This is a genomic window from Cellulosimicrobium sp. ES-005 (assembly GCF_040448685.1).
GTDB lineage: Bacteria > Actinomycetota > Actinomycetes > Actinomycetales > Cellulomonadaceae > Cellulosimicrobium > Cellulosimicrobium cellulans_G.
This window is the reverse complement of sequence record NZ_CP159290.1, coordinates 2,344,472-2,457,375: the sequence shown is the minus strand read 5'-3', so window position 1 is coordinate 2,457,375 and position 112,904 is coordinate 2,344,472. Positions and strand designations below refer to the sequence as shown.

At 74.8% G+C, this 112,904-nt stretch carries 108 protein-coding genes and 1 riboswitch (2 of these 109 running past the window's edge); of the genes, 74 read left to right on the top strand and 34 right to left on the bottom strand.

The genetic code is table 11. From position 1 onward, the window contains the following. From ABRQ22_RS10780 to ABRQ22_RS10765, 4 genes are all read left to right on the top strand, one after another. A protein-coding gene (locus ABRQ22_RS10780; protein WP_353706736.1) for a phage holin family protein crosses the window boundary here: on the top strand, positions 1–310 show its end. 1,862 nt of this gene lie to the left of the window's left edge; the window shows 310 of its 2,172 coding nt (coding positions 1,863–2,172); its start codon lies off the left edge, out of view; the stop codon is at positions 308–310. Continuing rightward, the gene (locus tag ABRQ22_RS10775) at positions 307–1,119 is read left to right on the top strand and encodes an MBL fold metallo-hydrolase (RefSeq protein WP_353706735.1); all 813 of its coding nucleotides are present in this window, start codon (positions 307–309) and stop codon (positions 1,117–1,119) included. Before ABRQ22_RS10780 ends, ABRQ22_RS10775 begins: the two co-directional genes overlap by 4 nt. Positions 1,120–1,314: 195 nt before the next feature. Continuing rightward, entirely contained in the window at positions 1,315–2,430 is a 1,116-nt protein-coding gene (recA, locus tag ABRQ22_RS10770) for a recombinase RecA (RefSeq protein ID WP_253051329.1), read from the top strand. Between the two features lie 50 nt (positions 2,431–2,480). Beyond that, complete coding sequence (locus ABRQ22_RS10765; protein WP_253051330.1) at positions 2,481–3,056, top strand: regulatory protein RecX; 576 nt, start codon at positions 2,481–2,483, stop codon at positions 3,054–3,056. 5 nt (positions 3,057–3,061) lie between these two features. On the opposite strand, the gene ABRQ22_RS10760 is transcribed toward ABRQ22_RS10765, so the two are convergent. The 4 genes from ABRQ22_RS10760 to ABRQ22_RS10745 form a co-directional block, all read right to left on the bottom strand. Then, positions 3,062–3,964, bottom strand: coding sequence for an amino acid ABC transporter permease (locus tag ABRQ22_RS10760; RefSeq protein WP_253051331.1), 903 nt, complete (start codon positions 3,962–3,964; stop codon positions 3,062–3,064). Then, positions 3,961–4,650, bottom strand: coding sequence for an amino acid ABC transporter permease (locus ABRQ22_RS10755; protein ID WP_253051332.1), 690 nt, complete (start codon positions 4,648–4,650; stop codon positions 3,961–3,963). Before ABRQ22_RS10755 ends, ABRQ22_RS10760 begins: the two co-directional genes overlap by 4 nt. Positions 4,651–4,741: 91 nt before the next feature. Further along, positions 4,742–5,620, bottom strand: coding sequence for a glutamate ABC transporter substrate-binding protein (locus tag ABRQ22_RS10750; protein WP_353706734.1), 879 nt, complete (start codon positions 5,618–5,620; stop codon positions 4,742–4,744). 101 nt (positions 5,621–5,721) lie between these two features. Next, positions 5,722–6,540, bottom strand: a complete 819-nt coding sequence (locus ABRQ22_RS10745; RefSeq protein ID WP_353706733.1) for an amino acid ABC transporter ATP-binding protein — start codon at positions 6,538–6,540, stop codon at positions 5,722–5,724. 102 nt (positions 6,541–6,642) lie between these two features. Between ABRQ22_RS10745 and miaB the strand changes: the two genes are divergently transcribed. Next, positions 6,643–8,319, top strand: a complete 1,677-nt coding sequence (gene miaB / locus ABRQ22_RS10740; RefSeq protein ID WP_353706732.1) for a tRNA (N6-isopentenyl adenosine(37)-C2)-methylthiotransferase MiaB — start codon at positions 6,643–6,645, stop codon at positions 8,317–8,319. 55 nt (positions 8,320–8,374) lie between these two features. Here miaB and ABRQ22_RS10735 read toward each other — a convergent pair whose 3' ends face one another. Beyond that, positions 8,375–8,887, bottom strand: coding sequence for a YbjN domain-containing protein (locus tag ABRQ22_RS10735; protein ID WP_052877713.1), 513 nt, complete (start codon positions 8,885–8,887; stop codon positions 8,375–8,377). Beyond that, positions 8,884–9,357, bottom strand: coding sequence for a YbjN domain-containing protein (locus ABRQ22_RS10730; protein ID WP_253051469.1), 474 nt, complete (start codon positions 9,355–9,357; stop codon positions 8,884–8,886). Before ABRQ22_RS10730 ends, ABRQ22_RS10735 begins: the two co-directional genes overlap by 4 nt. Before the next feature lie 197 nt (positions 9,358–9,554). Here ABRQ22_RS10730 and ABRQ22_RS10725 point away from each other — a divergent pair, with 197 nt between their 5' ends. Further along, positions 9,555–10,181: a hypothetical protein gene (locus ABRQ22_RS10725; protein WP_353706731.1), complete on the top strand. Its 627-nt coding sequence runs from the start codon at positions 9,555–9,557 to the stop codon at positions 10,179–10,181. Here ABRQ22_RS10725 and ABRQ22_RS10720 read toward each other — a convergent pair. Genes ABRQ22_RS10720 through ABRQ22_RS10710 form a run of 3 tightly spaced genes read right to left on the bottom strand, consistent with a single transcriptional unit; the run spans position 10,171 to position 14,695 of the window. Further along, a complete protein-coding gene (locus ABRQ22_RS10720) occupies positions 10,171–12,213 on the bottom strand; it encodes a hypothetical protein (RefSeq protein WP_353706730.1) in 2,043 nt (680 codons plus the stop codon). The genes ABRQ22_RS10725 and ABRQ22_RS10720 overlap by 11 nt on opposite strands. Then, the gene (locus ABRQ22_RS10715; protein WP_353706729.1) at positions 12,210–14,201 is read right to left on the bottom strand and encodes an HSP90 family protein; all 1,992 of its coding nucleotides are present in this window, start codon (positions 14,199–14,201) and stop codon (positions 12,210–12,212) included. The genes ABRQ22_RS10720 and ABRQ22_RS10715 overlap by 4 nt, the downstream gene beginning before the upstream one ends. Continuing rightward, the gene (locus tag ABRQ22_RS10710; RefSeq protein WP_353706728.1) at positions 14,198–14,695 is read right to left on the bottom strand and encodes a YbjN domain-containing protein; all 498 of its coding nucleotides are present in this window, start codon (positions 14,693–14,695) and stop codon (positions 14,198–14,200) included. The genes ABRQ22_RS10715 and ABRQ22_RS10710 overlap by 4 nt, the downstream gene beginning before the upstream one ends. 176 nt (positions 14,696–14,871) lie before the next feature. Between ABRQ22_RS10710 and miaA the strand changes: the two genes are divergently transcribed. Together miaA and dapF are read left to right on the top strand one after the other, a co-directional pair. Continuing rightward, complete coding sequence (miaA, locus tag ABRQ22_RS10705) at positions 14,872–15,927, top strand: tRNA (adenosine(37)-N6)-dimethylallyltransferase MiaA (RefSeq protein ID WP_353706727.1); 1,056 nt, start codon at positions 14,872–14,874, stop codon at positions 15,925–15,927. Further along, the gene (gene dapF, locus ABRQ22_RS10700) at positions 15,924–16,979 is read left to right on the top strand and encodes a diaminopimelate epimerase (protein WP_353706726.1); all 1,056 of its coding nucleotides are present in this window, start codon (positions 15,924–15,926) and stop codon (positions 16,977–16,979) included. The genes miaA and dapF overlap by 4 nt, the downstream gene beginning before the upstream one ends. Before the next feature lie 9 nt (positions 16,980–16,988). Here the strand turns inward: dapF and ABRQ22_RS10695 are convergent, their stop codons facing one another. After that, positions 16,989–17,699 (bottom strand): methyltransferase, encoded by a 711-nt coding sequence (locus ABRQ22_RS10695; protein ID WP_353706725.1) that lies wholly within the window; start codon positions 17,697–17,699, stop codon positions 16,989–16,991. A 158-nt stretch (positions 17,700–17,857) separates the two neighbouring features. Here ABRQ22_RS10695 and hflX point away from each other — a divergent pair, with 158 nt between their 5' ends. The 3 genes from hflX to ABRQ22_RS10680 all read left to right on the top strand — a co-directional run bounded on the left by hflX (position 17,858) and on the right by ABRQ22_RS10680 (position 22,719). Then, a complete protein-coding gene (gene hflX, locus ABRQ22_RS10690; RefSeq protein ID WP_253051342.1) occupies positions 17,858–19,417 on the top strand; it encodes a GTPase HflX in 1,560 nt (519 codons plus the stop codon). 214 nt (positions 19,418–19,631) lie between these two features. After that, complete coding sequence (locus tag ABRQ22_RS10685; protein WP_353709544.1) at positions 19,632–21,662, top strand: ATP-dependent DNA helicase; 2,031 nt, start codon at positions 19,632–19,634, stop codon at positions 21,660–21,662. A gap of 46 nt (positions 21,663–21,708) precedes the next feature. Continuing rightward, on the top strand, positions 21,709–22,719 hold the full coding sequence (locus tag ABRQ22_RS10680) for an L-lactate dehydrogenase (RefSeq protein ID WP_353706724.1): 1,011 nt from the start codon (positions 21,709–21,711) through the stop codon (positions 22,717–22,719). 158 nt (positions 22,720–22,877) lie between these two features. Here ABRQ22_RS10680 and lexA read toward each other — a convergent pair whose 3' ends face one another. Then, positions 22,878–23,612, bottom strand: a complete 735-nt coding sequence (gene lexA, locus ABRQ22_RS10675; protein ID WP_253051344.1) for a transcriptional repressor LexA — start codon at positions 23,610–23,612, stop codon at positions 22,878–22,880. Positions 23,613–23,945: 333 nt separating this feature from the next. Here lexA and ABRQ22_RS10670 point away from each other — a divergent pair, with 333 nt between their 5' ends. After that, positions 23,946–24,308, top strand: coding sequence for a LysM peptidoglycan-binding domain-containing protein (locus tag ABRQ22_RS10670; protein WP_353706723.1), 363 nt, complete (start codon positions 23,946–23,948; stop codon positions 24,306–24,308). Between the two features lie 428 nt (positions 24,309–24,736). Further along, a complete protein-coding gene (gene nrdR / locus ABRQ22_RS10665) occupies positions 24,737–25,276 on the top strand; it encodes a transcriptional regulator NrdR (protein WP_253051346.1) in 540 nt (179 codons plus the stop codon). A gap of 69 nt (positions 25,277–25,345) precedes the next feature. Here the strand turns inward: nrdR and ABRQ22_RS10660 are convergent, their stop codons facing one another. Further along, entirely contained in the window at positions 25,346–26,419 is a 1,074-nt protein-coding gene (locus ABRQ22_RS10660) for an aldo/keto reductase (RefSeq protein WP_253051347.1), read from the bottom strand. Positions 26,420–26,585: 166 nt separating this feature from the next. Between ABRQ22_RS10660 and ABRQ22_RS10655 the strand changes: the two genes are divergently transcribed. After that, positions 26,586–26,780 carry a DUF5302 domain-containing protein gene (locus ABRQ22_RS10655; RefSeq protein WP_047233781.1) on the top strand — a complete coding sequence of 65 codons (195 nt, stop codon included), beginning with the start codon at positions 26,586–26,588 and terminating at the stop codon, positions 26,778–26,780. 92 nt (positions 26,781–26,872) lie between these two features. Here ABRQ22_RS10655 and ABRQ22_RS10650 read toward each other — a convergent pair whose 3' ends face one another. From ABRQ22_RS10650 to ABRQ22_RS10640, 3 genes are all read right to left on the bottom strand, one after another. Beyond that, positions 26,873–27,292 (bottom strand): pyridoxamine 5'-phosphate oxidase family protein, encoded by a 420-nt coding sequence (locus ABRQ22_RS10650; protein ID WP_353706722.1) that lies wholly within the window; start codon positions 27,290–27,292, stop codon positions 26,873–26,875. Between the two features lie 120 nt (positions 27,293–27,412). After that, a complete protein-coding gene (gene serA, locus ABRQ22_RS10645; protein WP_253051349.1) occupies positions 27,413–28,612 on the bottom strand; it encodes a phosphoglycerate dehydrogenase in 1,200 nt (399 codons plus the stop codon). Between the two features lie 106 nt (positions 28,613–28,718). Continuing rightward, positions 28,719–30,980 (bottom strand): AAA family ATPase, encoded by a 2,262-nt coding sequence (locus tag ABRQ22_RS10640; RefSeq protein WP_353709475.1) that lies wholly within the window; start codon positions 30,978–30,980, stop codon positions 28,719–28,721. Positions 30,981–31,161: 181 nt separating this feature from the next. Between ABRQ22_RS10640 and ABRQ22_RS10635 the strand changes: the two genes are divergently transcribed. From ABRQ22_RS10635 to ABRQ22_RS10615, 5 genes are all read left to right on the top strand, one after another. After that, positions 31,162–32,493, top strand: coding sequence for a fused response regulator/phosphatase (locus tag ABRQ22_RS10635; protein WP_353709474.1), 1,332 nt, complete (start codon positions 31,162–31,164; stop codon positions 32,491–32,493). Next, positions 32,490–34,172 carry an ATP-binding protein gene (locus ABRQ22_RS10630; RefSeq protein ID WP_353709473.1) on the top strand — a complete coding sequence of 561 codons (1,683 nt, stop codon included), beginning with the start codon at positions 32,490–32,492 and terminating at the stop codon, positions 34,170–34,172. The genes ABRQ22_RS10635 and ABRQ22_RS10630 overlap by 4 nt, the downstream gene beginning before the upstream one ends. Next, positions 34,169–34,609, top strand: a complete 441-nt coding sequence (locus ABRQ22_RS10625) for a response regulator (protein ID WP_253051353.1) — start codon at positions 34,169–34,171, stop codon at positions 34,607–34,609. Before ABRQ22_RS10630 ends, ABRQ22_RS10625 begins: the two co-directional genes overlap by 4 nt. Before the next feature lie 132 nt (positions 34,610–34,741). Beyond that, entirely contained in the window at positions 34,742–35,668 is a 927-nt protein-coding gene (locus tag ABRQ22_RS10620) for a PAC2 family protein (protein WP_253051354.1), read from the top strand. Between the two features lie 320 nt (positions 35,669–35,988). Continuing rightward, positions 35,989–36,192 carry a cold-shock protein gene (locus ABRQ22_RS10615; protein WP_034655075.1) on the top strand — a complete coding sequence of 68 codons (204 nt, stop codon included), beginning with the start codon at positions 35,989–35,991 and terminating at the stop codon, positions 36,190–36,192. Positions 36,193–36,268: 76 nt separating this feature from the next. Here ABRQ22_RS10615 and ABRQ22_RS10610 read toward each other — a convergent pair whose 3' ends face one another. Then, entirely contained in the window at positions 36,269–37,111 is an 843-nt protein-coding gene (locus tag ABRQ22_RS10610; protein WP_353709472.1) for a fused MFS/spermidine synthase, read from the bottom strand. Between the two features lie 189 nt (positions 37,112–37,300). Between ABRQ22_RS10610 and ABRQ22_RS10605 the strand changes: the two genes are divergently transcribed. From ABRQ22_RS10605 to ABRQ22_RS10595, 3 genes are read left to right on the top strand one after another with little or no spacing between them, the layout of a single operon-like run. Further along, a complete protein-coding gene (locus ABRQ22_RS10605; RefSeq protein WP_253051356.1) occupies positions 37,301–37,744 on the top strand; it encodes an SAV_6107 family HEPN domain-containing protein in 444 nt (147 codons plus the stop codon). A gap of 39 nt (positions 37,745–37,783) precedes the next feature. Further along, positions 37,784–39,040 carry a DNA polymerase IV gene (locus tag ABRQ22_RS10600; protein WP_353709471.1) on the top strand — a complete coding sequence of 419 codons (1,257 nt, stop codon included), beginning with the start codon at positions 37,784–37,786 and terminating at the stop codon, positions 39,038–39,040. A gap of 37 nt (positions 39,041–39,077) precedes the next feature. Then, positions 39,078–39,473: a DUF3040 domain-containing protein gene (locus ABRQ22_RS10595; RefSeq protein ID WP_253051358.1), complete on the top strand. Its 396-nt coding sequence runs from the start codon at positions 39,078–39,080 to the stop codon at positions 39,471–39,473. Here ABRQ22_RS10595 and ABRQ22_RS10590 read toward each other — a convergent pair. From ABRQ22_RS10590 to ABRQ22_RS10580, 3 genes are read right to left on the bottom strand one after another with little or no spacing between them, the layout of a single operon-like run. Beyond that, entirely contained in the window at positions 39,421–41,721 is a 2,301-nt protein-coding gene (locus tag ABRQ22_RS10590) for a DUF3488 and transglutaminase-like domain-containing protein (RefSeq protein WP_253051359.1), read from the bottom strand. The genes ABRQ22_RS10595 and ABRQ22_RS10590 overlap by 53 nt on opposite strands. Next, positions 41,718–43,058 carry a DUF58 domain-containing protein gene (locus tag ABRQ22_RS10585; protein ID WP_253051360.1) on the bottom strand — a complete coding sequence of 447 codons (1,341 nt, stop codon included), beginning with the start codon at positions 43,056–43,058 and terminating at the stop codon, positions 41,718–41,720. Before ABRQ22_RS10585 ends, ABRQ22_RS10590 begins: the two co-directional genes overlap by 4 nt. A 1-nt stretch (position 43,059) precedes the next feature. Continuing rightward, positions 43,060–44,007 (bottom strand): MoxR family ATPase, encoded by a 948-nt coding sequence (locus ABRQ22_RS10580; protein WP_253051471.1) that lies wholly within the window; start codon positions 44,005–44,007, stop codon positions 43,060–43,062. Between the two features lie 432 nt (positions 44,008–44,439). On the opposite strand from ABRQ22_RS10580, the gene mraZ reads away from it, so the two are divergent. The 24 genes from mraZ to ABRQ22_RS10460 all read left to right on the top strand — a co-directional run bounded on the left by mraZ (position 44,440) and on the right by ABRQ22_RS10460 (position 71,285). Beyond that, complete coding sequence (gene mraZ / locus ABRQ22_RS10575; protein ID WP_031316739.1) at positions 44,440–44,874, top strand: division/cell wall cluster transcriptional repressor MraZ; 435 nt, start codon at positions 44,440–44,442, stop codon at positions 44,872–44,874. 177 nt (positions 44,875–45,051) lie between these two features. Then, positions 45,052–46,086 (top strand): 16S rRNA (cytosine(1402)-N(4))-methyltransferase RsmH, encoded by a 1,035-nt coding sequence (gene rsmH, locus ABRQ22_RS10570; RefSeq protein ID WP_353709470.1) that lies wholly within the window; start codon positions 45,052–45,054, stop codon positions 46,084–46,086. After that, a complete protein-coding gene (locus ABRQ22_RS10565; RefSeq protein WP_253051362.1) occupies positions 46,083–46,526 on the top strand; it encodes a hypothetical protein in 444 nt (147 codons plus the stop codon). The genes rsmH and ABRQ22_RS10565 overlap by 4 nt, the downstream gene beginning before the upstream one ends. A gap of 329 nt (positions 46,527–46,855) precedes the next feature. Beyond that, positions 46,856–48,565, top strand: coding sequence for a penicillin-binding protein 2 (locus ABRQ22_RS10560; protein WP_253051363.1), 1,710 nt, complete (start codon positions 46,856–46,858; stop codon positions 48,563–48,565). A 148-nt stretch (positions 48,566–48,713) separates the two neighbouring features. Continuing rightward, on the top strand, positions 48,714–50,381 hold the full coding sequence (locus tag ABRQ22_RS10555) for a UDP-N-acetylmuramoyl-L-alanyl-D-glutamate--2,6-diaminopimelate ligase (RefSeq protein ID WP_353709469.1): 1,668 nt from the start codon (positions 48,714–48,716) through the stop codon (positions 50,379–50,381). Beyond that, positions 50,378–51,820: a UDP-N-acetylmuramoyl-tripeptide--D-alanyl-D-alanine ligase gene (gene murF, locus ABRQ22_RS10550; RefSeq protein ID WP_353709468.1), complete on the top strand. Its 1,443-nt coding sequence runs from the start codon at positions 50,378–50,380 to the stop codon at positions 51,818–51,820. The genes ABRQ22_RS10555 and murF overlap by 4 nt, the downstream gene beginning before the upstream one ends. Next, a complete protein-coding gene (gene mraY / locus ABRQ22_RS10545) occupies positions 51,817–52,899 on the top strand; it encodes a phospho-N-acetylmuramoyl-pentapeptide-transferase (protein WP_253051366.1) in 1,083 nt (360 codons plus the stop codon). The genes murF and mraY overlap by 4 nt, the downstream gene beginning before the upstream one ends. Beyond that, the gene (gene murD, locus ABRQ22_RS10540) at positions 52,899–54,347 is read left to right on the top strand and encodes a UDP-N-acetylmuramoyl-L-alanine--D-glutamate ligase (RefSeq protein WP_353709467.1); all 1,449 of its coding nucleotides are present in this window, start codon (positions 52,899–52,901) and stop codon (positions 54,345–54,347) included. Before mraY ends, murD begins: the two co-directional genes overlap by 1 nt. 12 nt (positions 54,348–54,359) lie before the next feature. Next, positions 54,360–55,715, top strand: coding sequence for a putative lipid II flippase FtsW (gene ftsW, locus ABRQ22_RS10535; protein WP_353709466.1), 1,356 nt, complete (start codon positions 54,360–54,362; stop codon positions 55,713–55,715). A gap of 100 nt (positions 55,716–55,815) precedes the next feature. After that, positions 55,816–56,970, top strand: a complete 1,155-nt coding sequence (gene murG / locus ABRQ22_RS10530) for an undecaprenyldiphospho-muramoylpentapeptide beta-N-acetylglucosaminyltransferase (protein ID WP_353709465.1) — start codon at positions 55,816–55,818, stop codon at positions 56,968–56,970. Beyond that, entirely contained in the window at positions 56,967–58,445 is a 1,479-nt protein-coding gene (gene murC / locus ABRQ22_RS10525; RefSeq protein WP_353709464.1) for a UDP-N-acetylmuramate--L-alanine ligase, read from the top strand. The genes murG and murC overlap by 4 nt, the downstream gene beginning before the upstream one ends. 314 nt (positions 58,446–58,759) lie before the next feature. Next, positions 58,760–59,497: a cell division protein FtsQ/DivIB gene (locus tag ABRQ22_RS10520; protein ID WP_353709463.1), complete on the top strand. Its 738-nt coding sequence runs from the start codon at positions 58,760–58,762 to the stop codon at positions 59,495–59,497. Between the two features lie 161 nt (positions 59,498–59,658). Next, entirely contained in the window at positions 59,659–61,002 is a 1,344-nt protein-coding gene (gene ftsZ / locus ABRQ22_RS10515) for a cell division protein FtsZ (RefSeq protein ID WP_253051371.1), read from the top strand. A gap of 27 nt (positions 61,003–61,029) precedes the next feature. Continuing rightward, positions 61,030–61,842, top strand: a complete 813-nt coding sequence (gene pgeF, locus ABRQ22_RS10510) for a peptidoglycan editing factor PgeF (protein WP_353709462.1) — start codon at positions 61,030–61,032, stop codon at positions 61,840–61,842. A 140-nt stretch (positions 61,843–61,982) separates the two neighbouring features. Continuing rightward, positions 61,983–62,468: a cell division protein SepF gene (gene sepF / locus ABRQ22_RS10505; RefSeq protein ID WP_047234000.1), complete on the top strand. Its 486-nt coding sequence runs from the start codon at positions 61,983–61,985 to the stop codon at positions 62,466–62,468. A 157-nt stretch (positions 62,469–62,625) separates the two neighbouring features. After that, on the top strand, positions 62,626–62,916 hold the full coding sequence (locus ABRQ22_RS10500; protein ID WP_353709461.1) for a YggT family protein: 291 nt from the start codon (positions 62,626–62,628) through the stop codon (positions 62,914–62,916). A 226-nt stretch (positions 62,917–63,142) separates the two neighbouring features. Then, a complete protein-coding gene (locus ABRQ22_RS10495; protein ID WP_253051374.1) occupies positions 63,143–63,811 on the top strand; it encodes a DivIVA domain-containing protein in 669 nt (222 codons plus the stop codon). Between the two features lie 134 nt (positions 63,812–63,945). Next, entirely contained in the window at positions 63,946–64,407 is a 462-nt protein-coding gene (locus ABRQ22_RS10490) for a TraR/DksA C4-type zinc finger protein (RefSeq protein ID WP_253051375.1), read from the top strand. A gap of 70 nt (positions 64,408–64,477) precedes the next feature. Continuing rightward, the gene (locus ABRQ22_RS10485; RefSeq protein ID WP_353709460.1) at positions 64,478–65,194 is read left to right on the top strand and encodes a signal peptidase II; all 717 of its coding nucleotides are present in this window, start codon (positions 64,478–64,480) and stop codon (positions 65,192–65,194) included. Next, positions 65,191–66,123: an RluA family pseudouridine synthase gene (locus ABRQ22_RS10480; RefSeq protein WP_253051377.1), complete on the top strand. Its 933-nt coding sequence runs from the start codon at positions 65,191–65,193 to the stop codon at positions 66,121–66,123. Before ABRQ22_RS10485 ends, ABRQ22_RS10480 begins: the two co-directional genes overlap by 4 nt. Further along, positions 66,120–66,653, top strand: coding sequence for a GNAT family N-acetyltransferase (locus ABRQ22_RS10475; RefSeq protein ID WP_353709459.1), 534 nt, complete (start codon positions 66,120–66,122; stop codon positions 66,651–66,653). The genes ABRQ22_RS10480 and ABRQ22_RS10475 overlap by 4 nt, the downstream gene beginning before the upstream one ends. A 122-nt stretch (positions 66,654–66,775) precedes the next feature. Then, positions 66,776–70,312 (top strand): DNA polymerase III subunit alpha, encoded by a 3,537-nt coding sequence (gene dnaE, locus ABRQ22_RS10470; protein ID WP_353709458.1) that lies wholly within the window; start codon positions 66,776–66,778, stop codon positions 70,310–70,312. Between the two features lie 5 nt (positions 70,313–70,317). Next, positions 70,318–70,830 carry an NUDIX domain-containing protein gene (locus ABRQ22_RS10465; protein WP_353709457.1) on the top strand — a complete coding sequence of 171 codons (513 nt, stop codon included), beginning with the start codon at positions 70,318–70,320 and terminating at the stop codon, positions 70,828–70,830. Positions 70,831–70,880: 50 nt separating this feature from the next. Further along, the gene (locus tag ABRQ22_RS10460; RefSeq protein WP_253051381.1) at positions 70,881–71,285 is read left to right on the top strand and encodes a PPOX class F420-dependent oxidoreductase; all 405 of its coding nucleotides are present in this window, start codon (positions 70,881–70,883) and stop codon (positions 71,283–71,285) included. A 7-nt stretch (positions 71,286–71,292) separates the two neighbouring features. Here ABRQ22_RS10460 and ABRQ22_RS10455 read toward each other — a convergent pair whose 3' ends face one another. Continuing rightward, positions 71,293–71,529: an RNA-binding S4 domain-containing protein gene (locus tag ABRQ22_RS10455; RefSeq protein ID WP_253051382.1), complete on the bottom strand. Its 237-nt coding sequence runs from the start codon at positions 71,527–71,529 to the stop codon at positions 71,293–71,295. 119 nt (positions 71,530–71,648) lie between these two features. Here ABRQ22_RS10455 and hisD point away from each other — a divergent pair, with 119 nt between their 5' ends. Next, positions 71,649–72,974 carry a histidinol dehydrogenase gene (gene hisD, locus ABRQ22_RS10450; protein WP_353709456.1) on the top strand — a complete coding sequence of 442 codons (1,326 nt, stop codon included), beginning with the start codon at positions 71,649–71,651 and terminating at the stop codon, positions 72,972–72,974. Then, positions 72,971–73,450: a GNAT family N-acetyltransferase gene (locus ABRQ22_RS10445; protein WP_353709455.1), complete on the top strand. Its 480-nt coding sequence runs from the start codon at positions 72,971–72,973 to the stop codon at positions 73,448–73,450. The genes hisD and ABRQ22_RS10445 overlap by 4 nt, the downstream gene beginning before the upstream one ends. A 16-nt stretch (positions 73,451–73,466) precedes the next feature. Here the strand turns inward: ABRQ22_RS10445 and ABRQ22_RS10440 are convergent, their stop codons facing one another. From ABRQ22_RS10440 to ABRQ22_RS10430, 3 genes are all read right to left on the bottom strand, one after another. Beyond that, positions 73,467–75,731 carry a DEAD/DEAH box helicase gene (locus tag ABRQ22_RS10440; RefSeq protein WP_353709543.1) on the bottom strand — a complete coding sequence of 755 codons (2,265 nt, stop codon included), beginning with the start codon at positions 75,729–75,731 and terminating at the stop codon, positions 73,467–73,469. Positions 75,732–76,074: 343 nt separating this feature from the next. Next, positions 76,075–77,106 carry an alcohol dehydrogenase AdhP gene (adhP, locus tag ABRQ22_RS10435; RefSeq protein ID WP_353709454.1) on the bottom strand — a complete coding sequence of 344 codons (1,032 nt, stop codon included), beginning with the start codon at positions 77,104–77,106 and terminating at the stop codon, positions 76,075–76,077. A 118-nt stretch (positions 77,107–77,224) separates the two neighbouring features. Beyond that, positions 77,225–77,656, bottom strand: coding sequence for a hypothetical protein (locus tag ABRQ22_RS10430; RefSeq protein WP_353709453.1), 432 nt, complete (start codon positions 77,654–77,656; stop codon positions 77,225–77,227). 148 nt (positions 77,657–77,804) lie between these two features. Between ABRQ22_RS10430 and ABRQ22_RS10425 the strand changes: the two genes are divergently transcribed. From ABRQ22_RS10425 to ABRQ22_RS10395, 7 genes are all read left to right on the top strand, one after another. Next, positions 77,805–78,365, top strand: a complete 561-nt coding sequence (locus ABRQ22_RS10425) for a Rieske (2Fe-2S) protein (protein WP_353709452.1) — start codon at positions 77,805–77,807, stop codon at positions 78,363–78,365. A gap of 122 nt (positions 78,366–78,487) precedes the next feature. Then, positions 78,488–79,651 carry a histidinol-phosphate transaminase gene (locus ABRQ22_RS10420; RefSeq protein ID WP_253051388.1) on the top strand — a complete coding sequence of 388 codons (1,164 nt, stop codon included), beginning with the start codon at positions 78,488–78,490 and terminating at the stop codon, positions 79,649–79,651. Next, positions 79,648–80,247, top strand: coding sequence for an imidazoleglycerol-phosphate dehydratase HisB (hisB, locus tag ABRQ22_RS10415; protein ID WP_047233989.1), 600 nt, complete (start codon positions 79,648–79,650; stop codon positions 80,245–80,247). The genes ABRQ22_RS10420 and hisB overlap by 4 nt, the downstream gene beginning before the upstream one ends. Next, positions 80,244–80,759, top strand: coding sequence for a hypothetical protein (locus tag ABRQ22_RS10410; protein WP_353709451.1), 516 nt, complete (start codon positions 80,244–80,246; stop codon positions 80,757–80,759). Before hisB ends, ABRQ22_RS10410 begins: the two co-directional genes overlap by 4 nt. Continuing rightward, complete coding sequence (gene hisH, locus ABRQ22_RS10405) at positions 80,756–81,433, top strand: imidazole glycerol phosphate synthase subunit HisH (RefSeq protein WP_253051390.1); 678 nt, start codon at positions 80,756–80,758, stop codon at positions 81,431–81,433. Before ABRQ22_RS10410 ends, hisH begins: the two co-directional genes overlap by 4 nt. A gap of 71 nt (positions 81,434–81,504) precedes the next feature. Further along, positions 81,505–82,248 (top strand): bifunctional 1-(5-phosphoribosyl)-5-((5-phosphoribosylamino)methylideneamino)imidazole-4-carboxamide isomerase/phosphoribosylanthranilate isomerase PriA, encoded by a 744-nt coding sequence (gene priA, locus ABRQ22_RS10400; RefSeq protein WP_253051391.1) that lies wholly within the window; start codon positions 81,505–81,507, stop codon positions 82,246–82,248. Next, a complete protein-coding gene (locus tag ABRQ22_RS10395) occupies positions 82,245–82,979 on the top strand; it encodes an SseB family protein (protein WP_353709450.1) in 735 nt (244 codons plus the stop codon). Before priA ends, ABRQ22_RS10395 begins: the two co-directional genes overlap by 4 nt. Positions 82,980–82,989: 10 nt before the next feature. Here the strand turns inward: ABRQ22_RS10395 and ABRQ22_RS10390 are convergent, their stop codons facing one another. The 6 genes from ABRQ22_RS10390 to ABRQ22_RS10365 all read right to left on the bottom strand — a co-directional run bounded on the left by ABRQ22_RS10390 (position 82,990) and on the right by ABRQ22_RS10365 (position 87,825). Continuing rightward, positions 82,990–83,511, bottom strand: a complete 522-nt coding sequence (locus tag ABRQ22_RS10390; protein WP_253051393.1) for a hypothetical protein — start codon at positions 83,509–83,511, stop codon at positions 82,990–82,992. Between the two features lie 100 nt (positions 83,512–83,611). After that, positions 83,612–84,400, bottom strand: coding sequence for a serine protease (locus ABRQ22_RS10385; RefSeq protein WP_253051394.1), 789 nt, complete (start codon positions 84,398–84,400; stop codon positions 83,612–83,614). Further along, the gene (locus ABRQ22_RS10380) at positions 84,397–85,119 is read right to left on the bottom strand and encodes a hypothetical protein (RefSeq protein ID WP_353709449.1); all 723 of its coding nucleotides are present in this window, start codon (positions 85,117–85,119) and stop codon (positions 84,397–84,399) included. Before ABRQ22_RS10380 ends, ABRQ22_RS10385 begins: the two co-directional genes overlap by 4 nt. A 95-nt stretch (positions 85,120–85,214) precedes the next feature. Then, the gene (locus ABRQ22_RS10375) at positions 85,215–85,577 is read right to left on the bottom strand and encodes a DUF1844 domain-containing protein (protein ID WP_087472917.1); all 363 of its coding nucleotides are present in this window, start codon (positions 85,575–85,577) and stop codon (positions 85,215–85,217) included. Between the two features lie 154 nt (positions 85,578–85,731). Next, positions 85,732–87,246 carry a catalase gene (locus tag ABRQ22_RS10370; protein WP_353709448.1) on the bottom strand — a complete coding sequence of 505 codons (1,515 nt, stop codon included), beginning with the start codon at positions 87,244–87,246 and terminating at the stop codon, positions 85,732–85,734. A 114-nt stretch (positions 87,247–87,360) separates the two neighbouring features. Then, a complete protein-coding gene (locus ABRQ22_RS10365) occupies positions 87,361–87,825 on the bottom strand; it encodes a Fur family transcriptional regulator (protein ID WP_353709447.1) in 465 nt (154 codons plus the stop codon). Positions 87,826–88,202: 377 nt separating this feature from the next. On the opposite strand from ABRQ22_RS10365, the gene infC reads away from it, so the two are divergent. The 9 genes from infC (at position 88,203) to ABRQ22_RS10320 (ending at position 97,469) form a co-directional block, all read left to right on the top strand. Next, positions 88,203–89,186 (top strand): translation initiation factor IF-3, encoded by a 984-nt coding sequence (gene infC, locus ABRQ22_RS10360; RefSeq protein WP_353709542.1) that lies wholly within the window; start codon positions 88,203–88,205, stop codon positions 89,184–89,186. 109 nt (positions 89,187–89,295) lie between these two features. After that, positions 89,296–89,490 (top strand): 50S ribosomal protein L35, encoded by a 195-nt coding sequence (gene rpmI, locus ABRQ22_RS10355; protein ID WP_047233980.1) that lies wholly within the window; start codon positions 89,296–89,298, stop codon positions 89,488–89,490. A gap of 68 nt (positions 89,491–89,558) precedes the next feature. After that, on the top strand, positions 89,559–89,945 hold the full coding sequence (gene rplT, locus ABRQ22_RS10350; protein WP_024840664.1) for a 50S ribosomal protein L20: 387 nt from the start codon (positions 89,559–89,561) through the stop codon (positions 89,943–89,945). Positions 89,946–90,013: 68 nt separating this feature from the next. Further along, complete coding sequence (locus tag ABRQ22_RS10345) at positions 90,014–90,910, top strand: RNA methyltransferase (protein ID WP_353709541.1); 897 nt, start codon at positions 90,014–90,016, stop codon at positions 90,908–90,910. Further along, the gene (gene thpR / locus ABRQ22_RS10340; RefSeq protein WP_353709446.1) at positions 90,907–91,575 is read left to right on the top strand and encodes an RNA 2',3'-cyclic phosphodiesterase; all 669 of its coding nucleotides are present in this window, start codon (positions 90,907–90,909) and stop codon (positions 91,573–91,575) included. Before ABRQ22_RS10345 ends, thpR begins: the two co-directional genes overlap by 4 nt. A gap of 342 nt (positions 91,576–91,917) precedes the next feature. Continuing rightward, a complete protein-coding gene (gene pheS, locus ABRQ22_RS10335) occupies positions 91,918–93,045 on the top strand; it encodes a phenylalanine--tRNA ligase subunit alpha (RefSeq protein WP_253051399.1) in 1,128 nt (375 codons plus the stop codon). Next, positions 93,045–95,666, top strand: coding sequence for a phenylalanine--tRNA ligase subunit beta (pheT, locus tag ABRQ22_RS10330; RefSeq protein WP_353709445.1), 2,622 nt, complete (start codon positions 93,045–93,047; stop codon positions 95,664–95,666). The genes pheS and pheT overlap by 1 nt, the downstream gene beginning before the upstream one ends. Then, on the top strand, positions 95,663–96,541 hold the full coding sequence (locus ABRQ22_RS10325; RefSeq protein WP_253051401.1) for an SDR family oxidoreductase: 879 nt from the start codon (positions 95,663–95,665) through the stop codon (positions 96,539–96,541). Before pheT ends, ABRQ22_RS10325 begins: the two co-directional genes overlap by 4 nt. 253 nt (positions 96,542–96,794) lie before the next feature. Further along, positions 96,795–97,469 (top strand): YceI family protein, encoded by a 675-nt coding sequence (locus tag ABRQ22_RS10320; protein ID WP_253051402.1) that lies wholly within the window; start codon positions 96,795–96,797, stop codon positions 97,467–97,469. A gap of 11 nt (positions 97,470–97,480) precedes the next feature. Here the strand turns inward: ABRQ22_RS10320 and ABRQ22_RS10315 are convergent, their stop codons facing one another. Beyond that, a complete protein-coding gene (locus ABRQ22_RS10315; protein ID WP_353709444.1) occupies positions 97,481–97,738 on the bottom strand; it encodes a hypothetical protein in 258 nt (85 codons plus the stop codon). 54 nt (positions 97,739–97,792) lie between these two features. After that, a riboswitch (TPP riboswitch) is annotated at positions 97,793–97,886 on the top strand. On the opposite strand from ABRQ22_RS10315, the gene thiD reads away from it, so the two are divergent. Further along, positions 97,879–98,847, top strand: coding sequence for a bifunctional hydroxymethylpyrimidine kinase/phosphomethylpyrimidine kinase (thiD, locus tag ABRQ22_RS10310; RefSeq protein WP_353709443.1), 969 nt, complete (start codon positions 97,879–97,881; stop codon positions 98,845–98,847). (Overlaps the previous riboswitch by 8 nt.) 30 nt (positions 98,848–98,877) lie before the next feature. On the opposite strand, the gene ABRQ22_RS10305 is transcribed toward thiD, so the two are convergent. From ABRQ22_RS10305 to ABRQ22_RS10290, 4 genes are read right to left on the bottom strand one after another with little or no spacing between them, the layout of a single operon-like run. Beyond that, entirely contained in the window at positions 98,878–99,159 is a 282-nt protein-coding gene (locus ABRQ22_RS10305) for a hypothetical protein (protein ID WP_353709442.1), read from the bottom strand. After that, the gene (locus ABRQ22_RS10300) at positions 99,156–100,184 is read right to left on the bottom strand and encodes a quinone oxidoreductase (protein ID WP_353709441.1); all 1,029 of its coding nucleotides are present in this window, start codon (positions 100,182–100,184) and stop codon (positions 99,156–99,158) included. The genes ABRQ22_RS10305 and ABRQ22_RS10300 overlap by 4 nt, the downstream gene beginning before the upstream one ends. A gap of 9 nt (positions 100,185–100,193) precedes the next feature. Then, complete coding sequence (locus ABRQ22_RS10295) at positions 100,194–101,090, bottom strand: ATP-binding cassette domain-containing protein (protein WP_353709440.1); 897 nt, start codon at positions 101,088–101,090, stop codon at positions 100,194–100,196. Next, on the bottom strand, positions 101,087–101,797 hold the full coding sequence (locus ABRQ22_RS10290) for a FadR/GntR family transcriptional regulator (protein WP_353709439.1): 711 nt from the start codon (positions 101,795–101,797) through the stop codon (positions 101,087–101,089). Before ABRQ22_RS10290 ends, ABRQ22_RS10295 begins: the two co-directional genes overlap by 4 nt. Positions 101,798–102,079: 282 nt before the next feature. Between ABRQ22_RS10290 and ABRQ22_RS10285 the strand changes: the two genes are divergently transcribed. The 9 genes from ABRQ22_RS10285 to argH all read left to right on the top strand — a co-directional run. Further along, positions 102,080–103,750 carry a 2-isopropylmalate synthase gene (locus tag ABRQ22_RS10285; RefSeq protein WP_353709540.1) on the top strand — a complete coding sequence of 557 codons (1,671 nt, stop codon included), beginning with the start codon at positions 102,080–102,082 and terminating at the stop codon, positions 103,748–103,750. A 456-nt stretch (positions 103,751–104,206) separates the two neighbouring features. Next, entirely contained in the window at positions 104,207–105,301 is a 1,095-nt protein-coding gene (argC, locus tag ABRQ22_RS10280) for an N-acetyl-gamma-glutamyl-phosphate reductase (RefSeq protein WP_353709438.1), read from the top strand. Further along, entirely contained in the window at positions 105,298–106,509 is a 1,212-nt protein-coding gene (argJ, locus tag ABRQ22_RS10275) for a bifunctional glutamate N-acetyltransferase/amino-acid acetyltransferase ArgJ (protein ID WP_353709437.1), read from the top strand. The genes argC and argJ overlap by 4 nt, the downstream gene beginning before the upstream one ends. Then, positions 106,506–107,492 carry an acetylglutamate kinase gene (gene argB, locus ABRQ22_RS10270; protein ID WP_353709436.1) on the top strand — a complete coding sequence of 329 codons (987 nt, stop codon included), beginning with the start codon at positions 106,506–106,508 and terminating at the stop codon, positions 107,490–107,492. The genes argJ and argB overlap by 4 nt, the downstream gene beginning before the upstream one ends. Before the next feature lie 50 nt (positions 107,493–107,542). Next, positions 107,543–108,844: an acetylornithine transaminase gene (locus ABRQ22_RS10265; protein WP_253051477.1), complete on the top strand. Its 1,302-nt coding sequence runs from the start codon at positions 107,543–107,545 to the stop codon at positions 108,842–108,844. Further along, complete coding sequence (gene argF / locus ABRQ22_RS10260; RefSeq protein ID WP_253051412.1) at positions 108,844–109,779, top strand: ornithine carbamoyltransferase; 936 nt, start codon at positions 108,844–108,846, stop codon at positions 109,777–109,779. The genes ABRQ22_RS10265 and argF overlap by 1 nt, the downstream gene beginning before the upstream one ends. Further along, complete coding sequence (locus ABRQ22_RS10255) at positions 109,776–110,312, top strand: arginine repressor (RefSeq protein WP_253051413.1); 537 nt, start codon at positions 109,776–109,778, stop codon at positions 110,310–110,312. Before argF ends, ABRQ22_RS10255 begins: the two co-directional genes overlap by 4 nt. 86 nt (positions 110,313–110,398) lie before the next feature. Continuing rightward, entirely contained in the window at positions 110,399–111,628 is a 1,230-nt protein-coding gene (locus ABRQ22_RS10250) for an argininosuccinate synthase (RefSeq protein ID WP_253051414.1), read from the top strand. A 65-nt stretch (positions 111,629–111,693) separates the two neighbouring features. After that, on the top strand, positions 111,694–112,904 hold the 5' portion of the coding sequence (gene argH, locus ABRQ22_RS10245) for an argininosuccinate lyase (protein WP_353709539.1). It continues 217 nt past the right edge of the window; only the first 1,211 of its 1,428 coding nucleotides appear in the window; its start codon is at positions 111,694–111,696; the stop codon falls past the right edge of the window.

Below are 112,904 nucleotides of genomic sequence, written 5' to 3'. Positions count from 1 at the left end.
GGCGGCGGACCTGCTGCGCGTCGCGGACCTCGAGGACGCGGGCGACCTCGTGCTCGTCTCGCGCGTGGACGAGGTCGGGATGGTGCACGCGTTCGAGGGGCTGGTCGGGTCGCACGGCGGCCTCGGCGGGGCGCAGAACGAGGCCGTGCTCCTGCATCCCGCGCACCTGGCGCTGCCCGACGACGAGCTCGAGGACGTGGACGGCGCGCGCATGCTCGTCGGGGCCGAGGCGGTCCACCGGCGGCTCGTCGCCTGGCTCGGCGACCTCGGCCTGCGACCCGCCGCGCCTGCGGCGGAGGGGGAGCCGTGAGCGTCCGCGTGACGTGGCTCGGCCACTCGAGCGTCGTCCTCGACCTGGGCTCCGGCCGCGCCGGCGTCCCGGGCGTGCGGCTCGTCACCGACCCGCTCCTGCACCGGCACGCCGGGATGCTGCGGCGGCGCGGGGAGCGGCCCGCCGCGGTGTGGCAGGGCAGCGACGCCGTCCTCCTCTCGCACCTGCACCACGACCACGCCGAGCTGCGCTCCCTGCGCCTCCTCGGCGACGTGCCCGTGCTCACCGCCCCGGCGAACGCGCGGTGGCTGCGGGCCCGGGGCCTGCGCGGCGTCGGGCTCGACGACGCGTGGCACGCGGTCGGTCCGGCCGCGGCGGGGGTCGAGGTGCGCCTCGTGACGGCGGTGCACGGGCACCGGCCGATGCCGCACCGGCCCAACGCGGCGAACGGTCACCTCGTACGGTCCCCGGGCCCGCGCGGCGTCCGGGTCTGGGCCGTCGGGGACACCGAGCACTACCCGGACATGGTCCACCTCCCGGCGCTCGCGGGCGGCCCCGTGGACGTCGCGCTCGTCCCGGTGGGCGGGTGGGGCCCGCGCCTGTCGGGCGGGCACCTCGGCCCCGCGCAGGCGGCGCGGGTGTGCGCCGAGGTGGGCGTCGGCGTCGCGATCCCGGTGCACTGGGGCACGCTGCACGCACCGGGCGGACGGCACCTCCCGCGGGGCTGGATGGACCACGCGGGGGCGGCGTTCGAGGCCGCCGCGCAGCGCGAGGCGCCGGGCACGCGGGTCGTGGTGCTGCGGCCGGGGGAGGCGTGGTCGTCGTCCGGCGACGCGCGAGACGCGTGACACGCCGAGGTGCGCGTTCCGGGATCGAACACGTGTTCGGCTAGAGTTGTGCACAGGGCCCGCCGCGGCGGGCCCAGGACGCCGGTCCAGCACGACGATCCACAGGTTCGCGGGTCGCCGGAGCCGCGTGTCGGTGGCTGCCCGTAGCGTCGGGCCACAACGAACAGATGAACGTCGAACCGAAGGTGGACTGACATGCCCGCACCCGCAGACCGCGAGAAGGCGCTCGAGGCAGCCCTCGCCCAGATCGACCGGAGCTTCGGCAAGGGCTCCGTCATGCGCCTCGGCGAGGAGGGCCGCGCTCCCGTCGAGGTCATCCCCACGGGGTCCATCGCGCTCGACATCGCGCTCGGGATCGGCGGCCTGCCGCGCGGGCGCGTCATCGAGGTGTACGGCCCGGAGTCCTCCGGCAAGACGACCGTCGCGCTGCACGCGGTGGCGAGCGCGCAACGCGCGGGCGGCATCGCGGCGTTCATCGACGCCGAGCACGCGCTCGACCCCGAGTACGCCAAGAAGCTCGGCGTGGACACCGACGCGCTGCTCGTCTCCCAGCCCGACACGGGGGAGCAGGCGCTCGAGATCACGGACATGCTCATCCGCTCGGGCGCGCTCGACATCATCGTCATCGACTCCGTCGCGGCCCTCGTGCCCAAGGCCGAGATCGAGGGCGAGATGGGCGACAGTCACGTCGGCCTCCAGGCCCGCCTCATGTCGCAGGCGCTGCGCAAGATCACGGGTGCGCTCAACGCGTCCGGGACGACGGCGATCTTCATCAACCAGCTCCGCGAGAAGATCGGCGTCTTCTTCGGCTCGCCCGAGACGACGACCGGTGGCAAGGCGCTGAAGTTCTACGCGTCCGTCCGGCTCGACATCCGCCGCATCGAGACGCTCAAGGAGGGTACCGACGCGGTCGGCAACCGGACCCGCGTCAAGGTCGTCAAGAACAAGATGGCCCCGCCCTTCAAGCAGGCCGAGTTCGACATCCTCTACGGCGTCGGCATCTCGCGCGAGGGCGGCCTCATCGACATGGGCGTGGAGCACGGGTTCGTGCGCAAGTCCGGGTCGTGGTTCACCTACGGCGGCGACCAGCTCGGCCAGGGCAAGGAGAACGCGCGCTCGTTCCTGCGCGACAACCCGGACCTCGCCAACGAGCTCGAGAAGAAGATCAAGGAGAAGCTCGGCGTCGGCGCCAAGGTCGACGCGCCGGCCGACCCGGCTGCGGGCGTGACGGTCGCGGCCGACGGTGCTGCGGCTCCCGCCGCGGCGAAGGCACCGGCCGCGGCCGCCAAGGGGAAGAAGTCGCCGTTCTGATCGGCGGGCAGGGCGGGGACGAGGGCGTCGAGCGCTCCGACCCGCCCGAGGTGGACGACGGGCGTCGTGCCGGCCGCAAGGCTGCGCGGCGCCCGCGCCCGACCCTCCACGAGCTCGTCGAACGGGGCGAGATCAGCGACGCCGATCTCGCCGAGCGTGCTCGGGAGACGGTGCTGCGCATCCTCACGGCCGCACCGAAGAGCCGCGCGGAGCTCGCGCAGTCCCTCGCGCGCAAGGGCTATCCGGAGCACGTCGTGCTGCCGATCCTCGACCGCTTCGAGGAGGTGGGTCTGGTGGACGACGCGCAGTACGCCGAGATGATCGTCCGCACCCGGCACGCCGAGCGCGGGCTGTCCCGCCGCGCGATCTCGACCGAGCTGCGGCGCCGCGGCATCGACGGCGAGGTCGGCGCCGCGGCGCTCGAGCAGGTCGACGACGACTCCGAGGCCGACGCGGCGCTCGAGCTGGCGCGCACGCGCCTCGCCCGCACGCGCGGCCTCGACCGCGACGTGCGGGTGCGCCGGACCGTCGGGGCGCTCGCCCGCAAGGGCTACAGCCCGTCGCTGGCCTTCGAGATCGTCCAGCGCGAGCTCGACGCCGAGACCGTCGAGCCCCCGCTCGACTGAGTCCGTCAGCGGGTGGCGGAGACCGCGGGCGCGTCCTCGGTCGGTCCACCCGCGACGACCGTGGGGTTGCCGATGCCGGGGCCGGCGGCGGTCGCACCCGCGGTGCGACCGCTGAGGAAGCGGGAGAGCCAGCGCGCCACGAGCGTGAGCAGCCAGTTGATGACGATGAAGATCACCGCGGCGAGCACGAGCGACTGCAGGATGTTGCCGTTGCCGACGCCGTAGAGCTGCGCGGCCCGCAGGAGCTCGTTGTACGTGATGATCTGCCCGAGCGCCGAGTCCTTGAGGACGACGACGAGCTGGGACACGAGCGCGGGGAGCATCGCGATGAGCGCCTGCGGGAGCTGGATCGACCGCAGCGTCTGTCCGGCGGTGAGCCCGATCGCGAGCCCGGCCTCGCTCTGGCCTCGCGGGAGGTTCCCGACGCCCGAGCGGACCAGCTCCGCGATGACGGAGCCGTTGTAGAGCACGAGCGCGAAGACCACCGCGAGGAACGGCGCGTCGTCGACCTTGCTCAGACCCAGCAGCAGCCAGAAGAAGATCATCATGAGCAGCACGGGGACGGCGCGGAAGAACTCGACCACGATGCCGCTCACGATGCGCACGGCGCGCAGGTGCGAGAGCCGCCCGGTGCCGAACACGAGGCCGAACGCGAGCGCGCCGACGATCGCGAAGCCGGCGGCACGCAACGTGTTCTGCAGGCCCGGGATGAAGTAGTACTGCCAGGCGTCCGACGTGAACAGCGAGGACCACAGCTCCGGGGCGAGCTGGCCCTTGCGGCCGAGCGCGACGAGCACGAGCGCCGCGACGCCGAGCACGACGACCGCGCCGATCACGTTCCCGACGAGGATCGCGCGCCGGGCGCGAGGGCCGGGGGCGTCGAAGAGGACGGACTGCTGGGTGCTCATCGGCGGACCGCCAGTCGGTTCGAGAGGGACGTGGTGAGCAGGCCGATGGGGATGACGAGGATGACGTAGCCGATCGCGAACGTCAGGAAGATCCCGTAGATGTAGTTCGAGTTGAACTCGATCATGTTCTTCATGAGGCTCGACGTCTCCGTCGTCACGCTCGCCGCCGCCGCGACGGTGGAGTTCTTCAGCAGCGCGATGAGCGTGTTGCCGAGGGGCGCGACGGAGCCGCGGAACGCCTGGGGCAGGATGACGAGGCGCGCCGCGGGCAGGAACGACAGGCCGATCGCACGCGCCGCCTCGGCCTGACCGATCGGCACCGTGTTCACGCCCGACCGGATGGACTCGCAGACGAACGCGGCGTGGTAGATGGAGAGGCCCAGGACGGCGAGCCGGAAGAAGTTCGCCGCGAAGTCGGGGGCGAGCGTGACGTTGAGCTGGCCCCACAGCCCCAGCACCATGAACGTCATGATGATCGTCAGCGGGGTGTTGCGGAACACGTTGACGTACGCGGTCCCCGCCCAGCGCAGGCTCGGCACGGGGGAGATGCGCATGAGCGCGAGCGCCGTGCCCAGCACGAGCGACAGGATCGCCGCCCAGAACGTCAGCTGGATGTTGACCCAGAACGCGCCGAGCACGTCGTACTCCCGGGCGAGCGCCCAGGTCTGCGACAGGTAGTCACCCACGGTTGGTGGTCCTCCGGGAGGGTACGTGCCGGGCCGAGTCGACGGCCCGGCGGGCGGGGGGCGGGCGCGCGCCCCCCCCGGCCGTGGACGGTCAGGCGCAGGGGTCGACCGTCGGCGGGTTCTCGCTGGCGTTGGGCGTGTACCCGGTGCCCTCGGTGTTCTTGGTGACGAACTCCTCCCAGGAGCCGTCCTCGATCATCTTCTCGATCGCGGTGTTGACGTCCTCGCAGATGTCGTTGTCCTGCGGGAGCCCGACGCCGTAGCGCTCGGTCGAGAACGGCGCCCCGACGACCTTGACCTTGCCCTTGTTGGCGGGCTGGGCCGCGAGGCCCGCGAGGATGATGTCGTCGGTCGTGACGGCGTCGACCTGGCCCGCGGTGAGGGCGGTGACGCACTCCGCGTACCCGGGGCGCTCGAGGAGCTGCACGCCCGCGGCGTACTCGTCCTTGATGCGCTGCGCCGACGTCGAGCCCGTGACGGAGCACAGGTTCTTGCCCTCGAGCGACTCCGGCCCGGTGATGTCGGTGTTGTCCTCGGCGACGAGCAGGTCCTGCCCGGCCACGAAGTACGGACCGGCGAACGCAACCGTCTCCTTGCGCGTGTCGGTGATGGAGTAGGTCGCGAAGATCATGTCGACCTGGCCGGTCTGGAGCATCGTCTCGCGCTGGGCGGACGGCGCCTCGACCCACTCGATCTGGTCCTCGCCGTAGCCGAGCTCGCCTGCCACGTACGTGGCGACGTCCACGTCGAAGCCCGTGTAGGTGGAGCCGTCCTGGTACCCGAGCCCCGGCTGGTCGAACTTGATGCCGATCTTGATCGAGCCCTCGGCGCCACCGCCGGTGTCGCCCGTGTCGGTGGCCGTGTCGGTCGCGTCGTCGTCGCCGCCGCCGACCTCGCCGCCGCCGCACGCCGCGAGCGTGAGCGCGGTGAGAGCGGCCAGCACGGCAGCACCTGCGTGTCGTGTGCGCATCGTTCCTACCCTTCGTGAGTGGTGGCCGCCCGTCGAAGGTGTGCCTCGACGGTCGACCGGGTTCTGGGGCTGTCGGGCCGGGCTCGTGCGTGCCCGGGGGTTCAGTGGGTGAGGATCTTCGAGAGGAAGTCCTTGGCACGGTCGCTCGTGGGCGCCGTGAAGAACTCCTCGGGGTGGGCCTCCTCGACGATCTGGCCGTCGGCCATGAAGACGACCCGGTTCGCGGCCTTGCGGGCGAAGCCCATCTCGTGCGTGACGACGATCATCGTCATGCCCTCCTTGGCGAGCGCGACCATGACGTCGAGGACCTCGTTGATCATCTCCGGGTCGAGCGCCGACGTGGGCTCGTCGAAGAGCATCACCTTGGGCTGCATCGCGAGCGCGCGGGCGATGGCGACACGCTGCTGCTGCCCGCCCGAGAGCTGGGCGGGCATCTTCTGGGCCTGGTTCTTCACGCCGACGCGGTCGAGCAGCGCGAGCGCACGGTCCTTCGCGACCTTCCCCTTCTCGCGGCGCACCTTGACGGGGCCGAGCGTGACGTTGTCGAGGATCGTCTTGTGGGCGAAGAGGTTGAAGGACTGGAAGACCATGCCGACGTCGGAGCGCAGCCGCGCGAGCGCCTTGCCCTCCTCGGGCAGCGGCTCGCCGTCCACCAGGATCTCGCCGGAGTCGATCGTCTCCAGCCGGTTGATCGCCCGGCAGAGCGTCGACTTGCCCGACCCCGAGGGGCCGATGACGACGAGCACCTCCCCGCGCCGGACGGTCAGGTTGATGTCGCGGAGCACGTGCAGCTCCCCGAAGTGCTTGTTGACGTCGCGCAGCTCGACGAGCGGCTCACCGAGGACCTGCTCGGCGGGGCGGGGCTGAGCGTCCTGCGCGCTGCGCTGCGCGTCGGACGGCGAAGAGGTTTCGTCGGCCATTCCTGGACACTATGTCCCTTCTGTTGCACGGTGCCACCTCATCCGGCAACAGTCGGGCAACAGTTCCGTAACACGGCACCCGGCGCCGTACCCTGGACGGTGATGTCCACGATCGCCCCCGCCCCCGTCCCGGCCGCACTCGCGCCTCGCGCCGTCCCCGCCGCGTCGGCCGACGACGCGCGCCCGCGCACCTACGTCGTCCGCACGCTCGGCTGCCAGATGAACGTCCACGACTCCGAGCACATGGCCGGGATGCTGGAGGAGGCGGGCTACACGCGCGCGAGCGCGGACGACGAGGCCTCGAACCGCGCCGACGTCGTCGTCATCAACACGTGCGCCGTCCGGGAGAACGCCGCGACGCGTCTCTACGGGAACCTCGGCCAGCTCGCCTCGGTGAAGGCCGCGCGGCCCGGGATGCAGATCGCCGTGGGCGGCTGCCTCGCCCAGAAGGACCGCGGCACGATCGTCGAGAAGGCGCCGTGGGTCGACGTCGTCTTCGGCACGCACAACCTCGACGCGCTGCCCGTGCTGCTCGAGCGGGCGCGCCACAACGAGGCGGCCCAGGTCGAGATCGCCGAGTCGCTGCAGGTGTTCCCGTCCACGCTGCCCACCAAGCGTGAGTCGGTCTACGCGGGCTGGGTGTCGATCAGCGTCGGCTGCAACAACACGTGCACCTTCTGCATCGTCCCCCACCTGCGCGGCAAGGAGCGCGACCGGCGCCCGGGCGAGGTCCTCGCCGAGGTCGGGGCGCTCGTCGAGGCCGGAGCCATCGAGGTCACCCTGCTCGGCCAGAACGTCAACAGCTACGGCGTCGAGTTCGGCGACCGCGGCGCGTTCGCCAAGCTCCTGCGCGCGTGCGGGACGATCGACGGCCTCGAGCGCGTCCGGTTCACGTCGCCGCACCCGGCCGCGTTCACCGACGACGTCATCGCGGCCATGGCCGAGACGCCGAACGTCATGCCCCAGCTCCACATGCCGCTCCAGTCGGGCTCCGACCGGATCCTGCGCGCGATGCGCCGCTCGTACCGCTCCGAGCGGTTCCTCGGGATCCTCGACCGGGTGCGGGCGGTCATGCCCGACGCCGCGATCACCACCGACATCATCGTGGGATTCCCGGGCGAGACCGAGGAGGACTTCGCGGAGACGATGCGCGTCGTCGAGGCCTCGCGCTTCTCCTCGGCCTTCATGTTCCAGTACTCGCCCCGCCCCGGCACGCCCGCCGCGACCATGGACGAGCAGCTCCCCAAGGAGGTCGTGCAGGAGCGGTTCGAGCGGCTCCAGGCGCTCCAGGAGCGCATCGCGGGCGAGGAGTCGGCCCGTCAGGTCGGCCGGACGATCGACGTGCTCGTGGGTGAGGGCGCGGGACGCAAGGACGGCGCGACGCACCGCGTGACCGGCCGCGCCCCCGACAACCGGCTCGTGCACCTCGCGCTCCCCGAAGACGTCGTACCCGGGGTGCCCGACGACGCCGCGTCCGCCGGCGCGGGAACGCCCGGGTCCGTCGACCCGCGCCTCGCGGACGACCTCGACGCCCGCCTGCCACGGCCCGGCGACGTCGTCACGGTCGAGGTCACACGCTCCGCGCCGCACCACCTCATCGCCGACTCGGCGCTCGCGGACGGCGGCACGTTCGCGGTGCGTCGCACCCGCTCCGGCGACGCGTGGGCGACGCGCGAGCGCGCCCGTCTCGGCGGTGGCGACGACGACCACGGGCACGGTCACGGCGGTGGCGCCGCGTCCGGTCCCGTCGTCCTCGGCCTCCCCACGGTCCGCGCCTGAGCGGCGAACCCCACCGGCGGAACCGGCCGTTCGCGCCGGGACGTCCTGACCGGCGTCAGTCGTCGAGCGTCCCCGGGGGGAGCTGCGCGCCGATGGCGTGGAAGAGCTGTACGGCGGTGCCGAGGCCGCACGAGACGGTCTGGGCGAGCTGGTCGTCCGTCGCGCCGTGCTCGAGGTCCACGGAGACCTCGGCGTAGAGCGCGAGCCGGCCCGCCTCCTCGCGGACGTAGACCTTGGGCCAGATGCGCTCGCGGTTCCAGTCGTTCACCGCCTGCAGCGTCACGAGCCGGGACTCGAGGGGGAGCGACGTCGACCAGCGCCCCCGCACCTGGAGGATCTCGGAGCGGTCGCCGAGCAGCAGGAACCAGAAGCGGTGCCCGTCCCACGTCCCGGTGATGTCCCCGTCGTCGTCCACGCGGAAGTGGTAGCCGCGACGGGTGAGGTGGTCGCCGATGCGCGCCATCGACAGCGCGCGCGGCAGCTCCTCCTCGCGCGGGAGCGAGTCGGGCGCCTTGGGGCGGCGGTTGCCGAACAGACGCGTGAACCAGTTGGTGCGGGCCTGCGTCATGGCGCCTGCCTCGCCGGGTCGGGGTAGAACTCGTCGAGCGCGTCGAAGAACATCGACCCGGTGCTCAGCCCGCACTGGAGGAGCTGGTCGAGCTGGTCGTCCGTCACGCCGTGCTCGAGGTCCACGGTCACCTCGGTGAAGACCTGGATCATCCCGTTGTCGCGCACGCGCGTGTACGTCTTGGGCCAGATCCGGTCCGCGTTCCACTCGTTGCAGAACTCGAGGATCTCCTCCAGCCGCTCGAGGGCGAGGTCACGGTTCCACTGACCGCGGACCTGCAGGATCTCGTCGCCGTGGCCGAAGAGCAGGAAGTAGAACAGCCGCCCGTGCCACAGCCCGCCGACGTCGCCGTCGGAGTCGACGAAGTAGCTGTAGCCGCTGTCGGTGATCCACTCGACGACCCGCGAGAGGGACAGGGGAGTCGGGGGACGCAGCACGTCCGTCGCGACCTGACCCAGCTCCCGCGCCAGGAGGTCCTCGACCTGCGACTGCAGCTCGTCCCCGGCGCGGCCGGGCACACCGCCGCCGTCCGGAGCCCCGCCGGGATCACCGTCCCGCCGGTCGTCGTCGTCCCGCGCCCCGAAGAACCTCACCCACCCACCGTACTCGCGCACGCCCCCGGACGTCGCATCGCCGACGTCGTCGCGACGACCGCTACGGTGGGCGCGTGACCGTCCGCGCCGTCGTCCTGCCCGGCACCCCGCTCCTCGTCCCCGGCGCGGCGGGCGCCGCCTCGGTGCTCGACGCCACGCGCACCGCGGCGCTCCTGGCGCTGGGTCGACTGGTGGACGGCGTCCCGCCTCCGCGGAGAGACCGGTCCGCCCTGGCCCCCGTGGTCGTCGTGGCGCCGGGAACCGCGCGGACGCGGGGACCGGCACGGGCGTCGCTCGCGGCGGCGGGCGTCGCGGACGCCTGGCTCGACACCGCGTGGGCCGTCGCGACCCGCGCGGAGGGACCGGGCTCCGCCGTGGCGGGGACGGCTGCGTCGGTCGGGCTCCTCGCCCTCGCCGGCGCCGGCTGGACGGGGCCCGCCGACGTCGTCGAGCTCGACGACGACCCGGCCGCCGCGCGCGCGCTCGGCGCCGACCTCGCGCGGCAGGGAGCGCGGCTCGTCGTCGTGCACGACCCGCGGAGCGCGGCACCGGACGCCGTGCTCGCCGGTTTCGGCGCGACGCCCGGCACCGGTCACCGCCACGTGGCGACCGGGGAGTACGAGGGGCGCGGCTACGAGGTGCGCTGGTACGACGACGGCGCCCTCGCCGCGCCGGGGCCGGCCAGGTCCGTCAGCCGCTGAGCCCCGCCCCGACGGCGGCGGCGTCCTGCTCGCGCCCGAGACGACGCAGCGTCGCGACGAGCTCGTTCGCGACCATCGTCCGCGCGTCGCGGTCGTGGACGATCGCGAAGCCCTCCATCGCGGACTCGAGGAGGTCGACGGCGTCCGCGTCCGCGCCGGCCTCGCTCCGGGAGCGACCCGCGAGCCAGAACGCGTGCGCGGCGTCGGCGACCTGGCCGGCGCGGGCGAACTCCTCGGCCACCGCCTCGGCGAGCGTGGCCGCGGCGTCGAGCTCTCCCGCGGTCGCCAGCAGCCGGGCACGGGTGTCCCGCAGGTCGCGGCGCTCCCGCTCGTCGGCCGCGGAGTCCCGTTCGACGAGGTCGGCCGCGCGCGGAGCCTGATCGGAGGCGTCCGGGACCGGCGCGTCGAGGTCGTCGAGCGTGCGCTGGAGCTGCGCGAGCGCGCCGGTCACGTCGCCGCGCCCGGCCTCCAGCCGCGCGTACGCACGCACGACCGGCCCGACGAACCGGGGCGCGACACCGCCGGCGCGCACCAGCGCGAGCGCGTGCACGAACGCCGGGGCGGCACCCTCGTCGTCGCCCTCGACGGCCGCGAGCTGGGCGGCCTCGGCGAGCGCGAACCCTGCCCGGTCGAGGTGGCCCGCCGCCTCCAGCAGCGCCGACGCGCGCCGCAGGAGCTGCGCGGCGCGCACCGGGTCCTCGCGCGTGACCTCGTCGGCGAGCCGGAGAAGTCCCTCGGCGTCGGTGGGCTCGTCCGTGGCGTGCCCGGCGTCGTCCGCGCCGAGCGCGGTGCGCGCGAGGTCCGCGCCCGGGACGTCACCGGTGGGCGACGGGGCCGGGCCGTCCGACGAGAGCACCGCCGCCCGGTCGTCCGCCACGTCGGCGCCGCGGACGGTCGGTCCGGCCGGAGCACCGACCACGGGCTCCGGTGCGGCCGACAGGACCGAGAGGTCCACGGGCAGGGAGCGGGTCCCGTGGTCCCACGCGGCGCGGAGCCGCTCCGACGCGGCGGTCGTGCCGTTGCGCTCGTCGAACGCGCGCGCGAGCCCGGTGGCCTCGCGACGCGCCCAGTCGTCGAGCTCCGCGACGGTCGTCGCCGGCACGTCGCGCAGGGCGAGCGGCGCGTCCGCGTGCTCGGCCCGCAGCACGCCCGTCGCGACGCTCACGCTCGTGAGGAAGCCGAGCCGGTCGCCCGGCGAGTCGGCCTCGGTGAGGAACGTCTGGTGCTCGGCGAGCAGGCGCAGCGCGCGCGACGCGTTGCCCGTGCGCGCGAGGAACTCGACGTGCCGGCCCTTCGGCCCCGTCATCGACACGCCGGTGTCGAGGTGCCGCACCCCGCGCCGGTGCGTACGGGCGGCCGCCTCCGCGTCGCCGACCTCCAGGTACGCGAGCTGCAGGTGGGAGAGCATGTCGCCGGGCTCCGTGGCGCACGAGGGCGACCCCTGGAGCACCTGCTCGAGGAGCCGGATGCCCTCCTCGTGGCGACCCGTCTCGAAGAGGTACGCGGCGCGGTCGCCCGGCTCGCACGCCTCGCACTGGGAGTACTCGTCCCGCGGGGTCGCGACCCACGCGCGATAGGCGTCCTCGACGTCCGCGCCGCCGCGCTCGCGGGCCCACTCGAAGCGCTCCAGCGCGACGGCGTTCGTGCCGTTCCCGGCGAGCGCGTAGCGCCGCGCCATGTCGTCGAGCGTGCGCTCGATCTGCGCGGCGGGGACCGTGGGGAACTCCATGAGGTGCCCGACCATCCACTTGAACGACCAGAAGAGCGAGTGCGCGTCCTCGGCGTCGAAGTGCTCGGGGTGCTCGTCCCACCAGCGGAGCATCTTGGTGAACGGCAGGTAGGCCTTGGTGACCTCGCCGCCCCAGACGAAGGACTCGACGAGGACGAAGAGCGCGTACGCGCGCGCCCCGTCCGGCCCCTCGGCCTCCACGCGCTCCACCTCGGCCGCGGCGGCCGTGGAGCGCGCGAGGCCGTAGGGCATGCGGCGGACGTCGTACAGGGCAGCGTTCACCTGGTCCACGGACCGGGTCATCGGTTCTCCTCGTCGGTGTGCGGGTCGATGTGCGGGTCGGTGTGCTGGTCGGGGCGGGGGGTCGCGAGGGCGCGGGCCAGCAGGAGCGACAACGAGTCGTTCATGAGCGCGGCCTCGACCGGCTGCAGCGGCTTTCCCGAGGCCAGCACCGCCGTGACGTACAAGGACCGCGCGCCGGCGGCACGGACCTCGGCGTCGGGGCTCGCGAGCAGGTCGCGCACGGTGTCGTTGGCGTCGTTCAGGACGAGCCGGCGCGGTCGGGCCGGTCCGCTGATCCCCGCGAGGATCTCGCCCCAGAGGTCGTCGGTCTCGGCCACCCGGGCCGCCTCGCGCGCGTGGTCGCCGTCACGGTCGTGCAGCAGCATCGCCGGCAGGGCGTCGGGCTCGTACCGGCGCAGCACCACGTCGCAGTCCTGCTCGGCGAGAGCGGCGTCGACCGACGCCAGCGCGTCCGCCACCTCGAGCTCGCGCAGCGGCTCGACCTCGGCGAGGACGTGCGCCACGTCGGTCGCGGCGACCGGCGACAACCGCCACCGCGGGAACCGTGCGGCGACGCGCTCGAGCAGGTCCGCGTCGTAGACGTACCCGCCGTTGACGACGGCGAGGCCCTGCGCGGCCGCGACCGGGGCGATGCGGCGGAACTCCTCGACGCTCGAGGTGTAGAGCAGGCGGCCCTCCGGGTGGGCCTCCGCGAGGTCGGCGAGCGTCCCGGTCCCGGCGGTCGTCTCGAACGGCAGCACGCGCGCCGCGACGTCGAGCATCTCGTCGTCGGTGAGCGCGAGCGCCCGGACCGCGAGGTGGTGGGTCTCCAGGAAGCGTCGCGCGAGGACGGTGTCCGCCGCGAGCGTCTCGAGCAGCCACCGGCGGACCTGCGCGCCGAGCGCGTCCCGGGTCGCGAGCAGGACCTCGTCCTCGTACAGGCCCTCGCGCGACGCGGTCGGACGCAGCACGGACGCGTCGAGGACGCACCGGACGAAGAACGCCCACGGGGGCAGCAGGTCGTCGACCGCGCTGCCGAGCAGCATGCGCTTGAGGTAGACCCGGTGCCGCGCCGTGGTCGTCGGTGCGACCGCCGCGGGCAGCACGTACGCGACGCCGGACAGCCCCGCGAGGGGCAGGTCGAGGTCGATCCGGGCGAGCGGAGCGAAGCCGAGCGTCCGCTCGGCGTAGCCCGTGAGCGCCGTGTCGCGCGCCGCGGGCGTCGGGTGCGCGGCGCGCCACGGGAGCTCGTCGCCGCTCAGCCGGCGCAGCACGACGCGCGCGTCCGCACCGACCGCGTCCGCGCCGCCCGGCGCCTCGTCGAGGCGCGTCTCGACGAGCAGCTCGACGGGCAGGAGCGAGCCGAAGTCCTGCGCGAGCGCGACCACGGTCTCGGGAGCGAGCCAGTGCTCGGTGTCCCGGCGCGGGCGCAGGCGCACGACGCTCCCGGGTTCCACGGGGGCGTCCGCGCCGTCCGGGCCCAGCTCGACGAGCTCGTACCGCCCGTCCGCGCGGCCCCGCCAGCGCACCGGCGCGACCGGCGCGCCCGACGGGTCCGGGCGGGCCGAGCGCGAGACGAGCTCGATCTCGTCCGCGACCATGAACGCCGAGAGCAGCCCGATGCCGAACTGGCCCAGGAACTCCTCGCGGCCCGAGCCCAGCTCGACGTCGCGCTTGGAGCTGCGCCCGATGGTCGCGAGCAGCTCCTGCGCCTCGTCGCGGGTCAGGCCCACTCCCGAGTCGTGCACCTCGAGACCGCCGTCCGCGAGCGGGCGCAGCAGGATGCGGCTCGGCGCCTCCGGGCCCTCCAGCGCGACCCGCGCCGTGATCGCGTCGACCCCGTTCTGCAGGAGCTCGCGCAGGTAGACGCGCGGGCTGGAGTACAGGTGCCGGGCGAGGAGGTCGACGACGCCGCGCAGGTCGACCTGGAACGCCGCCGTCGCCTCCCCGCCCGGGGCCGTGCCGTGCGGGGAGCCCCCGCCGTCGGTGCGCTCGTGCGCCGCGCTCACCGCGGGTCGACGTCGGCGCCGTCGGTGACGACGGCCTGCGCCGCGGTGTCGGGGAAGCGCTCGTCGAGCGCGTCGAAGAACTGCAGGCCCGTGAACAGGCCGCACTCGACGAGCTGGCCGAGCTGGTCGTCGGCGACGCCGAACTCGAGGTCCGTGGCGACCTCCGTGTACACGGCGACCTGGTCGTCCTCGACGCGCGTGTAGACCTTGGGCCAGATCTTGTCGCGGTTGAACTCGTTGGCGACGAGCACGACCTGCGCCTCGGCGGCCGCGGGCAGCGTCCGGTTCCACCGGCCGCGGACCTGCAGGATCTCCTGCTTCTCGCCCATGAGGAAGAAGAAGAACACCTTGCCGTCCCAGTTGCCGCCGAGGTCCCCGTCGGAGTCGACGAAGTACCGCCAGTCGCGGCTCTTGAGGAACGCCTCGACCCGCTCGCGCGTGACCGGCGCGTTCTGGCTGGTCGGGGCGGCGTCCGGCTTGGTGAAGAAACCCATGTCTCGAGTCCTTGTCGTCGGTGTGTGCGTCCGTGCGCCACCCGCGAGAGGGCGGGTCGGGGCACGCGACGGGGTCGGTGGCGGGCCCGCGAGCAGGCGGACCGTCCACCGGACACACTACGCATCACCGCCCACACGACCCAGGCTCGGACCACCCGGCCGGTACCGTTGCGCGGGTGAAAACCGAGCACGACCCGACCGGCGCGCAGCACCGCGACGACCCGCACGGCCGTCGCGTCGTCGTCGCCGTCGTGGGACCGACCGCGACGGGCAAGTCGGACCTCGCCCTCGACCTGGCCGAGCGGCTGTCCGTGCCCGGCGCGCCGGCGGAGATCGTCAACGCCGACGCGTACCAGCTCTACCGCGGCATGGACGTCGGGACCGCGAAGGTCCCCGTCGACGAGCGCCGCGGGGTGCGCCACCACCTCCTCGACGTGCTCGACCCCGTCGAGGACGCGTCGGTCGCGCGCTACCAGGAGCAGGCGCGTCGGGCGCTCGACGAGATCGCCGCACGCGGGGCGCGCGCCGTCGTCGTCGGGGGGTCGGGTCTCTACGTGCGCGCCCTCCTCGACGACATGCGGTTCCCCGGCACCGACCCCGCCGTGCGCGCGGCGCTCGAGGCGCGCGCCGAGAGGGAGGGGACGCGCGCGCTGCACGACGAGCTCGCCCGGCGCGACCCGGCGGCCGCCGCGAGCATCGGCCCTGCCAACACGCGGCGGATCGTGCGCGCCCTGGAGGTCATGGAGCTCACCGGGGCGCCGTTCACGGCGAACCTCCCGCGGCAGGCCTTCGTGCGCCCGACCGTCCAGCTCGGCCTCGACTGCGACCGGACGGTGCTGGACGCGCGCGTCGCGGGCCGCGTCGAGCGGATGTGGGCGCAAGGGCTCGTCGACGAGGTCCGTCGGGTCGAGGCGCGGGGCATGGGGCGCACGGCGCGCCGCGCCGTCGGGTACGCCGAGGTGCTGTCCGCGCTCCACGGGGAGACGACGGAGGAGGCCGCGCGCGAGGCGGTCACCGCCAACACGCGCCGCCTCGCGCGCAAGCAGATGGGCTGGTTCGGGCGGGACCCTCGCGTGCACTGGCTCGACGCGCAGTCCCCGACCCGTGTCCAGGACGCCCTCGCCCTCGTCGCCGCGGCCGACGAGCACGCCGCCGCGCCCGGCCGGGGCGCGGCCACGGAGGCGGACGAAGCGGACAGCGCCGCCCCGGTGCGCCGTAGTCTGGGCTCATGACGCGCACCCGCTTCACCAAGGGCCACGGGACCCGCAACGACTTCGTGCTGCTCGCGGACACGACGGGCGAGCTCGACCTCACGCCCGAGCTCGTGCGCGCGCTCGCGGACCGCCGCGGCGGGATCGGCGGCGACGGCGTCATCCGCCTCGTCCCGACGGCGCTCGTGCCGGAGTCGCGCGAGGTGCTCGCGGAGGACCCGCACGCCATCTGGTTCATGGACTACCGCAACGCCGACGGCTCCGTCGCCGAGATGTGCGGCAACGGCGTGCGCGTGTTCGCCGCGTTCGCCGAGCGGCTCGGCCTCGTGAGCTTCGCGGGCGGGACCGAGGTCCCCGTCGGGACGCGCGCGGGCGTCAAGCGCGTGCGCAAGGAGGACGACGGCTGGTTCGCGGTCGACATGGGCCCGTGGTTCCTCCCGGGCGGGCGGCCCGCATTGCACGACGGGTACGACGCGACCGTCGTCGTCCGTGGCTGGGAGGTCCCGCGCCCCGCGCTGAGCGTCGACCTGGGCAACCCGCACACGGTCCTCGCCGTCGCGCGCGAGGACGTGCTGGCGCGCGCGGACCTCACCCAGGCGCCCGTCGTCGAGCCGCACCCGGCGCACGGCACCAACGTCGAGCTCGTGGTGCCGCTGGGCGAGACGACGGCCGACGACGGCACGCTCGTCGGGCGCGTCCGCATGCGCGTGCACGAGCGCGGCGTCGGGGAGACGCCGTCGTGCGGCACGGGTGCGTGCGCCGCGGCGCTCGCGGTCCGCGTCTGGGGCGGTCCGGACGCGCCGGACACCTGGCTCGTCGACGTCCCGGGCGGGACGGTCCGCGTCCGGGCGCTCGAGGGCGACCGCGTCGAGCTCGCCGGGCCCGCCGAGCTCGTCTACTCGGGCGAGGTCGACCTCGCGTCGTTCCTGCCGGCACCGGCCGCGCCGGCGCCCCAGCGCGCCGCCGACGGCGAGACGTCGCCCGGACCTGACGAGCCCGCCGCCGTCGAGGTGCCTGCGCCCGCGGACGGTCGCGCGCCCGAGACGGCCGAGACGGACCGCGCGTCCGCCTGACCGCCGGGCTCAGGCCGGGGCCACGACCTCCAGCACCCGGAAGCCCTTCGCGCTCGCGGCGCGCTCGACGACCGCGCCCGGCAGCAGGGGCGGCAGCGCCTCGGCGAGCCACCGCTGGAGCGAGTCCGACCCGAGGTTGCGCTGCACGACGAGGTGCGCGCTCGCGCCCGGCGCGAGGCGCGGGAGCCAGTGCAGCAGCATCGCGTGGAGGACGTCCTTGCCGACGCGGATCGGCGGGTTCGACCACAGCGCGGCGAACGCGACGTCGTCGGGCACGTCGTCGGGGACGACCGCGCGGACGTTCGACAGGCCGAGCCGCTCCGCGTTGCGCCGCACGAGATCGAGCGCGCGCTCGTTGACGTCGACGGCCCACACGGTCGCGGCCGGGGCCTCCAGGGCCATCGTCAGGGCGACCGGGCCCCAGCCGCAGCCGAGGTCGAGGACGTGCGCCGTGTCGCCGTCGGACCCGTCGTCCGCGCGGGCGGACCGGGCCGCCACGACGTCGTCGAGCGGTGGGGTGGTGCGCAGCAGGACCTGCGTGCCGAGGTCGAGGCGGCCGGGGGAGAAGACGCCGGACGCGACCTCGACCTCGACGTCCCGGCCCGCGAGTCGCACGGAGATCGTGCGGCGCTCGGCGGCGGACGCCGGCTTCGCGGTGAAGTAGTGGTCCTGCGTGCCGTCGTGCGCGGGGTCGACGGCGGGGTCCTGGTCCTCGGTCACGTCGGCCGATCCTACGCGGGCGGGCGCGCGGACGAGGGCGGCCGGGCGCGTCGGCGCGGGGCTCACCCGCTTATCCGCTGGCCCCGGGACGATTTCCCGTGCCACGCTTGTTGTGCCAACCGGGCGCACGCGCGCCCCTCCCCGACGAAAGGCGGCACATGAGCGCTACCCCGGCGAACACACCGGCGAACCCCACCCCGGCTCAGGACGAGCCGACCGGCGCGACGCGGGACATCGCGAGCGACGTCGTGGCACGGGTGCTCGCTCGGGCCGGGACGGCGCGCGCCGAGGGCGGCACGGTCCACGCACGGCACGACGGCGAGCAGCTCGAGCTCGAGGAGCGCAGCGCGCTGCGCCGCGTGGTCGGTCTGTCGACCGAGCTCGAGGACGTCACCGAGGTCGAGTACCGGCAGCTGCGCCTCGAGAAGGTCGTGCTCGTCGGGCTGTGGAGCCCCGGCTCCGACCCGCGCGAGGACGGCGCGCCCACGTCCGCGGAGGAGGCCGAGATCTCGCTGCGCGAGCTCGCGGCCCTCGCCGAGACGGCGGGCTCCCAGGTGCTCGACGGCGTCATCCAGCGCCGCGCGAAGCCCGACCCCGGCACGTACCTCGGCTCCGGCAAGGCCGCGGAGCTCGCGGACGTCGTGGCGGCCAGCGGCGCGGACACCGTCGTGATCGACGGCGAGCTCGCGCCCTCCCAGCGGCGCGCGCTCGAGGACATCGTCAAGGTCAAGGTGATCGACCGGACCGCCCTGATCCTCGACATCTTCGCCCAGCACGCCAAGTCCCGGGAGGGCAAGGCGCAGGTCGAGCTCGCCCAGCTCGAGTACCTCCTCCCGCGCCTGCGCGGGTGGGGCGAGTCGATGTCCCGGCAGGCCGGTGGCCAGGTCGGCGGGGCGGGCGCGGGCATGGGCTCGCGTGGTCCGGGTGAGACGAAGATCGAGCTGGACCGCCGCCGCATCCGCAACCGCATGGCCAAGCTGCGCCGGGAGATCCAGGCGATGGCCCCGGGCCGCGAGACCAAGCGCGCGTCGCGCAAGCGGCACGCGATCCCGTCCGTCGCGATCGCGGGCTACACGAACGCGGGCAAGTCGAGCCTGCTCAACGCCATCACGGGTGCGGGCGTGCTCGTCGAGAACGCCCTGTTCGCGACGCTCGACCCCACGGTGCGCCGCACGCGCACCGAGGACGGTCGCGTGTACACGCTCGCCGACACCGTCGGGTTCGTGCGCGCCCTGCCGCACCAGCTCGTCGAGGCGTTCCGGTCGACGCTCGAGGAGGTCGGCGACGCCGACCTGCTGCTCCACGTCGTGGACGCCTCGCACCCCGACCCCGAGGGGCAGATCGCCGCGGTGCGCCACGTCCTGGCCGACATCCCGGGCGTGGAGGACGTGCCCGAGGTGATCGTGCTCAACAAGGCGGACGTCGCGGACCCCGAGACGATCGCGCGGATCCGGCTGCGCGAGCGGCGCACGGTGGTGGTCTCGGCGCACACGGGCGAGGGGATCGAGCACCTGCGCGAGCTCATCGCGCACGAGCTCCCGCGCCCGGACGTGGAGATCGACGTCGTCGTGCCCTACCACCGCGGCGACCTCGTGCACCGCGTGCACACCGAGGGCGAGATCGACCACGAGGAGCACACGCCCGAGGGCACGCTCCTGCGCGGACGCGTCGCCCAGGCGCTCGCGACCGAGCTCGTCGGAGCCTCGGCCCAGGGCTGAGCGACCCGCGCCGGACCCCGGCTCGACGCTCTCCGCGACCCCGTGCGGCACCCGCCGCACGGGGTCGCGGCGTGTCCGCCACCGTCGTCCACAGGGCCGCCGCCCCGTGGGCGACCGACCGTAGACTCGGCGGGTGCCCCCCTCCACGCGACCCGCCCCCGACCGCGTCGACGCCGAGGGGCCGCGGACCCCGGCCGGCACCGCGGGAGGCGACGTGCCCGACGTCGACGCGCTGCTCGACGTCGCCGTCACGCGGCTGGGCGGTGCGCGGCGCGACGGCCAGCACGCGATGGCGCGCGCGGTCACCGACGCGATCGAGGGGTCGGAGCACCTCGTGGTGCAGGCGGGGACGGGCACGGGCAAGTCGCTCGGGTACCTCGTGCCGGCCGTGCGGCACGCGGTGGCGACCGACGAGCGGGTGATCGTCTCGACGGCGACCCTCGCGCTGCAGCGCCAGGTCATCACGCGCGACCTCCCGCTGGTGGCCGACGCCGTGGCGGACCGCCTCCCGCGCCCCGTCACCATCGCGCTCCTCAAGGGCTGGCACAACTACCTGTGCGTCCACAAGATCGCGGGCGGGTACCCGGCCGACGAACCGACGCTGTTCGACCTGCCGGGCGAGTCCGCGGGCGCCGCCGACCACCCCGCCGCGCGCGGCGGGACCAGCGCCGCGGCGCTCGGCGAGCAGGTCGTGCGCCTGCGCGCGTGGGCCGAGGAGACGTCGACCGGGGACCGGGACGACCTCGTGCCCGGCGTGAGCGACAAGGCGTGGCGGCAGGTCTCGGTCACCGCCCTCGAGTGCCTGGGCCAGCGGTGCCCTCTGCTCGCGGAGTGCTTCCCCGAGAAGGCGCGCGCGACGGCCCGCGAGGCCGACGTCGTCGTGACCAACCACGCGATGCTCGGCATCGCCGCGATGGGGTCGCCCGGGGTGCTGCCCGAGCACGACGTGCTCGTCGTCGACGAGGCGCACGAGCTCGCCGACCGCGTGACGGCGGCCGCGACGGTCGACCTGTCGGTACCGGCGATCGAGAGCGCGGCACGCCTCGCGCGGCGGCACGGCGGCGTGACCACGGACGCGCTCGACGCGGCGTCGGCGGCGTTCGGGACGGTCGTCGGGTCGCTGCCCGCCGAGCGGTTCCCCGACGGCCTGCCCGACGGCGCGCGCTCGGCGGTCGCCGCGGTGCGCGACGCCGCGCGGGAGATCCTCTCGACGCTCAAGCCCGAGACCGGGGTGACCAAGCCGGCCCAGCCCGACTCCGGGCTGAAGATGGCGCAGTCGACGATGCTGCAGCTCTTTGAGGTCGCCGAGCGCATGGCCGCGGACCCGACCGGGCACGACGTGCTCTGGTGCTCGCGCCCCGGCGAGGGCGGCTGGTCGGCCGACCGGTTCGGGGAGGGCGCGAGCCGCCTGCACGCCGCCCCCCTGGGCGTCGCGGGCCTCATCCGTACGCACCTGCTCGCCGAGCGGACCGGGGTGTTCACGTCCGCGACGCTCGCGCTCGGCGGCAGCTTCGACGCCGTCGCGCGCACCTTCGGGCTCGGGGGCGGTGGCGAGGGCGGCGACGCCGACGGACCACGGTGGCGCGGCCTCGACGTCGGCAGCCCGTTCGACTACGCGCGGCAGGGCATCCTCTACGTCGCCAAGGCCCTCCCGACGCCGGGCCGTGAGGCCTCCACGGAGCACCAGCTCGACGAGATCGCGGCCCTCGTCGAGGCCGCCGGCGGGCGCACGCTCGGCCTGTTCTCGTCGCGCCGTGCGGCGGTCGCCGCGGCGGAGGCGATGCGCGAGCGGCTCGACGTGCCGATCCTGTGCCAGGGCGACGACCAGCTCCCGACGCTCGTGCGCGAGTTCGCCGACGACCCGGCCACCTGCCTGTTCGGCACGCTGTCGCTCTGGCAGGGCGTCGACGTGCCCGGGCCGTCGTGCCAGCTCGTGCTCATCGACCGGATCCCGTTCCCGCGTCCGGACGACCCGGTGAAGTCGGCCCGGGCGCGGGCGGTCGAGGCGGCGGGCGGCAACGGCTTCATGCAGGTCTCCGCGACGCACGCCGCCCTCCTGCTCGCGCAGGGCGCCGGCCGGCTCGTCCGGTCCACCACGGACCGAGGCGTGGTCGCGGTCCTCGACCCGCGTCTCGTGACCGCGCGCTACGGCACGTTCCTCACGCGGTCCATGCCGGGGTTCTGGCAGACGACCGACCGCGACGTCGCCACCGGTGCGCTCCGGCGCCTCGCCGCCCTAGGCTGAGTCCTTTCCGCGGTCTTCACGATTCCAGCGACTTCACGGAGGCGACATGACGACGAGCACGTCCCCGCAGGGCACGGGCGACGCGAGCACGGGTGGGCCGGGAGGGGGAGCGCGGACGACCAAGCTGGCGATCGTCGGCGCGGGTGCGGTCGGGTCGACCCTGGCGTACGCGGCCCTCATGCGCGGGGCCGCGCGCACCGTGGCGCTCCTGGACGTGAACCGGGCGAAGGTCGACGCGGAGGTGGCGGACCTCCAGCACGGCATCCAGTTCATGCCGATGGCCCGGGTCGAGGGGTCGGACGACGTCGCGGTGTGCGCGGGGGCCGACGTGGTCGTCGTGACGGCCGGGGCGAAGCAGAAGCCGGGCCAGACGCGGCTCGACCTCGCCGAGGGCACGATCGGCCTCATGCGGACGATCCTGCCGGGTCTCGTGGAGGTCGCCCCGGACGCGGTCTACGTCATGGTGACCAACCCCGTCGACATCGTCACCTACGCGGCGCTCAAGTTCTCCGGGCTGCCGCCCTCGCAGCTCTTCGGCAGCGGGACCGTCCTCGACTCCTCGCGGCTGCGCTTCCTCGTGGCCCAGCACTGCGGCGTCGCGGTGCAGAACGTCCACGCGTACATCGCCGGCGAGCACGGCGACAGCGAGATCCCGCTGTGGAGCTCGGCGACCATCGGCGGCGTCCCGCTCCTCGAGTGGCCGGGCCTGGGCGGCCGCGGTCCGCTCACGGCGGACGTGCGCGACGACATCGCGCGCGAGGTCGTGCAGTCGGCCTACCGGATCATCGCGGGCAAGGGGGCGACGAACTACGCCGTGGGGCTCGCGGGTACGCGCATCATCGAGGCCGTGCTCGACGACGAGCACCGCATCCTGCCCGTCTCGACGCTGCTCGACGGCGCGTACGGGCTCGACGACGTGTGCCTCTCGCTGCCGACGCTCGTCGACCGGCGTGGCGCCACCGAGCGGGTCGAGGTCCCGCTGTCCGACGCGGAGCTCGCCGGGCTGCGCTCGTCCGCCGAGTCGCTGCACGCCGTCGCCCGGCGCTTCGGTCTCTGACCGACCGGTTCGCCGGCGGGTCCGGAACGGCGTGTGAGAGCCGGGTGGTCGACGACCACCCGGCTCTCGGCGCTTCCGACCGCGACGTGCCGGCGCCCGCCTCGTCCGCCCCGCGAGGGACCGCTCGGGAGGGTGCGGCGACGGACGGTCCGTGCGGCTCAGAGGCTGCGCAGCACGGAGACGACGCGGCCGAGGACCTGGGCGTCGTCGCCAGGGATCGGGTCGTACGCGGCGTTGTGCGGCATGAGCCAGACGCGACCGTCCGCGCGGCGCAGGGACTTCACCGTGGCCTCGCCGTCGATCATCGCCGCGACGATCTCGCCGTTCTCCGCGACGGGCTGGCGGCGGACGACGACCCAGTCGCCGTCGCAGATCGCGGCGTCGACCATCGAGTCGCCCTGCACCCGCAGGAGGAAGAGCTCGCCCTCGCCGACGAGCTGGCGAGGCAGCGGGAAGACGTCCTCGACGACCTGCTCTGCGAGGATCGGGCCGCCGGCGGCGATGCGGCCGACGACCGGGACGTAGGACGGAGCCGGGTGCGCCTCGTCGTACGCGGGCTCGGGCGCGGAGCCCGCTGCCGTGAGCGGGGTGGCGCGGCGCGCGTCGTCCGGCTGGACGACCTCGATCGCGCGGGGGCGGTTCGGGTCGCGACGCAGGAAGCCCTTGCGCTCGAGAGTCGTGAGCTGGTGCTTCACCGACGACGGGCTCGTCAGGCCCACGGCCTCGCCGATCTCCCGCATGCTCGGCGGGTAGCCGCGCTGCTCGACGCACGCGCGGATGGTCTCGAGCACGAGGCGCTGGCGCGGCGTGAGCCCGTCACCCCCCGCCGACCCGTCCGGGAGCTCCCGCACCTCGGCGAGCCCCCGTGCCCTGTCCGTGCCTCGTCCCGCCATGGTCGCTCCGCCTTCGTCCGTCGCGGCCGCCGACGCCTCCCGGGCGTGCGGCCTCCCCTCCCCGGGGCGTGCGCTCCGGGACCTCGGTCGCCCCTCCGGGTCCGAGCGGACATGTCCGGCGAACCGACCTGACCCCAGGCTAGGGGAGGTTGCGACACGAATCAAACACCTGTTCGAGCATGTCTCGACTCTGTCGGTCGTTCGTGATAGACCTTCGTACAGGTGTTCTACGTACACGTGTTCGACCGACCTGGTCGGCGCGGAGGCGAAGGGCTCGCGGCGTCCGATCGACCGGGGAAGGCGATCGGGCCCGCGGGCCGGGACGGAGCAGGCATGGATGCGATGGCGATCTCGACGGTCGGGCCTCTCGGCCCTGCGGGCGGGGCGACGGGGCGTGCGGAGGAGCGGCCGCTGCGGCTCACGCGCCGGGGCCGCGTGGTCCTCGTGCTCCTGGCCGCCGTGGTCCTGCTGCTGGCCGCGCGGGTGGGCGTCGCCGTCGCGAGCGGCCCGGGCGAGCCCGTGGAGGTCCGGGTGCACGTCGTGAGCTCGGGGGAGACGCTGTGGGAGCTCGCGCAGGGGGTGGCGGCGCCGGGAGAGGACCTGCGCGACGTCGTGAGCGGGCTCGCCGAGCTCAACGGGCTCTCGTCCTCGGGCCTCCAGGCCGGCCAGAAGATCCTCCTCCCGGCGTCCGCCTGAGGCCGGCTGGGCGCCCTCGGTGCGGACGCGAGAGCGCGCTGTGACGCAGGACACGGGCGAAACCGGGCCCCGTGCGGTGCGCAGGGGTTGCGGCATCATTTAGGTCGCCCTAAGTTAGTGTCACCTCACAACGCCGGCTGGGGGGCTGGGCGGACGAGGTGAGGAGCGCGCGGTCCACCGCGACTCCTGTGCACGTCGCCGCGCGTGAGGCGAGTCACGCGCGAGATGGGGACGGGGGCGTCCCGACGGGGGCGGTCGACCACGACCGCCCCCGTTCTGCCGTCCACGAGCACCGGTGCGGCCGTCTGCGCGCCGACGACGCGGCGGGCGCGAGCGGCCGGCGTCGGAGGCGTGTTGCACGGTCCCGCCGCGACGGCATACGTTCGTCGCGCCGACCTGTCGGCGCGAACCCCGCGGAGGAGCCCGCCATGCACTGCCCGTTCTGCCGCCACGCGGACTCCCGCGTCGTCGACTCGCGCACCTCGGACGACGGCGCGTCGATCCGTCGGCGCCGCCAGTGCCCCGAGTGCAACCGCCGCTTCACGACGATCGAGACCGCGAGCCTGTCCGTGGTCAAGCGCTCCGGCGTCACGGAGCCCTTCTCGCGCGAGAAGATCGTCAACGGCGTGCGCAAGGCCTGCCAGGGGCGACCCGTCAACGAGGACGACCTCGCGGTGCTCGCGCAGCGCGTCGAGGAGACCATCCGGGCGAGCGGCAGCGCCGAGCTCGACGCGTACGAGATCGGGCTCGCGATCCTCGGGCCGCTGCGCGAGCTCGACGAGGTCGCCTACCTGCGCTTCGCGAGCGTCTACCAGGCGTTCGACTCGCTCGAGGACTTCGAGAGCGCGATCACGTCGCTGCGCGTCGAGCGCGAGGAGCGCGAGACGGCCGCGGCCCGGGCCGAGGAGGGCTCGAGCGGCACCGCTCCGGGGGCGGACGTTCGCGGGGAGGTCGCACCGCACGCCTGAGGCCGCACGCGCGAGGGCACGTCGCGGCCCCGGCAGGGGTCCCGCGTCGTCGGCGCGCGTCCGGCGGGCCTACAGGTCGCTGGACCGCGACGCCCAGATGTTGATGCCGGTGTCCGCGGGCAGCGCGTCGACGGCAGCGAGCTCCTCGGCGGAGAGCGCCGGCGCGTCGAGCGCGGCGAGGTTCTCGTCGAGCTGCCGCGTCGAGCTCGCGCCGAGCAGCACGGACGTGACGCGCTCGTCCCGCATCGCCCAGAGGATCGCCGTCGTGGCGAGGCTGCGCCCGTGGGCGCGGGCGAGGTCGTCGAGCCGGCGGACGTGGTCGAGGTTCGCCTCCGAGAGGAACGCCGGTCGGAGCGGCCCCCCGCGCGCCGCGCGCGAGTCGTCCGGAACCCCGCGCAGGTACCGGTCGGTGAGCATCCCCTGGGCGAGCGGCGAGAAGGCGACGACGCCGAGCCCCGCGGCGCCCGCGACGTCGAGCACGGACGCGCCCGCGGGGTCGTGCGGGTCGGGCTCCTCGACCCACCGGTTGAGCATCGAGTACGATACCTGCGTCACGACGAGGTCGACGCCCACCTGCTCCGCGACCCGCAGCGCCTCCCGGGTGCGACGCGCCGAGTAGGACGAGATGCCCGCGTACCGCGCGCGACCCGAACGGACCGCGGTGGCGAGCGCACCGACCGTCTCCTCGAGCGGCGTCGTCGGGTCGAAGCGGTGGGAGTAGAAGATGTCGACGTGGTCGAGCCCGAGGCGACGCAGCGAGGCGTCGAGCGAGGAGAGCAGGTACTTGCGCGAGCCGCCCTCGCCGTAGGGGCCGGGCCCCATGCGGTAGCCGGCCTTGGTCGTCACGACGAGCTCGTCGCGCACCGTCCGCAGCTCGCGCGCGAGGAGGTGCCCCAGGGACTCCTCGGCCGCTCCGCCCGGCGGGCCGTAGTTGTTCGCGAGATCGAGGTGGGTCACGCCGCGGTCGACCGCGTGCAGCACGATCTCGCGCTGCGTCGCCCGCGGGTCGGCGTCGCCGAAGTTCTGCCACAGGCCCAGCGACACCGCCGGCAGCGCCAGCCCGGACCGACCGAGACGGCGGTGCGGCAGCGGGGCCCGGTCCGGGAACGGGGGAGCGGCGGAGGCGGAGGAGTCGGTCGGCACGCGGCCGACGCTACCCGACACCGTCCGGCCGTCCGTCGGAGACCGGCCGACCGGCGGACAAATCAGGTGGCGTCCGGCGACGCGGTGCGGGAGGCTGGCGAGGTGCCCGCACCGTCGGGCCGACCGCAGTGCACGACCGAGTTCCCCCATCGACGAGGAGACCGCCATGGCGTCCGACCAGCAGCGATCCGCTGCAGACACCGCACCGACCGACGAGGCCAAGGCGAAGTTCCGGGAGGCGCTCGACCGGAAGAACGCGGCGCGCCACCGCACGGCCGACGGCGAGTCCAACACCGGGTCGGTGCACGGGTCCGAGACCGTGGGGCCGGTCCAGCGCACGTTCCGCCGCAAGTCCGGCTGACGGCCGCCTCCGGCTCAGCGTTCGTCGTCGTCCGGTCGCCCCGTCGGGGGCGGCCGGACGACCTGCGTCGGCGCCCTGACGGGGAAGTGCGGCTAGGCCTCCGACCGGGCGAAGCGTCGCCCCGTCACCTCGCGGACCTCGATGACGACCCATTCCTCGGTCGGGACGTCCACGACGGGGACGAGGGGTGCGGCGTCCTCCTGGACGGCGTCGACCTCGTGCTCGCTGCGCGGCCGGTGCGCGGTGCCGCGGGCGACGACGCTCCACGCCCCGTCGTCGTCCACGTGGTCCCACTCGAGAGCGACGCGTTCGTTGGTCGCCAGGGTCGCGAGCTTGGTCCCGGGGACGGTGCGGAACGCGAGCGTGCGCTCGTGCGCCCGCACCGTGACGGGGTAGATGTCCGGCTCGCCCCGCACGCTCACGGCGAGGCGTGCGACGTGGGTCCCCTCCACGAGGTCCCACGACGCGTCGGCGTCGAGGATCTGCGGCCCGTCGTGCGTGTATCCGGTCATGCCTCATCGTGGCACCGCCGAGCGCGGGGCGCTCAGCGGCGAAGGTCATGCCGCCCGAGGACCTTCGCCGCGTGCGCCGGGGCGACCCGGTGCACGCGGCGAAGGCGCTCGCGGTGGGCGTCAGTCGAGGACGCGCAGGGCGATCGTCTGCTCCATCGCGGCCAGGGCCTCGATGACGGCGGGCTCGACGCGCGAGCCGACGTCCGTGACGACGTAGCCGATCTCGCCACGCGTGGCGAGGAGCTGGCCCTCGATGTTCGTGCCGTGCTCCGCGAGGGTCGCGTTGACGGCCGCGAGGACGCCCGGCGTGTTCCGGTGCAGGTGCGTGATGCGCGTGATCCCGGTCGTCTGCTCGAGCGCGAGGTTCGGCACGTTGACGCTGAGCGTCGTCGAGCCCGTCGTGAGGTAGTCGCGCAGCTTGGCCGAGACGAACTGGCCGATCGCCTCCTGCGCCTCCTCGGTCGAGCCACCGATGTGCGGCGTGAGGATGACGTTCGGCAGGCCGCGCAGCTCGGAGTCGAACGCGTCGCCCTTGCGCTTGGGCTCGTGCGGGAACACGTCGACGGCGGCGCCGGACACGCGGCCCTCCTCGATCGCCTCGCGCAGCGCGCCGTAGTCCACGACGAACCCGCGCGACAGGTTGAGGAAGATCGAGCCCTGGCGCATGCGGGCGAACTGCTTGGCGCCGAACAGCCCGGCGTTGCCCTGGCGGCCGTCGACGTGCAGCGTGACGACGTCCGCCTGCTCCAGCAGCTCGTCGAGCGTGTCCATGCGTCGCGCGTTGCCGAGCGCGAGCTTCTCCGCCGTGTCGTAGAAGACCACGGACATGCCGAGGTTCTCGGCCACGACCGAGAGCTGGGTGCCGATGTTGCCGTACCCCACGATGCCGAGCGTGCGGCCGCGGACCTCGTGCGCCCCCTCCGCCGACTTGTCCCAGCGGCCCTCGTGCAGCGCGCGGTCGCGCTCGGTGAGCCGGCGCGTGAGCGCGATGATCTCGGCGAGCGCGAGCTCGACGACGGAGCGCGTGTTCTGGAACGGGGCGTTGAACACGGCGACGCCCTGCGACGCGGCGGAGCGCAGGTCGATCTGGTTCGTGCCGATGCAGAACGCGCCGAGCGCCACCAGGTCGGGGGCGTTCTCGAGCACGTTCGCGGTGACGTTCGTCTTGGACCGGATGCCGAGGAGGTGGACCCCGTCGAGGGCCTCGATCAGCTCGGACTCGTCGAGGGCGCCGGTGCGGACGGTGACGTCGATCCCCGCCGCCTCGAGGTTCGAGGCGGCGAGAGGGTGCAGGTTTTCAAGGAGGAGGGCGCGTAGCACGCTCCCATGGTGCGCCCGGTCCATGGTCCGGGCCAAACGGGTCTTGACCCTCGGGACGAGGTGAACGACCGATCCGAACGGCCGGACGCGCCGGCGGCCGACCGGGTCAGGGCGCGACGCGCGCCCCGTCGCGCGCGGCCGTGCCCGCCGTCGTCGAGCCCGTCCCGGTCACGCCCTCCGGGAGCGCGCGGGCGTGCACGACGACCAGGCGCTGGGTCGGGCGGGTCATGGAGACGTAGAGGTCCGAGGCGCCGGAGGGGCCGGTCGCGATCTCGGCGGGCTCCACGAGCACCACGGCGTCGAACTCGAGCCCCTTCACCTGGACCGGGTCCAGGACCGTGAGGGGGGCGTCCGGTCCGGCGTCCACGAGACCCAGCGCGGCGCGCAGGGCGGGCACGGCCTGCGCCGCGGCGACGACGGCCACGCGCCCCGACTCCGCGGCGACGAACTCCGCGCGCGCCGCGTCGGCCTCGGCGCGGACCTGGGCGGGGAGGCCGTCGGGCGTCGCCTCGACGACGCGCAGCGCGTCCTCCACGTCGCGCGCGGACGTGAGCGGCGAGACGGGCAGCCCGGCGGCGAGGGCGGCGCGGCGGGCGGCGTCGGCCACGGAGGCGGGGGTCCGGTAGTTCACGGTCAGCTCCGCGAGCCGCCACGCGTCGCGGAAGACCGGGTCGAGCATGCCCTTCCACGAGCGCGCCCCCGCGAGCGACGACGTCTGCGCGACGTCGCCGACGACCGTGAACGAGCGCGTCGGGCACCGGCGCACGAGCATGCGCCACGCCATGGCCGAGAGCTCCTGGGCCTCGTCGACCACGACGTGCCCGTAGGTCCACGTGCGGTCCTGTGCGGCGCGCTCCGCGGTGGTGAGGCGCGGGCCGCTCGCCGAGAAGCGCTCGGCGAGCACGTCCGCGCCGACGATCCCGCCGCCCGCACCGGACGACTCGAGCACCTGCCGCGCGTACTCGAGGTCCTGAGCCCGCTGCGCCGCCCGTGCGGCGGCCTCGGCCCGCTCCGCCTGGTCGTCCTCGCCGAGCAGCTCCGCGGCCTCGTCGAGGAGCGGCACGTCCGCGGGCGTCCACGGCGCTCCCTTCGGCCGCTCGAGCAGCCGCCGGTCGGCGGGCGAGAGCTCGGGCGCCGCCTCGGCGAGCCGGTGCGGCTTGGTCCACAGGTCCTCGACGAGGCGCTCCGGCGTGAGGGGGAGCCACGCGAGGTTGAGCGCGACGCGCACGTCGCGGTGCGAGCGCAGGTCCTCGAGCGCGAGCGCGCGGTCCTCGCCGACGAGCGGCTCGCCGAGCTGGCGCCCGTACTGGTCCACGAGGCGCGAGAGCATCTCGCGGACGAACGTGACGCGCGCGAGGTTGTGCGGCTTGTGGGTGCGCCGGGCCTTCGCGATGGCGTCGCGGACGTCGCGGCGCCGGATCAGCAGGTCGTGGCCGTCGAGGCGCACGGGGACGTCCTCCGCGGGCACGCGCTCGCGCGCTCGCACCGCGCGTCGCACGGCCCGGGCCATGACCGCCCGTCCCTTGACGCGCGCGACGCGGGGGTCCTCCGTGCCGTCGGCGACGACGCCCGGCAGGAGGTCGGCGATCGTCGTGCTGACGACGCCCGTCTCGCCCAGCGACGGCAGCACCTGGTCGATGTAGCGCAGGAACGAGTGGCTCGGGCCGACGAGGAGGACGCCCGAGCGCTCGAGCAGTCGCCGGTGCGCGTAGAGGAGGTAGGCGGCGCGGTGCAGCGCGACGGCGGTCTTGCCCGTGCCGGGCCCACCCTGCACGACGAGCGCACCGGCCAGCCCGGACCGGATGATCGCGTCCTGCTCGGCCTGGATCGTCGCCACGATGTCGCCCATGCGCCCGGTGCGTCCTGCCGCCATCGCGGCGAGGAGCGCGCCCTCGCCGGAGAGCGTCGTCCCGGTGACGGCCTCGGGCGCGTCCAGGTCCAGGAGCTCGTCCTCGAGGCCCGTCACGTCGCGCCCGCCCGTCACCAGGTGCCGACGCCGGACGACGCCGTCGGGGTGGGCCGCCGTCGCGCGGTAGAACGACTGCGCCGCGGGCGCGCGCCAGTCGGTGAGGAGGCTCGTGTGCTCGGCGTCGGTCAGGCCGATGCGCCCGACGTAGCGGCGCGTGCCGTCGTCCAGGTCGAGGCGGCCGAACGCGAGCCGGTCCTCGACCGCGTCGAGCTGCGCGACGCGGTCCTCGTACAGCGTCGCGAACGCGTCGCGCTCGCTCCGGTTCTGCGGCGAGCCCGACGGTCCGGACCGGCGGACGGCGTCGAGCCGCGCGCGGGCGGCGGCGCGCAGCTCGTCGAGGCGTGCGTAGAGGGTGTCCACGACCTCCTGCTCGAGCCGGAGCTCGTCGTTGCGTCCCACGCTGTCCCTTCCCTCGGCCGGGCGTCGCGCCCGGGCGCCCGCCCGTGACACGGCCGTCCATTATGGCGCACGGGCGCCGGGCCCGGGACCGGTCCTCGGCGCGTCCCGGGCCCGTGACCGGGCCGGACGCGCGGCTGACGCTAGGATCGTGGGCCATGGCGACCAGAGGGGAGCGGGCGTCGTGACCGGGACCGACCGTCAGGTCCCCGCGCGGCCCTCGGCGCGGGGCGACGAGGCCGACGCGCGCGACCAGGCGCTGTCCGAGCGCGCGGTCCTCGCCCCGACGGACGAGCTGCGCATCCTCCTCGTCGAGGACGACGACGGCGACGCGATCCTCGTCGAGGAGCTGCTGGCGGACGGCAACCTCACGGTCGACCTCCACCGTGCGACGACCCTCGACGCCGCGCTCGAGATGCTCGTCTCCTGGCACGTCGACTGCGTCCTGCTCGACCTCGGGCTGCCCGACTCGGTCGGGCTGTCGGCGGTCGAGCGGGTGCGGACCGGCACCCACCCGCCCGCCCTGGTGGTCCTCACGGGGCACTCCGGCATCGACCTCGGCGTCCAGGCCGTCGCGGCCGGCGCCGACGACTACCTGGTGAAGGGGGAGGTCGACGGCGACCTCCTGAGCCGGTCGGTGCGCTACGCCGTGCAGCGCCGCATGTCCGTCGAGCAGCAGCGCGCGCTGTACCGCAGCGAGGTCCGAGCGGCCGAGACCGCGCGGCTGGAGCGCGCGCTCCTGCCCACGCCGCTCGTCCAGGACGACCGGCTCGACGTCATGGTGGGCTACGTCCCCGGCGGCAACGGCCTCCTCGGCGGCGACTTCTTCGACGCGGTCGAGCGACCCGACGGGACCGTCCTGTGCATCATCGGCGACGTCGCGGGCCACGGCCCCGACGAGGCCGCGCTCGGTGCGACGCTGCGCACCGCGTGGCGCACCATCGTGCTCTCGGACACCCAGCCGGAAGGCATCCTCCCGCTCCTGGAGCGCGTCCTCGTGCCCGAGCGCGCCCGTCCCGAGGTCTTCGTCACGCTCTGCCAGGTCGTGGTCTCCGCGGACCGCCGCCGCGCGGAGGTGTACCTCGCCGGGCACCTCGCCCCGCTCCTGCTGCGCGACACCGCGACCGAGATCACGCCCACCGCGCGCGGCCGTGCGCTCGGCATCCCCGTGCAGGGCGGGTGGACGTCGCAGTCCGTCGACCTCGGGGAACGCTGGGCGCTCATGCTCTACACGGACGGGCTCGTCGAGGCGACCGTCGCGGGGCCGGGGGGAGTGGTCGGGCCGCGCGCCCGACCGGAGCGCGTCGGCGTCGACGGCCTGCGCCGCGCGGTCGACAGCGCTCTCGAGCAGGGCGTCGAGGGGGTCGTGGAGCGCGTCTTCCGCCGCGTGCGCGACCTGCACGGCGGCCCGCTGGCCGACGACGCCGCGCTCCTCGTGCTCGGCTGGGGCGGGGACGAGGGCACCCCCGGCGAGCGCACGGCGACCCTCGCCGACTCGGACGAGTGGGCCCGGTGACGCCCCCGGTGGGCGAGACGGCCGTCGCGGGACGCGCCGGGCGCCGGCGTGCCCCGACCCTGCGCCGCCGGCTCGGGTGGGCGCTCGTCGTCGCGGGCGTGATCCTCCTCGGCGTCCTCGCGACGTCGGCCATCGCGCTCTCGCGCGTGCTCACCATCCAGAACGAGGTCACCGGGCCGTTCTTCGACGCCGTGACCGGGGCGGACGCCGCGTACGTGGGCCTCCTCGACGCCGAGGTCGCGGTCCGTGCGTACGTCGCGACCGGCGACGACACCGCCCTCGAGGCCTACACCCGTGCGGTGGGGACGGACGCCGAGGGCGTCGTCCCGGACCCCACCCTCGTCGACCGCCTCGGGTTCGACGCGGAGCTCGCGGCGCTGGCCGGGCGGTCCGACGCCTCCGTGCGGGCCTGGGTCGCCGACTACGCCGAGCCGGCCATCGCGACCACCGAGGACGACGGACCGGGACGGGTGCGTGCCGTCGACCAGGCCCACGGTGCCGAGCTGTTCGCGGCCGCCCGGGCCGACACCGCGCGGTACGTCGACGCGCTCCGGGCCGAGCGCGTGGAGCGGCTCGACGCGCTCGACCGGTGGAGCCGGGCGCTCTTCGGGAGCGTCCTCGTCCTGGTCGGCTCGGCGCTCGCGGTCGGGATCATCCTCTGGGTGTGCCTCAAGCGGTGGGTGACCGAGCCGATGGCCGAGCTCGCGCACCGCGTGCGGCTCGTGAGCTCCGGGAGCCTCGACGAGCCGGTCGTGACCTCGGGCCCGGCGGAGATCGCGGACCTCGCCCAGGACGTCGAGCACATGCGCGTCGAGCTCGTGAACCAGGTCGCGGAGATCAAGGCGTCGCACGAGGACGCCGCCCGCTCGCACGAGCTCCTCGCCGAGCAGGCGAGCGAGCTCGAGCGGTCCAACCGCGACCTCGAGCAGTTCGCCTACGTCGCGTCCCACGACCTCCAGGAGCCGCTGCGCAAGGTCGCGAGCTTCACGCAGCTCCTCAAGAAGCGGTACGGCGGGGAGCTCGACGACCGTGCGGACCAGTACATCGACTTCGCGGTCGACGGCGCCAAGCGCATGCAACGCCTCATCCAGGACCTGCTCGGCTTCTCGCGCGTCGGCCGGACGGGCAGCGAGCGCGTCGACGTGGACCTCGAGCGGGAGCTCGAGGGCGTGCTCGAGGACCTGTCCGAGAAGGTCGCGGAGACCGGGGCGAGCATCACGCACGACCCGCTGCCCGTCGTCGTCGGCGAGCGCGCGCTCCTGCACCAGCTGCTGGCCAACCTCGTCGGCAACGCGCTGAAGTTCCGCGACCCGGACCGGCCGCCGGCCGTGCACCTGGGGGTGCTCGCGCGCGACACGCACTGGGAGATCTCCGTCGAGGACAACGGGATCGGGATCGACCCGCAGTACGCGGAGCGCGTGTTCGTCATCTTCCAGCGTCTGCACGCCAAGGACGTGTACGAGGGGACCGGCATCGGGCTCGCGCTGTGCAAGCGCATCGTCGAGTACCACGGCGGCCGGATCTGGATCGAGCCGCGCGAGGGCGGGACGACGATCCGCTTCACGCTCGCCCACGCGTACGTGCACGCGCAGGTCGGCTACGCTCGCTCCGACCCCGACGGCGCGGAGCAGGTCACCCCTGCCCGCGCGCGCGACGACGACGAGGAGAGCCCCGCATGAGCCACGGCAGCAAGCCGATCGACGTCCTCCTGGTGGAGGACGACCCCGGCGACGTGCTCATGACGCGCGAGGCGTTCGAGGACCACAAGGTGACGAACCGTCTGTCGGTGGTCTCCGACGGCGTGAGCGCGCTGCAGTTCCTGCGCAAGGAGGGCGAGCACGCGGACGCCCCGACGCCGGACCTCATCCTCCTCGACCTCAACCTGCCCCGGATGGACGGGCGCGAGGTCCTCGCCGAGCTCAAGGCGGACGAGGCGCTGCGCAAGATCCCGGTCGTCGTCCTGACGACGTCGGAGGCCGAGGAGGACGTCGTGCGCAGCTACTCGCTGCACGCCAACGCGTACGTCACCAAGCCCGTCGACTTCGACCGTTTCATCGACGTGGTGCGCCAGATCGACGACTTCTTCGTCTCGGTGGTGCGCCTGCCCGGTCGCTGACCTGGGCGCGGTCCCGGGCGGGCGCGTGCGGGCCGCCGCTCCGGGAAGAACCGCGGGCCGAGGCGTGTTGTCCTCGTCAGGCCCGCCGCGCCGTCGGCAGCGCGCGGGCGAAGGACGTCACGAGGAGGATGCATGCTGGACCCTCGCGGGATCTACGAGCTCGACGAGCAGGCGGTGGCCCGCCTGTGGCCCACGCCGCCCGAGCCGGGCGCCGGGCCCGTGCTGCTGCACGCCGTCGCGGGGTTCGTCGACGCGGGCAGCGCGGGCGCGGTGGCGGTCGACCACCTGCTGGAGCTCGGCGAGGTCACCCGGGTGGTGACGTTCGACGTCGACCAGCTCCTCGACTACCGCTCCAAGCGGGCCACGATGACCTTCAGCACCGACCGCTGGTCCGACTACGACGAGCCCCACCTGGTGATCGACCACGTGCGCGACGCCGAGGGGACGGGGTTCCTGCTGCTGCACGGCGCCGAGCCGGACGTCCAGTGGGAGCGCGTGGTGGCTGCGGTGCGCGACGTCGTCGAGCGCCTCGGCGTGTCGCTCACGGTCGGCTTCCACGGCATCCCGATGGGGATCCCGCACACGCGCCCGCTCTCGGTCACGGCGCACGCGACCCGGCCCGAGCTGCTCGGCGAGCACACGTCGTGGTTCGGCACCGTGAAGGTCCCGGCCAGCCTCGCCGCGCTGCTGGAGCTGCGGCTCGGCCGCGCCGAGCACGACGCGCTCGGCGTGACCGTGCACGTGCCGCACTACCTGGCGCAGTCGTCGTACCCGCCCGCGGCGGTGGTCGCGCTCGAGCACGTGCAGCGCGTCACGGGCCTGGACCTCGCGACGAGCGGGCTCGCGGAGGCGGTGCAGGAGGCGAAGGCCGAGGTCGAGCGTCAGGTGCGGGACTCCGAGGAGGTCGCCGCCGTCGTGCGCGCTCTCGAGGAGCAGTACGACGCGTTCGCGCGCTCCGTGGGTCGGACGAGCCTGCTCGCCGAGTCCGCGCCGATCCCGACGGCCGACGAGCTCGGTGCGGAGTTCGAGCGTTTCCTCGCCCAGCAGTCGGGCGACTGAGCCGCGGCTCGCCCCACCCGCCCCGGTCCGCGGACCGGGGCGGAATGTGCCGAAAAATCATCACGAGAGGTGGCGAGTTCCGTGGCGGACCGGACGTGGTCCGTGCCACACTGTCACCCGTTGCAGTGACGTACTTGCGCACGACCCGGTGCAGGGCCGGTACGTGGGTCCGCCCGGCGGGGTGGTCCGGCGTCGGGCCTGCCGGCCGCACACGGCCGGGCGCCGGCGAAGGACGTGGGACATGGCATTGCGGCGCACGGGGGTGGACGAAGGGTCCGCTCGCTGATGTCCCCGGACGGACAGAAGGTCAGAGGAAGAGCATGGCGCAGGGTTCTGTGAAGTGGTTCAACGCCGAGAAGGGCTACGGCTTCATCGCGCAGGACGGCGGCGGTGCCGACGTCTTCGTGCACTACTCGGCGATCGAGTCGAACGGGTACCGCACGCTCGACGAGGCGCAGCGGGTCGAGTTCGAGATCACCCAGGGGCCGAAGGGCCCGCAGGCGGAGAAGGTTCGTCCGCTCTGACGTCCACGACGTCTCGCGGCCGGATCACCCGGTCGTCGCAGGAGCCGCGTCCCTCGGGCGCGGCTCCTGTCGCGTCTCACGACCCGTCTGCCGCCGGGCCGTCGGCCGGCGCGACCTCGGGGTCGTCGAGCACCGGGGCGGTGCCCACGAACGCGCGCAGCTCGTCGCCCGTGACGACGCGTGCCGGGACGGCGAGCGAGCGGACCGCACGCGCCAGCGTCGCGCTCGACAGGCTCGGCGCACCCGACCCGGCACGGACCGCGGCCAGGACGACGTTGCCGTAGCGGCGGCCCTTGAGCTGCGCGGGCTCCGCGATCGCCGCGACCCGGTCCTCCGCGCAGGACGCCTCTCCGAACGCGGCCGCGAGGGTCGCGGTCTCGCGGCGCGCCGTCGTGAGCGGCGGCCGGTCGGCGCAGTTGACGAGGTAGACCCCGCCCGGGCGCAGGACCCGGTGCACCTCGTCCGCCATGCCGCGGGTCGCGAGGTGGTCGGGCGTGCGGTCGCCGTCGAACACGTCACGGACGACGACGTCGTACGAGGCGTCGGGAAGGCTCGCCACCGCGTGCCGCGCGTCGTCGGCGCGCAGCCGGAGCCGGGGGGAGCGCGGGAGGTCGAACCACGTGCGGACCAGCTCGAGCAGGCGGGAGTCGAGGTCGACCCCGAGCTGGGACGAGCCGGGCCGGGTGTGCTCCACCCAGCGCGGGAGGCTGCACCCCGCCGCGCCGAGGTGCAGCGCGCGCAGAGGGCCGGGGGCGAGCTCGTCCACGACGGCCGCCATCTGCTGCATGTACTCGAACGCGAGCATCCCGGGGTCGTCGAGGTCGAGGTAGGAGCTGGGGACGCCGTTGACGTACAGCGTGACCGCCGACGGGTGGTCGGGGTCGCGCTCGACGTGCGCCGTCCCCGTCGACGTGGCCACGGGCCCGGTCGGCAGGTCGGGGGCCGCGCCACGGCTCCCGTTCGCCCGGCGCCGGGACCGTGTGGGTGGCGCGGAGGACCCTGGGGAACGTCGGGAGGTGCGGCGAGCCATGTGCTCACCGTAGGGCCGGCCGGCACCGGACGTTGACAGGATCGAACAGGTGTTCGATAGTGGAGGAGGAGGTGCGCGATGTCGAACGAAGCAGGCGCGAAGGGGGCGGTCGCCGTCCCCGCCGAGGTCCGTCGGCTGCTGGACCGTGCGGACGCGGAGCTCGTCGCGGCGGCGCTCGCGCAGGACGCGGGCGAGCGCTTCGTGCACGCGCACCTCGGTGCGCTGCGCGCCGCCGCGGCGGTCGTCGCGCTGCGTGCCCGGCCCGTGCGCCGCGGCCGGGCCCGCTCGGTGTGGGACCAGCTCGCGGACGCCGAGCCGTCGCTCGCCGCCTGGTCCGGCTACTTCGCGAGCGGGGCGCGCGTCCGCGCCGCCGTCGACGCGGGCCGGTTCGACGCCGTGGACCCGCGCCGGGCCGACGAGCTCGTGGCGTGCGCCGAGGACTTCCGCGACGAGGTCGCGATGCTCGTCGACCCCGACGCCGGGTTCGTCCGGATGCCCGGCCTGCGGACGGTGGCGTCGTGACCCGGGCGCTGCCTGCGTCGAGCGCCCGGTGAGGCGGCGATGAGCCGCGGTCCGCGCGCGAGCGTCCGCCGCGACTGGGGCGACGACGAGGAGGGGTGCTCGATCCTCCACGTCGACATGGACGCGTTCTTCGCGTCCGTCGAGCTCGCCCGGCGCCCCCAGCTCGTCGGTCGCCCGGTGATCGTCGGCGGCGCGGAACGGGGTGTCGTCCTCGCGGCGACGTACGAGGCGCGGGCCTTCGGTGTCCACTCGGCGATGCCGATGGTGACGGCGCGCCGCCTGTGCCCGCAGGCGATCGTCGTCCCGCCGGACCACACGCGGTACCACGAGGTCTCCCGGTCCGTCATGGCGGCGATCGGCGAGATCACGGCGCTCGTGGAGCAGGTGAGCGTCGACGAGGCGTTCCTCGACGTGAGCGGGGCCCGGCGACGGCTCGGGCCGCCGACGCGGATCGCGGCCGAGCTGCGGCGCCGCGTGCGGGCCGAGCACGGCATCACCTGCTCGGTCGGCATCGCGACGAACAAGTTCGTCGCCAAGCTGGCCTCGACGCACGCGAAGCCGGACGGCGTGCTCCTCGTGCCGGCCGCGGCCACGGTCCCGTTCCTGCGCACGCTGCCCGTGGGCGCGCTGTGGGGGGTGGGGGAGCGGACCGAGAGCGCCCTCGCGCAGTGGGGCATCCGGACCGTCGCCGAGCTGGCCGACACGGACGTCGCCTCCCTCCAGGCAGCGGTCGGCAAGGTCGCGGGCGCGCACCTGCACGACCTCGCGTGGGGGCGCGACCCCCGGCCGGTCGAGCCCGAGCGGTCGGAACGGAGCATCGGCGCCGAGACGACGTTCGCCCACGACCTGCGCGACCTCGCGGCGGTCCAGGCGCGCGTCCTGGAGCTCGCGGACCGGTGCGCGGGCCGGCTGCGCCACCAGGGTCTCGTCGCACGCACCGTGAGCGTGAAGGTCCGCACGAGCGACTTCCGCACCGTCACCCGCGCGCGGACCCTCGGCGCCCCGACGGACGTCGCGCGGGAGATCTACCTCGTGGCACGGGAGCTCGTCTCGAGCGTCGACCTGCGGGGCCTGGCCGTCCGGCTCGTGGGGGTCCGCGCGGAGGGTCTCGAGCCGCGCGCGGAGGCCGTCGTGCAGCCCACGCTCGAGGAGGCCGTCGAGGAGACGAGCGCGGCGCGGCGCCGCGTGGAGGAGGCCGTCGACGCGGTCCGAGGGCGGTTCGGCGTGAGATCCATCGCCATGGGGCCCGCCAGGGCCCGCTCGACTACCACCCCCGCGGATGTCGATCTATCCTGAGGGTGACACACGACCAGCGTGGAGAAACGGGGTGCTCATGCCTCTGTCTGAGTACGAGCAGCGGGTCTTGGAGCAGATGGAGCGCGCGCTCACCTCGGACGACCCGCGGTTGGCGAACACGCTCCAGGCGCCACGACGACGTTCGGCGCTGCGCTACGTCCTGGCCGGGGTCGGCGTGGTAGGCGGCCTCCTCCTCCTCGTGCTGGGCGCTGCGCTCTCGCAGACCTGGCTCGGGGTGATCGGCTTCGTCCTCATGTTCGGGGGCGTCGTCCTGGTCTTCCAGTCCCCGCGCTCGTCGCGCAAGGGACCGGTCGGGACCGTCGAGGCGGACGGCACCGTCCGCCCGGCCGCGCCGAGCAAGTCGACGCGCAAGCCGTTCCTCAGCCGACTGGAAGAGCGCTGGGACCGTCGGCGCGAGCAGGACGGTCGCTGAGCGATCCCTCGACCGCGTCGACCGCCGCGTCGACGAGCTCCTGGAGCCGCTCCGGGCGGGTGACCGTCCGCGGTTCCGGGGCGTAACGCTCGGCCTCGAGGGCAGACGCCAGCCCGGCGACCGCCTCGGCCACGTCCTCGTCGCGCGGGTGCTGCCCGCGACGCGCCTGCAGGCTCGCGACGACGGCGGCGGGAACGCGGCGGGGAGTCGTGGACGTCGGCCACCGCACGTCGAGCGCCCCGAGCCTGTCGACGAGCTCGTCCCACGCGTCCTCGGCGTCACGCAGGCTCGGCGTCTCGGACCGACGCCGCAGCACGAGCCACAGCGCCCCGCCGACGGCGACCGCGACGAGGAGGGCGACCCCCACGACGAGCGGCCACGGCGCGCCCTCGTCCGCACCGCCGCCGGTCGTCCCACCGGTCCCGGACGTCGTGGGTGCCGGGCTCGCGGGGGCCGAGGGCGCCCCGGTCGTCGCACCGGGGGTCGGCACGTTGCCCGGGTCCTGCGGGCCTCCCGGGGTGACGGCCACGGGCGTCGCCCAGCGCGGCGTCGGCCCCGTCTGCTGGGCCGGGGTCGGCTCGAACCGCACCCAGCCCTGGCCCGGGAACCAGAGCTCCGGCCAGGCGTGGGAGTCGCGGCCGGTGACCTGGAAGCTCGAGTCGTCGACGCGCTCGCCCGGCAGGAACCCGACGCCGAGGCGCGCGGGGATCCCGAGGGTCCGCGCCATCATCGTCATCGACGTCGCGAACTGGACGCAGTAGCCCGTGCGGTCCTGGAGGAAGTCCCAGACCGCGTCGCCGGAGTCGCCCGGGGGCACCTCGGTCGAGTACGTGAACTGCGAGACGTCGCGGAAGTACGTCTGCAGCGCGAGCGCCTGGTCGTAGCGGGTCGGCGCCCCCTCGACGACCGCGGCCGCCAGGTCGCGGATGTCCTGCTCGTGCTCGGTCGCCGGGACGTCGAGGTAGTTGGGGTCGTCCGGGTCCGCGCCGCTCGCCCCGCGGAGCGACTCCGCGTCGAGGGGGCGGGAGAAGACCGCGAGCTCGTAGGCGGTGCCCGCGCCGGTGGGCTGCTCGCCGAGCACCTCGTCGCGGACGTCGTCGTACGACCAGTCGCCGTCGATGTCCACGGTGCGGGGCTCGGTCGGGAGGGGGAGCTTCGTGTCCCGCAGCGACTCGAGCGTGACGCGCACGGAGGTCGGCTCCTCGACCCCGCCGGGGTCGGTGGGCCACAGCATCTGGTCGGCCGCCTCGATCGGGGTGCCGTCGCGGTCCGCGCCGCGCCGCCAGTTGGTGCCGTCGAAGCCCGTGAGGGTGAACACGCGGAGCGGGCCGACCTCGTCGCCGTCGGTGCGGTAGCGCAGCACGACCTCGCCCGAGCGCTCGGCGAGGTCGCGCCGCATGTCCAGGTCGTCCGAGAGCCGCACGGTCTGCCCGGTCGACGAGAAGAGCCGGGACCACGACGCCGACGCGACCTCGGGGAGAGAAGCGCTCGCCGACCCGAGGCCCAGGGCGACGACCGCGACGGCGACCGCCACGACGAGCGCCCCGGCGGCACGCAGGCCACCGGCCGCACGGTCCTCGGCCCGTCGCGCGGCCGCGCCACGCCGCACGGTGCGGTGCGGGTTGTCGACCGCGAGCAGCAGGACCAGCGCCGTCACGGTCACGACGAACGCCAGGGGCGGGATCTCGCCCATGATGACGAGTCCGGGGACCCACAGCGCGAGGAGCGGCACCGCGACGCCCGCACCCAGCCGGAGACCGCCGGCCATGAGGTCGGCGACGAGGAACACGACGACGGCGCCGCCGACGGCCATGAGCGCGATCGGCAGGCTCGGGTCGATGGGGGCGACCTCGGCGAGCGTGAGGTCCCGCGCGGTGGAGAGCCGGGACAGGACCCGGTCGACGTTCGAGAGACCGATGAGCAGGGAGAACCGGTCGGTCGGGCCGCCGTAGAGCCCGAGCAGGGCCCAGAGCCCGACGACGAGCCCGGCGAGCGAGGGGAGCAGCGCGGCCGGCGGGGCGAGGGTCTCCCCGCGAGCGGCGTGGCCGCGCTCGAGGGCGTACCGCGAGACGCCGGTCACGAGGGCCAGGACCGCGATGGTCCGCACGGCGGTGCCGGTCCAGCCGCCCGGACCGATGACGCTGCCGAGCGCGTAGGTCGACGCCGTGACCGCGACGGCGACGAGCGCGGTCGTCGCGAGCACGCGGAGGCCGACCGAGGTCGTGGAGTCGGGGCGGGACGTGGTCATCGTGAGCCCTCCACGAGCAGGGTCCAGGCGTGCTCCAGGGACGCCGACGGGTCGACGAGCGCGGCGTGCCACCCGGTCGAGCGCAGGGCCGCGACCGTCTCGAGGGCGTCCGCGTGCTCGGGCGCCCAGGGGCGAGCGCTCACCACGAGCGCGCGGTGCAGGCCGTCCCCGGCCATGGCCGCGACCGTGTGCCGGGCGACCGAGCCGAGCGGGCCGAGCACCGCGACGGTGATCTCGCCCGGGCGCCGGTCCCGCCGCAGCGCCTCGGACGTCGCGACGACCGAGCGGTCGGCGTCCGCGACGACGTGGTGCCCGTGCAGGTCGACGGTGGCGTCCAGGAGGTCGGCCGGGCCCTCGCCCGAGCGGTTGACGCGGAAGCCCGTGCCGGACACGACCGGCGCGAGCGACGTCGGGACGAGCCGGACGGGGTGGCCGGCCTGGAGGAGCGACACGCCGATCGACGCCGCGCACTCGACCGCCCACTCGCCGTCGGCGAGCGCGCGCGGGCTCGACGCGGCGAGCTCCGGGTGGGGCAGCAGCCCGCGGTCGAGGAGGACGCTGACGGGCGGCAGGCCCGCGCTCTCGTCCGCGCGGACCATGAGCTGACCGTGCCGGGCCGCGCTGGCCCAGTGCACGCGCCGCGGGTCGTCGCCGGCGACGTAGTCGCGCAGCACCGAGTCGTCGCTCGACGCGAGCCGGGCGCCCGACGCGGAGCGCTCGTGCTCGCCGAACGCGCGCGACCCGCGGACGGGCAGCTCCACCGTGCGCGGCCACACGGCCACCGCGGTCGGCTCGCCGAGCTCCTGGGTCGCGCTGACCAGGCCGAACAGGTCGACCCGCGTCGTGAGCAGCGGGCCGAGCGGCCACCGCCCGCGGCGGAGGGGGCGCAGCCGGTAGCGCACCGCGATGTGGTCGCCCACCGTCGCGACCTGGGCGCGCAGGGAGCCCTGGTCGCACAGCTCGTGCGCCGCCTGCTCGCTGATCCGCAGGCGGGCGAGCGTCGTGGCCGTGGACGACGTCGCCCGCGCGGCCGCGACCGTGAGGCGCGCCGTCGTGAACTGCCCGCGCACGGCGGGGTTCGGCTGGACGCGGCGCGACACGTGCAGGGCACCACGACCGCGGTCGATCCGACGGACGGCCATCCAGCACCAGGCGGCGCCGACGGCGAGCGCCCCGGCGACGCCGAGCCCGACGAGGTCGGGCAGCCCGAGCGTGACGCCCAGGACGGCGAGCGCGGCACCGGCGGCGAGCACCACCGTGCCGCGGCGGGTCAGGCGCGCGCTGGCGAGGCTCCTGCCCCTGCCGCGGAGCCGCGCGAGGAACGACGGGGCGCGCACGTCAGCGTCGCTCGGTCGCGTCCAGGGCGGGGATCGGCGTCTGCGCCACGATCGACGCGACGACGGCCTCGGCGTCCTGGCCCGAGAGCCGGGCCTCCGTCGTGATGACGAGGCGGTGCGCGAGCACGGGGACGGCGAGGTACTGGACGTCGTCGGGGAGCACGTGGTCGCGCCCCGCCATGGCCGCGAGGGACTTCGCCGCGCGCAGGAGCTGGAGCGTCGTGCGGGGCGAGGCGCCGAGCCGCAGGCCCGGGTGCTCGCGCGTCGCGGTGACGAGGGCGAGCACGTACCGCTTGACGGCGGTGGACGCGTAGACGGCCCGCGCGACCTCGGCGAACCGCAGGACGGCCGCGCCGGTCGTCACGGGGCGGAGGTGCGCCAGCGGGTTGTCCGACTCCTGCCGGTCCAGCATCCGGAGCTCGGCGTCGACGTCGGGGTAGCCGACGGTCAGCCGCGCCATGAAGCGGTCGCGCTGCGCCTCCGGGAGCGGGTAGGTGCCCTCCATCTCGACGGGGTTCTGCGTCGCGACGACGAGGAACGGGCTCGGCAGCGGGTGGGTGGTCCCGTCGACCGTCGTCTGTCCCTCCTCCATGCACTCGAGGAGCGCCGACTGCGTCTTGGGCGAGGCGCGGTTGATCTCGTCGCCGATGACGATGTTCGAGAAGACGGGGCCGGGGCGGAACTCGAACTCGTGGTTCGCCGCGCGGTAGATGTTGACGCCGGTGAGGTCGCTCGGCAGGAGGTCCGGCGTGAACTGGATGCGGCCGACCTTGCAGTCGATCGTGCGGGCCAGCGCCTTGGCGAGCGTCGTCTTGCCGACGCCGGGGACGTCCTCGATGAGGAGGTGACCCTGGGCGAGGAGGACGGCGACGGTGACCGTCACGAGGTCCGGCCGGCCCGTGACCACGGACTCGATGCCGGAGCGGATCCGGCCCGTGGTCTCGACCAGCTCGTCGAGTCCCGCGAGGGGGCCGCCCCCGGGCTCGTCGGAGGGCGCGACAGGGGCGATGTCGGGGAGCACGGAGACCTCCGTCGTCGGTGGCGCAGGGCCGCGGACCAGGGAGACCGCGGGTGGGAAGAGCCTAGTGGACCGCCGGCCGTGCGCCGAGCGTCGTCGCGCGAGCGGGACGCGCCGCGCCGGCGCGCGCCCGCCGCGGGGGCCTGCGGGCGGGCCGCCGCCGCGACGCGCCATGGGGAGCACTCCCCTCCACCGCGCTCCACGCGCCTGACCTGCGGAGATCCTGCGAAGGCGGGTGAAAGCCGGTGGATTCACCGAGAGCGGTGGAGGGAAGTGGAGTACCGTGGAGGAGAAGGGAGCAGGAGAGGAGGTGCCTGGTGCATGTCCGGTTTCGTGGACGACGTGCTCGGCGGTTCCTCCGGCCTGCTCCTGGGCACCTTCACGCCACGGCTGGACGACAAGGGGAGGCTCATCCTCCCCGCGAAGTTCCGGTCGCGGCTCGCACCGGGTCTCGTCATGACGCGGGGGCAGGAGCGCTGTCTGTTCCTGCTGCCGATGGACGAGTTCCGGCGCATGTACGACCAGATCCGGCAGGCGCCGGTGACGAGCAAGCAGGCCCGGGACTACCTGCGCGTCTTCCTCTCGGGGGCGAGCGACGAGATCCCGGACAAGCAGGGACGCGTCTCGATCCCCGCGCCCCTGCGGGCGTACGCGGGGCTCGACCGCGACGTCGCCGTGATCGGCGCCGGCACGCGGGTGGAGATCTGGGACGCGCAGGCGTGGGAGACGTATCTCGCGGAGCAGGAGTCGGCGTACTCCGACACCGCGGAGGAGGTGTTCCCGGACCTGCGCTTCTAGGGTCACCCCCGGCTCCCGCACGGTGAGGCCTCCTCCCGCCCGGTCTGACGCACTTCCCCGGCGCCAGAAAGGACGCGGAGGGAGACCTGACCGTACGGGGCCGGGCCGACGAGGAGCACCACCCGGCGGCGCGTCCCGCGCCACCCGGCCACCGACCAGCACGGAGAGGAGACGGACATGACGAGCACTCCCGACGACGCCGCCGAGCGGCACGTCCCGGTCCTCCTCCAGCGGTGCGTCGACCTCCTCGCTCCGGCGCTGGCGCAGCCCGGCGCCGTCCTCGTGGACTGCACGCTCGGGATGGGCGGGCACACCGAGGCGGTCCTGGAGCAGGTCCCGACCGCGCGCGTCGTCGGCATCGACCGCGACCCCGAGGCCATCGCGCGCGCGTCGCGCCGTCTCGAGCGCTTCGGCGACCGGTTCCGCGCGGTGCACGCCGTCTACGACGAGATCGGCGAGGTCGTGGCCGACGTCGTCGGCGGGCCGGTCCAGGGCGTGCTCATGGACCTCGGCGTCTCGTCGCTGCAGATCGACGAGGCGGACCGCGGGTTCTCCTACGCGCACGACGCGCCGCTCGACATGCGCATGGACGCGACGACCGGCCAGACGGCCGCCGACGTCCTCAACACCTACGACGAGCGCGCGCTCACGCGGATCCTGCGCGACTACGGCGAGGAGCGGTTCGCGCAGCGCGTCGCCCGGGCGATCGTCCGACGTCGCGAGCAGCGCCCGTGGGAGCGCAGCGCCGAGCTCGTCGAGGTCGTCCGCGGGGCGATCCCCGCGGCGACGCGCACGACGGGCGGGAACCCGGCCAAGCGCACCTTCCAGGCGCTGCGGATCGAGGTGAACGGCGAGCTCGAGGTCCTCGAGCGCGCGGTCCCCGCCGCGGTGGACGTGCTCGCCGTCGGGGGACGCGTCGTCGTCGAGTCGTACCACTCGCTCGAGGACCGGATCGTCAAGCGGGTGCTGGCCGCGGGGGCGACCGTCAGCGCCCCGCCCGGGCTGCCCGTGGTGCCGGAGGACGACCAGCCCTACCTGCGGCTCCTCACCCGGGGCGCGGAGGAGGCACCCGCGGAGGAGCGGGAGTCCAACCCGCGCTCCGCGTCCGTCCGGCTCCGCGCCGCCGAGCGGACCCGACCCACGCCGCAGCACCGGCGCCCGACGCACCGCCAGACCGACCGACCGCACGACCCGGGGGAGAGGACACGATGAGCGCACAGAGGTCGACCGCCGCCCGCCCGCTCCCGCGCACGGCGCGCCCGGCACCGCGTCCGTCGCTCACGGCGCTGCCGGGTGGCGCGTCCGAGCGCGCGCTCCGCTCGCGGCTCGAGATCGTCCGCGCGCCGCTGCAGGCGCGGTCCAAGATCCCGTTCCTCGTCGTCTGCATGTCGATCCTCGGTGCCGCGCTCCTGTGTGCTCTCCTGGTGAACACGACGATGGCGCGCAACTCCTACGAGATGTCGGAGCTGCGCCGGGAGGTGAGCCGCGTGGCCCAGGACACGCAGAGCCTGCAGGCGCAGGTCGATGCCCGGAAGACCTCGCTGCCGGACACCGCGGCGTCCCTCGGCATGGTTCCCGCGGAGGACCCCGCGATGCTCCGGCTGTCCGACGGCACGGTCGTCGGCGGCGTGCTGGAGGAGGCCGGGCAGTGACGGGCGACGCCGGAGCGGGACGCGACCGCCGGTCGCGACCCGCAGCGAGCACGCAGCGGACCCGACCCGCCCCCACGGCCTCCCGGCCCTCGCCGGGAGGCCGCGGTGCTTCCGGCGCGGGCCGGGCCGCGGCGGGCGGCGCGGCGCGCACCGGGTCGCGGACGCCGGCGAACGGCACGCGGAGCGTGGCCGCGTCCGCCCGGTCGTCGAGGGGCACCGGCTCCCGAGCCCCGCGGGACGGCGCCCGCCCGCCCGCCCGCCCCGCGCGGGCGAGCCGGGAGCCGGGGCGTCCCGAGCGGCGCCAGCGGTGGCTCATCGTGGTCGCCGGCGTGATCACGGCGGTCTTCGTGGGTCAGCTCGTGAACGTCCAGGTGCTCCGCGGGCCGGCGCTCGCGGCGGACGCGCGCGCCGACCGTACGCGCAGCTCGACGCTCCTGGCCCACCGCGGTGACATCACCGACGCCGACGGCGTGGTGCTCGCGACCTCGGTGGACCGGTACACGGTCGCGGCGGACCCGAAGACGATCGCCGACTTCACGCCCCGCACCGCGGACCTCGTCGACGGCGAGCCGCTCGAGGAGGGCGGTGCCGTGGGCGTGGCCAAGCTGCTCGCCCCGATCCTCGGACGGTCCGCCCCGGAGCTCGCCGCGCAGCTCAACGGGACGTCCCGGTACGTCGTCCTCGCCAAGGACGTCACGCCCGAGGTGCAGCGCCAGATCGCCGACCTCCGGCTCTCCGCCTACGTGCGCACCACCATGACGAGCGAGCGGACGTACCCGGCGGGCACCGTCGCGGGCAACCTCGTCGGCTTCGTCAACGAGGAGCAGGCGGGCGGCGGCGGGGTCGAGGCGTCCTACGACGACGTCCTCGCCGGCGTCTCCGGGTCGCGCGAGTGCGAGGCCGGGCTGGGCGGCCAGGTCATCCCGACCGGCCGGTGCGACGTCGTGGAGGCGGTGCCCGGGCGCAACGTGCAGCTCACGGTCGCGCGCGACGTGCAGTGGAAGGCGCAGGACTCGGTGGACCGCGCCGTGAGCGAGACCGGCGCGGAGTACGCGATCGCCGTCGTGCAGGACGTCCGCACGGGAGAGGTCCTCGCGCTCGCGGACTCCGGCACGGTGAACCCGAACGACCGCACGACGGACGCCGTCGCGCGGCCGAGCCGCGCGGTGTCGAACGTGTTCGACCCCGGGTCGACGGGCAAGGTCGTCACGATGGCCGCCGCCATCGAGGGCGGGTACGCCGACCCGGCGACCCAGTTCGAGGTGCCCTACCTCTACACGACGCCCAACGGCGAGACTTTCCGGGACTCGCACGAGCACCCGGTGGAGCGGCTCACGCTCGCCGGGGTGCTCGCCGAGTCGTCGAACACCGGGACCGTCCAGGTCGGGGAGAAGATCCCCAAGCAGGTGCGCTACGACTATCTGCACAAGTTCGGGTTCGGCGAGAAGTCCGGCCTCGGCCTGCCGGGAGAGTCCGCCGGCATCCTGCACCCCGCCGACGCGTGGGACGGCCGCACCGAGTACGCCGTGCTCTTCGGCCAGAGCGTGTCCGTGAACGCGATCCAGGCCACGAGCGTCTTCTCCACGATCGCGAACGGGGGCGTCCGCACGACGCCGAGCATCGTCGCCGGCACGACCGACGAGCGCGGAGCGTTCGTCCCCGCCGAGCGCCCCGCCCCGGTGCGCGTGGTCTCGCAGGAGACGGCGGACACGGTGCTGCACATGATGGAGTCGGTCGTCGAGGAGGGCACGGGTTCCAGCGCCGCGGTGCCCGGCTACCGGGTGGCCGGCAAGACGGGCACGGCGCAGATGGCCGGCTCCGACGGGAGGCTGTCCTCGATCATGGCGTCGTTCATCGGCGTGGCGCCCGCGGACGACCCGCGCTACACCGTGTCCGTGTTCCTCAAGGACCCCCACTCGTCGATCTTCGGCGGTGTCGTCGCGGCACCCGTGTTCAGCGAGATCATGGGCTTCACGCTCGAGCACGAGGGCGTGCAGCCGAGCACGGAGCCGTACGTGCCGCTCCCGACGACGTGGTGAACCTCACCTCGTCGGTCGGCCCCGCCCGGCGAGCCCGTCGCTCCGTCCGGGGCGGCGTCCGTGGAGGTCCGGTGAATCATGGTCCGGAGCGGCGGCGAGGGCGGGACGGCTTGCGGGGGTGGCGGTCGCGGCACGGTAGGTTCTACACGTGACATCCCCGATCGACCGCCTTCGTCCTGCCGCGACCACCCGTCGGTCGGTCGAGGACCTGGCAGCACGGTTCGGCCTCGACGTCCGCGCAGGTGACGGGCCCGCAGCGCCGTCGGCACCGGGCCCCGTCGAGGTGTGGGGGGTCGCCTCCGACGACCGCACGGCGGACGCGGGCGACCTCTTCGTCGCCCTCCCCGGTGCCCGGGCGCACGGGGCGCGCTTCGCTCCCGCGGCCGTCGCGCGCGGGGCGCACGCCGTCCTCACGGACGAGCAGGGCGCGGCGCTGGCGGCCGAGGCGGACCTGGGCGTCCCGGTGCTCGTCGCCGCGGACCCGCGCGCGCTGCTCGGCCCCGTCGCCGCGTGGGTCTACGGCAGCCCCGCGCAGGACCTCACGACGTTCGGCGTGACCGGCACGAACGGCAAGACCACCACCACCTACCTGGTCGACCACGCGCTCCGCGCGCTCGGCTGGAAGGGCGGTCTCATCGGCACGGTCGAGATGCGGTCGGGCGACCGCGTCCTGCCGAGCCGCCTCACGACCCCGGAGGCCGCCGACCTGCAGGCGCTGCTCGCGGCGATGCGGGAGGACGAGGTGCGCACCCTCGCGATGGAGGTCTCGTCGCACGCGCTCGCGCTGCACCGGGTCGACGGCCTCGTGTTCGACGTCGTGGGCTTCACGAACCTCAGCCAGGACCATCTCGACTTCCACGGCGACCTCCAGGAGTACTTCGAGGCGAAGGCGCTCCTGTTCACGCCGGAGCACGCCCGCCGCGGCGTCGTCGTCGTGGACGACGCGTGGGGCGAGCGCATGGTCGCGGCGGCCCGCATCCCGGTCGCGTCGCTGCGCGTGGGCACGCAGGACGCCGCGGACGCGCAGCCTGCCGCCGACTGGACCGTGCACGACGTCGAGCCGTCGGCGGCGGGGGGCTCCGCGTTCACGCTGCGCCACCGCGACGGGCGGCGGGTGCGCACGACGACCGCCCTGCCCGGTGCGTTCAACGTCGCCAACGCGGCGCTCGCCCTCGCGCTCGTGCTCGAGGCGGGCACGGACCCGCGCGACCTGGAGGCGGCGCTCGAGGCGGCCGGCGGGCTCACCCCGGCGGTCCCGGGACGCATGGAGCTCGTCTCGCGTCCTCCGCACCGCCCGCGCGTCGTCGTCGACTTCGCCCACAACCCCGACGCGCTGGCGCTCGCGCTCGACGCGCTGCGCCCGACGACGCCCGGTCGTCTGGTCGTCGTGTTCGGCGCCACGGGCGACCGCGACCGCGGCAAGCGGCCCACGATGGGCGGCGTCGCGGTCGAGGGGGCCGACGTCGTCGTCGTCACGGACGACGACCCGCACGGCGAGGACCCGGCCGCGATCCGGGCCGAGGTCCTCCCGGGGGCCCTCGCCGCCCGCGCGGCGGCAGCCGCCGCCCCGGAGGCGCGCGACGTCGTGGTGCTCGAGGTCGCGCCGCGCGCACGCGCGATCCGCGAGGCGATCGCCGCCGCCGGCCCCGACGACACGGTGCTCGTCGCGGGCCGCGGCCACGAGGTGTGGCAGGAGATCGCCGGCGTCGACCACGCCCTGGACGACCGTGTCGAGGCGCGCGCCGCGCTCGAGGAGCGGGATGCGGGCGACGCACCCCACGGAACCCCCGACGACCTGAAGGAGCACCACGCATGATCGAGCTCACTGCGGCGCAGGTGGCCGCAGCGACCGGCGGACGGCTGTCCGCCGACCCGGAGGCGCGGGTCGGGGGGCCCGTCGTCGTCGACTCGCGCCGGGTCGAGCCGGGATCGCTCTTCGTCGCGCTGCCCGGCGAGCACGTCGACGGCCACGACTACGCGGCCGGGGCGGTCGCCGCCGGGGCGACCCTGGTCCTCGCGGCCCGTGAGCTCGACGTGCCGTGCGTCGTCGTCGACGACGTCCAGACCGCTCTGGGCGAGCTCGCCCGGCACGTGCTCGCGACGCTGCGCGAGCGTGGCGACCTGCGGGTCGTCGCGGTGACCGGCTCCGTGGGCAAGACCACGACCAAGGACCTGCTGGGGCAGCTCCTGCGGCCCGAGGGCGCGACGGTCGTGCCGCGCGGCTCGTTCAACAACGAGATCGGGCTCCCGCTCACCGTGCTCGAGGCGGACGACTCGACGCGCTTCCTCGTGCTGGAGATGGGGGCGAGCGGCGTCGGCCACCTCACCTACCTGACCCGCATCGCGCCCCCCGACGTCTCGGTGGTCCTCGTCGTGGGCAGCGCCCATCTCGGGGAGTTCGGCGGCATCGAGGCCGTGGCGCGCGCGAAGGCGGAGATCGTCACGGGCCTGGCCCCGGGCGGGGTCGCGGTGCTCAACGCCGACGACCTCCGCGTCGCCGCGATGGCCGACGCCGCGCCGGGCGAGGTCGTGACGTTCGGGACGATCCCCGCGTCCGACGTGCGCGCCGAGGACCTCGGGATCGACCGGACCGGCCGTGCGTCGTTCACGCTGCGCGTGCGCCCGGGAGCGTCCGGGGCGACGGGCGCGGAGGCGCACGCGCGCGTGACCCTCGGCCTCGTCGGGGAGCACCACGTGACGAACGCCCTCGCGGCCGCGACGGCGGCGCTGCGCCTCGGCGTCGCGCTGCCCGACGTCGCCGCGCGGCTCTCCGACGCGCGCGCGCTGAGCCCGCACCGGATGCAGGTCACCGAGCGCCCCGACGGCGTGACGGTGATCGACGACTCGTACAACGCCAACCCCGACTCGATGCGGGCCGCGCTCAAGGCTCTGGCGGTCATGGCGGGGCGCGACCGGCGGTCCGTCGCGGTGCTCGGCGAGATGCTCGAGCTCGGCGAGGACTCGCGCGTCGCTCACGACGACATCGGCCGGCTCGTGGTCCGATTGAACGTCAAGCTGCTCGTCGTGGTCGGCGAGGGCGCCGGCGGGATCCACGACGGCGCGACCCAGGAGGGGTCGTGGGGCGACGAGACGCGGTTCGTCCCCGACGTCGAGGCGGCGTCCGCGCTGCTGCGCGACGAGCTGCGGGAAGGGGACGTCGTGCTCGTGAAGGCCTCGAACGGGTCCGGCCTGTGGCGGCTCGGTGACGAGCTGGCCGCGGCCGGCGCGGACACGTCCGGAGGTGACGGCGCATGATCGCGATCATCGTCGCGGCGGGCGTCTCCCTGCTCGTCGCCCTGTTCGGCACGCCGCTGTTCATCCGGTTCCTCGTCCACCGCAACTACGGGCAGTTCGTCCGCCAGGACGGCCCGACGGCGCACTTCACCAAGCGCGGGACGCCCACCATGGGCGGGGTCGTCATCATCGGGGCGACGCTGCTCGGCTGGGCGATGTCGTACGTGGTCTCGGGGCGGTTCCCGAGCGTGTCCGCCCTGCTCGTCCTGTTCCTCATGACGGGGCTCGGGATCGTCGGCTTCCTCGACGACTTCACGAAGATCCGCAAGCAGCGCAGCCTCGGGCTCACGGCCCGCGCGAAGATCATCGGCCAGGGCGCGGTCGGCATCGCGTTCGCGGTGCTCGCGCTGCAGTTCCCGAACGAGCACGGCCGCACGCCGGCGTCCACGCGCATCTCCTTCCTGCGCGACACGAACCTCGACCTCGCGTTCGCGGGCGCCACGGTCGGGCTGATCCTGTTCGTGATCTGGGCGAACTTCCTCATCACGGCGTGGTCGAACGCGGTGAACCTCACGGACGGCCTCGACGGCCTCGCGACGGGCGTGTCCCTCATCGTGTTCGGCTCGTACGTGCTCGTGGGGATCTGGCAGCTCAACCAGACGTGCCAGCGCCTCGCCTCGGCCGGTCCGAGCTGCTACGAGACGCGAGACCCGCAGGACCTCGCGATCGTGGCCGCGGCGATCGTCGGCGCGTGCTTCGGCTTCCTGTGGTGGAACGCGAGCCCGGCGAAGATCTTCATGGGCGACACCGGGTCGCTCGCCCTCGGCGGCGCGCTCGCCGGCCTCTCGATCCTCACGCGGACCGAGTTCCTCGCGCTCATCATCGGCGGCCTCTTCGTCATCATCGTGCTCTCCGACGTCATCCAGATCGGCTTCTTCAAGATGACCGGTCGGCGCGTGTTCAAGATGGCTCCGCTGCACCACCACTTCGAGCTGTCGGGCTGGGGCGAGGTCACCATCGTGATCCGCTTCTGGCTCATCGCCGGGCTGTTCGCCGCGCTGGGCATCGGCATCTTCTACGCCGAGTGGGTGGTCGGCTAGTGGCACGCGACCGTCACGACCTCGCGGTCCCGCTCGACGTGGCGCGCGTGGTCGTCGCCGGCCTCAGGGTCTCGGGCCGGGCGGCCGCCGCCGCCCTCGCGACCCGGGCCGCCGCCGTCGTCACGCTCGACGACCGCGCGGAGGACGCCGACCTGCACGCCGCTGAGGACGTCGACCTCGCGGCGACCGATCTCGTCGTCGTCTCGCCCGGGTGGCCGCCGAGCCACCCGTTCCTCGTGGCGGCGGCCGAGCGGGGCGTCCCGGTGTGGAGCGAGGTCGAGCTCGCCTGGCGCCTGCGCGTCGACGGCCCGTCCGGGCGTCCCGCGCCCTGGCTCGCCGTGACCGGGACGAACGGCAAGACGACGACCGTCGAGATGCTCGAGACGATCCTGCGGACCGCGGGCCTGCGCGCCGCGGCGGTGGGCAACGTCGGCACGCCGGTCGTGGAGGCCGTGCTGGACCCGACGCTCGACGTGCTCGCCGTGGAGCTCTCGAGCTTCCAGCTCCACTTCACGCACACGACGTCGCCCGAGGCGGGCGCGGTGCTCAACGTCGCCCCGGACCACCTCGACTGGCACGGCGGGATCGACGCGTACGCGGCGGACAAGGGCCGGGTCTTCGAGGACGCGCAGGTGGCGTGCGTGTACAACGCCGCGGACCCGCGCACCGAGGCGCTGGTGCGCGAGGCCGACGTGGTCGAGGGCGCGCGCGCCGTCGGCTTCACGCTCGGCGCCCCGACGCGCGGCCAGCTCGGCGTCATCGAGGACGTGCTCGTGGACCGCGCGTTCCACGCGCCCGCGGACGCTCCCGACCGGCACACGCACGCGGCCGAGCTCGCCACGCTGGGCGACCTCGCGCACCTGGCCGGGGCCGACGGCGTCGTGCCCGCGCACGTCGTCGCGAACGCGCTCGCCGCGGCCGCCCTCGCCCGGGCCCACGGCGTCCCGGCCGTCGCCGTGCGCGACGGCCTGCGCGCGTTCCGCACGGGCTCGCACCGCATCGAGCAGGTCGCGTCGGTCGACGGCGTCGCCTACGTCGACGACTCCAAGGCGACCAACGCGCACGCGGCCTCCGCGTCGCTCGCGTCGTTCGCGCCCGGGACCGTCGTGTGGGTCGCGGGCGGCCTCGCCAAGGGCGCCTCGTTCGACGAGCTCGTCGCCGCGCGCGCCGACCGGCTGCGGGCCGTGGTGCTCATCGGCGTGGACGCGGAGCCGTTCGCGGGCGCGCTCGCCCGACACGCGCCCGATATCCCGGTCGTGCGGGTCGATCCTGGCGACACTGGGACCGTGATGCCCCGCGCCGTCGACTCCGCCCGCCGCCTCGCGCAGGCCGGCGACACGGTGCTGCTCGCCCCGGCCGGCGCGTCGATGGACCAGTTCCGCTCGTACGCGGCGCGCGGCGACGCGTTCGCCGACGCGGCGCGCGCGCTGCGCCCCGACCACGGGTAGGCCGGTCCGGCCATGACACAGACCGCGAACGGACGAGGGGCGCCGTCGACGCGCACGACCCCTCGCACGGGCGCGGGTCGGAAGTCGGCACGGGGCCGGGCGAAGCTGCCGGCCGGCCGCGGGGCGCGCCCTCGCACGACCGCCGTCCCGGCCGAGCGGCCCTGGCTCGGGCAGTGGAACAGCACCGTGACGAGCTACTACCTCCTCGTCGGGGCGACCGCGCTGCTGACGATCATCGGGCTCGTCATGGTCTTCTCGAGCTCGGCCGTCACCCAGATCGCGGCGGGCAAGTCCCCGTTCGGCGCGTTCCTGGACCAGGCCCGGTTCGCTCTCCTCGGGCTGCCCGTGCTGCTCGTCGCGACCCGGATCCCGATCGCCTGGTACAAGCGCCTCGCCTGGCCCGCGCTCGTCGCGGCTCTCGCACTCCAAGCGTTGGTCTTCACGCCCCTCGCGGTGAACGTCAACGGCAACATCGGCTGGGTCGAGATCGGGTCCTTCCGCTTCCAGCCGGCGGAGATCGCCAAGCTCGCCCTCGCGCTGTGGCTCGGCGCGGTGCTCGGGCGCAAGCAGCGGCTGCTCGGACAGTGGCGCCACGTGCTCGTCCCCGCGGTGCCGGTCGCCGTGGTGGTGATCGGGCTCGTCCTGGCGGGACACGACCTGGGCACGGCCCTCGTGCTCATGGCGCTCGTCGCCGGCGCGTTCTTCGTCTCGGGCGCCGACGGCCGGCTGCTCGCGCTCGGTGCCGGCATCGCCGCGTTCGTCGTGGGCTACGTGTTCATCCTCAACCAGTCGGGCGGCGACCGGCTGGGGCGCATCATGGCCACCTACCGTGAGTGCACGGACACGCTCGGCGAGTGCTACCAGTCCCTGCACGGGCAGTGGGCGCTGGGCACCGGCGGCCTCACGGGCGTCGGCCTCGGGGCGAGCCGCGAGAAGTGGAGCTACCTGCCCGAGGCGCACAACGACTTCATCTTCGCCGTGATCGGCGAGGAGCTGGGGCTCTTCGGCACGCTGCTCGTCCTCGGCCTGTTCGTGATCGTCGGCGTCGCGACGAGCCGGATCATCCGGCGGCACCCGGACCCGTTCGTGAAGATCACGACCGCCGCGATCGCGTGCTGGATCGTCGGGCAGGCGTTCATCAACATCGGCGTCGTGATCGGTCTGCTCCCCGTGATCGGCGTCCCGCTGCCGCTCGTCTCCGCGGGCGGCTCCGCGCTCATCATGACCATGGCCGCGCTCGGCGTGCTCATCTCCTTCGCCCGCACCGAGCCCGGCGCGGCGGAGGCGCTGGCGGCGCGGGGGAGCGTCGTGCGGCGCTCGCTCGCGGTCGTCGGCCGGGCGGCGCGGCCCCGGCGCCGGGCGCGATGACCCCCGGTCCCGGGACCGGGCGACGCCCGGCTCCGGCGGCCCACAGCTTCAGACCACAGCCAGGACGCGGCACCCGCCGCAAGGAAGGACGACGAGGTACGTGACGACGATCGGTTCGGTGGTGCTCGCAGGCGGCGGGACGGCGGGGCACGTGAACCCGCTCCTGGCGGTGGCGGACGAGCTGCGGGCGCGTGAGCCCGGCGTGGTGGTGACCGCGCTCGGGGTCGCGGGCGGGCTGGAGGACGACCTCGTCCCCGCGCGCGGCTACCCCCTGCGGCACGTGCCGCGCGTCCCCCTCCCGCGGCGGCCGAGCGCCGAGTGGGTCAACCTCCCGGGCCGCCTCAAGTCCGCGGTCGACGCCGCGGGCGCCGTCATCGACGAGACGGGCGCACGCGTCGTGGTGGGATTTGGCGGCTACGTGTCGACGCCCGCGTACCTCGCGGCGCGCCGCCGCGACGTGCCGGTCGTGATCCACGAGCAGAACGCCCGTCCCGGCCTCGCCAACCGGCTCGGTGCCCGGTGGGCCGCGCGCGTCGGGGTGACGTTCGAGGGCACGCCGCTCAAGGGCGGCGTGGTGACGGGCCTGCCGCTGCGCCGCGAGATCCAGGATCTCGTGGCCGCCCGCGCGGCCGACGCGGTGGCCGTGCGCGCGGACGCCGCGGCGCGACTCGGGCTCGACCCGGGTCGGCGCACGCTCGTCGTCACGGGCGGGTCGCTCGGGGCGCAGAGCCTCAACGAGGCGGTCTCGGGGGCGGCCGACGCGCTCCTCGGCGCGGGCGCGCAGGTCCTCCACCTGACGGGCAAGGGGAAGGACGCGGCCGTCCGCGACGCGGCGGCGGCCGCGGTCGCCGCGCGTCCGGGCGCGCGGTACGACGTGCGCGAGTACCTCGCCGAGATGCAGCTCGCGCTCGCCGTCGCGGACCTGGTCGTGTGCCGTGCGGGCGCCGGGACCGTGGGCGAGCTCGCGGCGCTGGGCATCCCGGCCGTGTACGTCCCTCTGCCGATCGGCAACGGCGAGCAGCGGCTCAACGCCGGCCCGGTCGTCGCTGCGGGCGGCGGCCTGCTCGTCGACGACGCACAGCTCGACGCGGCCTGGGTCGCGCGCGAGGTCCCGGCGCTGCTCGGCGACCCGGGGCGCCTCGGCGCGATGGCGGGCGCGGCGGCGCGGGCGGGCGTGCGCGACGGCGCGGCGCGCGTCGCCGACCTCGTCGCCGAGGCGGTCGCCGCCGCCGACGAGACCGGGACGCGCTCGTGACGACGCACGGCGACTCCGCCCCGGTCCCGCTCGACGAGCTGGGCACGGTCCACCTCGTCGGGGTCGGCGGCGCAGGCATGTCGGTGGTCGCGCGACTGCTCGCGGCGCACGGCGTCCGCGTGCAGGGCTCGGACGCGCGCGAGAGCGAGACGCTCGAGGCCCTGCGGTCCGACGGCGTGCAGGTCTGGGCGGGGCACGACGCCGCCCACGTCACGGGCGCGGACACGGTCGTGGTCTCGAGCGCGGTCCGCGCGTCGAACCCGGAGCTCGTGGCCGCGCGCGCCGCGGGCCTGCGCGTGCTGCACCGCTCGCAGGCGCTCGCGTCGCTCATGGCCCACGGGCGCTCGGTCGCGGTCGCCGGCGCGCACGGCAAGACGACGACGTCCGCGATGATCGCGACGGTCCTGCGCGGCGCGGGTCTCGACCCGTCCTTCGCGATCGGCGGCACGGTGCTCACGGCGGACGGGCCCGTCGCCGGGGGGCACCTCGGGTCCGACGTCCTCGTGGCCGAGGCCGACGAGTCCGACGGCTCGTTCCTCAACTACGCGCCCGACGTCGCGGTCGTGACGAACGTGGAGCCGGACCACCTCGACCACTACGGGTCGCGCGCGGCGTTCGAGCAGGCGTTCGTCGACTTCGCGGCGCGGATCGTCCCGGGCGGGACGCTGGTCGCGTGCGCCGACGACGCCGGGGCGCGCGCGCTCGCGGCCGCCCACGCCGCGGGCGGGGGCGCGGTCGTCACCTACGGCACCGCCGCCGACGCCGACGTGCGCGCGTCGGACGTGCGCCCGACCACCGACGACGGACGCGCGGGCGTGCGCGCGGCGCTCGCGGGGGCCGTCGGGGGCGCCACGCTCGACGGGCTCGAGCTGCGGCTGCGCGTGCCCGGCCACCACAACGCGCTGAACGCCACGGCGGCCGTCGTGACCGCGGTCGTGCTCGGCGTGGACCCGGCGGCGGCCGTCGCCGCGGCGCACGGCTTCCTCGGCACGGGACGCCGGTTCGAGGCGCGCGGCGAGGCGGGCGGGGTGCGGGTCGTCGACGACTACGCGCACCACCCGACGGAGGTCGCGGCGCTGCTGGCTGCCGCGCGGCCCGTCGCCGCGGGAGGCCGGGTGCTCGTGCTCTTCCAGCCGCACCTGTACTCGCGCACGGCGACGTTCGCGCGCGAGTTCGCGCGGGCGCTGGGGGCCGCGGACGAGGTCGTGGTCACGGGGATCTACGCCGCGCGCGAGGACCCCGACCCGACCGTGGGACCGCGCACGATCACGGACCTGATGGACGCTCCCGGCGTGGTGGTGGCGGCCGTGGAGGACCGGGTCGAGGCCGCGCGCCGCGTCGCGGACGCCGCGCGGCCGGGGGACCTCGTCCTCACGGTCGGCGCCGGCGACGTGACGGAGCTGGGCGCGGTGGTCCTCGCGCGGATCGCCGAGCGGACCGCCGGCGCCGGGGCTCCCGGAGGGGGCGCGGCCTGATGCGCCCGCCGCCCCGGCCCCGACCCGCCGCACCCCGACCGGACCGGTCGGGCGCGGGGGCGAGCGCCGCGCGGCCCGCGTCCCCGGCACGGTCGGGGACGCCGAAGCCGGTCACCCGGGCGCCGGCCGAGGAGACGCCCACACGGCCCGTCCGCCGCGTGACCTCCGCCGGGCGCGAGCTCGTGCCGTCGACCACCGAGCGCCCCCGGGCGAGCGGGCCCGCGACGGGTCCGCAGAGCGTCCGAGGGCGGCCGCGGGGTTCCGCGAGGACGCCGACCGCCCCGCGCGGGACGCCGACCGCCCCGGTCGGCGTCGTGTCGCACGGGATGGCCGAGCGGCTGGCCGAGCGCGACGCGATGCGCCGGCACCGCGTGCGCACGCGCGTGCTCGGGTGGGTCTCGGGTGCGCTCGTGGTGGCCGCGCTCGTGTGGGTCGCGTTCTTCTCGTCGGTGCTCGGGCTGGACCCGGAGGACGTGACGATCTCGGGAGAGGGCACGGTGATCGACCCGGCCCAGGTCGAGGCCGTGGTCGCGGAGTCCGCCGGGGTGCCGCTGCCGCGGCTCGACACGGTCGCGCTGCGCGAGCGGGTCCTGGCCCTCAACGGCGTCCGCGACGTCGAGATCCGCCGCGCCTGGCCGGCCGGGCTGACCGTGCTGCTCGAGTCGCGCGAGCCGGTGGTCGCGGTCCCGGTGGACGGCGGGTTCGCGCTGCTCGACGCGGACGGCGTGCAGGTGCGCACCGACCCCGCCGTCCCGGAGGGGCTGCCGGAGATCGACGCCCCGCTCGACGACCGTGGCGCCAAGGCGCTCGACGCGGCGCTCGTGCTCCTCAACGCGCTGCCGGCCGACCTCCACGCGCAGGTCGCCGAGGTGTCGGCCCCGACGCGCGACGCGGTCCGGATGACGCTGCGGGACGGCGTGGTGGTGGAGTGGGGGAGCGCGGAGGAGGCGGCGCTCAAGGTCCGCGTCCTGCAGACGCTGCGCGCGGTCCCCGAGAACGCGGGCGTGACGCTCTACGACGTCTCGGCACCCACGATGCCGGTGACGCGGTGAGCAGCACGGGAGCGCCGTGCACGGCGATACCCGACACGCGCGAGGCGGTCGTTGATGATGGGCACGTCGACACCTACGGTCGACCCATGAACGACCTGACATAACTATAACCCTCTAGTTGAGGGTGAAGGTTCAGGGCTGACCGATCGAGAGGCATTGACGTGGCAACTCCGCAGAACTACCTAGCAGTGATCAAGGTGGTCGGCATCGGCGGTGGGGGCGTGAACGCCGTCAACCGGATGATCGAGGTCGGCCTCAAGGGCGTCGAGTTCATCGCCATCAACACGGACGCGCAGGCGCTCCTCATGTCGGACGCCGACGTCAAGCTCGACGTCGGCCGCGAGCTGACGCGCGGGCTCGGTGCCGGCGCGGACCCCGAGGTGGGCAAGAAGGCCGCCGAGGACCACGCCGAGGAGATCGAGGACGTGCTGCGCGGCGCGGACATGGTCTTCGTCACCGCGGGCGAGGGCGGCGGCACCGGCACGGGCGGCGCGCCCGTCGTCGCGCGGATCGCTCGCTCGCTCGGCGCGCTCACCGTCGGTGTCGTGACCCGCCCGTTCACGTTCGAGGGTCGTCGTCGCTCGGTCCAGGCCGACCAGGGCATCGAGAACCTGCGCAACGAGGTCGACACCCTCATCGTCATCCCCAACGACCGCCTCCTGTCGATGTCCGACCGCAACGTCAGCGCGCTCCAGGCCTTCCACCAGGCGGACCAGGTGCTGCTCTCCGGCGTGCAGGGCATCACGGACCTCATCACGACGCCGGGCCTCATCAACCTCGACTTCGCCGACGTGAAGTCGGTCATGCAGGGGGCGGGCAGCGCCCTCATGGGCATCGGCAACGCGCGAGGCGACGACCGCGCCGTCCAGGCCGCCGAGATGGCGATCTCGTCGCCGCTCCTGGAGGCCAGCATCGACGGCGCGCACGGCGTCCTCCTGTCGATCCAGGGTGGCTCCGACCTCGGGCTCTTCGAGATCAACGAGGCGGCGCGTCTCGTCCACGAGGCCGCTCACACCGAGGCCAACATCATCTTCGGCGCGGTGATCGACGACGCGCTGGGCGACGAGGTGCGCGTCACCGTGATCGCCGCGGGCTTCGACGGCGGTGCGCCGCAGGTCCGTGGCGACGCCCGCGCGCTCGGCCAGGTGGCCGGGGCGCAGCGCCCGGCGACGAGCGCGATCCCGGCCGTCCCGGCGGCGCGCCCGGTGCCGCCGGCGCCGGCGCCGACGACGGGCGCCCACACGCTGCCCCGTCCGGTGGTGCCGATCCAGCCGGAGGCCGACGACGTGCCCGTCACGCTCGACGGCGGCTCGGGCCCGGTCCCCGTCGAGCCGTCGCCCGCCCCGACGTTCACCGTGGTCGGCTCGGGCGACGCGGCGAACCAGAACGCCGACGCCGTGCCGGGCGGCCAGAACGCGGGCGTCGAGGTGCCGCCGCGGATCTTCGACGAGGAGCCCGCGCGCCGCAAGGTCGAGGAGCTCGACGTCCCCGACTTCCTCAAGTGACCCGGTGCTGACCCGGGACCGGACCCGATGAGCACCCGACCTGCGTCCGACGGGAGGGGCGGCGTCCTCGACGCCGCCCCTCCCGTCGTGCTCGCTGTCGACCTCGGTCCCGGCGTGCGCGCCGGGTTCACGACCCGCACGGGCGGTGTCTCGCCGGCGCCCTGGGACTCGCTCAACCTCGGCCTCAACGTGACCGACGACGCGACGCGCGTCCGGAGCAACCGTGCGCGCGCGTCCGCGTGGCTCGGGGCTCCGGTCGCCTTCTCCTCCCAGGTGCACGGCACGGACGTCGTGCGGCTCGGCTCGCCGCCCCGGGACGCGGCCGGTGCGCCCGTGGACTCGGTGGGCGAGGCCGACGCGATCGTCGCGACCGCCCCGGGCGTGGGGCTCGGCGTGCTCGTGGCCGACTGCGTGCCCGTCCTCCTCGCGGACGCCGACGCGGGTGTCGTCGGGGTCGCCCACGCGGGACGGCGCGGGCTCGCGCACGGCGTCGTCCCGGCGGTCCTCGAGGCGATGCGCGCGGCGGGCGCCCGGACCCGGAACGTCCGGGCCGCCGTCGGGCCGAGCGCGTGCGGCCGGTGCTACGAGGTCCCCGCGACGATGCGCGACGACGTCGCGCTCGCGCGGCCGGCCACGCGGTCCACGACGTCGTGGGGCACCCCGGCGCTCGACCTGCCGGCCGGCGTGGTGGCCGACCTCGTCGCCGCCGGGGTCGAGGACGTCGTGCACGTCGACGCGTGCACGATCGAGGACGACCGGTTCTTCTCGCACCGGCGCGCGGCGCGCGGCGGGACGACGACGGGTCGCTTCGCCGGACTGGTCACGCTCTCCGGCGCGTGACACCCCCGGCCTCGACCTCCGGGTGAGGTTGAGGACGACGGGCGTGTCGTCCCGTGATCGTCCGACGCCCTCGGTTAGCGTGAACGCACCGGTCCGACGGCCGGTGGACCGACGGATCGATCGAGGACGGAGCAAGGCCCATGGCGGGAGCGCTGCGCAAGACCATGCTGTATCTGGGCCTCGCTGATGATCGCGGCGAGGACGAGCAGGACGAGTACGTCGACGAGCTCGACGAGACGGGGGCGGACGTGTCGCACGACTACCAGGCCCAGGTGACGCCGCTGCACCGCGCGCTCGGACCGCGCGAGGTGCCGCAGACGAGCATGTCGGCCGCCGAGCTGCGCCGGATCACGACGGTCCACCCGCGGTCGTACAACGACGCGCGCGTGATCGGGGAGGCGTTCCGCGGAGGGACGCCCGTGATCATGAACCTGTCGGACATGGACGACGCGGACGCGAAGCGCCTGGTCGACTTCTCCGCCGGACTCATCTTCGGGCTCCACGGCGCCATCGAGCGTGTCACGAACAAGGTGTTCCTGCTCTCGCCCGAGCACGTGGAGATCACCGGCGAGGAGCAGGCCGCGGCGCCGGCCCCCGGGCGCGCCGGGTTCTACAACCAGAGTTGACGGCGTGCGGGGCGCGCAGCGCCCGCCGAGCACGCGCCCCGCGTACGGCGCACGGAGGGACGGACGTGGCGACACGTCCGTCCCTCTCCTGCTGTCCGCCTCGCGGCCCGCGTGTCCCGTGCCCGGCCGCGCGACGTGCGTCTGGCACAGTTGACCCGTGATCTGGGACCTCATCACAGGGATCGTCGGATTCCTGCTCTGGCTCTACCTGCTGCTGCTCATCGGTCGGCTCGTGTTCGACTGGGTGCAGTTCTTCGCGCGCGACTGGCGACCGCGAGGCGTGATGCTCGTGCTCGCCGAGGTGATCTACTCGGCGACGGACCCGCCGCTGCGCGCGCTGCGCCGTCTCGTCCCGCCGCTCTCGTTGGGGCAGGTGCGCCTCGACCTGGCGTTCATCATCCTCTTCTTCGCGGTGACGATCGCGGCGCAGATCGTGTCGTCGCTCTGAGACGCACGTCACGCGGAGGTCCGCTGCGGGCGGACCACCGAGGTGTGCTACGTCCGGTTCGCCCCGACCGCGACCGGCCCGACGCCACACCGTCACGTCATCCACACGGGCGCGCGGCGCGCGAACGCACGACCGCTCCCGGCTCCCACGGGCAATCTCCGCTACTTTGGACTCTGGTGATCGCGAGGTCGCCCGGACCGACACGCAAACGCTATGAGGTGAACCGATGGCACTGCTCACTGCAGAGGACATCCTGAACAAGAAGTTCTCGGCGACGAAGTTCCGCGAGGGGTACGACGTCGAAGAGGTCGACGACTTCTTGGACGAGGTGGTGAGGACTCTCAACTCCGTGCAGGAGGAGAACGAGGACCTCAAGTCGAAGCTCGCTGCCGCGGAGCGTCGTATCGCCGAGCTCAGCCGGGCCGACGCGTCCAGCGCCGTGGTGCAGCCCGCCGTCGTCGAGGCGCCCAAGGCGCCCGAGCCGGAGCCCGCCCCGGTCGCGCCGATCTCGCAGGCCGTGGTCGCGAAGAACGGCGCGGAGCCCGAGTCGGCGACCGGCATGCTCCAGCTCGCCCAGAAGCTGCACGACGACTACGTGCGCTCGGGCCAGGAGGAGGGCGACCGGCTCATCGCGGAGGCGAAGGAGGAGGGCACGCGCATCGTGCGCGAGGCCGAGGAGACCTCGCACCGCACGCTGTCGCAGCTCGAGCAGGAGCGCTCGCTCCTCGAGCGCAAGATCGACGAGCTGCGCATCTTCGAGCGCGACTACCGCACGCGCCTCAAGAGCTACCTGCAGAACCTGCTGGGCGACCTCGACAACCGGGGCAGCGCCCTCCCGCCGCGCAGCAACGTCGGCGGGGCGAGCCGGACGAGCGACCTCGCTCCCGGCATCTAGCACCTGCGTCGACCGTCCGGCAGCGGCCGGTACGCCTCGCACCTGCGTCTTTCCGCCTCGGCGGCCCGGCGTGGTGTGTTGTGCGTACCGGCCGCTGCGTCTACTCTCGCGTGACTCGAACTTGGAGGGGCGACATGACCAAGCTCACCACCGCGGCCCGCACGGCCGTGCGCGACCGATTCCCGAACCTCGCGAAGGACGTCAAGTCCTTCCCCGTGCGCGACGGGGAGGAGCCCTGGACCCTGCGGGAGGCCGAGGAGCTCGCCGCCGAGCTCCTCGCGGAGAAGGAGCGCCTGGAGGGGGAGCTCGCCTCCGCCGACGAGGAGCTCTCGAACCTCCTGCGCCACTCCGGGGACGGGGCGGGCGACGACCAGGCGGACTCCGGCTCGAGCGCGCTGGAGCGGGAGCAGGAGCTGACCCTCGTCAACAACGTGCGCGACCTCCTCGCGCAGACGTCGCACGCGCTCGACCGCATCGCGGCGGGCACGTACGCGACCTGCGAGGAGACCGGGCTGCCGATCGGGAAGGCACGTCTCCAGGCGTTCCCGCGGGCGAACCTCTCGGTCGAGGCGAAGCAGCGCGCCGAGCGGCGCTGAGCGTCGCTCGCACGGACGGTCGGGCGGGGCCCGCGCAGAGGTCGTGGCCGACGTGGCAGACTTGCCGCCGATGTCCACCTCCGCGCTCCCCGAGCCCACCGAACCCGCCGACGCCCCCGATCCCGGCGGTGCGCCCGGCACCGAGACCGGCACCGAGACGAGCACCGAGACCAGCGTCCCGTCCGGTCCCGAGGCCGGCACCCCCGGCCGCGGGCCGCGGCGCGTCCTCGTGGTCTGGACGGTCGTCCTCGCCGCACTCGTCCTGGTGCTCGACCAGCTCACCAAGTGGTGGGCGGAGTCCAGCCTCACGGTCGGCGACGACACGATCCCGCTCCTCGGGTCCCTGCTGGGGCTCCGGCTCATCTACAACCCCGGTGCGGCGCTCTCCATCGCGACGGGGATGACCTGGGTCCTGACGATCGTCGTCGTGGCCGTGGTGGTCGTCATCGTGCGCATGGTGAGCCGGATCGGCTCCCGCGCGTGGGCCGTCGCCCTCGGGCTGCTGCTCGGCGGAGCGCTGGGGAACCTCGTGGACCGGTTCTTCCGCGAGCCGGGCTTCGCCCGCGGGCACGTCGTCGACTTCATCGCCTACGCGAACTGGTTCGTGGGCAACGTCGCGGACATCGCGATCGTGACCGCCGCGGTGATGATCGCCGTGCTCTCGGTCCTCGGCATCGGGCTGGACGGGACGCGTCACGGTGGCGACGAGGCGCCCGAGCCGGACGCCGGGGCGGCGGCCGAGACCGGCCCGACGACGGTGCACGCCGAGGGCGAGGAGGAGCGGTGAGCCTGCGCTCCCTCCCGGTCCCGGACGGGCTCGCGGGCGAGCGGGTCGACGCCGGGCTGGCACGTCTCCTCGGTCTCTCCCGCACGCGGGCGGCGGAGCTCGCCGCGGACGGTGCGGTCCGCCTCGACGGCCGCGAGGTCGGCAAGTCCGACCGGCTCGTCCCGGGAGCGTGGCTCGAGGTCGACGTGCCCGACGCCGCCCCGGCGGCGGTCGAGGTCGTCGCCGAGCCCGTGCCGGGGATGGGCATCGTCTACGACGACGACGACGTCGTGGTCGTCGACAAGCCCGTGGGCGTGGCCGCGCACCCGTCGCCCGGCTGGACCGGCCCGACCGTCGTCGGCGCGCTCGCCGCCGCGGGCTACCGGATCTCCACGTCGGGCGCGGCCGAGCGTCAGGGCATCGTGCACCGGCTCGACGTCGGGACCTCGGGCCTCATGGTCGTCGCGAAGAGCGAGGTCGCGTACACGGCGCTCAAGCGTGCCTTCAAGGAGCGCACGGTCGAGAAGGTCTACCACGCGCTCGTCCAGGGGCACCCCGAGCCGACCACCGGGACGATCGACGCGCCCATCGGACGCCACCCCAGCGCCGACTGGAAGTTCGCCGTCACCGCCGAGGGCAAGCCGTCGGTCACGCACTACGAGGTCCTGGAGATGCTGCCCGCGGCGTCGCTCGTCGAGGTGCACCTCGAGACCGGGCGCACGCACCAGATCCGCGTGCACTTCTCCGCGCTGCGCCACCCGTGCGTCGGCGACCTCACCTACGGTGCCGACCCGGTGCTCGCCTCGCGCGTCGCCCTGGCACGACAGTGGCTCCACGCCGTGCGCCTCGGGTTCGAGCACCCGACGACCGGGCAGTGGCTCGAGCTGACGAGCGCGTACCCGGACGACCTCGCGCACGCGCTCGAGGTGCTGCGCGGGGCGTACGCGTGAGCTCGAGGGCAGCCGCGGGTGCCGAGACGGCCGGGGACGGTCGGCTGGTCGTCGAGCGCGTGGTCGACGACGCCGGGCTGGCCGCGGCGCACGCGCTGCGGCTCGCGGTCTTCGTCGACGAGCAGGGCGTCCCCGTCGAGGAGGAGATCGACGACCTCGACACCGCGCCGACGACGACGCACGTCCTCGTGCGCGACCGCGAGCAGGAGGACCTGGTCGTCGGGACGGGGCGGCTGCTGACCGACCCGGCGCACCCGGGCGAGGTCCACGTCGGGCGGGTCGCGGTGTCCGCGGCCGCGCGCGGCACCGGCGCGGGCACCGCGGTGATGCGCGCGCTGGAGGGGATCGCGCTCGCCGAGCACGCGACGCCGGGGACCGACGGGCGGCGCCTCGTGCGCGTCCTGCTCTCCGCCCAGGTCCAGGCGATCGGCTTCTACGAACGGCTCGGCTACACCGTCTCGGGACCCGTCTACCTCGACGCGGGGATCGACCACCGCGACGCCGCGAAGACCCTCTCGACCGACGCCTGACGCGTCGGCGACCGGCGTGCCCGACCCCTCGTCCGGGGCCCCGGCGAGGAGTGTGCGACGCAGCACACCGGAGACCGCCGACGGTGCCCGGGCGCGTGGGTGGGGCGACTTAGGATCGGTGCATGCCGACCGCCGCTGAGGACTTCGTCCACCTCCACGTCCACACCGAGTACTCGATGCTGGACGGCGCGGCGCGGATCGGGGACCTGTTCGACGAGGTCGAGCGGCTCGGGCAGAAGGCCATCGCGACCACGGACCACGGCTACGTGTTCGGGGCGTTCGAGTTCTGGTCGCGCGCGCAGGCGAAGGGCATCAAGCCGATCATCGGCGTCGAGGCGTACATCACGCCGGGGACGAGCCGGTTCGACCAGACGCGCGTGCGGTTCGGCCAGCAGGGGCAGGAGGCCGACGACGTCTCGGCGCGCGGCGCGTACACGCACATGACGCTCCTCGCCAAGGACAACGAGGGACTGCACAACCTGTTCCGGGCGTCCTCGCTGGCGTCGCTGGAGGGGCAGATGGGCAAGTGGCCCCGCATGGACCGGGACCTGCTCCAGACCTACGGCAAGGGCCTCGTCGCGACGAGCGGCTGCCCGTCGGGGGAGATCCAGACGCGCCTGCGCCTCGGCCAGTGGGACGAGGCCGTGCGGACCGCGGGCGAGCTCCAGGACGTGTTCGGCCGCGAGAACTTCTACGTCGAGCTCATGGACCACGGTCTCGACATCGAGACCCGGGTCACGCAGGACCTGCTGCGGCTCGCGGAGACGATCGGCGCGCCGCTCGTCGCGACGAACGACCTCCATTACGTCCGCGAGGAGGACGCGTCGAGCCAGGAGGCCCTGCTCGCGATCAACTCGGGGTCGACGCTCGACGACCCGGACCGGTTCAAGTTCGACGGCACCGGCTACTACGTGAAGTCGGCGGCGGAGATGCGCCGGGTGTTCGCCGAGCTGCCCGAGGCGTGCGACAACACCCTGCTCATCGCCGAGCAGTGCGAGGTGTCGTTCGACACCTCGGCGAACTACATGCCGCGGTTCCCCGTCCCCGACGGCGAGGACGAGACGAGCTGGTTCGTCAAGGAGATCGAGCGCGGGCTGCACCGGCGGTACCCGAACGGGATCCCGGACGCGTCGCGCAAGCAGGCGCAGTACGAGACCGAGGTCATCATCCAGATGGGCTTCCCGGGGTACTTCCTCGTGGTCGCCGACTTCATCAACTGGGCCAAGGAGCAGGGGATCCGGGTCGGGCCGGGCCGTGGCTCGGCGGCCGGGTCGATGGCCTCCTACCTCATGGGGATCACCGAGCTCGACCCGCTCGAGCACGGCCTGATCTTCGAGCGGTTCCTCAACCCCGAGCGCGTGTCGATGCCCGACGTCGACGTCGACTTCGACGAGCGTCGGCGCGGGGAGGTCATCCGGTACGTCACGGAGAAGTACGGGGACGACCGCGTCGCCCAGATCGTCACGTACGGCACGATCAAGGCCAAGCAGGCGCTCAAGGACTCGGCGCGCCTCCTGGGCTTCCCCTTCGCGATGGGCGAGAAGCTCACGAAGGCGATGCCGCCCGCGGTCATGGGCAAGGACATCCCGCTGTCCGGGATCTTCGACCCGAAGCACGAGCGGTACCCCGAGGCGGCGGAGTTCCGTCAGCTCCACGACACGGACCCCGAGGCGCAGCGCGTCGTCGAGCTCGCGCGCGGCATCGAGGGCCTGAAGCGGCAGTGGGGCGTGCACGCCGCGGGCGTCATCATGTCGAGCGACCCGCTCATCGACATCATCCCGATCATGCGCCGCCCGCAGGACGGCGCGGTCATCACGCAGTTCGACTACCCGACGTCCGAGGGCCTCGGGCTCATCAAGATGGACTTCCTGGGGCTGCGCAACCTCACGATCCTCGACGACGCGCTCGAGAACATCGTGATGAACGGCAAGGACCCGATCGAGATCGAGTCGCTCGCGCTCGACGACAAGGCGTCCTACGACCTGCTGGCGCGCGGTGACACCCTCGGCGTGTTCCAGCTCGACGGCGGGCCGATGCGCGCGCTGCTGCGGCAGATGAAGCCGGACAAGTTCGACGACCTCTCGGCCGTCATCGCGCTGTACCGCCCGGGCCCCATGGGCATGAACTCGCACACGAACTACGCGCTGCGCAAGAACGGCCTGCAGAAGATCGAGCCGATCCACCCGGAGCTCGAGAAGCCGCTCGCGGAGATCCTGGACGAGACCTACGGGCTCATCGTCTACCAGGAGCAGGTGCAGCGCGCCGCGCAGATCCTCGCCGGGTACTCGCTCGGCCAGGCCGACCTGCTCCGGCGCGCGATGGGCAAGAAGAAGAAGGAGATCCTCGACAAGGAGTTCGTGCCCTTCCAGGCGGGCTGCCGCGAGCGCGGGTACTCCGACGGCGCGATTCAGGCGGTCTGGGACACGCTGGTCCCGTTCGCGGGTTACGCGTTCAACAAGGCGCACTCCGCGGGCTACGGCCTCGTCGCCTACTGGACGGCCTTCCTCAAGGCGAACTACCCGACCGAGTACATGGCGGCGCTCCTGCAGAGCGTGCGGGACGACAAGGACAAGCTCGCCCTGTACCTCAACGAGTGCCGGCGCATGCACATCACGGTGCTGCCGCCCGACGTGAACGACTCCGCGGCCAAGTTCACGGCCGTCGGCAACGACATCCGCTTCGGCCTCACGGGCGTGCGCAACGTCGGCGCTAACGTCGTCGACGCGATCATCCGCACGCGCGAGGAGAAGGGCGCGTTCTCGTCGTTCACCGACTTCCTCGACAAGGTGCCGGCCGTCGTCTGCAACAAGCGCACCATCGAGTCGCTCATCAAGGCGGGCGCGTTCGACTCGCTCGGTCACCCCCGGCGCGCGCTGCTCGTCGTGCACGAGCAGGCGGTCGACTCGGTCATCAGCGTCAAGCGCAAGGAGGCCGAGGGGCAGTTCGACCTGTTCGCCGACTTCGGCGGCGACGCCGAGGACGGCATGTCGTTCTCCGTCGACGTGCCCGACCTGCCGGACTGGGACAAGAAGCAGCGGCTCGCGTTCGAGCGCGAGATGCTCGGTCTCTACGTGTCCGACCACCCGCTCTCCGGCCTGGAGCACGTGCTCACGCGGGCCGCGGACACCGGCATCGCGAACCTGCTCGCCGACGAGGGGCGGCCGGACGGGTCGACGGTGGTGATCGCGGGCCTGGTCACGTCGCTCCAGCGCAAGATGAGCAAGAACGGCAACCCGTGGGCGGCGGTGACCATCGAGGACCTCGAGGGTGCTGTGGAGGTCATGTTCTTCGGCGAGACCTATCTCGCCTACTCGACGATCCTCGCCGAGGACCAGGTCGTCGTGCTGCGCGGGCGGGTGCGCCGTCGCGACGACACGATGCAGCTCCAGGCGATGGAGGTGTCGCTGCCCGACATCACCGTGGGGGCGGAGTCGCCGCTCGCCGTGAAGGTGTCCCACACGCGCTGCGTGGAGCCGATCATCGTGCGGCTGCGCGAGGTGCTCGCGACGCACCCCGGCTCGGCCGAGGTCCACGTCCAGGTCCTGGAACCCGGCAAGACGACGGTCGTGCGCGCGGGGGACGGGCTGCGCGTCGAGAAGTCACCGGCGCTGTTCGGCGACCTCAAGGCCCTGCTCGGGCCGTCGTGCCTGGTCGGCTGACGCGGATGACCGCGGCGGTCGACGGTCCCGGACGCGCGTCGTGGGACGACGGCTCGGCGTCGCACCGGTTCCGGGTCGTGCCGGCGGCCTACGTGCTGCTGCGGCGCGGCGACGCGGTGCTGCTCCAGCTCCGGCAGGGCACCGGCTACCGGGACGGGTTCTGGGCCGCGGCCGCGGCCGGGCACGTCGAGGCGGGCGAGTCGGTCGTCGCGGCGGCGGTGCGCGAGGCGCGCGAGGAGCTGGGGGTCGAGATCGACCCCGCCGACCTGCGTCCGCTCACCGCCCTGCACCGCGGCGAGCCGGGCGGGCCGGCGCTCGAGCAGCGCGCCGACTTCTTCTTCGCGACCGCGGCCTGGTCCGGCGAGCCGACGCTCCAGGAGCAGGACAAGGCGGCCGACCTGCGGTGGTTCGCGCTGGACGCCCTGCCCGACCCGGTCGTCCCGCACGAGCTGCACGTCCTGCGCGCCCTGCGGGCGGGCACGGTGCCGGCGGTCATGACCTTCGGGTTCGACGCCTGACGCGCGCGGGCGCGGGGAGCGTCGGCGCCGGAACCCGTAGGCTCGACGCCGTGATGCGCCTCAACCCCGAACAGCTCGTCTTCGTCACCGAACGCCACCTGGCGACCCTCACCACGCTGCGCGCCGACGGCACGCCGCACGTCGTCCCCGTCGCCTTCACGTGGGACCCCGACGCGGGCGTGCTGCGCATCACGACGAACCGCGCGTCGGTCAAGGCCCGCAACGCGCGCCTGCCGGGCGCCGACGGGGGCGCCCCGCGTGCCGCGGTGTGCCAGGTCGAGGGCGGCCGGTGGATCACGCTCGAGGGCACGATCGAGGTCGTCGAGGACGAGGACGAGGTGGCGGACGCCGTCGCGCGCTACGCCCGTCGGTACCGCCCGCTCGACCACAACCCCGAGCGCGTCGTCCTGCGCCTCACGCCCGACAAGGTGATGGCCTCGACCTACATGGCCTGACGGTCGCTCAGGCGACGATCGCGCTCTCGGTGCCCTGGGGGTGGTCGACCGAGACGACGTCGCCACGGTGCAGCTGGCGGCCGCGGCGCGTGTCGACCTCCCCGTTGACGCGGACCTCGCCCTCCGTGACGAGCTCGCGCGCCTCGGCGCCGGACTCGGCGAGGCCGGCGAGCTTGAGGAACTGGCCGAGGCGGATCACGTCGTCGGAGATCTCGACCGGGCGGGCGTCGTCGGGGGAGCTCATGGATCCATTGTCCCCGCCCGCGGGCGCCGCCACGACCCCGTGGCGACGAGGCCGGCCCCGGACGACCGGTGGACGAAACGCCTCGTCGCGGCGGCACGCGGGCTCCTAGACTCGACCCCATGATCACCCGCATCGATCTTCGAGGACGTTCCCTGTCCGCCCGCGAGCTCGTCGAGACCCTGCCGCGCGCAGAGCTCGGCGTCGAGGACGCGGCGCATCGGGTCGCCCCGATCATCGAGGCGGTCCGGGGGCGCGGCGCGGACGCGCTGCGCGAGTACGCCGAGCGGTTCGACGGCGTGCGCCCCGAGAACCTGCGCGTCCCGGCCGACGCGCTCGCCGACGCGCTCGCCGGCCTCGACCCCGACGTCCGGTCAGGCCTGGAGGAGGCGATCCGTCGCGTGCGGCTCGTGCACGCCGCGCAGCGCCCGCAGGACTTCACGGTCGAGATCGCGCCCGGGGCGCAGGTCCGCCAGCGCTGGGTGCCGGTGCGGCGCGTCGGGCTCTACGCTCCCGGCGGCCTCGCGGTCTACCCGTCGTCGGTGGTGATGAACGTCGTCGCGGCGCAGGAGGCGGGCGTCCGCAGCCTCGCGGTCGCGTCGCCGCCCCAGAAGGAGAACGGCGGCCTGCCGCACCCGACGATCCTCGCGGCCTGCGCGCTGCTCGGGGTCGACGAGGTCTACGCGGTGGGCGGTGCGCAGGCGGTCGCGATGTTCGCCTACGGCGCTGCGGGCAGCGAGCCGCAGGACGGGGACGTGCTGTGCGAGCCGGTCGACGTCGTGACCGGTCCCGGCAACGTGTTCGTGGCCGCGGCCAAGCGGCTCGTGCGCGGCGTCGTCGGCATCGACGCGGAGGCCGGCCCCACCGAGATCGCGATCCTCGCGGACGGCACCGCCGACCCGGGCCACGTCGCGGCCGACCTCATCAGCCAGGCCGAGCACGACCCGCTCGCGGCGGCCGTCCTCGTCACGCCGTCCGTCGAGCTGGCCGCCGCGGTCGAGGCGCGCCTCGCGGACCTCGTGACGGCGACGAAGCACGCGGCGCGCGTCGCGCAGGCGCTCGCCGGTCCGCAGTCCGCGATCGTGCTCGTCGACGACCTCGAGCACGGTCTGCAGGTGGTCGACGCCTACGGCGCGGAGCACCTCGAGATCCAGGCGGACGGCGCGGCAGCGCTGGCCGAGCGGGTCACGAGCGCGGGTGCGATCTTCGTCGGCCCCTGGTCGCCCGTCTCGCTCGGCGACTACATGGCCGGGTCCAACCACGTGCTGCCGACCGGCGGCTGCGCGCACTTCTCGAGCGGCCTCGGGGTGCACAGCTACGTCAAGGCGGTCCAGGTCGTCGAGTACGACCGTGACGCCCTGGAGGAGCTGGCGGACCGGATCGTCGCCGTCGCGAACGACGAGGACCTCCCGGCCCACGGCGAGGCGGTGCGGGCGCGATTCCTGTGACGGCCGCGCGCGAGCACCGCGTGCCGGTGCGGCGCGCGGTCCCGCGCGATGCCGACGACCTCGTCGCCCTGCGCGTGCACCTCATGCGCGCCATGGGGGAGTCGGACGCCGAGGACGGCGCCTGGCAGCGCCGGGCGAGGGAGTGGTTCGCCCGCAGGCTCGGCTCGGAGGACGTCGTCGCCTTCGTCGTCGACGCGCCCGACCAGGTCGCGGCGTGCGCCCTCGTCGAGCTGCACCGGTCGGTGCCGTCCGCGCGGAACCCGCACGGCACGACGGCGCACGTGTCGAACGTCTGCACCGTGCCCGGGGCGAGGGGCCAGGGCTACGCGCGCGCGTGCGTCGTCGCGGCCCTCGACTGGGCGCGCGCGAACGGGGCGGACTCGGTCTCCCTGCACGCCACGCCCGACGGCGAGTCCCTGTACCGCGGGCTGGGCTTCGTCGACACGACGTACACGGAGCTGCGCCTGCGGTGGTGATGCGCTCGCGGAGCCGTCAGCGGACCCCGAGGACGAAGGGGTGCACGGCGGTGGCGCCCGCCTGGCGCAGCAGGCGCGCCGCGACCGTGAGGGTCCAGCCCGACTCGGTGTAGTCGTCGACGAGGAGCACGCGGCGACCGGCGAGCCCCGCCCGCGCGGCGTCCGACAGCTCGAGCTGCAGGCGGCCGGCGACCCCCGCGAGCCGGGTCGCGGAGTTCACGTCGTGCCGGCCCGGCTCCTCGCGGCCCGGGACCGGCCCGACGGCGCCGATGAGCGGCTTGCCGAGGTAGCTCGCGAGCCCGTTCGCGAGGTGGAACGTGAGCCGCGGTCGCGTCGCCGAGCGGACCGCGACGACGCCGTCCACGAGGAGCCGGCGTCCAGCGGGAGCCGTGGTGCCGGGTTCGGCGCCCTCGCCGGGCCCGGTCTCCGCCTCCGGCGCAGCGGCGGCCTCGTAGAGCTCCGCCCAGTCGTCGAGCACCCGCGCGGCCGCGCGCCGGAGCGCGACGGGCGTGTCGCCGTCGGGCGTCCCGGGGGCGAAGAGCTCGCGCAGCGGCGCCGACCAGCCGAGCCCGTCGAGCCGCGCGACGGCCCGGCCGGTCTCCGCGAGCTCGTCCGCGCCGAGGCGCCCGCGCAGGTCGAGGCCCAGGCGGTCCATGCCGCTCGGCCACTGGCGACGTGCCACGACCTCCACCCCCGGGCGGTCCATGTCGGCGCGCGCGGCGGCGACGGCCTCGGCGTCCGGGAGCGCGGGCAGCGTCACGCCGCCGCACGTGTCGCAGCGCCCGCAGCGCCACCCGTCCTCGAGCTCCGGGTCGTCGAGCGCGGCACGCAGGAACGCCATGCGGCACCCGTCGGTCGCCTCGTAGTCGAGCATCGCCTGCTGCTCGGCGGTGCGCGTGGCGTCGACGCGCTCGTACCGCTCCGCGTCGTACGTCCACGGCCGCCCCGTGGCCTCCCAGCCGCCCTTGACGCGCCGGACGGCGCCGTCGACGTCGAGCACCTTGAGCATGCCCTCGAGGCGCGAGCGCTTGAGGTCGACCTGCGTCTCGAGCTGCGCGACCGACTGGGTCCCTCCCGTGCTCAGGGCGTCGAGCGTCGCGCGGACCTGGGACTGCGGCGGGAACGCGGTCGAGGCGAACCACTCCCAGATGCGCCGGTCCTCCTCGCCGGGCAGCAGCACGACGACGGCGGAGTCCACGCCGCGGCCCGCACGCCCGACCTGCTGGTAGTAGGCGATGGGCGAGCTCGGCGCACCGAGGTGGACGACGAACGCGAGGTCGGGCTTGTCGAAGCCCATCCCGAGCGCCGAGGTCGCCACGAGCGCCTTGACCCGGTTCTCCTTGAGGTCCTCCTCCAGGCGCTCGCGCTCGGCCGGGTCGGTCTGGCCCGTGTACGAGGCGACGGCGAGCCCCGCCGCGCGGAGCTGGCTCGCGACCTGCTCGGCCGCGGAGACGGTGAGGCAGTAGACGATGCCCGACCCGTCGACGTCCTGCAGCGCCTCGACGAGCCACGCGACGCGCGTGGGCTGGTCGGGCAGGCGCAGGACGGCGAGGTGCAGCGACTCGCGGTCCAGCCCGCCGCGCAGGACGAGCACGTCCTCGTGGCCCGCCTCGCCGGCACCGGCGGCCGCGCCGGACGCGTGCGCCGCGGTCACGCCGAGCTGCTCGGCGACGTCCGCCGTCACGCGCGCGTTCGCCGTCGCCGTCGTCGCGAGCACGGGGATGCCGGGCGGCAGGTCGGCGAGGAGCGTGCGGATGCGGCGGTAGTCGGGCCGGAAGTCGTGGCCCCAGTCCGAGATGCAGTGCGCCTCGTCGATGACGACGAGGCCGGCGTCGGCCGCGAGCCGGGGGAGCACCTCGTCGCGGAAGCCCGGGTTGTTGAGCCGCTCGGGCGAGCAGAGCAGCACGTCGACCTCGCCGGCGGCGATGGCCCGGTGCACGTCGTCCCACTCGGTGACGTTGGCGGAGTTGATGGTGACGGCCTTGATGCCCGCCCGCGCCGCGGCCGAGATCTGGTCGCGCATGAGCGCGAGCAGCGGGGAGACGATGACGGTCGGCCCGGCGCCGCGGTCGCGCAGCAGGCGCGTGGCCACGAAGTACACCGCGGACTTGCCCCACCCGGTGCGCTGCACGACGAGCGCACGACGTCGGAACGCCACGAGCGCCTCGATCGCGCGCCACTGGTCCTCGCGCAGCGCCGCGTCGTCGCGCCCCACGAGCGCGCGCAGCGCCGTCTCGGCGTCCTCGCGCAGCGACTGGCCGTCGAGCAGGCCCCGCAGCATGGCGAGCTTGGCCCGCTTGGCGGCCTCCCCGCCGTCGGGCGCGGGGGAGGACGCACGGGTCGGGAGGTCGGTGCCGTCCGGTACCGCCACGCGCGGCGCCGGCGCCGGGTCCGGGCCGGGCCCCGACGGCGCGGCCTCCGCCCAGGGGTCGCCGTACGGGTCGGCGGGCTCGTCGAGCGGCGGCGCGTCGGCCGGGTCGAAGGGCAGGTCGGCGTACGGGTCGGTGGGGCTCACCCGCACGATCGTAGGCGCACCTGCCGACCCTCGGGTCGTCGTGCACAGGCCGCGGCCCGCGGACCCCGGGGACGGGGTCGCGGGCCGCGGGAGCCGAGCGCGTGGGACGTCAGGAGCGCATGTCCATGACCACGCGACCGTCGATCCTGCCCTCCTCCATCTCGGAGAAGATCGCGTTGACGTCGTCGAGCGGGCGCACCGTGTACGTCGGGCTGATCTTCCCGCGGGCGAAGAAGTCGAGCGCCTCCGCCATGTCCTTGCGCGTCCCGACGATCGACCCGCGCACGGTCAGCCCGAAGAGGACGGTCGTGAAGATGTCGAGCGGGAACTTCTCCGGCGGGAGCCCGACGAGCGAGACCGTGCCGCCGCGGCGCAGCGCTCCCACGGCCTGCGGGAACGCGTGCGCGTTGACGGCGGTGACCAGCGCGCCGTGGACGCCGCCGCCCGTCTGCTCCTGGATCTCGGCCGCGGCGTCGGGCGACGTCGCGGCGTTGACCGTGACCTCCGCGCCGTGCTTGCGCGCGAGGGCGAGCTTCTCGTCGTCCACGTCCACCGCGGCGACGCGGCGGCCCATCGCGACGGCGTACTGCACCGCGATGTGCCCGAGCCCGCCGATCCCGGAGACCAGCACCCACTCGCCGGGCTGGGTGTCCGTGACCTTGAGGCCCTTGTAGACGGTGACGCCCGCGCACAGGATCGGCCCCACGGCGGACAGGTCGACCCCGTCCGGGACCACCGGGCAGTAGCGCGAGTCGACGAGCATGTACTGGCCGAACGAGCCGTCGACCGAGTAGCCGCCGTTCTTCTGGTGCGGGCACAGCGTCTCCCAGCCCGTCTCGCAGTACTCGCACTCGCCGCACGCGCTCCAGAGCCAGGCGTTGCCGACCGTGTCGCCGACCCGGACGCGGGTCACCTGGTCGCCCACCGCGACGACCGTGCCGACGCCCTCGTGTCCGGGCACGAACGGGGGCGAGGGCTTCACCGGCCAGTCGCCGTGCGCGGCGTGCAGGTCCGTGTGGCACACGCCGGTGTAGTCGACCTTGACGAGGGCCTCGTGCGGTCCGGGGGTGGGGACCTCGACCTCGTCGACGCGCAGCGGGTCCGTGAAGGAGTGGACGACGGCGGCACGCATGGTGGGCATGACGATCACCTCGGTTGCTCGGGGAGAGTGGCGGCCGGACCGTGCCGGCGGTCCTGCCTCGTCCTCGACGCTACGCGCGCCGGGGAGGGCCGGCGCGGTGAGCGGCGGTATCGACGACTCAGGGCCGTGCGGCTCGTGACCTTCGCCTCTCCACGACGAGGGCGAGAGTCCCCGCCACCACGACGACCCACTCGCTCACCGCGGCGAGCACCTGCTGCGTCCCGCCCACCGTCTCGTTCACGCCGAAGAACCCCACGGTCGTCGACAGGTAGAACGCGGCGAGGGTGAGCGCCCCGAACCCGACCGCGCCGAGGAGCGGGAGCCAGTGCCGCCACACGAGGACGAGGAGGCCGAGGACGAGCCCCGCGACCGCGTTGAGCGCGAAGAGCGGACCGACCACGTCGATGTCGCGGTACCCCTCGACGAACAGGGCGAGGTGGACGTCGGCCGAGAGCAGCAGCCCGGCGGCGGTCAGGCCGCGCAGGACCCACGCGCCGAGCGCGCGGCCCTCCCGGACGGGCGGCGTGGGCGGCCCCGTGGTCACGGACATCGTCGTCTCCTCCGCTCGTGGGCGGTCGGGGCGCGGGCCCGCGCGCCCCGGTGCTTCAATGGAACCGCCGCCGACGTCGTCGCGCGCGCCGGGCGGCCGGGGCGGGTCGAGGGGTCCGCCGTGCAGGCACCGTGCAGGGAGGCCGGACATGGACGCACCGCACCGCGCAGACGCCGCGCACGGCGCCGGACCCGACCGGAGCACGAGGGCTCCGGCCCGTGGCCCGGACCGGGGTTCGGCCCCGCGGCCGCGTGTCCCCCACGCGGCGACGCCGACGCGGCGCGTCGTCCTCGCCGGGTCCGGCGCGGGCGCCGCGCTCGCCCTCCTCGCCGCGTGCGGCGGCGAGCCGTCGGGGACGCAGGACGGGGCGACGAGCGGCGACGACGGCTCCGGCGGGGGCGAGGCCGTCGTCGAGCCCGGACAGGCGCTCGCCAGCACCGACGACGTCCCGGTCGGCGGGGCGCTCGCGGTCACCGTCGCGGGCGCCCCGCTCCTCGTCACGCAGCCCGAGGACGGGACGTTCGCGGCCTTCAGCGCGATCTGCACCCACCAGGGCTGCACGGTCGCGCCCGGGGACGGCGAGCTCCTGTGCCCGTGCCACGCGTCCCGCTACGACCTCGCGACCGGCGCCGTGCTCGGCGGGCCGGCACCCGCGTCCCTGCCCGAGGTGCCCGTGACGGTCGACGGCGGCGAGGTCACGTCCGCATGACGTGGCGGCCGGCGACCGCGCGCCGGGCGCGAGGTCGGCGCGAGCCCGGCCACGACCAGCGCCGCTGCCCGCGTGCCGGACGTCACGGACGTCGGTGCGCACGCGGTTCGTAGACTGTCCGGGTGACCCCACCCTCCGTCGCGGGACGGCCCCTGCTCCCGCTGCGCCCCGAGCTCGCCGGTGTCGAGCCGTACGGCGCGCCGCAGCTCGACGTCCCGGTCCTGCTCAACGTCAACGAGAACCCGCACGCGCCGAGCGAGGCAGTCGTCGCGACGATCACGCAGGCCGTGCGCGACGCCGCCGCGGGCCTCAACCGCTACCCCGACCGCGACTTCCTCGGGCTGCGCGCCGACCTCGCGGCGTACCTGGGCGCGGAGTCCGGCGTCGCGCTGGGCGCCGAGCAGCTCTGGGCGGCCAACGGGTCGAACGAGATCATGCTCCACGTGCTGCAGGCGTTCGGCGGCCCGGGCCGCACCGCGGTGTCGTTCGCGCCCACGTACTCGATGTACCCGGAGTACGCGCGCGACACCCACACGGCGTGGGTCGTCGGGCGCCGCGCCGAGGACTTCACGCTCGATCCGGAGCACGCGCGCGAGGTGGTCGCGCGCGAGCAGCCGTCCGTCGTCCTGCTCGCGAGCCCCAACAACCCGACCGGGACCGCGCTGCCCGCGGCGACCGTCGAGGCGGTGTGCGAGGCGGCGCTCGCGGTCCGCGTGCCGCTCGCCGACGGGCGCGAGGCGCCGGCCGTCGTCGTCGTCGACGAGGCGTACGGCGAGTTCCGCCGCGCCGGCACGCCCTCCGCGCTCGAGCTGCTCGACCGGTACCCGAACCTCGCCGTGACGCGCACGATGTCCAAGGCGTTCGCGCTCGCGGGCGCCCGCGTGGGCTACCTCGCGGCGTCGCGCGAGCTCGTCGACGCGCTGCGCGTGGTCCGGCTCCCGTACCACCTGTCCGCCGTGACCCAGGCGGTCGCGCGCGCGGCCCTGTCGCACTCGGCGGAGCTGCTCGCGCAGGTCTCGGCGCTGCGCGAGCGGCGCGACGAGACCGTCGCGTGGCTGCGCTCGCTGCGGCACCCGGACGGGCGCGCGCTCGCGGTCGCGGAGTCCGACGCGAACTTCGTCCTCTTCGGCACGTTCGACGACCGGCACGCGGTCTGGGCGGGCCTGTTGGAGCGGGGCGTGCTCATCCGGGAGACTGGTCCCGACGGCTGGCTGCGGGTGTCGATCGGCACCGGCGAGGAGATGCGGGCCTTCCGACAGGCCCTCGTGGAGGTGGCAGGACTGTGAAGCGCACCGCGCGCATCGAGCGCGCGACGTCCGAGTCGAGCGTGCTCGTCGAGCTCGACCTCGACGGCACGGGACGGACGGAGATCTCGACGACCGTCCCGTTCTACGACCACATGCTCACGGCGCTGGGCAAGCACTCGCTCATCGACCTCAAGGTCGTCGCGACGGGCGACACGCACATCGACGCGCACCACACCGTCGAGGACGTGGCGATCACGATCGGCGAGGCGCTGCGCGTCGCGCTCGGGGACAAGGCCGGCATCGGCCGCTTCGGCGACGCCACCGTTCCCCTCGACGAGGCGCTCGCGCTCGCCGTCGTGGACGTGTCCGGACGCCCGTACCTCGTCCACTCGGGCGAGCCGGAGGGCCAGGAGTACCACCTCATCGGCGGGCACTTCACGGGGTCGCTCACGCGCCACGTGCTCGAGTCGATCGCGCACCACGCGGGCATCTGCATCCACGTGCGCGTCCTCGCCGGTCGCGACCCGCACCACATCGTCGAGGCGCAGTTCAAGGCCCTCGCCCGCGCGCTGCGCGCCGCGGTCGCTCCCGACCCGCGCGTCGAGGGCGTCCCGTCCACCAAGGGGGCCCTGTGAGCACGCACGACGACGACGCGCTCGACGGCGTCGAGATCCCGGACGACCTCTCGTCCCTCACGGGTCCTTCCGCGGCGCCCGACCTCGTCGCGCTCATCACGCAGATCGCCGGGGCCGAGCCGCTCGCCGCGGCGTGCTCGCTCGCCCAGGTCGAGGCCGACGTCGTGCCGACCGACGTGGGCGCCGTCGCGGTGCTCCGCGACACGGCCGGCGACGCGCCCGCGCACGCCGCCGCCGCGCTGACCACCCTGGTCAAGGGCGTGCCGCTCGTGCTCGTGGCGCGCAGCGGCGAACAGCTCACGATGACGCGCTGGACCGACGGCGCCCCGGGCGACCAGCTCGCGCCGGGCCTCGTGCTCGGCGGCGCGCCCGAGGCGCTCGAGGACCTGCTCACCGGCACGACGACGCTCGCCGACCAGGCCGGCGTCGTCGCGAGCTCGTCGATCTCGCGCTGGAAGGCGATGCGGCTGCTCACGTCCGCCGCGCGCCGGGCCCGGAGGAGCGGCGCATGAGCGAGCCGGTCGTCGGTGAGGCGTCGGGCGTGCGGCGCCCGTCCGTCGTCGTCCTCGACTACGGGTTCGGCAACGTCCGCTCGGCCGTGCGTGCGCTCGAGCGCGTCGGCGCGGACGTCGAGCTCACCGCGGACCGTGCCGCGGCCCAGGACGCCGACGGGCTCGTCGTCCCCGGCGTCGGCGCGTTCGCCGCGGTCATGGCGGGCCTGCGCGGCGTCCGCGGCGACGAGATCGTCGGACGGCGGCTCGCCGGCGGGCGCCCCGTGCTCGGCATCTGCGTGGGCATGCAGGTCATGTTCGACCGGGGCGACGAGCACGGCACCCTGACCGACGGGCTGGGGGAGTGGGCCGGTCTCGTCGACCGGCTCGAGGCGGAGGTCGTGCCCCACATGGGATGGGACACGGTCGACGTGCCCGCGGGCAGCGTGCTGTTCCGCGGCGTCGAGGACGAGCGCTTCTACTTCGTCCACTCCTACGCCGCCCGGTCGTTCACGACTGGCCAGGACCTGCCCGCCGACTCGCCGATCCGGCGACCGCTCGTCACGTGGTCCGACCACGGCGGGAGGTTCGTCGCCGCCGTGGAGAACGGGCCGCTGTCCGCCACGCAGTTCCACCCCGAGAAGTCCGGCGACGCGGGCGCGACCCTGCTCGAGAACTGGGTCCGCTCGCTCTGACCGACCGCGCGCCGGGTGCACCTCGCCCGGCGCGCACCACCCGGCGCGACAGCGACGCGCCGCCGACACCGATGGAGAACCCCGTGACCGACCGCCTCGTGCTGCTCCCCGCCGTCGACGTCGCCGACGGCCAGGCCGTCCGCCTCGTCCAGGGCGAGGCCGGCTCCGAGACCTCGTACGGCGACCCGCTCGCCGCCGCGCTCGACTGGCAGTCGGGCGGTGCCGAGTGGATCCACCTCGTGGACCTCGACGCCGCGTTCGGCCGCGGCTCCAACGCGGAGCTGCTCGCCGACGTCGTCGCGCGTCTCGACGTCCAGGTCGAGCTCTCCGGCGGGATCCGCGACGACGCGTCGCTCGAGCGCGCGCTCGCCACCGGAGCGCGCCGCGTCAACCTCGGCACCGCGGCGCTCGAGAACCCCGAGTGGACGGCGAAGGTCATCGCGGAGCACGGCGACGCGATCGCCGTCGGCCTCGACGTGCGCGGCACGACGCTCGCGGCGCGCGGGTGGACCCAGGAGGGCGGCGACCTCTGGGAGGTCCTCGACCGCCTCGAGGCCGCCGGGTGCGCGCGCTACGTCGTCACGGACGTGACCAAGGACGGCACGCTGCGCGGCCCCAACCTCGACCTCCTGCGCGACGTCGCGGCGCGCACCGAGGCGCCGGTCGTCGCGTCGGGCGGCATCTCCAGCCTCGCCGACCTCGAGGCGCTGCGCGCGCTCGTCCCCGCGGGCGTCGAGGGGGCGATCGTGGGGAAGGCCCTCTACGCGGGCGCGTTCACGCTGCCCCAGGCGCTCGACGTCGCGGGTCGGCCGTGACGACGGGCTCCGCAGGGAAGGCGCTGCCGCCGTCCTCCGGCTTCGCGGGCGACGACGGCTCGGCGGACCCGGCGCTGGCCGCGCTCCTCGACGCCTACGCCGCGGGCTCGGGCTCGTTGGCCGAGGTCGTCGCGCGGCTCGGCGAGACGCGCGTCCTCATCCCGATCCTGGCCGAGCTCGAGAGCGCGGGCGAGGGCGAGCACGGGCACACCGTCGACAAGGAGGCATCGGCGGGCGTCGTCGCGATCGAGGCGCCGGACGGTCGCCGCGCGCTCCCGGTGTTCACGTCCGTGGCGACGATGGCGGCGTGGCGCGCGAGCGCTCGCCCCGTCCCCGTGGACGCCCGCCGCGCGGCGCTGTCCGCCGTGAGCGAGGACTGGTCGCTGCTCGTCCTCGACCCGGGCGGCCCCGTGACGGCGCTCGTGCCCCGGCCGGCCGTGTGGGCGCTCGCCCAGGGCAAGGACTGGTCGCCGACCGTCGTCGACGGCGCGGTGGACCCCGAGGTGCTCGCGGCGGTCCAGGGCGCGCTCGCCGGGATCCCGCACGTCGCGCGGGCGTGGGCGGAGCCGGGGCGGCGCGCGGAGGTCGCCGTCGTGCTGCGCATCGACGCCGGGCTGGACCGGGCGGGCCTCGACGCGGTGCTCGGTCAGGTCAACGCCGCCCTGGCGAACGACGCCGTCGTGTCCGAGCGCGTCGACGGCCTCGAGCTGCGGGTCGGCCGGGCGGACTGACCGTCCCGGGTCAGCGACGGCGCAGGCGGCTCAGGCCCCACGCGAGCGCGGCCGAGAACGCGACGACCGCCCCGAGCGCCTGCCCGCCGAGGATCACGCGGTTGAGGTCCAGCGCGGGCTGCCAGCGCACGCCCGCGTCGTCGACGACGTAGACCCCCTTGGCGACGACGCGGACCCCGAAGCCGCCCCCGCCTCCGGAGCCCTCGCCGCCCGCCTCGCCGCCGGCGTTGCCGGACCCGGGGTCGGACGACGCGCCCGTGCTCGGCGTCGCGGCCTCCTCGCCCTCCGCCGGCGCGGACGCGGCCCCGATGCGGCGACGCCAGTCGGCCGCGCCCTTGCCGGACAGCTCTCCCGCGCCGGAGCCCCAGCCCGAGCCGGTGCCGCCCCAGACGGTCGCGACGGGGATGACGAGCGTGCCGTCGCGCTCGTAGGACTCTCCGAAGACGCGACGCACGGTGAGCGTGTCGCGTGCCGCGTGGGTGATGTGCGCCGGGTCGACCGGGGACGTGTCCGAGCTCGCGTGTGTGCTCATGGCAGGAAGGGTAGACCTGCGGTCCCGGGTGCGCGCGGGGTGCGGCGCGGCGGGTCGTACCGGCCCGCCGCACCGCACCGACGCGCTCCCGCACGGGCGGTCAGGCGTCGCATTCCGGGAGGACGGTGAACGCCGACTCGTCGCCGAGCATCGTCTGCAGCGTGCTCACCGGGACGAGCAGCGACTTGTCGGTCGACGTCTTCGCGTAGACGACGCCGATGACCTCGCCGGCGTCGTTGAGCGCCGCGGAGCCGGAGCTCCCCGGCTCGACCGGGGCGTCGGTGACGAGCACCTCGCCGAGGTTCTCGTGCAACGGGTCCGTCGTCGTCCCGATGACGGAGCCCTGCGTCACCGTGAGCCGACCGCCCTCGGGGTAGCCCACGACCGTCACCGGGTCGCCCGGCGCCGGGTCGGCCGCCGCGAGGGTGGGGGCCGACGGGAGGTCCTCCGCCGTCCGGACGATCGCGAGGTCCGCGAGACCGGCCACGCTCGCGGTCTGGGCCGCGATGTCGCGGCCGTCGTAGGTGAGGAGCTGCAGCGAGCGTGACGAGTCGACCACGTGCTTGTTGGTGATGAGCGTCCGGGAGTCGACGGCGAACCCCGAGCCGGTCGACAGCCCGTCGCAGCGCACGTTGCGGATGCGCACGGCCATGCGCCGGACCGCGTCGAAGCCGTCCGCCGAAAGGTTCTCCGACCCCGCCGGGTCGTCGGGCGCGACGAGCGACGGAACGACCGAGTCCGGCACGGGCTCGGGGAGCTCCGGCAGGACGCCGCAGGCCGCCAGCGAGCCGGCGAGCAGGGACGCCGAGACGAGGGACCCGACGACACGCCGGCGGACGGAGCGCCCGGCGTCGCCCCGGGCGGACGGCCCGGGTCGGCGCCGGGTCATCCGGCGAGCTCCTGCTGGAGCTGGGAGTTCGCGTCCGTGGCCTCCTGGCACAGCAGGTCGACCTGGTCGGCGAAGCGCTCCAGGTCCGCGGGGTCGTACGCGTCGCGGTTGTTGAGGTAGCCGATGAGCTGCGTCTGCGCCGTCGTGCACTGGCCGAGCGCGGCCGCGACCTTGCCGGCCGCCTCCGAGACCCGGCTCTGGTAGTCGAGGTACTGCTGCGACGCCTCGTTCTCGTCGCCGAGCTGTGCCTTCTCGTTGGCGAGGTCGCTGATGCGGTCCTGCGCGGCCGTGAGCTGGGTGCGCGCGGAGTCGAGCTCGGCGTTCGCGCCGTCGAGCTCGGTCTGGAGCCGGGCGACGTCCTCGCCCAGGCCGCGGGCCTCGCTCTCCCAGTCCGCGCTCGACTCCTGCCACCGCGTCGTGGTGACCCACAGGTAGGCGCCCACCCCCAGGGCGGCCGCGAGGAGGAGGGACAGCACCACGATGGCGACCACCGCACCGCGGCGGCGGCGCGCTGGCGCGGTCGCGTCACCGGCGGACGGCACCCCCTCCGGTCCGGGTGCGCCGGTGCCCGGAGCGCCGACGCTCCGGGGGACGGTGGCTCCCGGGACCGCGCCCGCGCCGACGGTGCCGGGCGCGGTGCCCGAGGCCGTGCCCCGCGCCGCGGAGGCCGGGGCGAACGACGGCGGTCCACCGGCCGAGGCGCGCGCGCCCGGGTCCACGGGGGGCGTCGTCCCCCGCGGGACGCTCTCCGGTCGGGTCGGCGACGGCGGCGGCTCGTGGGACCCGCCGTGCGGCGGGGGCACCGGGGGCGTGCTCAACTCACGGCGCCCGTGTACTTCTCGCCCGGGCCCTCGCCCGGGGCGTCGGGGTAGACCGACGCCTCGCGGAACGCGAGCTGGAGCGAGCGCAGCCCGTCGCGGAGCGAGCGGGCGTGCTGGTTGCCGATGTCCGGAGCGCTCGCCGTGACGAGCGCGGCGAGCGCGTTGATGAGCTTGCGCGCCTCGTCGAGGTCGAGGTGGCCCTGCTCCTGCGCGTCCTCGGCCAGGCCGCACTTGACGGCCGCGGCGCTCATGAGGTGGACGGCCGCGGACGTGATGACCTCCACGGCGGCGACGTCGGCGATGTCGCGCACCGCGTCGGTGGCGGGGTCGGGCACGGCGGCGTTCTCGGTACTCATGGCGACCATCTTTCCATCCGGCGGCGGGCGTGGTGGCCCGGTGCGCGGGACGGGCGGCCGACGCGCCCCGAGCCGGGGACGACGTCGGCCGCCGCCCCGGCGAGGGGCGACGGCCGACGGGGTGCGACCGCCCCGCAGGGCGGCCACGACGGGGTCAGACGCGGACCGGCTCCGCGGCCGTCCCGGGCTGGCCGCCCTCGAGCGGGGCGTCCGCGGCGGCGAGGGCCGCGCGCAGGTCGCGACCCAGGTTCGCGTCGACGTACGTCCAGTACTGCACGGCGCGCTCGCGGATGTCCTCGCTGCGCACGGCGCCGACGTGCCCCGTGATCGTCTCGAGGAAGCGCGCGCGTGCCGCGTCGTCGAAGACCTCGCGGTAGAGCGTGCCCGCCTGGCCGAAGTCGTCGTCCTCCGGGTGCAGCGTCGCGGCGCTGCGCGTGAGCTCGCCGTCGGCCTCCCAGCCGGCGGACTCCGCCGCGCGGGCCGGGTCGGCGTGCGCGCCGCCCCGGCTGTTCGGCGCGTACACCGGCGTGGTCGCCGACGAGAACGAGTAGCGCATCGACCCGTCCTTCGCGTACGAGTGACCGCCCTCGGCCGCGGCGTGCGGCGCGTTCACCGGGAGCTGGGCGTGGTTCGTGCCCACGCGGTACCGGTGGGCGTCGGCGTAGGAGAAGATGCGCGCGAGCAGCATCTTGTCCGGGCTCGTCGCGATGCCGGGGACGAAGTTGCTCGGCGCGAACGTCGCCTGCTCGATCTGCGCGAAGTAGTTCTCCGGGTTGCGGTTCAGCTCCATGACGCCCACCTCGACCAGCGGGTAGTCGGCGTGCGGCCACACCTTCGTGAGGTCGAACGGGTTGAACCGGTAGGTCTTGGCGTCCTCGTACGGCATCATCTGGACCGAGAGCGTCCAGCGCGGGAAGTCGCCCGCCTCGATGTGCTCGTACAGGTCGCGGATGTGGTGGTCCGAGTCCGACCCGGCGAGCTGCGAGGCCTCGTCAGCGGTGAGGTTCTTGATGCCCTGCTGGGTCTTGAAGTGGTACTTGACCCAGAACCGCTCGCCCGCCGCGTTGATCCACTGGTAGGTGTGCGAGCCGAACCCGTCCATGTGGCGCCAGCTCGACGGGAGGCCGCGGTCGCCCATGAGCCAGGTCACCTGGTGCGCCGACTCGGGGGAGAGCGACCAGAAGTCCCACTGCATGTCGTTGTCGCGCAGGTTCGAGCCCGGCAGGCGCTTCTGCGACCGGATGAAGTCGGGGAACTTGATGCCGTCGCGCAGGAAGAACACGGGCGTGTTGTTGCCGACGAGGTCGTAGTTGCCCTCGGTCGTGTAGAACTTCAGCGCGAAGCCGCGGGGGTCGCGCCACGTGTCGGGGGAGCCCTGCTCGCCCGCGACGGAGGAGAAGCGCGCGAGCATCTCGGTGGTCGTGCCGGGCTGGAAGAGCGCCGCGCGCGTGTACGCGCTGACGTCGTTCGTCACCGTGAACGTCCCGAAGGCACCGCCGCCCTTGGCGTGCACGACGCGCTCCGGGACGCGCTCGCGGTTGAACTGGGCCAGCTTCTCGACGAGGTAGTGGTCGTGCAGGACGATCGGCCCGTCGGCACCGACGGTCTGGGCGTGGGCGTCCGACGCGACGGGCGCGCCGGCGTTCGTGGTGGTGAAGGGGGCGGTCATGGGTCTCCTTCCGTGGGCCGCGGTCGCGGCCCGTCTGGCGTTCTCATACCGGGATCTTCGTGAGAAAACGGGCGCGCTCCGGGTGCACGAGGCACGGGGAGCGGGCGGGGGCGGTCAGTCCGCGCAGTCGGGGCAGAGGCCCCAGAACGTCACCTCGGCGGTGTCGATCCGGAACCCCGACGTGCTGCTCGGCGTCAGGCAGGGGGCGTGACCGACGGTGCAGTCCACGTCGGCGACGGCGCCGCAGCCCCGGCACACGACGTGGTGGTGGTTGTCGTCGAGGCGGCGCTCGTACCGCGCAGGATGGCCCGCGGGCTCGATCCGGCGGACCAGGCCCTTGTCGGTGAGCGTGTGCAGGACGTCGTAGACCGCCTGGACCGAGACGGAGCCGAGCGACGCGCGCGCGGCGCGCAGGACGTCGTCGGCGTCGGCGTGCTGCTGGAGCTCGACCGCGTCGAGCACGGCCAACCGGGCCGCGGTGACGCGCAAGCCGTGCTCCCGGAGCTCGCCCTCGTGGCGGGCGCGTCGTGGCCCGTCGTCGAGGGTCGTCCCCGCGCCGGGCGTCGGTCCTGTCGTCATGGCACCACTCTAACCACGTAAACTGGAAGAGTTCCAATGATGGAGGCGATCAGGAGATCGCCGTCGGGCGGGTGCGAACATCCGGCCCGCCCTCTGCTATCCTTGATGGCTGACCGACTCGTGCGCGTCTCCTCGTCCGGCTTCCGGGCGACGGGAGGGGTGCGAGTGCGCAAGTGGATCTCATCCCACCCGGGTCTCGACCGCCGACGAACGTCGCGACAGAGGCCGGGTCCTGGTCCGGGACGCACCCTTCGGGGGCGTTCCGACGTGGTCGTCGCCCGGTGCGACGTCCCGACCTGATGGCCTCCGCCCTGCGCTCAGGGACGGAGGCCTTCTTCGTCCCGGGTGGTCTACCGACGACTTCCTAGGAGCATCACATCAGCGAGCCTCGCATCAACGATCGGATCCGCGTCCCCGAGGTCCGACTCATCGGTCCCGGCGGGGAGCAGGTCGGCGTCGTCCGCACCGAGGTTGCCCTGAGCCTTGCCCAGGACGCGGACCTCGACCTCGTCGAGGTCGCCCCGGACGCCCGGCCCCCCGTCGCCAAGCTCATGGACTTCGGCAAGTTCAAGTACGAGTCCGACATGAAGGCGCGTGAGGCGCGGCGCAACCAGGCGAACACGGTCCTCAAGGAGATCCGCTTCCGCCTGAAGATCGACCCGCACGACTACGGCACCAAGAAGGGCCACGTCGAGCGCTTCCTCGCCGCGGGCGACAAGGTCAAGGTCATGATCATGTTCCGTGGCCGTGAGCAGTCGCGCCCCGAGATGGGCGTCCGCCTGCTCCAGCGCCTCGCGGACGACGTCGCGGAGCTCGGCTTCGTGGAGTCGATGCCGAAGCAGGACGGCCGCAACATGACCATGGTGCTCGGCCCGGTGAAGAAGAAGGCCGACGCCAAGAGCGAGCAGCGCAAGCGGGCGCAGGAGGCCGAGCCCCGGCTGACGAAGTCCGCCCAGCGCGCCGCGGCGCGGACCGGCGACGGCGCGGAGCCCGGCGACCTCGACGCGCCCGAGGCCGTCGCGGTCACCGAGAGCGCCGAGGCCCCTGCGGTCGAGACCGCCCCGGCCCCGGCCGAGGCGGCTGCCCCCGCCGAGGCTCCGGCCGCCGAGGCGCCCGCGCCGAAGGCTGCCGCACCGAGATCGGCGCCCGCGCCGCGTCCGGCCGCGGCACCGCGTCCCGCTGCCCGACCGGCTGCGGACTCGAAGCCCGCGGCGCCGCGCCCGGCCACCCCCCGTCCGGCACCGGCGGCGCCGTCCGCGCCGGCGTCCGGTGCCAAGCCGGCGGCCCCCAAGCCTGCCGCGCCCAAGCCGAGCGCCCCGCGCCCGGCGCCCAAGCCGGCACCGCGAGGCAAGGCCGGCTGACGGCCGGCAGCACAGACCGACCCTGCTCGGGGTCCGGGCCCACCGGCCAGGACCCGAACACGTCGGCCGCCGCGAGGCGGCTGACCGGACACAAGGAGAGACGGCAGTCATGCCGAAGAACAAGACGCACTCGGGTGCCAAGAAGCGCTTCCGCATCACGGGTACCGGCAAGGTCATGCGCGAGCAGGCCAACGCTCGACACCTGCTCGAGCACAAGGCCACCAAGCGCAAGCGCCGCCTCGCCCAGGACCAGGTGGTCTCGCCCGCCGACGTCAAGACCATCAAGAAGCTGCTCGGCAAGTGACCCGGCAGGTGGCGGGATCCGCCACCGACCGGCTCACCCCCTGAGCCCCGAACTGCAAGGAGCATCACGTGGCACGCGTGAAGCGGGCGGTCAACGCCCAGAAGAAGCGCCGTACGACCCTCGAGCGCGCCAGCGGCTACCGCGGCCAGCGCTCGCGCCTCTACCGCAAGGCGAAGGAGCAGGTCACCCACTCCCTCGTCTACTCCTACCGTGACCGCAAGGCGCGCAAGGGCGACTTCCGCAAGCTGTGGATCCAGCGCATCAACGCGGCGTCGCGCGCGCAGGGCCTGACGTACAACCGCCTCATCCAGGGCCTCAAGGCCGCGGGTGTCGAGGTCGACCGTCGCCTGCTCGCCGAGCTCGCGGTCAACGACGTGGCAGCGTTCAACGCGCTGGTCCAGGTCGCGAAGGACGCGCTCCCCGAGGACGTCAACGCGCCGAAGGCCGCAGCCTGACCAGCACCTCACCAGGCCGCGCGTCGGCCCCGGACGCCCGGTCGGCGCCCGGTCCGCTCGACCCCACGCTGACGAACCCTCGCAGCGACCGGGTCAAGGCGGTCCGAGCGCTGGCCGGGCGTCCGGCGCGTTCGCGGCACGGACAGCTCCTCGTGGAGGGCCCCCAGGGCGTGCGCGAGGCCGTGCGGCTCGCGCCCGACCGGGTCCGCGACGTCTACGTGACGCCGACGGCGGGCGAGCGCTACCCCGAGATCGTCGGGGACGCCCGCGCGGCGGGCCTGCACGTCCACGTCGCGACGGCCGAGGTGCTGACCGCGATGAGCGCCGACGCGCAGGGCGTGCTCGCCGTCGTCCGCGCGCACGAGCCGACGCTCGGGGAGGTCGTGGCCACGCTCGCCGGGCCCGGCCGCGAGCGGCCCGCCCTCGTCGCGGTGCTGGCGACGGTGCGCGACCCGGGGAACGCCGGGACCGTGATCCGGGCCGCCGACGCGGCCGGCGCGGACGCGGTCGTGCTCGCGGGCGAGAGCGTGGACGTGCACAACCCCAAGGTCGTCCGCTCGACCGCGGGATCGTTGTTCCACCTTCCCGTCGTCACGGGCGTGAGCCTCGCGGACGCGGTGGCCGCGCTGCGCGATGCCGGGCTCACGGTGCTCGCCGCCGACGGCGCGGGCGACCTGGATCTGGACGACCTCCTCGACGTGGCCGGGCCCGCGGGCGCGGGGGCGCTCGACGACGGACAGCGGCGCGTCGACCTCGCGGCCCCGACCGCCTGGGTCTTCGGGAACGAGGCCTGGGGCCTGCCCGAGCGGGACCGGGAGCTCGCCGACGCGGTCGTGCGCGTCCCGATCCGTGGGCTCGCCGAGTCGCTCAACCTCGCGACCGCCGCGACGGTGTGCCTCTACGCCTCGAGCCGGGCGCACCGGCCTGCCCGGCGTCCGGCCGCGGCGGGAGGGGCCGGCGCGTGAGCCTGTTCGCCGCGCTCCGCCCGAGCACCGCCGCGCTCGACCATCTCGCGCTCGCGCTCTCGGGCGCGCAGGCCCAGGAGGCGCGCCGGCCCGACGGCGCCCCGCTGGTGCGCTGGACCCCGCCCGAGCTGTGGCACGTGACCGTCTCGTTCTTCGGGTCGGTCCCGGACGGGGCGGTGCCCGACCTCGCTGCCGCGCTCGCGCCGGTGGCGCACGAGACGCCGCCGCCGTCGCTGCGCCTGCGCGGTGCGGGGGTCTTCGACCGGCGTGTGCTGTGGGTCGGCGTCGGGGGGCTCGGCGCGGACGCGCTCCCCGGCCTGAGCGTGGCCGTGGCCGAGGCGGCCCGCGAGGTCGGCGTCGGCGTCGACCGGCGACCGCGGCAGCGCGCCCACCTCACCGTGGCGCGCGCCGCCGCCGGGGCCCGGCAGGCTCGACGTCGCGCGCACGCGCGGCGCTCGGGGGGAGGCCTCGCGGACCTCGCCGCCGGTGACCCGCTCGCCGGTCCGGCCGCGGCGCTGTCCGTCTACGCGGGCCCCGACTGGACCGCGCACGAGCTCCTGCTGCTCGAGTCGACGTCCGGCGACCTGCCGGGCGACACGTCGGGCCGGCGGGTGTACCGCACGGTCGAGACCTTCCCGCTGGCGGGGGTGGCCGCGCGCGGCTGACGACCGCGTCGCGGGGAGGGCGACGAGAGCCCCGCACGGGCACGGCCCGGCGCGCGCACGACGGCTGTGCGAGGATGGCGGCCATGAACATGCACGGTGGTCGTCGATTTCCCGGGCCCGTCACGGGCCCGCGCGACTGACGCGTGCACACCTCCCGCCTGAGGCGGGACGGACCGGGCCCGGACGGGCGCCCTAGAATGACCGCGACGCGCGCACCAGCGCGCGCCTGCGCGCGCCGCGTGCGTCGCGCCCCGCGAGGCGGCACCCGTCCAGGCCACCATCGAGGTTCCTGACCTGGTCGTCGCCCGCTCCCGCAGTCCCGCCCTCGCCAGGAAGGCACGCATGTCCAGCCCTGACGCCGACGTCGTCACCCCCGTCACGGGGGACGGCGGCCCGGACACCCCGACCGCACCCTCTCCGCTCGACGCCGACGCGCTCCAGCGCGCGCTCGACGCCGCCCTCGCCGCGATCGCCGGGGCCGGCGACCTCGACGCGCTCAAGCTCGTGCGCACCGAGCACACGGGCGACCGCAGCGCGCTCGCGCTCGCGAACCGCCAGATCGGCTCGCTCGCGCCCGCGGACAAGAAGACCGCCGGCAAGCTCCTCGGCCCGCTCCGCGGCCGCGTGAACCAGGCGCTCGCCGCGCGCCAGGCCGAGCTCGAGGCCGAGCGCGACGAGCGCGTGCTCGTCGAGGAGGCGGTGGACGTCACGCTCCCGGTCGACCGCGTGCCCGCCGGCGCGCGCCACCCCCTGGAGACGCTGCAGGAGCGCGTCGCCGACTTCTTCGTCGGGCTCGGCTGGGAGATCGCCGAGGGCCCCGAGGTCGAGGCGGAGTGGTTCAACTTCGACGCCCTGAACTTCGGCGTCGACCACCCGGCGCGGCAGATGCAGGACACGTTCTACGTGGCGGGGCTGGACGAGGGACCGGACGGTCCGTACGCCCCGTCGAACCTCGTGCTGCGCACGCACACGTCGCCCGTGCAGGCGCGCTCGCTCCTGGAGCGCGGTGTGCCGCTGTACGTCGCGTGCCCGGGCAAGACGTTCCGCACCGACGCGCTCGACGCGACCCACACGCCCGTCTTCCACCAGGTCGAGGGACTGGCGATCGACGAGGGCCTGACGATGGCGAACCTGCTGGGGACGCTGGACGCGTTCGCGCGCGCCATGTTCGGCCCCGAGGCGCGCACGCGCCTGCGGCCGAGCTACTTCCCGTTCACCGAGCCGAGCGCCGAGATGGACCTGTGGTTCCCGCAGAAGAAGGGCGGGCCCGGCTGGATCGAGTGGGGCGGCTGCGGCATGGTCAACCCGAACGTGCTGCGGTCCGTCGGGGTCGACCCCGACGTCTATTCGGGCTTCGCGTTCGGCATGGGCATCGAGCGCACGCTCATGCTGCGCCACGGGATCGCGGACATGCACGACATGGTGGAGGGCGACGTGCGCTTCTCCGCCCAGTTCGGAACGGAGATCTGATGCCCTACGTCGCCATCGACTGGCTGGGCGACCACGTCGAGCTGCCCGAGGGGCTCACCGCCGAGCGGCTCGCCGCCGACCTCGTCCGCGTCGGCCTGGAGGAGGAGGCGATCCACGGCGCCGCCGTGACGGGTCCCCTCGTCGTCGGGCGCGTCCTCGCGATGACGCCCGAGCCGCAGAAGAACGGCAAGACGATCAACTGGTGCCTGGTCGACGTCGGACCGGAGCACAACGCCGCCGAGATCACGGGCGTCGACCCCGCCGACGTCCCGGCGGGCGGTGCGCGCGGGATCGTGTGCGGGGCGCACAACTTCGCGCCGGGCGACCTCGTCGTCGTCGCGCTGCCGGGCTCCGTCCTGCCCGGTCCGTTCCCCATCGCGAGCCGCAAGACCTACGGACACGTGTCCGACGGCATGATCTGCTCGCAGCGCGAGCTCGGGCTCGGCGAGGACCACGACGGCATCATCGTGCTCCCGCGGCTCGGGTACGCGGCCGAGGACCTGACCCCGGGGCAGGACGCGGTCGCGCTGCTCGGCCTCGGCGACGAGGTGCTCGAGATCAACGTGACGCCCGACCGCGGGTACGCGTTCTCCTACCGCGGCGTCGCGCGCGAGTTCTCGCACTCGACGGGGGCGCGCTTCACGGACCCGGGCCTGCCCGGCTCCCTGCCCACGCCCCCGCCCGCGGCGACGCCCGACGGCTTCCCCGTCGAGGTGGACGACGCGACGCCGATCCACGGCGTCGTGGGGTGCGACCGCTTCGTCACGCGCGTCGTGCGGGGGATCGACCCCGCGGCGCAGACCCCCGCGTGGATGCAGCGCCGCCTCACGGCGTCCGGCATGCGGCCGATCTCGCTCGCGGTCGACGTGACGAACTACGTGATGCTCGACCTCGGGCAGCCGCTGCACGCGTACGACCTCGAGCAGGTCGCGGCGCCGATCGTCGTGCGTCGCGCCGCGCCGGGCGAGCGCCTGGTGACCCTCGACGACGTGGACCGTGCCCTCGACCCCGAGGACCTGCTCATCACGGACAGCCCCGGAGGTGCGCGCGCGTCGCGCGTGCTCGGGCTCGCGGGCGTCATGGGCGGTGCCTCCTCGGAGGTCGGCCCGACGACGACGGCCGTGCTGGTCGAGGCCGCGCACTTCGACCAGGTGACGGTCGCGCGCACGTCGCGCCGCCACAAGCTGTCGAGCGAGGCCGCGAAGCGGTTCGAGCGCGGCGTCGACCCGCTGCTGCCCGCGGTCGCGGCGCAGCGTGTGGTCGACCTCCTCGTCCAGCTCGGCGGCGGCACGGCCGACCCGGCGGTGGGCGACTTCGACCGGGTCGTCGCCCCCGCCGCGATCCGCCTCCCGGCCGGCGAGGCCGAGCGCCTCGTCGGCGTGCCGTACACGCTGGAGCAGGTCGTCGGGACGCTCGGCGCGATCGGGTGCTCGGTCGAGGCGGACGACGCGGACGCCACCGGCGTGCTCGTGGTGGCCCCGCCGTCGTGGCGACCCGACCTCACCGAGCCCGCCGAGCTCGTGGAAGAGGTCGCGCGTCTCGTCGGGTACGACGAGATCCCGTCCCTGCTGCCGGCCGCGCCCGGCGGTCGCGGGCTCACGCGCGAGCAGCGCGTGCGGCGCTCGGTCGCCCGGGCGCTCGCGGAGGACGGCTTCGTCGAGACGCTGAGCTACCCGTTCGTCGGGGACGCGGAGCTCGACGCGTTGCGCCTGCCCGCGGACGACGAGCGCCGCCGGGCGCTGCGCCTGCTCAACCCGCTCGCCGACGACCGGCCGCTGATGCGCACCGACCTCCTCAGCACGCTGCTCGAGACGGCGCGCCGCAACGTCGGCCGCGGGCTGGGCGACGTCGCGCTGTTCGAGGTGGGTCTGGTGACGCACCCGCGCGCGGGTGCTCCTGCGGCGCCCGCGCTGCCGGGCGGCGTCCGGCCGTCCGACGACCAGCTCGCCGCGATCGACGCGTCGCTCCCGGCGCAGCCGCGCCACGTGGCGGGCGTCCTCGTCGGCCGCCGCGAGCGCGCCGGCTGGTGGGGAGCCGGCCGCGCCGCGGACTGGACCGACGCGCTGGCGGCGGCCCGGCTCGTGGTGGAGCGCGCCGGCCTGCACGTGGGTGCGGACGTGTCCGTGGTGGCCGACACCGAGCGCGCCCCGTTCCACCCGGGCCGCTGCGCGCGCCTGGAGCTCGCGGACGGGACCGTGGTCGGGCACGCGGGCGAGCTGCACCCCAAGGTGCTCGAGAACCTCGGCCTGCCCGCGCGCGCGGTGGCGTTCGAGGTCGACCTGTCCGCGGTCGTCGCCGGTTCGTCGGACGCGCCCGTGCAGGCGACGCCCGTCTCGGGCTTCCCGGCCGCCAAGGAGGACCTCGCGTTCGTGGTGGACGCCGGCGTGACCGCCCAGGCGTTGCGCGACGCGATCGTCGACGGCGCCGGGGACCTGGTCGAGGACGTCGCGCTGTTCGACGTCTTCACCGGCGAGCAGGTCGGTGCCGGGCGCAAGTCGCTGGCGTTCTCGCTGCGGCTGCGCGCGGCCGACCGCACGCTCACCGCGGACGACGTCGCGCGCGTCCGCGAGGGCGCCGTGACGGCCGCGCGCGAGCGCGTGGGCGCGGAGCTGCGGGCGTGAGCGTGCACGCGGCGGGTGCCGTCGCGCCCGCCCGGACGGCGCTCGTCACCGGCGCGTCGCGTGGCATCGGTCGCGCGATCGCGGTCGGCCTCGCCGCCGCCGGTCTCGACGTCGCGCTCCTCGCGCGCGACGCCGACCGGCTCGCGGGCGTGGCCGACGAGATCGGCGCCCTGACCGTCGGCGGTGCGGGGCGCGCGGTCGTGGTCACGGCGGACGTCACGGACGCCGCGGCGGTCGCGGCGGCCGTGGGCGCGGCACAGGACGCGCTCGGGAGCGTCGACCTCCTCGTCAACAACGCGGGGCGCGTCGACGCCGAGGTGCCGCTCTGGGAGGCGGACCCCGACGAGTGGTGGTCGGTCGTCGAGACCAACGTGCGCGGGCCGTTCCTCCTCGCGCGCGCCGTCGTCCCGGGGATGCTCGCGCGCGGCGGAGGTCGCGTCGTCGACCTGAACAGCGGCGCGGGCTCGCACGACATGGACGGCGCGAGCGCGTACAACGCGAGCAAGACCGCGCTCCTGCGGCTCGGCGCGAACCTGCACCGGTCCGGGTTCGCGCGCGGCCTGCGGACCTTCGAGGTCTCGCCGGGGGTCGTCCAGACCGACATGACGGCCTCGATGGTCATGCATGAGGGCCGCACCGAGTGGACCCCGGTGGAGCGCACGGTCGAGATGGTCGTCGCGATCGCGCGCGGCGAGCTCGACGCGTTCTCGGGGGCGTTCGTGCGCGTGACGCACGACTCCCCGGCGTCGTTGCGCGCCGCGGCCGAGGAGGCCCTGGGCCGCGGGTCCTCCCTGCCCGGCCCCGACGCGCGGCGCCTGCGGGTCACGCGCTGGGGCGCGGACGACCCGATGCCGGGAGAGCTGCCGAGCCGCTGACGTCCCGCGGCGTGGCCGCGACCACCCGGCGCGTCGCGGACCCGCCCGCACCGACCCGCAGCGCCGCCCGACCCCTCCGGTCGGGCGGCGCTCGTGCGTCCGCGGGCGACGCCTGCGCGGGCAGCGCGGGCGGGGGAGATCACCCGGCATCTGGTTGAAACTTCACTCACTCATCGGGGATGCTGTCCTGGACACCTGACCAAGTACCGGGCGGACACCGACGTCGCGGCTCGACGACGCCTGGGAGCGACGGATGACGACGGCACGCCCTGTCCGGCAGTGGAACGGCCTCACCGTTCCCGAGGCCGGCACCTACACCCTCGACGAGGCGCACAAGCGCATCGGGTTCACCGGGATGCACATGATGGTCTCGCCCGTCCGGGGCGAGTTCACCCGGGCGCGCGCCACGATCCTCGTCGGCGAGGACCCGCTCGCCTCGGCGGTGTCCGCGACGATCGAGACCGCGAGCCTCACGACGCACCACGAGGAGCGCGACGCGCACCTGCGCAGCGCCGACTTCCTCGACGTCGACGCGTACCCGACGATCGAGTTCCGCAGCACCGCGGTCACGTGGCAGGGCGAGCAGCAGGACCAGATCCTCGCGTGGGCGCGACTGCGGAACCGTTCGCCCGAGCGCGCCGAGCTCGCGCCGGAGCGGGTGCAGCCCCGGACGGCGCAGGCCGGGCGGTTCCTCGTCGAGGGACTGCTCACCGTCCGCGGCGTCACGCACCGGACGGTGCTGTCGATGCAGTACGGGGGCGCGCGCCGCGACCCCTACGGCCGCGACATCTTCGGTTTCCACGCCGCGGGCGAGATCGACCGCGAGAGCTTCGGTCTCGTGTGGAACGTGCTGCTCGAGACGGGCGGGTTCCTCGTCGGCAAGAAGATCGGCCTCGAGATCGCGGGGGAGGCCCTGCACCAGGCCTGACGTCCGGTCCGTCAGGGTGCGTCCCGCGCGACGGCCCCGCGGGCGACCCAGACGTGCCACACACCGCGCTCCGGGTGGACGTGCTCGAAGGCGACGCGGCCGCCGTCCTCGTGCGTGACGACGCCGGCGAGCACGACGCGGCGCCCCCGGCGGTCGACGGTCGTCCAGCGGGCGGGGACCGGAGGGAGCAGCGGCGTCGCGGGGGAGCGCGGCGCGGGTCGGCGGGCGGGTCGGTCGTGCGGCATGCCCAGGAGGACGCGGTCCGGCACGCGTTCTCGCGCGCGAGACCGGGTGAAACCCTCGGGCGCGCAGGACGTAGCATGACGCGCGACACGGGGTGCCCCGCCGAGGGCTGAGATGAGACCCGTCGAACCTGCTCTGGCTCGTACCAGCGAAGGGATGTCCCGCGATGACGCTCGCCCTGCCCCCGCACGACCCCGCACCCGGGCGCGACCGCGCCCACCGGCCCGCGGCCGACCGCACGCCCGGTGCGGCCGGCGGCCCGGGTGCCCTGCCCGCGCGGCCGCGCGTCCTGTCGATCGCGGGGACCGACCCGACCGGAGGCGCGGGCATCCAGGCGGACCTCAAGTCCTTCGCCGCGCACGGCGCGTACGGCATGGCCGTCACGACGGCGCTCGTCGCGCAGAACACGCACGGCGTGCGGTCCGTGCACGTCCCCGGTCCGACGTTCCTGCGCGAGCAGCTCGACGCCGTGTCCGACGACGTCGAGATCGACGCCGTGAAGATCGGCATGGTGGCCGACGAGGCCAACGCCCGCGAGATCGGGGCGTGGCACGACGCGCTCGCGGCCGCGCGGACCGACGCCGGGCTCCCGCGGCCCTGGGTCGTCCTCGACCCCGTCATGGTCGCCACGTCGGGGCACCGGCTGCTCGACGCGGGCGCGGAGCAGGCCGTGCGCGACCTCGCGGCACGGGCCGACGTCGTCACCCCCAACCTCCCCGAGCTGGCCGTCCTCGCGGGCCGCGACGTCGCGACGACGTGGGACGACGCGCTGACCCAGGCCGCGTCGTACGCGGCGACGAGCGGTGCCGTCGTGCTGCTCAAGGGCGGCCACCTCACCGGTGCGACGTCGCCGGACGCCCTCGTCGTGCCCGCCGGCCCGTCGTCGGACGCGGCGCCGACCGTCACGACGTTCGACGGCGAGCGCGTGGACACGCCCCATACGCACGGCACCGGGTGCTCGCTCTCCGCGGCGCTCGCTGCCCTGCGCCCGCAGCGTGCGGGCTGGGAGGAGGCGGCGCGCGACGCCAAGGACTGGCTCACCGGCGCGCTGCGCGGCGGGGCGGCGCTGCGCGTCGGGACGGGCCGGGGCCCGGTCGACCACCTGCACGCCTCGTCGCCCGTCGTGCCGCGCTGACGGACCGCGCGCGAGCAGCGGTCACGTCGGTCAGGCGCGCGCCACGTCCTCCTCGGCCGTCGCGTAGACGCACTCGTAGCCCGGCGGGACCCAGCGCCACCGCGCGTCGACGTCCTCGATCGCGACGCCGTCCGGGCGGTCGGCGACGCACGCGTCCGCCTGCTGGCGCAGACCGACCGTCACCCAGTACACGGCGAGCGCCGCGGCGAGCAGGACGGAGAGGACCGTCACGGCGCGGCGGAGGGCGGGGGAGGGGCCGCCGTCGGACCCGTCCTCCTCGCCCGGCGGCGCGGGCACCCAGTCCCAGCTCACGCGGTGCCCGTCTCCGCGGCCGGGTCGGGCGCCGCCGCTGCGTCGGGGACGAGCAGCACCTTGCCCGTGGTCGCGCGGCCCTCCAGCGCGCGGTGCGCGTCGGCGGCGTCGGCGAGCGCGAACGTGGCGCCGACGCGCACGTGCAGCGTGCCGCCCGCGACGGCGCCGAGCACCTCGGTCGCCCGCTCGACGAGCTCGGCGCGCGTCGCCGTGTGGTCGGCGAGCTTGGGGCGCGTGAGGAAGAGCGACCCGCCCGCGTTGAGCCGCTGCGGGTCGAACGGCGGGACCTGCCCGGACGAGCCGCCGTAGAGCACGAGCGTGCCCCGGCGGTGCAGCGACGCGAGCGACGCGTCGAACGTGTCCTTGCCCACCGAGTCGTACACCGCCGCGACGCCCTCGCCGCCCGTGAGCCCGCGCACGACCTCCGGCAGCTCGGTGGTGAGGTCCGCGAACGCCGTGTACTGGATCGCGTGCTCGGCGCCCGCGCCGCGCGACAGCTCCGCCTTCTCGGGCGTCGAGACCGTCGAGATCACGTGCGCGCCCCGTGCCACGAGCATCTGGGTCAGGAGAAGCCCGACGCCGCCCGCGCCCGCGTGCACGAGCACCCGGTCGCCCGGGCGGACCGGGTAGGACGACGTGCACAGGTAGTGCGCGGTGAGGCCCTGGAGCGCGACGGCGGTCGCGTCCTCGAGCGACACGGCGTCGGGGACGTGCAACGCCTGGGCGGCGTCCACGACGACGAGGTCCGCGTACGACCCGGGCGCCTCGGTCCACACGACGCGGTCGCCCACGGCGAAGCCCTCGACGCCGTCGCCCACCTCGGCGACCACGCCCGCGCCCTCGCTGCCGACCACGTGGGGGTATTCCATCGCGTACACGCCGGAGCGCTTGTACGTGTCGATGAAGTTCACCCCGGCCACGGCCGACCGGACGAGGAGCCGACCCGGCCCGGGCGAGGGGTCGGGCAGCTCGGTGTACTCCAGGACGTCGGGGCCGCCCGCCGCGCGGGCCACGATCGCGTGCATGGCCCCAGCCTAGGGTCGTGCGGCGAGCCCGGCCGCCCTCCCGGTCGTGGTCGCGTCCGTCCCGGCGCCGCCCGCGACCCCCGCGCCGACCGCGTCGTCCCCGACCAGGCGGGGCGGACGCGCGTGGCCCGCCGACGCGTGCCACCGGCCGAACCGGCGCTCGACGTGCACCGGGTGGTCGAAGCAGCGCGTGACGTGCTCCGTGACGAGCACGTCCGCGGCGGCGCCCGCGGCGACGACGCGGCCGTGCGCGAGCAGGAGCGCGTGGCTCGTCGTGGTCGGCAGCTCCTCGAGGTGGTGCGTCACCAGCACCGAGGCGACGTGCGGGCGGGTCGCGCGCACGGCGTCGAGCGTCTCGAGGAGCTGCTCGCGCGCGGCGACGTCGAGCCCGGTGGACGGCTCGTCCAGCAGGAGGAGCGCGGGGCCGGGCAGGAGGGCGCGCGCCACGAGCGCCCGTCCCCGCTCGCCCTGGGAGAGCGTCGGCCAGGGGTCGTGCGCGCGGTGCGCGAGGCCGAGGTCGGCGACCAGCCCGCGGGCGACGGCGACCTCGGCCGGGGTCGGCTGCCAGCGCGGGCGCCAGTCGACGGTCCCCGTGAGGCCGGTCAGGGTCACCTCGAGCACGGTCAGCGGCGAGCGCAGGTCGTGGCGCGGGTCGACGTGGCCGATGCGGCGGTGCAGGGTTTGAATGTCCACGCGACCCAGGCGCTCGCCGAGCACATGCACCGTGCCGCGGGTCGGGTGCCGGCGCGCCCCGCAGAGCCCCAGGATCGTGCTCTTGCCCGCCCCGTTCGGCCCGAGCAGCGCCCAGTGCTCGCCCGCCCGGACGGTGAGGTCGACGCCGTCGAGGATCGCCCGTCCCTCCCGTACCAGGTCGACGCCGCGCAGGGACAGGACCTCGGCGCTCACCGGTCACCGCCCGTCGTGCGGGAGCCGCGCCCGGCGACCTTCGCGTGGACGGTTGCCAGGTGCGCGCGCGCCGCCCCGGACGCGCGGACGGCGTCGCGCTCGCGCACGGCGTCGAGGATCGCCTCGTGCGCGTCCTGGTCGTGCCGGTGCGCCTCGCCCGCGCGGTCGAGGTCGACCATCGCGACCATCGCGCGCCGCAGGCGCGGGACGAAGGTCGCGAACAGCTCGCCCAGCACGGCGTTGTGCGCGGCGTCGACGACCGCCCGGTGGAAGACCAGGTCCGCGTCCACGTACTCGGCGGCCGAGGACGTCGCCGGGACCTGCCCGCGGCGGGAGAGCGCCGTCGTCATCACACGGAGGTCCGCGGGGGTGCGGCGCGCGGCGGCGAGGCCGGCAGCCTCGGTCTCGAGGGCAGCGCGGACCTCCAGCACGTCGACGATCTCCCCGCGGCGCAGCACCTCGTCCCAGTCGTCCGCGGTGTCGGTCGACACGACGTACACGCCCGACCCCTGCCGGCTGTCGAGCACGCCGCGCCCCGCGAGCTGGCGGATCGCCTCGCGGACGGTGGAGCGTCCGACGCCGAGCTCGGTCGCGAGCGCCTGCTCGCCGGGCAGCCGGTGGTCGAGGGGCCAGACGCCGGAGCGCACGCGGTCGAGCAGGAGCTCGGCCGCCTGGTCCGCGAGGGGGCGCCGGTGCAGCGCGGTCATGGGTCACCTCTCAGGTTGTCTGAGGACTTGTTCGGCGCTAGCGTACCTGGCATGTCCTGGACGGCGCTCCTCCTTCTGCGCCACGGCGGGGTCTGACCGGACCGGCCCCCCGCCGTGGGGGTCCGTCGCGCGCCGGTCGCCCACCGCCCCGTTTCCGCGGGGCGCGAGCCGAAGGACAGCCAGACCATGACCGCTCCCACCCTCCCTGCGCGGACCCCCGGCGCCTCGACCGATCGCTCGACCGGGCCCGCTCCCTCCTGGTACCGCCAGCGCCCCTCGCGCATGCCCTCGTTCCGGTATGCCGACGTCCACGTGCGAGTCGACGTGCCGGAGCTGCCCGACCGTCGGTGGCCCTCGCGCCGCCTCACGCAGGCGCCGCTGTGGGTCCCCGTCGACCTGCGCGACGGCAACCAGGCGCTCGCGGAACCGATGGACCCGGCGCGCAAGCGCCGCTTCTTCGAGCTGCTCGTCGCGATGGGTTACACCGAGATCGAGGTGGGCTACCCGTCGGCGTCGCAGACCGACTTCGACTTCGTGCGCCTGCTCGCCGAGACCGACCTCGCGCCCGAGCACGTGACGGTCGTCGTGTTCACCGCCGCGCGCGCGGACCTCATCGCGCGCACGGTCGAGGCCGTGCGGGGCCTGCGCAACCCCGTCGTCGTCCACGTCTACGCCGCGACGGCGCCCGTCTGGCGCGACGTCGTCCTCGGCCGCGACCGCGAGGAGCTCGCCCGGCTGATCACCGACGCCGGGGCCGACGTGCTGCGCCACGCCGGCGACGACCCGCGCGTCCGCTTCGAGTTCTCGCCCGAGGTGTTCAACCTCACCGAGCCGGACTACGTGCTCGACGTGTGCGACCGCATGACCACGCTCTGGGACGCGACGCCCGAGCGCCCGGTGATCCTCAACCTGCCGGCGACGGTCGAGGTCGCGACGCCCAACGTCTACGCCGACCAGATCGAGTACATGGACCGGAACCTCGCGCGGCGCGACGGGGTGATCCTCTCGGTCCACCCGCACAACGACCGCGGGACGGGCGTCGCGTGCGCCGAGCTCGCCGTCCTCGCCGGGGCGCAGCGCGTCGAGGGGTGCCTGTTCGGCAACGGTGAGCGCACCGGGAACGTCGACCTCGTGACCCTGGGCCTCAACCTGCACGCGCAGGGCGTCGACCCGATGGTCGACTTCTCGGACCTCGACGGGATCCGGGACGTCGTCGTCGCGTGCAACCGGATCGACGTGCACCCGCGCCACCCCTACGTGGGCGAGCTGGTCCACACCGCCTACTCGGGCACGCACCAGGACGCGATCCGCAAGGGCATGGCACGGCACCGGGCCGACGCCGCGGCGTCGGGCCTCGACCCCGCCCGGGCGCCGTGGCGCGTGCCCTACCTGCCCGTCGACCCCGCCGACCTCGGGAGGACGTACGAGGCCCTCGTCCGCGTGAACAGCCAGTCCGGCAAGGGCGGCGTCGCGTACGTGCTGCACTCCGTGCACGGCCTCGACCTGCCCCGCGGTCTCCAGGTCGACCTCGCGCGCCGCGTCCAGGAGCACGCCGACGCCACCGGCGCCGAGGTGACGCCCGACGCGCTCCTCGCGCTGTTCGACGCGGCCTACGCGCGCCCCGGCGCCGTCGAGCCCCTCGCGTGGACGAGCCGACGCGCCGACGACGGGACGGAGCACCTCGACCTCCAGGTCACAGTCGACGGCGAGCGCGTCGCCACGTCCGGGACGGGCAGCGGCGCGGTCGACGCCCTCGTCGACGCGCTGGCCCGCCTCGACCGCCCGGTCGAGGTCCTCTCGCTCACCCAGCAGTCCGTCGGCAGCGGGAGCGACGCGACCGCGATCACCTACCTCGAGCACCGCGGCCCCGACGGCGCCCCGCGCTGGACCGTCGGCCGCGACACCTCCGTCCTCGGCGCGGGCGTCCGCGCCGTCTGCGCGGCGACGGACTGAGGTCGCGGGGTCCGCGCCCTCGATCGAGCCGTACACGCGATGACGAGACGGGAGAAGTGGCCCCACGAGCGAGGTCTGACGGGGCCACTTCTCGCATCTCGGCCGGGGACCACCCGCCACGCGGGCGGTAGGACGGTCCCCACGCGCGGACCGGGCGTGACCGCCGGACCGGGGCTGCGGGTCGTGCGGTGACGGGCAGGACGAGCGGTGGGGTCGGACCGTGTGCGCAGGACGTCAGAGGCGCACTCCTTGAACCCCCGCCCGAAAGACCAGGGTGACGGTGCGCCAGTCCAAGCACACGGTCCGACCCCACCGCGGACCCGACCCGGCGGGCAGGAGACCCGACCCCACCGCGGACCCGACCCGGCGGGCAGGAGACCCGACCCCACCGCGGACCCGACCACGCGTACCGTGGGTGGGGCCATAGGCCCGCGCGTTGCATAAGTATGTATAGTGATGCATATGACGATCAGAGTCGCGGTCGCGGGTGCGTCCGGGTACGCGGGCGGAGAGACGCTCCGCCTGCTCGCCGGGCACCCGGAGGTGGAGATCGGCGCCGTCACGGCGCACAGCAACGCGGGGACGCTCCTCGGTGAGCACCAGCCGCACCTGCGATCCCTCGCCGACCGCGTGCTGCTGCCGACGAGCGTCGAGCACCTCGTGGGGCACGACGTCGTCGTCCTCGCGCTGCCGCACGGCGCGTCGGGCGAGATCGCGGCGCAGCTCCCGGACGACGTGCTCGTGCTGGACCTGGGCGCGGACCACCGGCTGGAGTCCGCGGCGGACTGGGCGGCGTTCTACGGCTCCGAGCACGCGGGCACGTGGCCGTACGGGCTGCCGGAGCTGCTCCTCACGCACGAGCCCGGCGCCGCCGCGAGCGAGACGAAGCAGCGCGAACGGCTCGCCGGTGCGCGCCGCATCGCGGTGCCGGGCTGCAACGTCACGGCGGTCACGCTGGGCATCCAGCCGGGTGTCGCGTCCGGGCTCGTCGAGGCGCGCGACCTCGTCGCGGTGCTCGCCAACGGGTACTCGGGCGCGGGCAAGTCGCTCAAGCCGCACCTGCTCGCGTCCGAGGCGCTCGGGTCGGCCCAGCCGTACGCCGTCGGCGGGTCGCACCGGCACATCCCGGAGATCGGGCAGAACCTGCGGGCCGCGGGGGCCCCGGCCGTGAGCATCTCGTTCACGCCGACGCTCGTGCCCATGTCGCGCGGCATCCTCGCCACGGTGACGGCGCGCCTGTCCGACGACGCCGCGTGCCTCGACCCCGCGGAGCTCGACGCGCGCGTCCGCCGGGCCTGGGAGGACGCCTACGTCGGCGAGCCGTTCGTCCGGGTGCTGCCCGCGGGGCAGTGGCCCACGACGGCGATGACGCTCGGCGCGAACACCGCGCTCGTCCAGGTCGCCGTCGACCACGCGGCGGGTCGCGTCGTCACCGTCACGGCGATCGACAACCTCGTCAAGGGCACCGCGGGCGCCGCGGTGCAGTCCATGAACATCGCGCTCGGCCTGCCGCAGACGGCGGGCCTCACGACCGAGGGGGTCGCCCCGTGACCGTCACCACCCCGCAGGGCTTCCGGGCCGCCGGCGTCGCCGCCGGGCTCAAGTCCACGGGCGCCCGCGACGTCGCGCTCGTCGTCAACGACGGGCCGCTCGACGTCGCGGCCGCCGTGCTCACGACGAACCGCGTGTTCGCCGCACCGGTCGCGTGGACGCGGCAGGCCGTGAGCGACGGGCGCGCGACGGCCGTCGTGCTCAACTCGGGCGGCGCCAACGCGTGCACCGGAACGGACGGCTTCGCCGACACGCACCGCACGGCGGAGCACGTCGCCGACGTGCTCGCGACGTCCGCGGGCGACGTGCTCGTGTGCTCGACGGGCCTCATCGGCGTGCGCCTGCCGCTGGAGAAGCTGCTCGCCGGGGTCGACGCGGCCGCGGCGGCGCTCGTGGACCCGGCCGCCACCGTCGACGGGGGCGGCGACGCCGCGCTCGCGATCATGACGACGGACACCGTGCCCAAGACGGTCTCCGTGGTCCGCGAGGTCGCCGACGCCACCGCGCCGGACGGTGCGGCGACGTGGACGGTCGGGGGAATGGCCAAGGGCGCGGGCATGCTCGCGCCCGGCCTCGCGACGATGCTGTGCGTGCTCACGACGGACGCCGTCGTCGACGCCGCGACGGCCGACGCCGCGCTGCGGGCCGCGACCCGCACGACGTTCGACCGCGTCGACTCGGACGGCTGCATGTCGACGAACGACACCGTGATCCTCCTGGCCTCCGGTGCGTCCGGGGTCGAGGTGACGCTCGACGAGCTCACGGACGCCGTGACCGAGGCCAGCGCGTCGCTCGCGCGCCAGCTCGTGGCCGACGCCGAGGGCGCGAGCCACGACGTCGCCGTCACCGTGGTGAACGCGTCGAGCGAGGACGCCGCGGTCGCGGTCGCGCGCGCGGTGACGCGCTCCAACCTGTTCAAGGCCGCGATCTTCGGCAACGACCCGAACTGGGGGCGCATCGTCTCGGCCGTCGGGACGGTCCCCGAGGACGTCGCGCCGTTCGACGCGCTCCTGCTCGACGTGTCGGTCAACGGCGTCCAGGTGTGCCGGGCCGGGGGAGTGGGCGAGCCGCGCGAGCTCGTCGATCTCGCGGCCGAGCGCGAGGTGCGCGTCGAGATCGACCTGCACGCCGGCTCCGCGACCGCGACCGTCTGGACCAACGACCTCACGCACGACTACGTCCACGAGAACAGCGCGTACTCCTCATGAGCGACCCGACCACTCCCACGCCCCACCCGGACGACGCCGCGTTCGACACGCGCACCGACCTGCGCCCCGAGCAGAAGGCCGAGGTGCTCGTCGAGGCCCTGCCGTGGCTGGAGGAGTTCGCCGGCGCGCTCGTCGTCGTCAAGTACGGCGGCAACGCCATGGTCGACGACGCGCTCAAGGCCGCGTTCGCCGAGGACATGGTCTTCCTGCGCCGCGTCGGGCTGCGCCCCGTCGTCGTGCACGGCGGCGGCCCGCAGATCTCGGCGATGCTCGACCGGCTCGGCATCGAGTCCGAGTTCCGCGGCGGCCTGCGCGTCACGACGCCCGAGGCGATGGACGTCGTGCGCATGGTGCTCACGGGCCAGGTCTCGCGCGAGCTCGTCGGCCTCATCAACGCCCACGGGCCGTACGCCGTCGGGCTCTCGGGCGAGGACGGCGGCCTGCTGCAGGCCCAGCGCCGGCACGCGACCGTCGACGGCGAGCCGGTCGACGTCGGGCTCGTCGGCGACGTCGTCGAGGTGCACCCCGCCGCGGTCCAGGACCTGCTCGACGCCGGGCGCATCCCCGTCGTGTCGACCATCGCCCCCGACCTCGAGGACCCGACCCAGGTGCTCAACGTCAACGCGGACACCGCCGCCGCGGCGCTCGCGGTCGCGCTCGGCGCGAAGAAGCTCGTCGTCCTGACCGACGTCGAGGGTCTGTACACGTCGTGGCCCGACACGGACTCGCTCGTCGCGCAGATCACGCGCTCCGAGCTCGCGGCGCTCCTGCCGTCCCTCTCCGCGGGCATGGTCCCCAAGATGGAGGCGTGCCTGCGCGCCGTCGAGGGCGGCGTCCCCGCGGCGACCGTGATCGACGGGCGCGTGCCCCACTCCACGCTGCTCGAGGTCTTCACCACCCAGGGCAACGGGACCATGGTCGTCCCGGACCCCGCGGGCGCATCGGCGCCCGTGCCCGCCACGACCACCGGAGGAGCCGCGTGAACGCCCTCGACCACCCGGCGGACGCGCCCGCGCCCGCGACGACGAGCGCCGTGACTGCCCAAGCCGACGGCTCCGTCGCCCAGTGGACCGACCGGTACACCCACGCCGTCATGGACACGTTCGGCCCGCCGCAGCGCGTGCTCGTGCGCGGCGAGGGCGCGTACGTGTGGGACGCCGACGGGAAGCGCTACCTCGACCTGCTCGCGGGCATCGCGGTCAACGCGCTCGGCCACGCCCACCCGACGCTCACGGCGGCGGTCTCCGCCCAGCTCGGCACGCTCGGGCACGTCTCGAACTTCTTCGGGACCCCGACGCAGATCGCGCTCGCCGAGCGCCTCCTGGCGCTCTCGGAGGCGCCCGAGGGGTCGCGCGTGTTCTTCACGAACTCGGGCACCGAGGCGAACGAGGCGGCGTTCAAGATGACGCGCCGGAACAATGGCACGGGGCGTCGGACGCGGGTCCTCGCGCTCCAGGGCGGCTTCCACGGCCGGTCGATGGGCGCGCTCGCGCTGACGTCGAAGGCCGCGTACCGCGAGCCGTTCGAGCCGCTCCCGGGCGGGGTGGAGTTCGTCGCGTTCGACGACGTCGCCGCGCTCGAGGAGGCCTTCTCGCCCGCCGCGGTCGCCGCGCGCGGCGAGGTCGCGGCGCTCGTCGTCGAGCCGGTGCAGGGGGAGGCGGGCGTGCGGTCGCTCTCGCCCGGCTACCTCGTCGCGGCGCGCGAGCTCACGGCGCGCCACGGCGCGCTGCTCGTGCTCGACGAGGTGCAGACGGGCGTCGGGCGCACGGGCTCGTGGTTCGCCTACCAGCAGCCCGAGGTCGGCGGCGGGATCGTGCCCGACGTCGTCACGCTCGCCAAGGGCCTCGGCGGCGGCTTCCCCGTGGGTGCCGTGGTCGCGTACGGCGAGCGGGCGGCGACGCTGCTCGGCCGCGGTCAGCACGGCACGACGTTCGGGGGCAACCCGGTCGCCGCCGCGGCGGCGCTCGCGACGCTCGGGGTGATCGAGCGCGACGGGCTCCTCGAGAACGTGCGGACCGTCGGGGCGCTCCTGCGCGACGGCATCGCCGGGGCCGGGAACCCGCTCGTCGCGGGCGTGCGGGGGCGCGGGCTGCTCCTCGCCGTCCAGCTCACCCGGCCCGTCGCGGCGGACGTCGCGCGTGCGGCGCTCGACGCAGGGTTCGTCGTGAACGCCGTCGCGCCCGACGCGATCCGCCTCGCGCCGCCCCTGATCCTCACGCCCGAGCAGGTGCGGGACGTCGTCGGGTTCTTCGCGACCGTCACCGTCCCGGCCGACCCGACCGCCGCGTCCGGCGCGACGCCCACACCTACCGGCCCCACGACGAGGAGCTCCTGATGGCCCCCCGGCACTTCCTGCGCGACGACGACCTCACGCCCGCCGAGCAGCGTCAGGTCCTCGAGATCGGCCTCGCGTTCCGCGACGACCGCACGTTCCGCCAGCCCCTGGCCGGACCGCAGGGCGTGGCCGTGCTGTTCGACAAGCCGACGCTGCGCACGCAGCTCTCGTTCGCGACGGGCATCGCCGAGCTCGGGGGCTTCCCGGTCGTCGTGGACGGCCGGCTCGCCCAGGTCGGCGTGCGCGAGTCCGTCGCGGACGTCACGCGCGTGCTCGACCGGCAGGCGTCGGCGATCGTGTGGCGCACGTTCGGCCAGGACCGGATCGAGGAGATGGCGGCGATCAGCCGGGTCCCGGTCGTCAACGCGCTCACCGACGACTTCCACCCGTGCCAGATCCTCGCGGACCTCCTCACGATCGCCCAGCTCCGCGGCGGTACCGGAGCGCTCGCGGGCCAGACGCTCGCGTACGTCGGCGACGGGGCGAACAACATGGCGCACTCCTACCTGCTCGGTGGCGCGACCGCCGGCCTGCACGTGCGGATCGGGACGCCCGACGGGTACCCGCCCCACCCCGTGTTCGTCGCCGACGCCGAGCGGATCGCGGCCGAGACCGGCGGCTCGGTGCGCGTCACGTCCGACCCGGTCGAGGCCGTCGCGGGGGCGGACGTCGTCGCGACCGACACGTGGGTGTCGATGGGGGACGAGGCCGAGGCCGAGCAGCGCGCGCTGCCCTTCGTGCCCTACCAGGTGAACGACGACCTCCTCGCGCACGCGAAGGACGACGCGATCGTCCTGCACTGCCTGCCCGCCTACCGCGGCAAGGAGATCACCGCCGAGGTGATCGACGGCCCCCGCTCGGCGGTGTGGGACGAGGCGGAGAACCGGCTGCACGCCCAGAAGGCGCTGCTCACGTTCCTCCTGGAGCGGTCGTGACCGAGGCCCGCACGGCGACGACGAAGACGGCGCGCCACGCGCGCATCGCCGAGATCGTGCGCCGCACCGAGATCCACTCCCAGGCGGAGCTCGCGCGCGAGCTCGAGCGCGAGGGGCTGTCGGTGACGCAGGCGACGCTCTCGCGCGACCTCATCGAGCTGCGCGCGGAGAAGGTGCGGGGCGCCTCGGGCGCGCTCGTGTACGCGGTGCCGGGGGAGGGCGGGGACCGCAGCGTGCAGACCGCGGAGTCGCCCGAGTACCTCGCGGCCCGGCTCGCGCGCCTGTGCTCGGAGATGCTCGTGTCCGCCGAGGCGTCCGCGAACCTCGTCGTGCTGCGCACGCCTCCCGGCGCGGCGAACTACCTCGCGTCGGCGATCGACCACTCCGTGCTCCCGCACGTGCTCGGCTGCATCGCGGGCGACGACACGATCCTCGTCATCGCGCGCGACCCCGACGGCGGCGCCGAGCTCGCGCGCCGCTTCCTCGAGCTGTCCGGGCCCCACGGCGGGCCCGTCCCCGGCACGCCGGACTGACCGCCGTCGGACCATCCCTCGCGCGGCGGACCGCCCTGCGAGACTGGACCCCGGACCCCACCCGCACGTCACAGAAAGAGACCGTCATGACTGAACGCGTCGTGCTCGCCTACTCGGGCGGCCTGGACACGTCGGTGGCCATCGGCTGGATCGCCGAGGCCACGGGCGCCGAGGTCGTCGCCGTCGCGGTCGACGTCGGCCAGGGCGGGGAGGACCTCGAGGTCATCCGGCAGCGCGCCCTCGACTGCGGCGCCGTCGAGGCGTACGTCGCCGACGCGCGCGACGAGTTCGCCGCCGAGTACTGCATGCCCGCGCTGCGCGCGAACGGCCTGTACCTCGACCGCTACCCGCTCGTCTCCGCGATCTCGCGGCCGGTCATCGTCAAGCACCTCGTGCGGGCGGCGCGCCAGTTCGGCGCGACGACCGTCGCCCACGGCTGCACGGGCAAGGGCAACGACCAGGTGCGCTTCGAGGTCGCGACGACGTCGCTCGCGCCCGAGCTCAAGACGATCGCGCCCGTGCGCGACCTCGCGCTCACGCGCGAGAAGGCCATCGAGTACGCCGAGAAGCACTCCCTGCCGATCGCGACGACCAAGCACAACCCGTTCTCGATCGACCAGAACGTGTGGGGCCGCGCGGTCGAGACCGGCTTCCTCGAGGACATCTGGAACGCCCCGACCAAGGACGTCTACAACTACACCGACGACCCGACGTTCCCGCCCGTCGCGGACGAGGTCGTCGTCACGTTCGAGCAGGGCGTCCCGATCGCGCTCGACGGCGTCGCGGTGACGCCGCTGCAGGCGATCCAGGAGATGAACCGCCGCGCGGGCGCCCAGGGCGTCGGGCGGATCGACATCGTCGAGGACCGCCTCGTCGGCATCAAGTCGCGCGAGGTCTACGAGGCTCCGGGCGCGATCGCGCTCATCACCGCGCACCAGGAGCTCGAGAACGTCACCCTGGAGCGCGAGCAGGCCCGCTTCAAGCGCGGCGTCGAGCAGCGCTGGACCGAGCTCGTCTACGACGGCATGTGGTTCAGCCCGCTCAAGCGCTCGCTCGACGTGTTCATCGACGACACGCAGCGGTACGTCTCCGGCGACGTGCGCCTCGTGCTGCACGGCGGACGGGCGACCGTGACCGGCCGCCGCTCGGAGGCGAGCCTGTACGACTTCAACCTGGCGACCTACGACGAGGGCGACTCGTTCGACCAGTCGCAGGCCAAGGGGTTCATCGAGATCTACGGTCTCACCGCGAAGCTCGCCGCCGCGCGCGACGAGAAGTTCGGCAACGGTGTGGACCTCGGGGCAGGAGCACTGTGAGCACGCACGACGACCAGGGCGTCACGGACGCCACCCAGCCCGACGTGACCGCCGCGCCCGGGGACGTGGACCAGGACGCGCCGGCGGGCGGGCGCGTGAGCCTCTGGGGCGGGCGCTTCGCCGGCGGTCCCGCCGACGCGCTCGCCGCGCTGAGCAAGTCGACGCACTTCGACTGGCGCCTCGCGGGCCAGGACGTCGCGGGCTCGAAGGCCCACGCGAAGGTCCTGCACGCTGCGGGCCTGCTCGACGACGACGAGCTCGACGGGATGCTCGCGGCGCTCGAGCGCCTGCGCGAGGACGTCGCGTCGGGCGCGTTCGTCGCGGCCGACGACGACGAGGACGTGCACACCGCGCTCGAGCGCGGGCTCATCGAGCGCGCCGGGCCGGAGCTCGGCGGCAAGCTGCGCGCGGGCCGGTCGCGCAACGACCAGATCGCGACGCTCACGCGCATGTACCTGCGCGACGAGGCGCGCACGATCGCGCGACTCGTGCTCGACGTCGTCGACGCGCTGATCGAGCAGGCCGCCGCGCACCCGGGCGCGGCGATGCCCGGCCGTACGCACCTCCAGCACGCCCAGCCGGTGCTCCTCGCGCACCACCTGCTCGCCCACGCGTGGCCGCTGCTGCGCGACGTCGACCGCTTCATCGACTGGGACGTGCGCGCCGCGCGCTCGCCGTACGGGTCGGGGGCGCTCGCGGGCTCGTCGCTGGGCCTCGACCCGGCGGCCGTCGCCGCCGAGCTCGGGTTCGACGGCCCGGTCGAGAACTCGATCGACGGCACCGCGTCGCGCGACGTCGTCGCGGAGTTCGCGTTCGTCGCCGCGATGCTGGGCGTCGACCTCTCGCGCCTCGCGGAGGAGGTCATCCTCTGGGCGACCAAGGAGTTCGGCTTCGTGCGCCTGCACGACTCCTACTCCACGGGGTCGAGCATCATGCCGCAGAAGAAGAACCCCGACGTCGCCGAGCTCGCGCGCGGCAAGGCGGGCCGCCTCATCGGCGACCTGTCGGGCCTGCTCGCGACGCTCAAGGGCCTGCCGCTCGCGTACAACCGCGACCTGCAGGAGGACAAGGAGCCCGTGTTCGACCAGGTCGACACGCTCGAGGTGCTCCTGCCCGCGTTCTCGGGCATGGTCGCGACGCTCGAGTTCGACACCGACCGCATGGCGTCGCTCGCGCCGCAGGGGTTCTCGCTCGCGACGGACGTCGCCGAGTGGCTCGTGCGCGAGGGCGTGCCGTTCCGTGTCGCGCACGAGGTCGCGGGCGCGTGCGTGCGCGC

Excerpts from the sequence above, each read along its gene's own strand:
- recA (WP_253051329.1), top strand. The coding sequence starts at position 1,315 with ATGCCCGCACCCGCAGACCGCGAGAAGGCGCTCGAGGCAGCCCTCGCC.
- ABRQ22_RS10760 (WP_253051331.1), bottom strand. The coding sequence starts at position 3,964 with ATGAGCACCCAGCAGTCCGTCCTCTTCGACGCCCCCGGCCCTCGCGCC.
- ABRQ22_RS10750 (WP_353706734.1), bottom strand. The coding sequence starts at position 5,620 with ATGCGCACACGACACGCAGGTGCTGCCGTGCTGGCCGCTCTCACCGCG.
- ABRQ22_RS10745 (WP_353706733.1), bottom strand. The coding sequence starts at position 6,540 with ATGGCCGACGAAACCTCTTCGCCGTCCGACGCGCAGCGCAGCGCGCAG.
- miaB (WP_353706732.1), top strand. The coding sequence starts at position 6,643 with ATGTCCACGATCGCCCCCGCCCCCGTCCCGGCCGCACTCGCGCCTCGC.
- ABRQ22_RS10735 (WP_052877713.1), bottom strand. The coding sequence starts at position 8,887 with ATGACGCAGGCCCGCACCAACTGGTTCACGCGTCTGTTCGGCAACCGC.
- ABRQ22_RS10720 (WP_353706730.1), bottom strand. The coding sequence starts at position 12,213 with ATGACCCGGTCCGTGGACCAGGTGAACGCTGCCCTGTACGACGTCCGC.
- ABRQ22_RS10710 (WP_353706728.1), bottom strand. The coding sequence starts at position 14,695 with ATGGGTTTCTTCACCAAGCCGGACGCCGCCCCGACCAGCCAGAACGCG.
- dapF (WP_353706726.1), top strand. The coding sequence starts at position 15,924 with ATGACGCGCACCCGCTTCACCAAGGGCCACGGGACCCGCAACGACTTC.
- hflX (WP_253051342.1), top strand. The coding sequence starts at position 17,858 with ATGAGCGCTACCCCGGCGAACACACCGGCGAACCCCACCCCGGCTCAG.
- ABRQ22_RS10680 (WP_353706724.1), top strand. The coding sequence starts at position 21,709 with ATGACGACGAGCACGTCCCCGCAGGGCACGGGCGACGCGAGCACGGGT.
- lexA (WP_253051344.1), bottom strand. The coding sequence starts at position 23,612 with ATGGCGGGACGAGGCACGGACAGGGCACGGGGGCTCGCCGAGGTGCGG.
- ABRQ22_RS10670 (WP_353706723.1), top strand. The coding sequence starts at position 23,946 with ATGGATGCGATGGCGATCTCGACGGTCGGGCCTCTCGGCCCTGCGGGC.
- nrdR (WP_253051346.1), top strand. The coding sequence starts at position 24,737 with ATGCACTGCCCGTTCTGCCGCCACGCGGACTCCCGCGTCGTCGACTCG.
- ABRQ22_RS10655 (WP_047233781.1), top strand. The coding sequence starts at position 26,586 with ATGGCGTCCGACCAGCAGCGATCCGCTGCAGACACCGCACCGACCGAC.
- ABRQ22_RS10650 (WP_353706722.1), bottom strand. The coding sequence starts at position 27,292 with ATGACCGGATACACGCACGACGGGCCGCAGATCCTCGACGCCGACGCG.
- ABRQ22_RS10625 (WP_253051353.1), top strand. The coding sequence starts at position 34,169 with ATGAGCCACGGCAGCAAGCCGATCGACGTCCTCCTGGTGGAGGACGAC.
- ABRQ22_RS10620 (WP_253051354.1), top strand. The coding sequence starts at position 34,742 with ATGCTGGACCCTCGCGGGATCTACGAGCTCGACGAGCAGGCGGTGGCC.
- ABRQ22_RS10615 (WP_034655075.1), top strand. The coding sequence starts at position 35,989 with ATGGCGCAGGGTTCTGTGAAGTGGTTCAACGCCGAGAAGGGCTACGGC.
- ABRQ22_RS10605 (WP_253051356.1), top strand. The coding sequence starts at position 37,301 with ATGTCGAACGAAGCAGGCGCGAAGGGGGCGGTCGCCGTCCCCGCCGAG.
- ABRQ22_RS10600 (WP_353709471.1), top strand. The coding sequence starts at position 37,784 with ATGAGCCGCGGTCCGCGCGCGAGCGTCCGCCGCGACTGGGGCGACGAC.
- ABRQ22_RS10595 (WP_253051358.1), top strand. The coding sequence starts at position 39,078 with ATGCCTCTGTCTGAGTACGAGCAGCGGGTCTTGGAGCAGATGGAGCGC.
- ABRQ22_RS10590 (WP_253051359.1), bottom strand. The coding sequence starts at position 41,721 with ATGACCACGTCCCGCCCCGACTCCACGACCTCGGTCGGCCTCCGCGTG.
- rsmH (WP_353709470.1), top strand. The coding sequence starts at position 45,052 with ATGACGAGCACTCCCGACGACGCCGCCGAGCGGCACGTCCCGGTCCTC.
- ABRQ22_RS10565 (WP_253051362.1), top strand. The coding sequence starts at position 46,083 with ATGAGCGCACAGAGGTCGACCGCCGCCCGCCCGCTCCCGCGCACGGCG.
- murF (WP_353709468.1), top strand. The coding sequence starts at position 50,378 with ATGATCGAGCTCACTGCGGCGCAGGTGGCCGCAGCGACCGGCGGACGG.
- mraY (WP_253051366.1), top strand. The coding sequence starts at position 51,817 with ATGATCGCGATCATCGTCGCGGCGGGCGTCTCCCTGCTCGTCGCCCTG.
- ftsW (WP_353709466.1), top strand. The coding sequence starts at position 54,360 with ATGACACAGACCGCGAACGGACGAGGGGCGCCGTCGACGCGCACGACC.
- pgeF (WP_353709462.1), top strand. The coding sequence starts at position 61,030 with ATGAGCACCCGACCTGCGTCCGACGGGAGGGGCGGCGTCCTCGACGCC.
- sepF (WP_047234000.1), top strand. The coding sequence starts at position 61,983 with ATGGCGGGAGCGCTGCGCAAGACCATGCTGTATCTGGGCCTCGCTGAT.
- ABRQ22_RS10495 (WP_253051374.1), top strand. The coding sequence starts at position 63,143 with ATGGCACTGCTCACTGCAGAGGACATCCTGAACAAGAAGTTCTCGGCG.
- ABRQ22_RS10490 (WP_253051375.1), top strand. The coding sequence starts at position 63,946 with ATGACCAAGCTCACCACCGCGGCCCGCACGGCCGTGCGCGACCGATTC.
- ABRQ22_RS10485 (WP_353709460.1), top strand. The coding sequence starts at position 64,478 with ATGTCCACCTCCGCGCTCCCCGAGCCCACCGAACCCGCCGACGCCCCC.
- dnaE (WP_353709458.1), top strand. The coding sequence starts at position 66,776 with ATGCCGACCGCCGCTGAGGACTTCGTCCACCTCCACGTCCACACCGAG.
- ABRQ22_RS10465 (WP_353709457.1), top strand. The coding sequence starts at position 70,318 with ATGACCGCGGCGGTCGACGGTCCCGGACGCGCGTCGTGGGACGACGGC.
- ABRQ22_RS10455 (WP_253051382.1), bottom strand. The coding sequence starts at position 71,529 with ATGAGCTCCCCCGACGACGCCCGCCCGGTCGAGATCTCCGACGACGTG.
- hisD (WP_353709456.1), top strand. The coding sequence starts at position 71,649 with ATGATCACCCGCATCGATCTTCGAGGACGTTCCCTGTCCGCCCGCGAG.
- ABRQ22_RS10440 (WP_353709543.1), bottom strand. The coding sequence starts at position 75,731 with ATGCTGCGGGGCCTGCTCGACGGCCAGTCGCTGCGCGAGGACGCCGAG.
- adhP (WP_353709454.1), bottom strand. The coding sequence starts at position 77,106 with ATGCCCACCATGCGTGCCGCCGTCGTCCACTCCTTCACGGACCCGCTG.
- ABRQ22_RS10430 (WP_353709453.1), bottom strand. The coding sequence starts at position 77,656 with ATGTCCGTGACCACGGGGCCGCCCACGCCGCCCGTCCGGGAGGGCCGC.
- ABRQ22_RS10425 (WP_353709452.1), top strand. The coding sequence starts at position 77,805 with ATGGACGCACCGCACCGCGCAGACGCCGCGCACGGCGCCGGACCCGAC.
- hisH (WP_253051390.1), top strand. The coding sequence starts at position 80,756 with ATGAGCGAGCCGGTCGTCGGTGAGGCGTCGGGCGTGCGGCGCCCGTCC.
- priA (WP_253051391.1), top strand. The coding sequence starts at position 81,505 with ATGGAGAACCCCGTGACCGACCGCCTCGTGCTGCTCCCCGCCGTCGAC.
- ABRQ22_RS10390 (WP_253051393.1), bottom strand. The coding sequence starts at position 83,511 with ATGAGCACACACGCGAGCTCGGACACGTCCCCGGTCGACCCGGCGCAC.
- ABRQ22_RS10385 (WP_253051394.1), bottom strand. The coding sequence starts at position 84,400 with ATGACCCGGCGCCGACCCGGGCCGTCCGCCCGGGGCGACGCCGGGCGC.
- ABRQ22_RS10375 (WP_087472917.1), bottom strand. The coding sequence starts at position 85,577 with ATGAGTACCGAGAACGCCGCCGTGCCCGACCCCGCCACCGACGCGGTG.
- ABRQ22_RS10370 (WP_353709448.1), bottom strand. The coding sequence starts at position 87,246 with ATGACCGCCCCCTTCACCACCACGAACGCCGGCGCGCCCGTCGCGTCG.
- ABRQ22_RS10365 (WP_353709447.1), bottom strand. The coding sequence starts at position 87,825 with ATGACGACAGGACCGACGCCCGGCGCGGGGACGACCCTCGACGACGGG.
- rpmI (WP_047233980.1), top strand. The coding sequence starts at position 89,296 with ATGCCGAAGAACAAGACGCACTCGGGTGCCAAGAAGCGCTTCCGCATC.
- pheS (WP_253051399.1), top strand. The coding sequence starts at position 91,918 with ATGTCCAGCCCTGACGCCGACGTCGTCACCCCCGTCACGGGGGACGGC.
- pheT (WP_353709445.1), top strand. The coding sequence starts at position 93,045 with ATGCCCTACGTCGCCATCGACTGGCTGGGCGACCACGTCGAGCTGCCC.
- ABRQ22_RS10320 (WP_253051402.1), top strand. The coding sequence starts at position 96,795 with ATGACGACGGCACGCCCTGTCCGGCAGTGGAACGGCCTCACCGTTCCC.
- thiD (WP_353709443.1), top strand. The coding sequence starts at position 97,879 with ATGACGCTCGCCCTGCCCCCGCACGACCCCGCACCCGGGCGCGACCGC.
- ABRQ22_RS10300 (WP_353709441.1), bottom strand. The coding sequence starts at position 100,184 with ATGCACGCGATCGTGGCCCGCGCGGCGGGCGGCCCCGACGTCCTGGAG.
- ABRQ22_RS10290 (WP_353709439.1), bottom strand. The coding sequence starts at position 101,797 with ATGACCGCGCTGCACCGGCGCCCCCTCGCGGACCAGGCGGCCGAGCTC.
- ABRQ22_RS10285 (WP_353709540.1), top strand. The coding sequence starts at position 102,080 with ATGCCCTCGTTCCGGTATGCCGACGTCCACGTGCGAGTCGACGTGCCG.
- argC (WP_353709438.1), top strand. The coding sequence starts at position 104,207 with ATGCATATGACGATCAGAGTCGCGGTCGCGGGTGCGTCCGGGTACGCG.
- argB (WP_353709436.1), top strand. The coding sequence starts at position 106,506 with ATGAGCGACCCGACCACTCCCACGCCCCACCCGGACGACGCCGCGTTC.
- argF (WP_253051412.1), top strand. The coding sequence starts at position 108,844 with ATGGCCCCCCGGCACTTCCTGCGCGACGACGACCTCACGCCCGCCGAG.
- ABRQ22_RS10250 (WP_253051414.1), top strand. The coding sequence starts at position 110,399 with ATGACTGAACGCGTCGTGCTCGCCTACTCGGGCGGCCTGGACACGTCG.